Origin of the sequence: Agrococcus sp. DT81.2, assembly GCF_049844935.1 — a bacterium.
Classification (GTDB): domain Bacteria; phylum Actinomycetota; class Actinomycetes; order Actinomycetales; family Microbacteriaceae; genus Agrococcus.
Map to the genome: position 1 here is coordinate 112,743 of NZ_JBNCLZ010000005.1, position 109,835 is coordinate 222,577.

Sequence of the window (109,835 nt, forward strand, 5' to 3'; positions counted from 1 at the left end):
CTCGCTGCTCATGGAGGGCACGCCCGTCCGCATGTCGGGCCAGGACACCCGCCGCGGCACCTTCGTGCAGCGTCACGCCGTCATGCACGACCGCGAGAACGGCCAGGAGTGGCTGCCGCTCGCGAACCTGGGCGAGGACCAGGGCCGCCTGTCGATGTACGACTCGCTGCTGAGCGAGTACGCCGCGATGGCGTTCGAGTACGGGTACTCGGTCGAGCGGCCCGACGCGCTCGTGCTGTGGGAGGCGCAGTTCGGCGACTTCGCGAACGGTGCCCAGATCGTCATCGACGAGTTCATCGCCTCCGCCGAGCAGAAGTGGAACCAGCAGTCGTCGCTCGTGCTGCTGCTGCCGCACGGCTACGAGGGCGCGGGCCCCGACCACTCGTCGGGGCGCATCGAGCGCTTCCTGCAGCTGTCGGCGGAGCGCAACATGACGATCGCGCGCCCGTCGACCCCCGCGAGCCACTTCCACCTGCTGCGCCGGCAGGCGTACGCGCAGCCCCGCCGGCCGCTCGTGGTGTTCACGCCCAAGGCCATGCTGCGCCTCCGTGACGCGACGAGCTCGGTCGAGGACTTCACGAGCGGTCGCTTCCAGCCGGTGCTGGACGACCGCACCGTGCAGGACGCGGGCGCCGTGAAGCGCGTGCTGCTGCACTCCGGCAAGATCCACTACGACCTCAAGGCCGAGCTCGCGAAGCGCGGTCGCGACGACATCGCCCTCGTGCGGGTCGAGCAGCTGTACCCGCTGCCGATCGACGAGATCAACGCCGCGGTCGACCGCTACCCGAACGCGTCGCTCGTGTGGGTGCAGGAGGAGCCGCTCAACCAGGGCGCCTGGCCGTTCATGCACCTCGCGCTGCCGCGGCACCTGCACGGTCGCACGCTCAAGGTCGTCGGCCGTCCGCCGTCGGCGAGCCCCGCGACCGGCTCCGCCAAGCGCTCGGCCCAGGAGCTCTCGGCGATCCTGGAGTCGGCCCTGGGGTAGCCCCCACCACCCGTTGCTGACCCTGCGCATTCCTTGCGCCGGGCGCCGGTTGTCACCTGAGGCAAGTTTGCACATACTGTTCCCGAACAGTGTTTCGCAGACGGCCGGGTGATCCGATCCCGGCCCCAGCGGGAAGCGGGTGGTGCGGATGCGCGAAGCGATGCAATCGGCGGCGGGGCCGCGGTTCGCGCCCCGCCGCACGGTCGCCCTCGGGCCGATCGCGGCGCCGCTGCCGCTGCCCGGCGCGCGGTCGCCCCGATCGACGCCCTCGCTCGCTCGGCGGCTCCAGCGCGAGCGTCGCACGCGCGTGCAGCTCGCGCTGTCCGACGCCGCCGCCGTCGCGCTCGCGACGCTCACCGTCGCTCTCGCGACCGCTCGCGACGACGCCACCGCCCTCGTGCCGGCACCGCCGGCCGAGCTGCTGGCCGCGCCCGCCCTCGTGCTGGTCGTGTGGCTCGTCGCGCTCACCGCGTTCAACTCCCGCGAGACCTCGATCCTCGGGGCCGGGGCGACGGAGTACCGACGCGTCGTGCACGCCACCGGCCTCGCGTTCGCGGTGCTCGCGGCGCCCGCGCTCGTGGTGGACTGGCCGGCGCTGCGGCTGCAGCTGCTCGTCGCGCTGCCCGCGGGCATGGTCATGCTGCTCGTCGGGCGCTGGCAGTGGCGTCGCTGGCTCCTCGACCGGCGCCGGACGGGCGAGTGGTCGTCGCGCACGATCGTCGTCGGCGACCGCGACGAGGTCGGGTACGTGCTCGAGCGCCTCGCGCGCACCGGCGACCTGCGGTACCACGTCGTCGCGGTCGCGATCTCCGGCGATCCCGGCTCCCCCGTCGAGCTCCGCGGCCACCGCGTGCCGGTGCTGAGCGCGCGCTCGACGCTCGCCGAGAAGGCCGCGCACATGGGCGCCGACACCGTCATCCTCGCCGCCAATCCCGACGCCGATCCCGACTACCTCACGCGACTGAGCAGGCAGCTCGAGGGGACGTGCGCCGAGCTCGTGCTCTTCTCGCGACTGACCGACGTCGCGGGCCCCCGCATCTCCTTCCGCCCCGTCGACGGGCTGCCGCTCATCCAGGTGCGGATCCCCACCTTCGAGGGCGGCGCGCACGTGCTGAAGCGCGCCCTCGACATCGTCCTCGCGTCGATCGCGCTCCTCGCGGTCGCGGTGCTCGCCGTGCCGATCGCCATCGCGATCCGGCTCGACTCCCCCGGGCCGATCCTGTTCCGGCAGCAGCGCGTCGGGCGGGACGGCCGCACCTTCGGCATGCTGAAGTTCCGCACCATGCGGGTCGGCGCAGAGCTCGAGCGCGCGGCGCTGGAGCGGCACAACCAGGGATCGGGTCCGCTGTTCAAGCTGCGCGACGACCCGCGGGTGACGCGCGTCGGCCGCTTCCTCCGCAAGCACTCGCTCGACGAGCTCCCGCAGTTCTGGAACGCCCTCACGGGCGACATGAGCGTCGTCGGACCACGGCCGCCGCTGCCGCACGAGGCGACGACCTACGACGGCGTCGCGGTGCGCAGGCTCTACCTGAAGCCCGGCATCACGGGTCTCTGGCAGATCAGCGGCCGCAGCGACCTCACCTGGGAGGAGAGCGTGCAACTCGACCTCCGCTACGTCGAGAACTGGTCGGTCATGCAGGACCTCATGATCATCGTCAAGACCGCTCGAGTCGTGCTGCACCCGACCGGCGCCTACTGAGGCCACGGATGCGCATCGCGATGCTCGGCACCAGGGGGGTGCCCGCGGCCTACGGCGGCTTTGAGACCGCCGTCGAGGAGATCGGGGCGCGGCTCGTGCAGCGCGGCCACGAGGTGACGGTCTACGGCAACCGCTCGGCGCCCGAGGTCTCGGAGCACCGCGGCATGCGCGTCGTGCATGTGCCTGCGCTGCCGCTCAAGCAGCTGGACACGCTCAGCCGCACCGGCCTCGCGACGCTGCACGCGATCGCCGGCGATGCGCCCGACGCGGCCTTCGTCTTCAACGCCGCGAACGCGCCGTACGTCTCACTGCTGCGCGCCAGGGGCATCCCCGTCGCCGTGCACGTCGACGGGCTCGAGTGGCGGCGCGCCAAGTGGGGCGGGGCGGGCAGGGCGTACTACCGCTGGGCCGAGGAGCACGCGGTCCGCGCGGCCGACGCGCTCATCGCCGACGCGCCGGGCATCGCGGCGTACTACGACGCCGAGTTCGCCGTGCCCACCGAGCTCATCCGCTACGGGGCTCCCCTGCGCGGCCCGGTCTGCCCCGAGCGCCTCGCGGAGCTCGGGCTCGAGCCCGACCGGTTCCACCTGGTGGTCGCCCGCTTCGAGCCCGAGAACCACGTGGTCGAGATCGTGGAGGGCTATCGCCGCAGCCGTGCCAGGCTGCCGCTCGCGGTGGTCGGATCGGCGCCGTACAGCGCCGCCTACACGCGCGCGGTGCGCGAGGCGGCGGTCGACGACCCGCGCATCCGTCTGCTCGGCGGGGTGTGGGACCAGGATCTGCTCGACGGCCTCTACGCGCACGCGCGCACCTACGTGCACGGCCACTCGGTCGGCGGCACGAATCCGTCGCTGCTGCGCGCCATGGGGGCGGGGACCGCGACGATCGCGTTCGACGTCGACTTCAACCGCGAGGTGCTCGACGACGACGCGTGGATGTTCGCCGACGCGGCGCAGCTGGGCGGGGCGCTCGAGCGCGCCGAGGCCGACGGCGCGCTCGTCCGCGCGCGCGGCGCCCGGGCGCAGGAGCGCGCGGCCCAGGTGTTCCGGTGGGCGGATGTCGCCGATGCGTACGAGCGGCTCGCCGCGCGTCTCGCCGCGGGCGACTCCGTGCATCCCGAGGCCCGCCACACGCGGAGGGCGCCGTCGCGGCCGGTTGCCCGTGCCGACCGCGTCCCATCGTGACCGGCACCGGCACGGACCCCATGGCGCGCGAGCAGCTGACGTTCGTCACGGTCGTCTTCGAGCCGGAGCTCCTGCTGCTGCGGCTGCAGGCGCGGTCGCTGCGGAAGTTCCTCGACCCCGAGTGCGTCGCCGAGATCGTGGTGCTCGACAACTGCGCGGGCGGCATGGGCGGGCGGGCCCGGCACGCGCTGCTCGACGATCTCGGCGCCACGCTCGGCCCGCGGGCCACCGTCCTCCGCACGTCGGAGCTCGGCGTCGACGGCGGCACCGCGGGCTGGCGCAGCCAGCAGGCGGCGAAGCTGCTCGTCGCCCGCCGGGTGCGCACCGACCACCTCGTCGTGCTGGATGCGAAGAACCACCTCATCCGGCCGGCCGGCGTCGTCGACTTCGTCGACGCCCGCGGCGCCGCGAGGGGCGGCACCCACCCCTACTCGACGCATCCGCTCCGCGGCGACCTCGAGCGCACGCTCCGCTACCTCGGCGCCGACGACGCCCGCATCGACGAGCTGGTCGCCGACTTCCCGCCGACCGCCACGCCGTTCGTCATGAGCACGCACCGCGCGCGGCGCATGATCGACGACGTCGAGCGCCGCTCCGGCAGGCCCTTCGTCGAGGAGTTCGAACGCGCCGGGCTGCTCGAGTTCTTCCTCTACTCGGGCTGGTCGATCCTGCGGGGCGAGGGCGTGCCCGTCGACGGCGAGCCCATCCAGGCGCCCATCGTGTGGCCCGGGCGGGCGCACGAGCAGGGCGCCCTCGACGCCATCCGCCACGCGCGGGAGACGGACGCCGCGTGGTTCGCCGTGCACCGGCGAGCGCTCGCGCGCGCGGACGCGGCGACGCGGCGGCGCATCGTCGACTTCTGGAGCGAGCGCGGGCTCATGCGACCGCCCGCCGCGGAGCGCTTCGTGCGCCGGTTCCGGATGGCCTACGTGCCGGCCGTCGGTCGCGCCCGCATCGCGGAGCGCCTGTCACGCCTCCGCAGCCGGTGACCGGCGCGCCGCTCCGACCGGCAGCCGCCAGCGCGCTCGCTCGGGGCTCACGGCGTCGGTGTAGTAGGTGTGCCGGTGCCTAGGCGGTCGGGCCTTGTTGAGCACGATGCCGAGGATGCGCCCGCCCGCCGACTCGATGGACCGCACGGTGTTCGCGAGCTGCGGGCGGCGGGTCTTCGACGCGTCGACCACGATCACCACGCCGTCGACGAGCGGTGCCAGCAGGTTCGAGTCTGCGACCGTGAGCACGGGCGGCGAATCGACGATCACCGCGTCGTAGCGCTCCGCGGCACCGTCGAGCACCGCGCGGAACGCTTGCGACGTGACGACCGTCGCGGGGTTCGGCGGCAGCTTGCCGGACGTGAGCACATCCGGGCCGCCCGCGCGCCACGCGACGATGGCCTCGGTGATGCGGATCTTGCCCATCAGCGCCGTCGTGAGGCCGACCGACCGGTCGAGCCCGAACAGCTGGTCCACGCGCGGCCGCCGCAGGTCCGCGTCGATCACGAGCGTGCGCTCGCCGGCCTCCGCGAGCGTGACGGCGAGGTTCGTCGAGAAGGTCGACTTGCCCTCCCCGGGCGACGCGGAGGTGATGAGCAGGCGCCTCGACGTGCCGTCGAGCGCGCTGAACGCGAGCGCCGACTGGATGCGGCGCATGTCTTCAGCGACCGGGCTGTGCGGCTCCCGGGCGACGATGAGCCCCGCGTCGACGTTGCGCTTCGATCGCGTGACCGCGCCGAGCACCGGGAGATCCGTGACGCGCGCCACCGCGGCCTCGTTGCGCACCCGGGTGTCGGCCATCGTCGCGATGAAGGCGGCGAGCACGCCCAGCAGGAAGCCGACGACGGCGGCCAGCAGCGTGTCGCGCAACGTGTTGGGCGACGACTGCCCTGCCGCCGGGACCGCGTCGTCGATCACGGCGGCGCTGATGGTCGCGGCACCCTCCACGCTCTCGGCGGCCACCTCCTGCACCACCGCGGCCACGCGCTGCGAGACGGTGTTCGCGATCGCGGCGGCACGATCGCGGTCGGCCGAGGTGGCGGTCACGTCGAGGATGACGGTGTCCTGCGGGATCGTGATGGCGATCGAGCGCGAGAGCTCGTGCGGCGTCGTGCCGAGCCCGAGCTCCTCGATGACGGGCTCCAGCACGCGCGACGAGGTCGCGAGCCGGGCAAAAGAGAGCATCTGGTTCTGCGTGTAGGTCGAGCCCTGGTTCAGGTCGGCGCCGGAGGTGCCCTGGTTGAGCGCGAAGTAGAGCGAGGCGCGCGACTCGAACATCGGCTGGGCGGATGCGGAGATCAGGTAGCCGGCGGCACCGGCGAGCAGCGTGAGCCCCACGACGAGCGCCCAGAGCTTCCGCAGCGCCTCGAGCACGTGCGAGAGGTTCCACTGCATGGTCGGCTCGGGGGTCACCGCGCCCACCGGATTCGTGGCGTCATGCGCCAGACACTACCTCTGCCCCGGCGCACTTCCGATGCCGCAGCGGTAGCGTGTGCGCAAGATTCGCCCAGCGGAACGCAGGGCGACGACGCTGAGCCGCCCGCCCGACGGTGGAAGGGGGATCCGAGCTGATGCCGCCCTCGCTCGCCCACGACGCGGCGCGCGGCGCGTTCTTCACGCTCGCCGCGCAAGGCGCTCGCATCGCCCTGCAGCTCGTGGCCGTGGTGGTCCTGGCCCGGCTGCTCACGCCGCACGACTACGGCTTGCTCGCGATCGTCCTCGTCGTCGTCGGCCTGGGCGAGATCTTCCGCGACTTCGGTCTCACGTCGGCGACGATCCAGGCGCCAGCGCTGACGAGCGGGCAGCGCGACAACCTGTTCTGGCTCAACACGCTCATCGGCGCGGGCCTCGCCGTGCTGATGCTCCTCTCGTCGTGGCCGCTCGGTGCGCTGACCGGTCAGCCGGAGCTCGTCGGGATGGCGCAGTGGCTGTCGCTCCTGTTCCTGCTCAACGGCGTCGCGACGCAGTACCGCGCGAGCCTGATGCGCGAGCTCCGCCTCCGCCCGCTCGCGATCGCGGACGTGGCGGCGTCCGCCATCGCGCTCGCCGCTGCGATCCTCGCCGCCATGCTCGGGGCGGGCTACTGGGCCCTCGTGGTGCAACAGCTGGGCAACGGGCTCGTCGCGCTCGTCGGCGTCGTCGTCGCCGGCAGGTGGATCGCGAGGCCGTACTCGCGCGAGCACCGGGTGCGAGCGCTCGTCACCTTCGGCTGGAACCTCGTCGCCGCGAACCTGGTCCAGTACGCCGCCCGGCAGATCGACACGGTGCTCGTGGCCGCCCGGTTCGGCACGGCGTCCCTCGGCCTCTACAACCGCGCGTACCAGGTCGTGGTGTCGCCGCTGCGGCAGGTCCGGTCTCCGCTGCAGTCCGTCGCCCTCCCCGTCCTGTCGCGCGTCCAGCAGGATCAGCCGAGGTTCGAGACGTACGTCGCGGCGGCCCAGCTCGCGCTCGGCTATCTGCTCGGCATCCCGCTCGCGATCGTGGCGGGGCTCGCGGGTCCCGTCGTGGCGATCATGCTCGGGGGCGCGTGGGCCGAGGCGGCGCCGCTGCTGCGCATGTTCGCCATCGCGGGTCTGCTGACGACCCTGTCGTACGTCGGGTACTGGGTGTACCTCGCCCGCGGCCTCGGCAAGCAGCTGCTGCAGTACACGATCGTGACCGCCGTCATCAAGATCGTCTGCGTCGCGGTGGGCTCCTTCTTCGGGCTCATCGGCGTCGCCGTCGCCTTCGCGGTGAACACCGCCATCGAGTGGCCGCTGTCGATCGCATGGCTCTCGAGGATCACCCCGATGCCCACGCGCAGGCTGTACGGAGGCGCCCTGCGGGTCATCGTCGTCACCGGCATCGCGGGCTGCGGCGCGTGGGCCGCCAGCCAGCCCGTGGTCGCGCTCGGCCCCTTGGCGGAGGTCGGAGCGGGAGCCGCAGCAGCGCTGCTGCTCTCGTCGGCGTCGCTGCTGCTGCCGATCTATCGCCGCGACGCGGCGTCCCTGGCCGCCTTCGTGCGCCTCATGGTGCGGCGGCGCGACCGGGTTGCAGGCGCTTCGGCGGATGCGAGCTGACGTCGGTCAGGACCGCATCGGTCGCCGCCTGATCGTCCGCGATCCGCCACGCGACCGCGAGGCCGGCGAGGAACCACAGGAACATGCCGAACTGCGTGATGAGCGCCACCGCGAACAGCGCGGGCAGCTGCGATGCGACCGCGATCGCGGCGGGGTTCGCGCGCCGCGTCACCATCGCGATCGCGATCGAGCCGAGCGCGGCCGCGACCAGCAGCATGGGCACCCATCCGAAGCGCAGCGCGATGAGCAGCGCGGTGTTGTCGACGGATCCGGCATAGGCGCCCAGCGAGATGCCGTCGTCGGCGCGAGCCGACCATTCGCCGGCCGTGCCGAGGAGCTCCACTTGCGACAGCAGCGAGAGGAGACCGATCCGGTACTCGGCGCTGCCGCCCGCCTCCCCACCGGCGTCGGCGAACACGATGCCGACGATCGGGACCACCACCGCGGCGGCCAGCGCGCCGGCGGTGGCGACCGTCCAGCGGACGCCTCGGGCGATCCCTGGCAGGAAGACGATGGTCGCGGCGATCGCGAGCCCCGCGGTGACGAGGCCGATGCGGCTGAACGTCACGACGATCGCACCGATCACGGCCAGGAGCGAGAGCAGCATCACGGCCGGTCGCCACCGCGCGGCGATGATGAAGCTGCACGACATCGCGAGCGACGCGCCCAGCGCGATCGAGTGCCCGAATGCCCCCTCGGCGCGGAGGAACGACGCCCTGGTCTGCAGCTGCGACCACTCGTCGACGGCGCCGCTCCCCGGGATCAGCACGAACGGGTTGAGCCCGGTGGCGAACTCGAGGAGCGCGAGCACCGCAGCCGCCGTGGCCATCGCGGCGATGGTGCGCGTGACGAACCTCGCCGGCAGCCGGGCGAGCACGACGCGTCCCCACGCGTAGGGGAGCATCCACTGCAGGATGGCGATGACCGTCGCCGAGAGGGTCGCGAGCTCGAGCGCGAACAGCGCGAGCACGAGCAGCGCGAACGCCGCCACGAAGCCGTCGACGGCTGCGAGCCGCAGGTCGGCCAGGTTCGCGACGATCGCCGCGATGGTCATGAGCGTGAGCGCCGCCCAGAAGAACCCCACGGTCGCGCCGACCCAGATGGGCACGAAGAACAGCACGAGCGACCACGCCACGAACGCCGCGCGCGGGCTCGCGCGGAACAGGAAGAGGGCGACGAGGCCGGCGCACAGCCCGAGCGGCACGAGGAGCGGCGACGACTCACCCATCGCCGGGCCCGCCCGTTCGGATCACGGCATCAACCTATCCGGCGTCGTCACCCGCCGCTCAGCGCAGAGCGGTGATCCGCAGCGAGTCGAAGGCGAATGCCGCGGTCGACGTCGCCGGACCGCTGCGAGCGGCATGGAGGCTCAGCCATCCCGCTCCCTGGAGGCTCGCGGTGGCGTCCGTGGCGGTGATCTGCCAGCTCGCGGGCTGCGCCTCGCCGACCTTCCACGCCATCGCCTGGATCGTCGTGGGGCTCGCGCCGGTCACCCGGACGCGCAGCTGCAGGCTGTCGCCGGCCGCCCACGTCAGTGCGAGCGGCTGCGTGGCCAGCACGGTCGCGCTGCCGCTGCGCTGCACGACGAGCCAGACGCGGCCGTCGGACCGCATCCACGCGCGCACCGTGTAGTTCTCCGTCGACGACTGGCGTGCCGCCACCCCGACGTAGGAGTTGCCGGTCGCGGGTGCCTGGTCGATGGCGTACGTCACCGTCGTCTCGCTGTCCGCGACGGCGAGCCCCTGCAGCACCATGTTGCGCGTCTGTCCCGGGGGCAGTGTCAGGATGCCCCGACCACCGCTGACGGAGCCGGCAGCCGCCGACCCGTGCATGGCGCTCCATGCCCCGCCGACGTCAGCCGAGCCCCAGCCCGACGAGACCGTCCTCGAGAAGTCGTCGGACGCGGCGAACTGCGCCGCGGGCGGCTGCTGCACCGTCACCGACGCGGTCCGCGCCGAGGTGGCGCCGTCGTCGTCGGTGACGGTGAGCGTGATGGTGCGCGTGCCTGCCGTGGCGTAGCCGTGGTTCGCGGTCGCTCCCGATCCGGCCGGTGTCCCGTCGCCCCAGTTCCACGCGTACGAGGCGATGCTGCCGTCCGCATCCGTGGAGGCGGACGCGTTCACCGCGACGCTCAGCCCGTTGACCGAGGTCGTGAACGACGCGGTCGGGGCGGTGTTGGGCGCGGTGATCACGACGTCGCGGGTGACGGAGGCCGTCGCGCCGCGCGAGTCGGTGACGGTGAGCGTGACGGCGTAGGTGCCGGCCGCCGCGTACGTGCGGCTCGGCGCGACGCCGGTGCCGGCCGTGCCGTCGCCGAAGTCCCACGCGTACGAGGCGATCGTGGCACCGGCGCCGGCGGTCGAGCCCGCAGCACTGAAGGTCGCGCGCGTGCCGGCCGTGGTCGACGTGAACGCAGCCGTGGCAGGCGACTGCCCCTTGCCGAGGGCGAAGTGGGCAGCCACCCGGCCGCTCGGGAGCGCCGACTCGTAGACCGCCACCTCGTCGATCGCTCCGTTGAAGTACGCCGACGTGGGCGCGTTCGGCCAGCCGCTCACGCTGTCGCCACCGATCCTCCAGACGCCGCTGTAGGTCTGTGCGCTCACCACGGTGGTGTCCTGTGCCACCTGCACGCCGTCGACGTAGAGGGTCGTGCCGCCGGCGCCCTGCGTCGCCACGACGTGGTGCCAGCGTCCGTCGTTGTACGCGGAGCTCGAGGAGATGGTGCGCATCCCCTGTGCCGGGTTCACGCCGAAGGTGAGGCGTCCGTTGGTCTGCATGTAGAGGTGGCGGTCGTACCTCGCCGACGAGCCGGTGGCCGCGCTGCCGAAGCCCATGAGCTTGCCGCCGGCCGTCGTCGTGGTGTTGAACCACAGCTCGGTCGAGAACGCCGTCGACAGGATGGATGGGCTCTGGGACGACACCCGCGACAGGCTCGTGCCGTTGAAGGAGGATGCGGAGGCGCCGGTCGCGCCCGCGACCGCACCCGGTGCCAGGTCACCGACCGCGCTGCCGAACAGCGGCGTGGCGGCACCGGCCCAATCGGTCCTGTCGGTGCCGAGCGGGTAGTACCGCGTCGCCCCGTCGTCGAGCACCGCGCCCGCGTAGGGCGAGCTCGCACCGCCGGACACCGTGACGGTCACCGGCGGACTCGTCACAGCGTTGCCGTCGCCGTCGACCGCGCGCACCGTGTAGGTGTGCGCTGATCCGGGCGTGAGCCCCGTGACGTCGAAGGTCACCCGCGGCTGCCACCACCACGACGACGACAGCGTCTTGGATGCCACGACGCCGGCAGTGCCGGTGCGCCGCAGCTCGTAGGTGAGGTCCCGGTCGTCGCGGTCCCAGTTGCCGGGCACCGAGATGCGCACGCGGCCGGTCAGGTTCGACGTCGCGGTCGGGGCGCCCCAGGCGGCGCTCGCGATGCGCGGCCCCTGCTTCGGCCCGCCGGCCGGAGCCGTCGAGAACCGCACGATGCCCTGGTAGCGCTGGTTGTTGACGCTCGGGAACTCGCCCGCGATCGAGATGAACCCGCTCGCGCCCGTGATCGAGAGGCCCGCTTCGCCCATCGCCGTCGCCTTGCCGACGGTGAAGTCGGGATACCACGCGTAGGGCGCGGGAGCGGGCGTGCCGCTCCAGTCCTTGTACTTCGCACCCGCGGCGGGGCTGCGCGTCAGGGTGCCTTGCGCGCTCGCCGTGAACGCGCCCGCGTAGCGGAACTGCTGAGGGCTGAACTCGGGGTTGAGGCCCACGGTGTCGCACCGGTGGTTGTGGCTCGTCGCGTAGACGACCTCGCCGGTCGAGTAGACGCCGTAGTGGTCGCCGTGGCAGTCGGCGACCCATCGGATCGCGCCCGAGCCCGCCTCGGCGGCGAACACGCCCTCGAGGTTGCCCGCCGCGGCGGGGGCCATCGACCAGCCGGTGCCGTAGACGCCCGAGCTGTCGGTGGTCAGCGCGAAGATGCCCGCCTTCCCCGCATCCGTCCCCGAGGACCAGCCGTTGACCACGGTGCGCGGCGCCTGCCACGCGGTGTCGATCGCGCCGGAGACCGGGTGGAGCGCCACGAGCCCGCGCTGCACGACATCGTTCGTCAGGTAGAAGCGGCCGCCCACGATGATGCGCTGACCGCCCGGGTCGACGACGATCGCGTCGCCCTGGCGGTCGGTCGTGGGAGCCCACGGGCGCAGCGCGCCGTTCGCGGTCGCGAACGCCGCGAGGTTCTTCCTCGCGGCGCCGTTCGCCTGCGTGAACAGGCCTGTGAGGTAGACGGTGTCGCTCGTCACGGCGATGCCGTAGACCCCGCTGCCGCCGATCGACGCGTTGATCCCCGGCACGAGCGCGCCCGTGGCGGCGTCGAGCGCCGCGAAGTTCCACCGCGCCTGCCCGTTGACCGAGCTGAACGAGCCGCCGATGTAGATGCGTGTGCCGTCGGGCGACGCCGCGACCGACCGGATGGCGCCGTTCACCTGCGGCGCGAAGGCCAGCAGTGCACCCGTCCTGATGTCGAAGGCGAGGATGTTGCTGCGGGGTGTGAGGCTTGTCCCCGGCGCAGCGAGCGGCGCCCGGGCGTTCGAGAAGCTGCCGACGGCGTAGACGGTGGTGCCGATCATCGCCTGCGCCCACACGACACCGCTGTCGATCTGCACGGTGGGGAGCGGATCGGCGGTCACCACCGCGGCGGTGCGCTGCTGCAGCGAGACCGGCCCGCTCGGCACCGCGGCCGACGCGACCGTCAGCCCCGACGCGAGCATCGCCCCCGTGGCGACGAGTGCCATCCCGGCGAGCATGGTGGTCCGCATCCAGCGGCGGCGAGCGTGCATGGTGATCTCCATCGGTCAGGAGTACGTGCCGGTGAACACCGCGACGGGCTCGCCGGCGGCATAGTTGACGGAGACGGTGACCTCGCGGCCGGCGGCCGGGTCGAGCATGAAGACGTACCTTCCGGAGACCGACTCGCCTGGCTGGATCACGCCGGCGAACGGTGAGGGATGCCCCGCCGTGGTGCCGACGCCGACCTCCCCGTCGGCGGTCTCCACCGTCACGACCGCGGAGTCGACCGACTGCGGCGCCGCGGAGTCGTTGCTCGCGGTGACGCTCACGACGAGCGCGGGCCCGGAGACCTCACCCGGCGTCTCCGCAGCGACCTCGGTGGGCTCGAGGGAGACGATCTCGACCCTGATGCCCGTGTCGAACGCGACCGGCTCGCCCAGCTCGGCTGCCTCCGAGGGCAGCGCCGCCGCCTCCAGCGGGCCGTCGGCGGTGTCGGTCGCCGTCCCCGGCGCCGGGACCATCGACCCGGTCGGCGCGGCCGGCGCGAGGTCGGCGGCGGGCTCGGCGGTCGGCGATGGCGCCGGACCGGCGGGAGCGGCCGCCGGGGACGGCGTCGGGCTGCTGGCCGGCAGGGTCGACGAGGGCTGGGCCGTCGCCGACGCGGCGAGGTCGAGCACTCCCGCCGGTCCGCACCCGGAGAGCCCGAGCGCGACGAGCGCGGCGAGCCCGACCGCGACGGCCGACGACACCGCCGGTGACACCTGTCGATCCACGTCGCTCCACTCCGTCAACCTGCACTAGACGCTGACACTAGCGATAACAGTGTTACTGTGAGCACGCTTCTCGCTCAAGACTTGCCGAGCCCGCAGAGTTCGAGGCTCGGCAACGATACGGAGAACCGATGCGCGTACTGTTCGACGGCTACTGGTGGCACCGCGGCCCCGGCGCCAACCGCACGGTCCAGCGCGAGTTCATCCGGGCGTGGGCGCGGCAGTTCCCCGACGATCGGCTCGTCGTCGCGCTGCGCGCGGACGCGGACCCGCTCGAGCTCCCGCCGCGCGCATCCGTCGTCCGGACCCACGCCTGGCCGCACGCCGCTTCCAACCACTGGGAGCTGCCGCTGCTGGCCCGCAGCGAGCGGGCGGACCTCATCGTGTGCCACAACTACGCGCCCGCAGCCGGCCATGCGCTCGTCTTCGTGCACGACGTGATGTTCGAGGAGCACCCGGAGTGGTTCTCGCGCACGGAGCGCCTCTACTTCCGACCCATGCTGCCGTGGGCGAAGCACGCGGCGGCCGTCGCCACGTCGACCCGCACCGAGGCCGCGCGCATGCTGCGGCTCGCTCCAGCGCTCGCGCCGCCGGTCGTCACCGGGCTCGGCGTGCCGCCGGGGCTGGACGGCACCCTCCGGCGGCCCGGCGTGGTGCCCGAGGGCAGCGAGTTCGCGGTCACCGTCGGGCGGCTCAACGTGCGCAAGAACCTCGGGACGGTCATGCTCGCCGCGTCCCGCGCCGCTCGCATCACCCCGAGTTCACCGCTCTACGTCGTCGGCAGCACCGCCCACTCGGGCCTCGCCGCCACGATCCCCGAGCGCGCGCGCCCGCTGCTCGAGGACGGGCGGATCGTCATGCTCGGCGCCGTGCCCGACGAGGAGCTCGCCTGGCTGTACGCGAACACCGCGCTCACCGTCTCGCTGAGCCTCGACGAGGGGTTCGGCATGCCGTCGGTCGAGGCCGCGCATTTCGGGTCACCACTGCTCGCGAGCGACATCCCGGTGTTCCGCGAGACCGTCGGTGACTGCGCCGCCTTCGTCCCGCCGCTCGACGACCTCGCGGTCGCGCGCGCGGTCGACGCCGCGTGGGGAGTCCGTCCGGCCGTCGGCGCGCGCGCCGTCGACCGGTACAGCTGGGACGCGTCCGTGCGGGCGCTCGGGGACGCCGTCCGCTGATCAGGCGCGCGCCGCGGCCTGCGGCGCGATGAGCGCCGCGAGCTCGCGCGCCGTGCTGTCGACCATGCGCACCGTCTCGCGGTGCGCTGCCGCTGCGCGGGCGGTGTGCCCGTCGGCGATGTCGAGCGGATCGAGCGGCCGACGCCGCCATGGCGCGCGCCGCGCGGGGATCGGCAGCTGGCGCAGCCCCCTGCTGCCGTCGATGTGCTGCCAGTACGCCGAGACCGCGTCCGGTCCTCGCACGCCGCTCGGCGGCTCGAATCCGGCACCGAGCCACACCGCCTCGCGCAGCGTGAACACGTGCCGGCGGCGCTCGGGAGCTGCGGCGACGATGGATGCGCGGATCCCGCGAGAGGCGGCGAGCACGAGCGTCGCACCACCGATGATGTGCGCGTCGATCGCGCGCGGCCGATGCTGCGCCGAGAGCTCCTCCCAAGCCGAGGCGTCGTCGAACGCGCGCACGTCCGCGCACACGGCACTCCCGGTCGCGGGGCGCACGCCGGCGCTCGACATGGCGATGGACTCGAACCCCGGCACGCTCGCGAAGGCCCGACGCAGCGTGAACTCGGCCATCGGCGAGCGGCACACGTTCGCCGTGCAGACGAGCAGGATGCCGCCCGCCTCCGCCCCGGCCATGTCAGGCCGCCCTCTCGCCGACGATGCGGCGCCCGTCCCGCAGACCGCGGACGTACGCCCGCCACGGGCCGGCGGTCGTGAGCAGCTGCCGCCGCCCGCCGCGGAGCACGACGCCGAGCGCGACCCGCGGCGCGGAGCGCTGCCACCGGCGGACGCCGTCGGCATCGAGGTGCTTGACCGCGAACAGCAGCCGGTTGCGGATGTTCCAGTAGTAGTAGAGCTCCGACTTCGCCCGCGCCCCCGGCGCGGCGGCATGGGTGCCGCCGGCGTCGTGGGTCGCGACCGCGGCCTCGACGAGCTCGAGCCGGGCGCCGAGCCCGAGCGCGCGCTGCGACAGGTCGATGTCCTCCCAGTAGAGGAAGAACTCCTCGTCGAACCCGCCGAGCCGCTCCCACAGCTCCGTGGAGATCGCGAAGCACGCGCCGGTCGCCCACTCGCGCCGCGCGGCACCGGGGAACCGCTCCCGCGCTGCGGCACCGCGGGTCACGCCGTCGTCGAGGTAGAGGTCGGCGCCAGCGAACCACGGCTCCCCCGTGCTCGAGACGATCCTCGGCGATGCGAGCAGCATCGGATCGGCGTCCGCCGCGGCGACGAGCGCCGAGAGCGAGCGCGGATCGATCGACGCATCCGGGTTGATCGCGACGAGCACCCGCGCGCCGCGCTCGATCGCTCGAGCGGCACCCGCGTTCATGCCACCGCCGAAGCCCGCGTTGTCGTCGAGCAGCACCGCCTCCCAGCCTCGCTCGCGCGCCAGGGCACGCACCCGTTCCCGCTCCGCCGCGTCGCTGAAGCAATCGACGACCACCACGGCGGCCTCGGCCGACAGGTCGATCGCCGCGAGGTTGCGGCGCAGCAGTCCGCTCGAGCCGAAGCTCACCACGATCACCGCGAACGACGGCGGAGCGCCAGGGCCGTCGGTCACGGCGCCGCTGCCCGGTCGATCGCCCGGATCTCACGGAACCACCGCACGGCCGCGAGCACGAGGAACGCCGCGTTCGCGACCGCGAGCGCCGCATACGCCCAGACGAACCCGTCGGTCCAGCCCCAGAGCGCGAACACGAGGCACAGCACGCCGAAGTCGGTCGGCAGCAGCAGCAGCGATCGCCCGGCGGTGCCGCCTCCCCGCGCGTGGGTCGAGGGCACACCCGACTTGCCCTTCAGCAGGTCGTTGAGGAGCATCCCGAAGAACGTGACGACGCCGACGATCGAGAACGCGATCGGCACGAGCAGCCACGCGGAGTCCCGGAGCGGCGTGTGCACCCACAGGGCGATGAGGACGGCGAGGTGGAGCGCGGCGATCTTGATCGCATCGACGAAGTGGTCGAGCCACTCCCCGGCGAGGCTGCCGCCACCGCGCAAGCGGGCGACCTGACCGTCCGCGGAGTCCCACGCATAGCCGAGCGCGAGCAGGACCGCGACGAGCAGCCCGGTCCACCACTGCGCGGGCAGCACGAGCAGCAGCGCGATCCCTGCGAACGTGTGCGCGGCGCTCACCGCGGTGACCCGGTTGGGCGTCCAGCCCCAGCCGAAGGCCGCGGCCGCGAGGACGCGCCCCACCCGCCGGTTGACGTACACGGAGTACGCGGGCGCGCCACGGGCGTGCCCCTTCTGCGCGGCGGCGAGGCGGGCGTGGACGACGGAGAAGGACTCGGACACGCAGCACCCCCGCCCTCGGCTCAACGACCGGTCGCGGCCGAGTCTAGGACGCGGAGCCTGCGACGCTGGCCCGCACGGCGCGGTGGGGCACACTGAGCGCATGACGCACGATCGGCGCCCACCCGCCCGGCCGATGCGCGTCATGCAGTCGTTCGGACCGCCGCGGCCGACGACGAATCCGTACATCCACATGCTCGACCGGGCGCTCGCCGAGACGGAGGGCGTGGAGCACGTGCGCTTCGATCGCCGGCGGGCGCTCCTCGGCCGCTACGACGCGCTGCAGGTCCACTGGCCCGAGACGCTGTTCGGCGGCTCGACGCGCGCGAGGGCCGCCGCTCGGCGCGCCTTCGCGCTCGCGCTCCGCGTGCGGCTGACGCTCACCCGGGTCGCGCTCATCCGCACGATCCACAACATCGAGCCGCACGCCGGGTCCTCACCGTGGGAGCGGCGCTGGCTCGACTGGCTCGAGCGCCGCGCCGACCACCGCATCGTCCTGAACGAGCGCACGCCATCGACCGGCATCCCGACGACGCTCATCCCGCACGGGCACTACCGCGAGTGGTTCGCGGCCGAGCCGAGGCTCGCGCCGGAGCCGGGCGTGCTGGGCTTCGTCGGGCTCGTGCGCCCCTACAAGGGCGTCGAGGACCTGCTCGGGGCGTTCGCCTCCACGGCGAGCGCGTGCCCGGAGCTGCGGCTGCGCGTCGCGGGGAGCCCCACGACCGCGGGGATCGAGGCCGATGTGCGGCGCCGGGCGGCCGACGACCCGAGGGTGGAGCTCGACCTGCGACACCTGCCCGAGGACGCCTTCGCGAGCGCGGTGATGCGCTGCGAGGGACTGGTGCTACCGTTCCGCTCCATGCACAACTCCGGCAGCGTGCTCGCGGCGCTCTCGCTCGACCGCCCGGTGCTCGTCCCCCGCACCGACGTCAACGAGCTGCTCGCGGCCGAGGTCGGCCGCGGCTGGGTGACGACCTTCGAGGGGCCGCTCACCGGCGACCACCTCCGTCGGTTCGCGGACGCCCTACGCGAGCGGCCGCCCGCCGGCTCGCCGGACCTCGATCGTCGGCACTGGGACGGCGTGGGAGCGCAGCACCGGGCGGCGTTCGCCGCGGCGATCGCGCGGCGCCGCGGCGGAGGTCGGTCGTGACGGCGCCCGACGTGCTGATCGCGGTCCCGACGTTCCGTCGGGCCGAGCTGCTGCCCGCGCTCATCGAGACCATCCGGGCGGATGCGCGCGGCGTGGACGCGAGCTCGAGGATCCTCGTCGTCGACAACGATCCGGAACGCTCCGCCGCCGGGGCCGCGACATCCCTCGGCGTGCAGTACCTCGCCGAGCCGACGCCCGGCATCGCAGCGACGCGCCAGGCGGCGCTCGACGCGGCGGGGCCGGGAGAGCTCGTCGTCATGATCGACGACGACCTGGTCCCCGAGCCCGGCTGGCTCGCGGGTCTCGTCGACGTGTGGCTCGAGCACCGGCCCGCCGCGGTGATGGGCTTCGTCCGCTACGTCTGGCCGGAGGGCACCGACCCGTGGGTCGCGGCCGGCGGCTTCATGCGCCGCTCCCGGATCCCGAACGGCGAGCGGCTGTCGGGCCTCAAGACCGGCAACGTGCTCATCGACGCGGATCAGGCACGAGCGCTCGGGGTGCGCTTCGACGTCTCGCTCGGACTCTCCGGCGGCTCGGACGTGCAGTTCGGCCGCGACCTCATCGCGGCGGGGGGCACGATCGTCGCCTCCGCCGACTCCGTCGCGCGCGACGACATCGCGACCGCCCGCACCACGATCGCGTTCGTGCGCCGGCGCGCGATCTGCCAGGGGCAGGTCAGGGCGCGGCTCTACACGCGCGCCGAGACCCCGAGCGGCCGGCTCGCGAAGCGCGCCGGCTTCCTCGTCGGCGGTCTCGTGCGCGTGCCCGCCTTCGCCGCGGGCGAGGCCGCGGCGCGGTTGCGGGGCGACCTCGCGGGGCAGGCGACCTACCGCCGCCGGCTGTGGTTCGCGCAGGGACGCATCCTCGGCGCGCTCGGGCTGGACGAGTTCGAGTACGCGCGCGAGCCGGTGGCCGTGCAATCCGGCTGACCCGGCGAGTTGCGCGCTTCGGAAGATGTGCCTACTGTGCATAACAGCGTTCGCAAACATGCGGACCCGCGGTGGACAGGAGAGCGATGACCCAGCGCATCGGCTATGCGGGAGGCGGCTTCGACCTCTTCCACATCGGGCACCTCAACATCCTGCGGCACGCTCGAGAGGCGTGCGACGAGCTGGTGGCGGGCGTCGTCACGGACGACCTGCTCCGCGAGACGAAGGGCACGGAGCCCGTGATCCCGACGCTCGAGCGCGTCGAGATCGTCCGCGCCATCCGGTGGGTCGACCGCGTGCACATCGAGACCGCGCCGGACAAGCTCGACACCTGGCGCGAGATCGGCTTCACGCACTACTTCAAGGGCGACGACTGGCGCGGCACCGAGCGCGCTCAGCGGCTCGAGCGCGAGTTCGCCGCGGTGGGCGTGCAGGTCGTCTACCTGCCCTACACCGCGCACACCTCGAGCACCGCGCTCCGCAGGGCGCTCGCGATGCTCGACGGCGACCCCGAGCTGGCGCTGTCGCAGTACGCGACCTAGGACCGCGAGGCGAGGAAGCTGTACACCTCGGTCTCGTCGACGCCGGGGAACGCGCCGGGCGGCAGCGCCGCGAGCAGGTGCGAGTGCGCCCTCGCGCTCGGCCACGCCTGACCCGCCCAGGCGGCGGCGAGCTCGGCGGGCGGCGTTCGGCAGCACGAGGGATCGGGGCAGCGCGAGACCGAGCGCTCCTTCGTAGCCCGCCCGCGGAACCACTTCGCCTGCGAGAACGGCACGCCGATGGAGAGCGAGAACTCCCCCGCCGCGCTCCGCTCCGTCATCGCGGTGCACCAGAACGTGCCGGCGGGCGTCTCGGTGTACTGCTCGAAGGGGTTCACCTTGTCGGCCACGTCGAACACCTCGCGGCTCGTCCAGCGCTTGCAGACCGGCTGCCCCTCGATGGCGCCCGTATGGTCCGCCGGAAACGTGACGCCGTCGTTCTCGTACGCCTTGTAGATGATCCCCGACTCGTGCACCTTCTGGAAGTGCAGCGGGATCCCCAGGTGCACGGTCGCGAGGTTCGTGAGCCTGTGGGCGGCCGTCTCGTACGACACCGCGAACGCATCGCGCAGGTCCTCGATCGCGAGCTGGCGCTCCGCCTTGGCCGCGCCGAGGAAGTCGACGGCCGTCCGCTCCGGCATCAGCAGCGCTGCCGCGAAGTAGTTCGTCTCGATGCGCTGCCGCAGGAAGGCGCCGTAGTCGGCGGGCACCGAGTGGCCCAGCACGTGATGGCCTAGCGCCTGCAGCAGGACCGAGCGCGGGTCGTGGTCGATGCGGCTCGAGCGCGACAGGTAGATGCGCTTGCGCTTGAGGTCGGTGACCGAGCGTGTGGAGTGCGGCAGGTCGCCGACGTGGTGCACGCTGAAGCCCAGCCGTTCGGTGATCGCCGCGATGAGGTGCTGCGACAGCGGCCCCGATTGGTAGCCGACGCGCGACAGCATCTTCGCCGCCTCGGCCTCGATCTCGGGGAAGTGGTTGTCGCGCGCCCGCATCTGTGCGCGCAGCTGCGTGTTCGCGCGGCGCGCCTCCTCGGGCGTGGCGACGCGCTCCTCGGCCGCGCGGTCGAGCTCGTCGACGAGCGCGAGCATCGTCTCGAGCACGTCGTCCGGCGTGCGTGGCCCGATGCGCATCGTCGGCAGCCGCTTCTGCTGCCACATCGACGACTGCATGGCCCGCTCGAGCCGCAGCTCGAGGTCCGCGCGACGCGAGGGCGGCTCCGTGCCGGTGAGCTGCTCGAGCGTCACGCCGTAGAGCGCGGCGAGCTGCTGCAGCTGCGAGAAGCGGGCCTCGCGCTTGCCGGTCTCGACGCCGGAGAGCTGCGACGGCGCGAGCCCGATCGCCTCGTGCACCGCGTCGAGCGTGAGCCCGGCCGATTTCCGCGCGTGCCGCAGCGACTTGCCGAGCTGCAGCGCGTCGACCTGCTGGGGCGCGGGCGCCGATCGGGCGGGCCGATCCCAGGACGGCGGGCTCTGGGTCCGCCGGCTCTGCTGGCTCTCGGCGTGCTGGTCGGCGGTGCGCATGGCGGCACCTTACGGCAGAACTGCTCGCTCTGGCAGGAATGACGATCTTCACAGGACGGACGCGCCGCCTCGGCGCGTTTCTGCACGCACAGTGGGAGCAGATCACAGGCATCCGTCACCGGAGGCCGAGCACACCAGGAGGACACCATGACCGAGCAGACCAACCCGATCCCGGCAGGCGCCGACCGGCAGGACGCGATGGCGGCCGAGGCAGCCGAGCTCGAGCTCGAGTGGGCGGCCGACGCTCGCTGGAACGGCGTCGCCCGCGACTACACCGCCGCCGACGTCGTGCGGCTCCGCGGCTCTGTCGTCGAGGAGCACACCCTCGCGCGCCGCGGCGCGGAGCGCCTGTTCGAGCGGCTCCACGCCGACGAGACGCCGGTGCGGGCGCTCGGCGCGCTGACCGGCAACCAGGCGGTGCAGCAGGTGCGGGCCGGCCTCGAGGCCATCTACCTCTCGGGCTGGCAGGTCGCTGCCGACGCGAACCTCTCGGGCCAGACCTACCCCGACCAGTCGCTCTACCCGGCGAACTCGGTGCCCGCGGTCGTGCGCCGCATCAACAACGCCCTGCAGCGCGCCGACCAGATCGAGCGGAGCGAGGGCAACCCGACGGTCGCCGACTGGCTCGCCCCGATCGTCGCCGACGCCGAGGCCGGGTTCGGCGGCCCGCTGAACGCGTTCGAGCTCATGCGCAGCATGATCGTCGCCGGCGCGGCAGGCGTGCACTGGGAGGACCAGCTCGCGAGCGAGAAGAAGTGCGGGCACCTCGGCGGCAAGGTGCTGATCCCGACGCAGCAGCACGTGCGCACGCTGAACGCCGCGCGCCTCGCCGCCGACGTCGAGCAGGTGCCGAGCGTCATCATCGCCCGCACTGACGCCGAGGCCGCGACGCTGCTCACGAGCGACGTCGACGAGCGCGACCGTCCGTTCGTCACCGGGGAGCGCACCGCTGAGGGCTTCTACGAGGTGCGGAACGGCATCGAGCCGTGCATCGCCCGCGGCCGCGCCTACGCCGAGTACGCCGACCTGCTCTGGATGGAGACGGGCAAGCCCGACCTCGAGGTCGCGCGCGCCTTCGCCGAGGGCATCAAGAGCGAGTTCCCCGACCAGCTGCTCGCGTACAACTGCTCGCCGTCGTTCAACTGGAAGAAGCACCTCGACGACGACGAGATCGCGAAGTTCCAGCGCGAGCTCGGCGCGATGGGGTTCCGCTTCCAGTTCATCACCCTGGCCGGCTTCCACGCCCTCAACCACTCGATGTTCGACCTCGCGAAGGGCTACGCCGACCAGCACATGACGGCGTACGTCGACCTGCAGGAGCGCGAGTTCGCCGCCGAGGCGCAGGGCTACACCGCGACGAAGCACCAGCGCGAGGTCGGCACCGGCTGGTTCGACCTCGTCGCGACCGCACTCAACCCCGCCTCGGGAACGCTCGCGCTCGCGGGCTCCACCGAGTCCGAGCAGTTCCACTGAGCAGCAGCGCTACCAAGCCATACCGATCGCAGAAGGAGGAAGACGATCATGGACGACCGCATCCGCATCACCGACACCGCCGAGGGCCAGGACCGGGTCCTCACCGAGGACGCCATGGCGTTCCTGCTCGAGCTGCACGACCGCTTCGAGCCCACCCGCCAGCAGCTGCTGCAGATCCGCCGCAAGCGCCGCGCGGCCTTCGCCGACGGCGACTCCCCGCGCTTCCTCGAGTCGACCCGGCGCATCCGTGAGGACGGCAGCTGGCGAGTCGCGCCGCCCGCCCCGGGCCTCGAGGACCGCCGCGTCGAGATCACCGGCCCGATCGAGCGCAAGATGACCATCAACGCGCTCAACTCGGGCGCCAAGGTGTGGCTCGCCGACTGCGAGGACGCGTCGAGCCCGCTGTGGCGCAACGTCATCGCGAGCCAGGTCAACCTGCAGGACGCGATCCGCGAGCGGATCGAGTTCACGAGCCCCGAGGGCAAGGAGTACCGGGTCACGGCGACCGAGACGCCCACGATCGTGGTGCGGCCGCGCGGCTGGCACCTCGACGAGCACCGCATCCTCGTGGACGGCACCCCGATCTCGGGCGCGCTCGTGGACTTCGGCCTGCACCTGTTCCACAACGCCGAGGAGCTCATCGCCCGCGGACGGGGACCGTACTTCTACCTGCCGAAGCTCGAGAGCCACGCCGAGGCGCGGCTCTGGAACGAGCTGTTCGTCGTGGCGCAGCACCTGCTCGTCATCCCGCAGGGCACGATCCGCGCGACGGTGCTCATCGAGACGATCACGGCGGCGTTCGAGATGGAGGAGATCCTGTTCGAGCTGCGCGAGCACTCGGCGGGGCTCAACGCCGGCCGCTGGGACTACCTGTTCTCGATGATCAAGGCGTTCCGCCTGCGCGGCCCGGAGTTCGTGCTGCCCGACCGCTCGCAGCTGACGATGACGGCGCCGTTCATGCGCGCCTACACCGAGCAGCTCGTGCGCGCGTGCCACCGGCGTGGCGCGCACGCGATCGGCGGGATGGCGGCCTTCGTGCCGAGCGCCAAGGACGCGGAGGCGACCGAGCGGGCGCTCGCCGCGGTCGCGAGCGACAAGGCACGCGAGGCGAGCGACGGATTCGACGGCTCCTGGGTGGCCCACCCCGGCCTCGTGTCGACGTGCCGGGCGGCGTTCGATGCGGTGCTGGGCGAGCGCCCGAACCAGCTCGACCGCCTCCGCGAGGACGTGCCGGTCGACGGCGCGGCGCTGCTCGACCTGTCGACGACGCCGGGTGAGATCACGGAGCAGGGCCTGCGCTCGAACATCGAGATCGGCATCCGCTACATGGAGGCGTGGCTGCGAGGCCACGGCGCCGTCGCGATCCACTCGCTCATGGAGGACGCGGCGACCGCCGAGATCTCGCGCTCGCAGGTGTGGCAGTGGATCCACAACGAGTCGGTCACCTCCGACGGCCGCACGATCACCCGCGACCGCTGCGAAGCCATCGTCGACGAGCTGCGGGCCGGCTTCGACGCGACTCCTGGCAACCGCTACCGCGAGGCGATCGCCCTGTTCCGCGAGATCGCGCTCGAGGAGACGTACCCGGCATTCCTCACGCTCGCGGGAACCGAGCGCTACCTCGGCGACGGCGTCGAGCGGCCCACGACGGGGCCGATCCCGGTCCAGGAGGCCGAACCCGCCGAACCCGCCGAGCTGGACGAGGAGCTCGAGCGCGTCGCCGCCTGACCGAGCGCGAAGAGGCGGGGCCCCGGTCGGGGTCCCGCCTCTTCGGCTGTGTGGGCGTGATCAGGCGTGCTGGTCGCGCGCCGCTCGCAGCGTTGCGAGCAGCTTGGCGCGCAGCTCCTCGGGAGCGCGATCGCGGCATGCCCCCTGCAGCGCGGCCGTGAGCATCTCGCCCACGTGGTGCTCGGCGGAGCACTCCTCGCACGTGGCGAGGTGCGCGCGCACGTCGGCGGCGTCCTCCGCGCACAGCTCGTTGTGGAGGAACTCCTCGAGCGCGGCTCGCGCCTCGGTGCAGTCCTTCTTCGCCTCGAGAGTCTCGCTCACGGCTTCTTCTCCTTCACGGTGGTGTCCTGCAGGCCGATGCCCTGTTCCCGGGCGTAGTCGGCCAGCAGGCCTCGCAGCAGCTTCCGGCCGCGGTGCAGCCGGCTCATCACGGTGCCGACGGGCGACTCCATGACCTCAGCGGTCTCGGCGTAGCTGAGGCCCTCGACGTCGACCCAGTAGACCGCCATGCGGAAGTCCTCCGGGACCTCCTGCAGCGCGTCCTTCACGATGCCGGACGGCATCCGGTGGATCGCCTCGGCCTCGGCGCTGCGGGACGACGAGGCGGTGAACGACTCGGCGTCGCCGACCTGCCAGTCCTCGAGGTCGTCGAGCGGCGCCTCGAACGGTCGGCGCTGCTGCTTGCGATAGGTGTTGATGTAGGTGTTGGTCTGGATGCGGTACAGCCACGCCCGCAGGTTCGTGCCCTGCTTGTACGAGCCGTAGGCCGCGTAGGCCTTGAGCAGGGTCTCCTGCACGAGGTCGGCGGCGTCGGCGGGATTCCGCGTCATGCGCATGGCGGCGCCGTAGAGCTGGTCGGCATACTGCATGGCCTGCTCGACGAAGTCGTCGCGCTTCGCAGCGTCGGTCTGGTCGCTTGTCATCGCGGGTGAGTCTAGTGTCGCGGGCGCAGGTGCCACTGTGGCGATCGTCACAGGCACCTCCTCGGCTTCGCATTGTGACCGATAGATTGCAACCGATGCCCGCACAAGATCATTCCCGCCCCTGGACCGCGCCGACGGCGACGACGCGACTCGATGCGCGCGTGCAGCTGCCGGGATCGAAGAGCCTCACGAACCGGGCGCTCCTGCTCGCCGCCCTCGCGGACGGCCCGAGCACGCTGCACCGCCCGCTCCGCAGCCGTGACGCGGCGATCATGACCGCGGGGCTCCGCGCCCTCGGCGCCGACATCCGCGAGGCGCCCGGAGACGGCCTGTTCGGCCCCGACCTCGTGATCACGCCCGGGCCGGTCGTGGGCGGCGCCGAGATCGACTGCGGGCTCGCCGGCACCGCCATGCGCTTCCTGCCGATCATGGCGGCGCTCGGCGACGGCCCTGTCGCCTTCGACGGCGACCCGCACGCGCGCGAGCGACCCATGGACCAGACGATCGCGGCGCTGCGCGACCTCGGCGTGGAGGTGGACGCCGACGAGCCGCGCCTGCCGTTCACCGTCCACGGCACCCGTCGTCCGGATGGCACCGGCGGGGTGCGCGGCGGCGAGCTGACGATCGACGCGAGCGCCTCGAGCCAGTTCGTCTCCGCCCTGCTGCTCGCCGCAGCTCGCTTCGAGGAGGGCCTGACGCTGCATCACCGGGGCGAGCGGCTCCCGTCCCTCCCCCACATCGAGATGACGCTCGAGGCGCTGCGGCAGCGGGGCGTCGACGCCCGGTCCATCGGCGAGGCCTCGTGGCGCGTCGAGCCCGGCCCGATCGCGCCGCTCGACGAGCAGATCGAGCCCGACCTCTCGAACGCCGCGCCCTTCCTCGCCGCGGTGGTCGCCGTCGGCGGCCGCGTCGTGCTCGACGGCTGGCCGGCCGAGACGACCCAGGTCGGTCGGCTGCTGCCCGAGCTCCTCGCGCCGTTCGGCGCGACGTCGCGGGTGTCGGACGGCTCCCTCACCGTTGAGGCGGTCGGCGGTTCGATCCCCGGCGCGACCCTCGACCTGCACGCGGCGGGCGAGCTCGCCCCCACGATCGTCGCGCTCGGCGCGCTCGCGGCGGCTCCCGTGGAGGTGACGGGGATCGGCCACATCCGCGGCCACGAGACCGACCGCATCCGCGCGCTCGTCGACGACATCACCGCGCTCGGCGGCACCGCCATCGCGCTGCCCGACGGCATCCGCGTCGAGCCGTCGCCGCTCGCGGGAGGTCCGTGGCGCGCGTTCGACGACCACCGGATCGCCACCGCCGGCGCCGTCATCGGGCTCCGCGTGCCGGGCGTCGAGGTCGACGACATCGGTGCGACGGCGAAGACGATCCCCGAGTTCCCGGAGCTGTGGGCGGCGATGCTCGCATGAGCTGGCTCGGCGACTACGAGGAGCCGTACGAGGAGTACGACGAGTCGAGCGTGCGCGAGCGGCCCAACCCGAAGGCGAACCGGCCCCGCTCGAAGCAGCGGCCGGAGCACGAGGGCGCCATCACCGGCATCGTCACGGCCGTCGACCGCGGCCGCTACACGCTCGCCGTGCGCCTCGGCGAGGGCGACGAGGCGATCGTCACCGCCGCCCGCGCCCGCGAGCTGCGCAAGCAGGCGATCGTGGCGGGCGACCGGGTCGACGTCGTCGGGGATGCGACGGGCGAGACGGGCACGCTCGCTCGCATCGTGCGGATCCAGCCCCGCACGACCGTGCTGCGCCGCTCGGCCGACGACACCGACGTCGTCGAGCGCGTCATCGTCGCGAACGCCGACCTCATGCTCATGGTCGTCGCCGCTGCCGATCCCGAGCCGCGGCCGCGGCTCGTGGACCGCTACCTCGTCGCCGCGCTCGACGCCGGCATCACGCCGATCATGGTGCTCACGAAGACCGACGTCGCCGACCCCGAGCCGTTCCTCGCGCTGTTCGAGGGGCTCGACATCGAGGTGTGGCGCTCGTCGATCGATGACCCGCCGGTCGAGGCGCTGCGCGCGCGGCTCGACGGGCACACGACCGTCGCCGTCGGGCACTCGGGCGTCGGCAAGTCGACGCTCGTCAACGCGCTCGTGCCGAGCGCGATGCGTGCCGTCGGGCACGTGAACGCCGTCACCGGCCGCGGCCGCCACACCTCGTCGTCGACGGTGTCGTTCAAGCTCGGCGACGGCTGGATCATCGACACCCCCGGCGTGCGCTCGTTCGGCCTCGGCCATGTCTCGACCGCGAACGTGCTGCGCGGCTTCCCCGACCTCGCCGCGGTCGCCGAGGACTGCCCGCGAGGGTGCGGCCACCTCGCCGACGAGGACTACTGCGAGCTGTCGATCGCCGCCGCGGACGGCCGGCTGGCGCCGCGCCGGGTCGAGTCGATGCAGCGGCTGCTCGGCACGCTCGTCGCCATCAGGGAGCAGCGCCACCAGGAGTGACCGAGATCGGCCCCTGCCTCGCCCGCGAGCGTGGCCGTACGCTGGAGCCGTGACCCGGTACGACGACGACCTCGACCTGGCGCTCCGGATGGCGGATGCCGCGGACGCCATCGCCATGGAGCGCTTCCGCGCGCAGGACCTGGTGGTGACGACGAAGGCCGACGCCACGCACGTGACGGACGCCGACCGTGCGGTCGAGCAGCGCATCCGCGACATCCTCGAGGCCGAGCGGCCGGAGGACGCGATCTTCGGCGAGGAGTTCGGCTCGACCGGCACGGGCGAGCGGCAGTGGATCGTCGACCCGATCGACGGCACCGCGCACTACCTGCGCGGCGCACCCATCTGGGCGACGCTCATCGCGCTCGTCGTCGACCACCACCCCGTCGTCGGCGTGGTGTCGGCGCCCGCGCTCGGCGGCCGCTGGTGGGCGGCGCAGGGCCAGGGCGCGTGGACCGATGTGGCGAAGCCGCGGCAGATCCGCGTCTCGAAGGTCGAGGACCTCGCCGACTCGGTGCTGTCGTACAACGCGATCCAGGGCTGGGACGGCGCCGGCCGCATCGACGACCTCGTCGCGCTGCAGCGCGACGTGTGGCGAGCGCGCTCGTACGGCGACGCGTGGAGCTACATGCTGCTCGCCGAGGGCACGATCGACGCGGTCGCGGAGTTCGACCTGAAGCCCTACGACATGGCGGCGCTCGTGCCCGTCATCGAGGAGGCCGGCGGCACGTTCACGTCGATCGGCGGCGAGCTGGGCCCGTGGCACGGCTCGGCGCTCGCCTCGAACGGTCTGCTGCACCAGCAGCTGCTGTCGCGCCTCGCGCGCTGACCCACGCGGCGCGGGGACGCGCTCAGCCGACCGCGGCGGCCTCGAGCTCGGCGATGTCGATCTTGCGCATCCGCATGAGCACGCCAGAGACCGCTCCCGCGTGCGGGCCGCTCATGAGCTCGACGAAGCGGCGCGGTACGACTTGCCACGAGAGCCCGAAGCGGTCCTTGCACCAGCCGCACATCGACTCCTGCCCGCCGTCGGCGGTCAGCGCATCCCACACGCGGTCGACCTCCTCCTGCCCGTCGACGATGAGCACGATCGAGAACGCCTCGGTGAGCGGGAACTGCGGCCCGCCGTTGAGCAGCTGGTACGGCACGCCGGCGAGCGTGAAGTCGACCGTGAGCGCCGCGCCCGGGTCCGGTCCCGGGAAGGCGCTGTCGTCCGGGTAGCGCGACACCGGCCCCAGCTCGGAGCCCGGCACGAGCGAGACGTAGAACTCGGCGGCCTCCTCGATCCTGCCGTCGAACCAGATGCAGCTGCGCACGTCCATGGCGGCCATCATGCTCCCGGGATGAGCGCGGCGCTAGCGTGGATCCCATGCGCGACATCACCCCTGCCGAGGTCCACGACCGCCCCCTCGTCGACGTCCGCGAGGCGGACGAGTGGCAGGCAGGGCACGCGGAGGGCGCGATCCACATCCCCATGAGCGAGATCATGGCCAGGATCGGCGAGGTGCCCGACGGCGCAGCGGTCATCTGCCGCTCGGGCGCGCGCAGCGGGCGGGTCGTCGCCTTCCTCGAGCAGCGGGGCCGGGAAGCCGTCAACGTCGCGGGCGGCACCGTGCAGTGGGCCGCCGAGGGCCGCCCGATGGTGGGCTCGGTCGACTGACGGCGCTCGGGTGTAGAACCGAGGCATGACGACGCGCCACCACGAGGTCGAGACCAAGCTCGAGGCGCCCGCGGACGCCGCGGTGCCGCCGCTCGAGGCGATCGAGGGCATCGCGGCGGTCGACGCCCCGGCGGAGCACCGGCTCACCGCGACGTACTTCGACACGCCGTCAGGCGCGCTCGCCGCAGCCGGCATCTCGCTCCGGCGCCGCACGGGCGGCGACGACGCCGGCTGGCACCTGAAGCTGCCGGTCGACGGCGGCCGCGACGAGCTGCGGCTGCCGCCCGGTCGGGCGACCCGCGAGGTGCCGGAGCCGCTGCGCGACGCGGCACGGCTGTTCGTGCGCGACGAGCCGCTGCAGCCGATCGCCGAGATCCGCACGCACCGGACGGTGCACCGCCTCCGCGACGCCGACGAGCGGGTGCTCGTCGAGATCGCCGACGACGCGGTCGAGGCGCGGCCGCTGCCGTCGGGCGCCGCGCTGAGCTGGCGGGAGTGGGAGGTCGAGGTCGTCGACGGCGAGCGCGAGCACCTCGACGCCGTCGCGGCGGTGCTCGAGCAGGCGGGCGCGACGCCGGCCGCCGTCGGGTCGAAGGTCGCCCGGCTGCTCGGCCGCGACGGCGGCAGCCGGGCGGAGCGCGAGGCCGGCGATGGCTCCGCCGCGAGCGTGCTGCAGGCGGCGCTGCGCGAGCAGGTCGCGGAGCTGCGGACGCGCGACCCGCTCGTGCGCGCCGACGTCGAGGGCAGCGTGCATCGGATGCGTGTCGCCGCGAGGCGCCTGCGCAGCCTGCTGGCAGCCTTCCGGCCGCTGCTCGACGCCACGACCGCCGGGCCGCTGCGCGACGAGCTGCGCTGGATCGCGAGCCTGCTCGGCGACGCTCGCGACGCCGAGGTGCTGCGTGCCCGGCTCGCCGCGCTCGTCGCGGCGGAGCCTGTCGAGCTCGTGATGGGGCCCGTCGCGCAGCGGCTCGACGACGAGCTCAGCTCGCGCTACCGGTCGGCGCACGAGCGCGCCGTCGAGGCGATGCGCTCGGAGCGCTACCTACGCCTGATGGACGAGCTCGCGGGGTTCGCCGCCGACCCGCCGTGGACGGCCGCCGCCGTCGACCCGGGCGCGCTGCGCGCTCGCGTGCGGCGCGAGCTCCGGCGCCTGCGCCGGCGGGCGGCGGTCGCCCAGGCGGCGCCGGCCGGCGCGGCGCGGGACGCGCGCCTCCACGAGACGAGGAAGGCCGCGAAGCGCGCGCGGTACGCCGCCGAGGTGCTCGAGCCGATCGACGGGCGGGACGCGGTCCGCAGCGCCAAGGCGGCGAAGCGGGTGCAGTCGGTGCTCGGCGAGCAGCACGACACCGTGATCGCGCGGACGCTGCTGCGAAAGCTGGGCGTGCGGGCGCACCTGGCGGGCGAGAATGCGTTCGGCTACGGCCTGCTGCATGCGCGTGAGCAGGCGTCGGCGGAGACGCTCGAGCGGGATGCCGAGCGCGCGTGGGCGCGGGCGTCGCGCAAGCGCCTCCGCCGCTGGCTCCGCTGACGCGGCCGAGAGCCTCGGGTCAGCGGAGCCGAGCCGGCTGGATCAGCCGACGATGAGCTTCTTGTTCATGAACTCCTCCATGCCGTGCGGGCCGAGCTCCCGGCCGAAGCCGCTTCGCTTGGTGCCGCCGAAGGGCATGTCGTAGTCCTCGGAGCCGGCGCCGTTGATCGACACCATGCCGGCGTCGATGCGGTCGGCGACCGCGAGCGCGAGCTCGGGGTCGTTGCACCACACGCGCGCGCCGAGGCCGAACGGCGTGCCGTTGGCGAGGCGCACCGCGTCGTCGACATCCTTCGCGCGGTAGACCGTGCCGACGGGGCCGAAGAGCTCCTCCCGGAACGCCTCCATGTCGACGGTGACGTCGCCGAGCAGCGCCGGCGTCACGCGGGTGTCGCCCGCCTCGGTGACGGTGCCCGCGAGCACGCGCGCTCCCTCCGCGACCGCGGCGCTCGTCTGCTCCCGCAGCCGGTCGGCGGCGGCCTGAGACGACAGCGGGCCCACGAGCGCGTCCTCGTCGTCGGCGTCGCCGACGGGCAGCTCGGCGATCGCGGCGCCGAGCTTCTCCGAGAACGCGTCGTAGAGCTCGTCGATGACGATGAAGCGCTTCGACGCGTTGCAGGACTGGCCGGAGTTCTCCATCCGCGTCTCGACGGCGGCGTCCACGACCGCATCCAGGTCGTCGGCGGAGAGCACGACGAACGGGTCGGAGCCGCCGAGCTCGAGCACGACCTTCTTCAGGTGGCGGCCGGCGATCTCGGCGACCGCCGCGCCGGCGCGCTCTGAGCCGGTGAGCGAGACGCCGCGCACGCGCGGGTCGGGGATGACGATCTCGCCGATCTGCTGGTTCGTCGCGAAGATGTTCTCGTAGGCGCCCGCCGGCAGTCCAGCCTCCGCGAGGATCTCGGCGATGACGGTCGCCGACCACGGGCACTGCGGCGCGTGCTTGAGCAGCACGGTGTTGCCGAGCATGAGGTTCGGGAACGCGAAGCGCGCGACCTGGTAGTAGGGGAAGTTCCAGGGCATGATGCCGAGGATCACGCCCTGCGCCGACTTGCGGATGCGGGCGTCCACGCCCGAGCGGACCTCGAGCACCTCGTCGGCGAGGAACCGCTCCGCGTTGTCGGCGTAGTACTGGATGATCTCGGCCGAGAACTCCGCCTCGGCGACGCCCTGCCCGAGCGGCTTGCCCATCTCGGTGCGGATGATCTCGGCCAGCTCTCGCGAGCGCGACTGGAAGGCGTCGGCCGCCCTGCCCAGGATCGCCGCGCGCTCGGCGAGCGGCGTGTCCCTCCACGGCTCGTAGGCGGCGTGCGCGCGCTCGATCGCTGCGCGCACCTCCTCGTCGGTGGCCGTCGGGTACTCCTTGACGACCTGGCCGGTGTAGGGGTCGGTGACCCGGTAGTCGCTCACGCCATTGCCTCCTCGCACTGTCGATCAACCCCCAGCGTACTGGCGGGGACGGATGCGCGCGGTCGACGCGGGCGGCGTCAGGGCATCAGCTCTCACAACGTGCGACTCGCAGCCCGAATGGTGGAGATGGGGGGAATCGAACCCCCGTCCAACGCTCATATCGTGCGGATTCTCCGGGTGCAGCTCAGGGAAGGCGTTCTGCTCGGCTCCGACCTTTGTCCTGAGCACCTAGGTCGACGAGCCCAGTCACAGTTCAAGTCCCGCGATGCCCTGTGACGCAGCATCGCAGCAAGCCCTCAAGATGACGCCAGGGTCCGGAGCGAGGGCGTCTCCGGTCTGACGGACTTCAGGCTCGCTTAAGCAGCGAGGGCGAAGTCGGTGCGCTTTGCATTGGCACCTATTGGTTCCCAGGGAGCGTTCAAGAGATAACCCTGGATCCTCTACCCGCTTCCCGCAGCAACCGAGACGATGTCGAAACCGATCATCCCCGTGCTGGGTGCGAGTCGCACGCTGTGGAGTTGTCAATGCCGGATGCCTCCGGCGCGCTGGCGAGGCCAGCCCACCACGATACCGCGCCACTGGGCGGCTCGGCAAGGCGGTGCGGCGACGCCCGGGCCAGGGGCGGCGTCAGCCGAAGAGCATCTCCGCCTCGCGGTAGCGGTGGTCCGGCACGCGCTTGAGCTCGCCGAGCGCATCCGACATCGGCACGCGGACGATGTCGGTGCCGCGCAGCGACACCATGCTCCCCCACGCCTCCGCGATGATCGCGTCGATCGCGGCGAGGCCGAAGCGCGTGGCGAGGACGCGGTCGGCGCCGCTCGGCGCTCCGCCGCGCTGGATGTGCCCGAGCACGGTCGAGCGCGACTCGATGCCCGTGCGCTCCTCGATCATCGGCGCGAGGATCTCGCCGATGCCGCCGAGCCGCGGCCGGTTCGACGCGTCCAGGCCCTTGCGCGAGTACTCCTCGTCCATGCCGTCGAGCTTGAAGCCCTCCGACACCACGACGAGCGGCGCCCGACGCCGGTCGTAGACCGACTGCACGTACTCGCAGATCCACTCGATCGAGCGCGGCTGCTCGGGGATGAGCGTGACGTGCGCGCCGGTCGCGATGCCCGTGTGGAGCGCGATCCAGCCGACGTGCCGGCCCATCACCTCGAGCACCATGCAGCGCATGTGCGAGTCGCCGGTCGTGCGCAGCCGATCGCCCGCCTCCGTCGCGATCTGCACGGCCGTGTCGAACCCGAAGGTGTAGTCCGTCGCGTCGAGGTCGTTGTCGATCGTCTTCGGCACCCCGACCACCGGCAGCCCGTCGTCGGCGAGCCGGTTCGCGGCCGCGAGGGTGCCCTCGCCGCCGATGGCCATGACGGCGTCGATGCCGAGGCGCTCGAGCGTCTTGGCGATGCTCGCCGCGCCGCCGTTCGGGTGCTCGTACGGGTTCGTGCGGCTCGTGCCGAGGATCGTGCCGCCGATCCGCGACGTGCCTCGCACCGACGAGCGGTTCAGCACCCGCACATCGCCCTCTACGAGGCCGCGGTAGCCGTCGCGGATGCCGACGAACTCGAGGTCGTGGTGCACCATGCCGGTGAGCACCGCCGCTCGGATGACTGCGTTGAGGCCGGGGCAGTCGCCCCCGGACGTGAGGATGCCGACTCGCATTTCGCCTTCCGCCGGAGGGCCCTGGGTGAATCCTGCCGGCGCCCCCATTCAACCGGCGGGGCAGGCGAAAGTCGAACCGCGGCTACGCGGCCGTCACTCGTTGAGCCGGTTGCGCGTCCGCATGGCGCGCTCGGCCTCGCGCTTGTCCTGCCGCTCGCGCAGCGCGTGCCGCTTGTCGTACTCCTTCTTGCCCTTCGCGACGGCGAGCTCGACCTTGGCCCGCCCGTCCGAGAAGTAGAGCGAGAGGGGCACGAGCGTGTAGCCGCCCTGGGAGACCTTCGCCGCAAGCTTCTCGATCTCGTCCTTGTGCAGCAGCAGCTTGCGCTTGCGACGGGGCGGATGGTTCGTCCACGTCCCCTGGCCGTACTCGGCGATGTGCACGGCGTCGAGCCACGCCTCGCCGTACTCGATGAACGCGTAGCCGTCGACGAGCGACGCCCTGCCCGCGCGCAGCGACTTGACCTCGGTGCCGGTGAGCACGAGGCCCGCCTCGATCCGATCCTCGATCGTGTAATCGTGGCGCGCCTTGCGGTTCTGCGCCACGACCTTCTGGCCCTGTTCGCGAGGCATGGCTTGCTCCTGGGTCGTCGGTGCCCGGCCTTCGGGCAGCCGCTCAGTCTAGCGGCTTCAGATCTTGAGGTACCGACGGATGGCGACGGCCGCCGCGACGCCGGCGAACAGCACCCCGATGCCGATGAGCACGGGCGCCACGAGCAGCGCGTCGTCGAGGCCCACGATCGCGATCGTCTGCAGCATCGGAGCGACGTAGCCCTGGAGGAAGAAGTGCACGACCGCGACCACCGATCCGGCCGCCAGCACGGCGCCGACGAGCGCGGCCACCACCCCCTCGATGATGAACGGGGTCTGGATGAACCGGTTCGATGCACCCACCAGCCGCATGATCCCGAGCTCCCGCTTCCGCGAGAAGGCGGAGAGGCGGATGGTCGTGGAGATCAGCAGCACCGCCGCGACCAGCATCAACACCGCGACGCCGATCGCGGCGAGGCTCGCGGTGTTCAGCACCTGGAAGATCGGCTCGAGCAGCGCGCGTTGGTCGCGCACCTCGAGCACACCCGGCATGGCGCTCGTCGCCTCCCGGATCAGGTCGGCATCCTGCGGCGACGTCGGCCGCACCCACAGCGCCTCGTTCATGGTCTCGGGGCTCGCGAACTCGGCGCTCGCCGTGCCGCCGAACTGCTCGATGAAGTGCTCGTAGGCGAGCTGGCGGTCCTCGAACTGCACGTCGCTCACGTACGGCGCGATGGCGCCGCTCGAGAGCGTGTCGCGCACCGCTTCGACCTGCTCGGGGGTGGCTGCCGTCTGCGTGCAGGTCTCGGTGGAGTCGACCGGTCCGCAGAAGTAGATGCCGACCTGCGCGCGGTCGTACCAGAAGCCCTTCATCTGGTTGATCTGCGCCTGCAGCAGGATCGCCGCGCCGACGAACGACAGCGAGATGAACGTGACGAGCACGACCGAGACGACGACCGAGAGGTTGCGGCGCAGGCCGTTCCAGACCTCCTGCGCGATGAGCTGGAGCCTCACGCCATCTCCTCCTCGGCGTGCGCCGCGAGCTGCCTGCGGTAGCTGCCGTGCGCCTCGTCGCGCATGACCACGCCGGCCTCGAGCTCGACGACGCGCTTCTGCATCTCGTTGACGATGGATGCCTCGTGCGTGGCCATGACGACGGTCGTGCCGCCCTCGTTGATGCGCGCGAGCAGCGCCATGATGCCCGCGCTCGTCGACGGGTCGAGGTTGCCGGTGGGCTCGTCCGCGAGCAGGATCGGCGGCCGGTTGACGACGGCGCGCGCGATGGCGACGCGCTGCTGCTCACCGCCCGAGAGCTCGTGCGGGAGGCGGCTCGCCTTGCCGGCGAGCCCGACGGTCTTCAGCACGTCCGGGACGGCCTCCGAGATGAAGCCGCGGCTCTTGCCGATCACCTGCAGCGTGAACGCCACGTTCTCGTACACCGTCTTGTTGTTGAGCAGCCGGAAGTCCTGGAACACCACCCCGAGGTTGCGCCGGAAGAACGGCACCCGTCGGCTCGGCAGCGCCTTCAGCCGCTGCCCGAGCACGTGCACCTCCCCCTCCGTCGGGCTCTCCTCGCGCAGCACCATGCGGATGAGCGTGCTCTTGCCGGAGCCGGAAGCGCCGACGAGGAAGACGAACTCTCCCTTGAGGATCTCCAGGGAGACCCGGTCGAGGGCCGGGCGGGCCTTGCGGGAGTAGGTCTTCGTGACGTCGTCGAAGCGGATCATGGCCTGTCGAGCGTATGTCGGCCAGCTGCGCCGAGCCACCCGCCGCCCCGGCGGGTCACGATTCCGCTGCCTCCGACAGCACCGTCGGTGGCTGTAACAGTGTCATGGTCGAGTGAACGGAGAGTCGTTACAGATCTGTTACGGTTGCGTAGGCGAGCGCGCACGAGCGCTTCGCCGAGCAGCGCACGGGGTCACGACTGTGCACGCCGGTCGCTCGAGTCACGCCGAGCAGCAGCCGCCCAGCGCGGCCGCGCCGGCGGCTCGATCACATCACCACGTCCATTGCTGACGCCGGCCTGTCGCCGACGCGTCTGCTTTGGCGTGCAGTCACGAGAGGTTCCCTCATTCCTATCGCCCTTGACCCCATCGCTCCTGCCGTGACGCGTGGCTCCGCCACGCGCCGCCGCTCGCTGCGACTCGCCGTCGCGACGTCGGTCGTCGCCCTCGGCGCGACCCTGCTCCCCGCGACCGCCGCGACCGCCGCGCCGGCGACCGTCGACCGCGCGGCTGCCGTCACGCAGTCGATGCCCGGTCCGGTCAACACCGGCGTCCCCGCAGGCACCGCGCTCCGCGTGCACCGTGGCAACCTCGTCATCACGACCCCCGGCACCGTCATCAGCGGCCTCGACATCCGCGGCTCCGTCGACGTGCGCGCGCGCAACGTCACGATCCGCAACTCGATCATCCGCGGCGACGCGGCCGGCAACCACGACTTCCTCGTGCGCAGCGCGTCCGACACCGCGAACGTCACCATCACCGACAGCGAGCTCGCGGCGAGCGTGCAGAACCACCGTGTCAACGGGCTGCGGGGCTGGAACATCAACGCGGCGCGCCTCGACATCCACCACGTCATCGACCCCGCGCACTTCTGGGGCACCGGCAACGTGCAGCTGCGCGACTCGTGGATCCACGACACGCTGCACTACGCGAACGACCCGGGCTGGGGCGGCAAGCCGAGCCACGACGACGGGGTGCAGATCCAGGGTGGCTCCGGCTACTGGATCACCGGCAACCGCATCGAGGGCGCCCACAACGCGGCGATCATGATGACGCAGGACAACGGCGTGCTCAAGAACGTCATGATCCGCGACAACTTCCTCGACCACGGCGCCTGCACGGTGAACATCGCGCAGAAGTCGCGCGGACCGCTGCAGAACATCGACATCCGCGACAACGTCTTCGGCGCGAACTCGGTGCACAACTGCCAGATCATCCGGCCGTCCGCCGGTGACATCACCACCACGAACAACTCGACCGTCACCGGCAAGGCCATGCGGATCAACACGCACTGACCCTGTCGACCCAGCGGGCCGTCTCGTCGCACCGACGAGGCGGCCCGCTGTCGTCCCGGATCGCGTCAGCTGCGCCAGCGGTCGAGGCTGCCCGTCGCTCTCGCGAGGCCCAGGATGCCGAGGTGGGTGCGCTCGGGCTGGCCCCAGTAGCTGCGCTCGTAGAGCTCGTGGCGGGCGCCGAAGCCGGTGCCCACCGCGTCCCACAGCTCGCCCATGACCTCGAGGCGCTCGCGCGCATCCGCCCCGCCGGAGCCGCGCAGCAGCGGCTCGATGGGCGCGACCACGCCGGTGCCGAGCGAATCGACGGGCACCGGCAGGTGCGCGAACGCCGACGACAGGATCGTCTGCAGCGTCACGCGCATGCGCGAGTAGGCGTCGGGCGCGAGCGCAGAGAACGCCAGGGCGGCCTCGGCGCCGGGCCCGATGGAGTCGCCGGACGGCACCGCCTGCTCGATCATCGCGTCGCGCAGCCCCGCGACCGTGTGCCGGAACGCCACGACCTCGCCGAGCGCGGCCTGCACGCCGCGGCGCTCGCTCGTGCCCATGATCTCGGTCGCGCGCACCGCGAGCCCGGCGATGTGCTCGAGCTTCGCCTCGAGGCGCGTGGCCGCCTGGAGGGCAAGGCGGCGGTTCCAGCCGACCTCGCCGCCGTTGAACGCGAGCATCGTCTCCGCGTCGCGCACGAAGACGTCGTCCCACGGCACGAGCACGTCGTCGAAGACGACGAGCGCGTCGTGCTCGGCGAAGCGGCGCGCGAGCGGCTGGTCGTCGCGCGCGGGCGTGCCGCGCGTGTAGACGCGGATGCCCGGCGTGCCGACGGCGACGGACGCGGCGACCGCGAACGCATCCGTCTGCACCTCGCCGCCGAAGTGCGACACGAGCAGCCGCTGCGCCGTGGCCGCGCCCGTGACGACGGCCTTCGCGCCGCGGATGACGATGCCCGCATCGGTCTCGCGCACGACGTGCAGGAAGACGTCGCCGACCTCGTCGGGCGGCAGGTCGCGGTCGACGGGCGGGTTGACGAGTGCTTGCGCGTAGTGCGTGACCGCGCGCTGGTCCCGCGCGAGCGCCGCGAGCACGTTGCCCTCGAAGCGGCCGAAGATCGGCGCGTGCGCGGCCATCGAGGTGATGAGCGCGCCCATGAACTCCGGCGTGCGGCCCACCCAGCCGTGCGTCATCCGCTGCCACACGCGGATCGCGTCGCGCTGCGCCCGCAGGTCGTCGCGCGACTGCGGCACGGTCCAGAACGGATGCGTCAGGCCGCCGTCGGCCGTCGGCACGAGATGCTCGGTTGCCTCCCCCTCGTGCAGCGAGTCGTAGAGCCCGGCGATCGTCGCGGCCAGGCCGGCGAGCTCCGGGTGCTCGGCCACCCGCTCGACCTCGAGCCCGTCGTGGATGACGACCCGGCCGTCGTCGAGGCTCGCGAGGTAGTCGCTGCCGGTCTGGGGCCGAGCCTGCACGCCGATCCCCTACTCGGTCTCGAGTTGCTGCTGCTTGCGCCAGCGGATGCCCGCGGCGATGAAGCCGTCGAGGTCGCCGTCGAAGACCGCCGAGGGGTTGTTGACCTCGTGCAGCGTGCGGAGGTCCTTGACCATCTGGTACGGCGCGAGCACGTAGGAGCGCATCTGGTCGCCCCAGCTCGCCGAGATGGTGCCGGCGAGCTCCTTCTTGCGGGCGGCCTCCTCCTCGCGCTTGAGCAGCATGAGGCGGCTCTGCAGCACGCGCATCGCGGCCGCGCGGTTCTGGATCTGGCTCTTCTCGTTCTGCATCGAGACGACCGTGCCGGTCGGGATGTGCGTGATGCGCACGGCCGAGTCGGTGGTGTTGACGCTCTGTCCGCCGGGGCCGGAGGAGCGGAACACGTCGACGCGGATGTCGTTCTCGGGCACCTCGACCTCGTCGACCTGCTCGAACAGCGGCACGACCTCGACGGCGGCGAACGACGTCTGCCGCTTGCCGGCGGCGCCGAACGGGCTCATGCGCACGAGCCGGTGAGTGCCGGCCTCGACCGACATGTGCCCGAACGCGTAGGGCGCGTCGATCTCGAACGACGCCGACTTGATGCCGGCCTCCTCCGCCCAGCTCGTCTCGTAGATCGTCACCGGCATGTCGTGCTGCTCGGCGTAGCGGAGGTACATGCGCAGCAGCATCTCGGAGAAGTCGGATGCGTCGACGCCGCCGGCGCCCGCGCGGATCGTCACGACGGCCGGCAGCGGATCGAACTCGCCGTCGAGCAGCGTCTGGATCTCCATCTCGGAGACGAGCTTCTGCAGGCTCGCGAGCTCCTTGCGGGCCTCCGTCTGGGTCGCCTCGTCGGCCTCCTCGTTGGCCATCTCGACGAGCACCTCGAGGTCGTCGATGCGCGCCTCCGCCTCGGTGAGGCGGCGGAGCGCCGTCTGCGCGTGGCTCAGCCGGCTGGTGACCTTCTGCGCGGCGTCGGGGTCGTCCCAGAGGTCGGGCGCGCCGGCGGCCTCGGAGAGGCGCGCGATGTCGGCGGTGATCCGGTCGACGTCGGCCACCGCCTTGATGTCGGAGAACGTGGAGCGGAGGGCGGCGATGTCGCCGGCGATGTCGAGATCGGCCATGATCCCCCCAGCCTACCGACGCGGAAGTGTCCACTCTGGCTCAAAGCACACCCATACGGGCGCAAAGAGGCCAGATCTGGCACGCCGTAGTCTCGCCTCATGAGCGGCGTCGACCAGTCCGAGCGCTTCCCGTGGCGGAGGGTCGCGGGCGCCGCCTACGTGCCGACCGCCGCGTTCGCGATCGGCGAGGGTGCCGTCATCCCCTACATCCCGCTCATCGCGGGCGACCTCGGCGCCTCGCTCGCCATCGCGGCCGTCGTCGCCGCGATGCTGACGGTCGGCCAGCTCGTGGGCGACGTGCCCGGCGGCGGCGTGGTGGCCCGCTTCGGCGAGCGGCCGACGATGATCGGTGCTGGCCTGCTGGTGCTCGTCGCCCTCGCGATCGCGTTCCTGTCGACGGACGTGTGGATGCTCGGCTTCGCGATCTTCGTGCTCGGCCTCGGGCACGCGGTGTTCGCGCTCGCGCGGCACGCCTTCATGACGACGTTCGTGCCGCTGCGGTACCGCGCGCGTGCCCTGTCGACGCTCGGCGGCATCTTCCGCATGGGCATGTTCGTCGGCCCGCTGATCGGCTCCGCCGTGCTCGGGATCGGCCTGCCGCTGCAGTCGGTGTGGGTCGTCTGCGCCATCGGCACGGTGGTCGCGATCGTCGTGCTCATCGTGCTGCCCGACCCCTCCTCGGCGTTCGAGCGCACGCCGCTCACCACCGGCACGATCGAGCTGCGGGCGGAGCGCACCGGCATCTGGCAGGTCGTGGGGCAGCACGCGCGCGTGCTCGCGACCGTCGGGGTCGGCGCGGCGATGCTCTCGCTCGCCCGCTCGGCACGCAACGTGCTGCTGCCGCTGTGGGCCGTCTCGATCGGCCTCGACGGCGTCACGACCGGCCTCGTGATCGGCATCGCCGGCGGCGTCGATTTCGCCCTCTTCTTCGTCTCGGGCTGGGTGATGGACCGCTTCGGCCGGCTGTGGAGCGTCGTGCCCTCGCTCACGCTCATGGCGGCGGCGTTCGCGATGCTCGCGGTGTCGCACGACCTCGACGCGGCGACCGCGTGGTTCGTGGCCGCATCGCTCGTGCTCGCGCTCGGCAACGGGCTGGGCTCCGGCATCCTCATGACGCTCGGCGCGGATCTCGCCGATCGCCGCAATCCCGCGCCGTTCCTCGGCGCCTGGCGGCTCACGACCGACCTGGGGGGCGCGGCCGCGCCACTGCTGATCTCGCTGCTCGTCTCGGTGGCGTCGATCGCCTGGGCGGCGGGAGGGCTCACGGCGCTCTGCCTCGTCGGCGCGGGGATGCTGCTGCGCTGGCTGCCGCGGAAGCCGCGCGACTAGCCGTCAGGCGTCGTCCCCGCTCAGCAGCGTGGCGACGTAGGCGTGCAGCCCGTCGTCGTCGCGCCGCAGCAGGTACTCGAAGTCGGCGTCGACGATGTGCGAGCCGTCGGCCTTCCAGAAGTGCCACCGCACGTGCGCGCGCAGCAGCCGGTCGGTGAGCTGCGCGTGCCCGACGAGCGTGTGCGTCGCGCGGGCGAGGCCCTGCGCGCGGTACTCGGGGTGCGACCCGGCGAGGCCCCGCGCGAGCTCCTCGCGGTCGGCGACCGTGCCGATGAAGTCGTCGGTGACCATCATCCCCGGCTCCCCCCAGAGCGCGGCGGTCGCCGGCGCATCCATGTCGCCGAGCGTCTTCGCGTAGGCGCCGAAGTAGGTCTCGAGCGCGGCCTCGGTGGTGTCTGCCATGCGGTCACGCTAGACCGATGGGCCAGCGGGCGCGAGGGGCTCCTCGTCGTTGTCCCCTGCATGCCGACGGCCGTCTCAGTCCACGAACACCGCCCGCGCGGTCGAGGTGACATCGAGGCGCAGCCCCTCGGGCAGGAAGAGGGAGACGACCGGAGGCCGCCACGCGCTCGAGACGGTGACGTTGGCGCTGCGGTCGTCGGCACTCGCGCCGTCGACGCGGAGCCCCGCCAGGTCGGTGCCGGCCGCCGACGCCCAGTCCGCCGCCGCGCGGTCGACCGCGGCGTCGGCGAGCTCTGGCGTCGCCGCCCCGCCGTCGAATCGCACCTGCTCGAGCGCGAACGCCTCAGCCGCCGCGAGCGCGGCACCGTCGGCGACGGTGAAGAGGCGACGCCGCTCGACGAGCATGCTCGTCGCCGCCGTGACCGCGACGATGAGCGCGACGGCGAGCGCCGCGAACCCGACCGTGAGCACGAGCGTCGAGCCGTCCTGCTCGCGCGTCAGTCGGCGCGCCAGGCGGCGCAGGAGCCGGCTCACGGGGCACCGCCGAACGCGGAGACCGGCTGCACGGCTCGCGCCGAGACCGGGACGCCGAGGCCCCCGTCGAGCCCGAGGAAGCGCGGTGCGAGTGGGAGCGGCACGGTGGCGTCGACCTGCACGGTGACGGTGCCGCGCGCGGTGTCGCATGCGGCCCGGTCCGGTGCGCAGAGGATGGTGACCCGCACGGCATCCGGTGGCAGCTCTGCGTCCGCCATGGCCACGAGCAGCGCGCGGTCGGCGAGGGCGAGGCCTGCGTCGTGGCCGTCGGACTGCGCGATGGCGCGCGCCGCGTGGCGAGCGGCACCCTCGATGCCGAGCACGGCGTGCTGGATCTGCCCGAGCGCGAGCACGAGGTAGACGAGCGGCACGAGCAGCAGCACGCCCACCGAGAGGAACTCCACCGACGCGGAGCCGGCATCGTCGGCGAGCCGTCGACGCGCACGTCGCGCGGCGTCAGCCGAGCGATTCGAGCGGTGCATGCCCGCTCACCTCCAGGGCGACGGGCCCGATGAGGCCCAGCACCGGCAGCGGCGCGGCGACGCGGATCTCGATCGTCTCCAGGCCGACGACCGACGCCGTGGACGCAGAGACCCGCTCGGCGTAGCCCGGGCCGAGCGCGGCGGTGATGAGCTCGCGGGTGCGCGCGACCCCGCCCGACGCATCCGCCCCGATGAGCGAGGCATGGCGCGCACCCTCCGCGGCGGCATCGGCGAGGGTGGCGCGCACATGCAGGCCGAGCGCGAGCTGGATGACCGACAGCACGAGCACGACGAGCAGCCCGGCGACCATCGTGAACTCCGCGACCGCCGAGCCGCGCTCGTCGGCCAGGCGCATCAGAAGCTCGTGACGCGCGCGATCGCCTGCTCGAAGACGCCCGTGAGCGCGGGACCCGCGACCGTCCAGAGCACGATCACCAAGCCGGCGGTCATGAGCGTCACGAGCACCCAGCCGGGCACATCGCCTCGCTCCTCGTCGCGGACGCGCCCGACGACGCTTGCGAACCTGGTGCTGATCGTCGACATGACTCCTCCTTCAGAACCCCACCTGCAGCACGTGGATGCCGGGCCACAGCGCGAACGCCACCGTCGTCGGCAGCAGCCCGAACACGAGCGGCACGAGCATGCGGATAGGCTCTCTTGTATGAGCATGATCCGTCAACGAGCTGCGATCTACTGCCGCATTAGCCTCGACCGCACCGGCGAGGCAGCTGGCGTCGGACGGCAAGAAGCCGAGTGCCGCGAGCTCGCCGGTCACCTCGGCCTCGACGTCGGCCAGGTGTACATCGACAACGACATCAGCGCGACCTCAGGCAAGGAGCGGCCCGCCTTCGAGCAGATGCTCGCCGACCGCCCCGCAGCCGTCGTCACGTGGGCGCAGGACCGACTACTGCGCCTGTCGGCTGACCTCGAGAAGGTCATCGCGCTCAACATCCCCGTGCACATGGTGACGCAGGGCTCTCTCGATCTCGCCACGCCTGCGGGCCGTGCCGTCGCGCGCACCGTAGCCGCCTGGTCGACCTTCGAGACGGAGCAGAAGGGGCTCCGGCAGCGGGCAGCGAACGTGCAGCGCGCGAAGCAGGGCAAGCCCGCGCCGTCCGTCGGGTACGGGTATCGGCGCGACGGCGACCGGCTCGCGATCGTGGATGCCGAGGCCGCTGTCGTGCGCGAGGTAGCGCGCCGCGTGCTCGACGGCGAGCCCCTGCGCGCGATCGCCGCCGACCTGAACGCGCGCGGCGTCCAGTCGCCGCGGCGCACGGCGGGCGCGGGCGTCTGGAACGGGACGACGTTGCGGCAGATGATCCGCCGTGAGTCACTCGCAGGGCTGCGCCGCTACAACGGTCAGATCGTGGGTGCGGGGCTGTGGGAGCCGATCATCACGCCGGACGATCACAGCCGCATCGTCGCGGTGCTGAACGATCCGACGCGCGCCAAGCACTACGCCGGCCGGGCGCCCAAGCATCTACTCGCGGGCATCGCCAAGTGCGGGAAGTGCGGGGCGCGGATGAAGCGCGCTCCCGGCCGCATGACCACCACCAAGAGCGGCACCAAGCGACAGCCGGCCGCGTACTCGTGCCCGGCCTGCTTCGGCGTGCGACGCAAGCAGGAGGACGTCGACGCGCTCGTGTCGACCGTGCTCGTGCGCCGCCTCGAGCAGCCCGACGCGCTCGATCTGTTCAGGCGCGATGACAACGGCGCCGGGGCCGCAGCGCGCGAGGCGATCGCCGCCATCGATGCCCGACTCTCTAACGCGGCGGACGCCTACTCGGCAGGGGCACTCGAGCTCGACCAGCTGACGCGCATCACGGCGCAGCTGCGCGCCGACCGCGCCGAGCATGAGGCGCTCGTCGCCCGCGCGCTCCCCACCGCGCTCCCCGCCGACCTCGCGGGGCCGTCTGCGGCCGAGCGGTGGACCACGCTGAGCATCGACGCTCAGCGGCTGATCCTGACGACGCTGCTGCGCGTCACGATCCTCCCTGCCGGACCCGGCCGGGATTTCGATCCCGCTACGGTGCGGATCGACTGGAACCGATAGGAGAAGCCCCCGCAAGCGTTGCAGCGCTCCGGGGGCGGGGCCGAGACACGAAAGGAACCACGGCCATGGACAACGATAACGAGGACCGCGCAGCGCGGGCAGAGAAGCGCGAGGTGGACGATCTCCTTGCGCGGGCCACACCTTGCGACGTGGCAGGTTGCGACGGGATCTGGCACGACAGCGCGGACGACCCAGCCGAGTGGACCCACCGGGTGCGGGCGATCAAGCTGCCGGCACTCGGTGGCGGCTGCGATCTGTACATCGACGGGGACGGGCGGGCGCACATCGGCTACACGCTGCAGAGCGACGGCGATCTCGACGCCGCGGCTGCCCGAGCGATGGCGGCGAAGCTGGAGGCATGCGCGGAGCAACTCCGCGACCTCGCCGCCGAGGTGGAGAGGCGCAGCGCGTGAACGCGCCGCAGTGGCCCGCGGCGCCGACGTGGGCTCGCTACGTGCTGATGGAGGGGCAGCAGCACGACGACGGCGGGCCGGCACGCGTCTACTACAGCGACAACCCGGACAGTGAGACGCCGAAGCTCTATCGCCTTGACGGCCCCATCGAGATCGACCGACCGTCCGGCATCGTCGGCACGACCACGCTCATGGCCTGGGACACCGACGATGCGACGCACTTCAAGCTCGGAGACTCGGAACAGATTCGCTCCCTCGCCGCGGCGCTGTTCGACGAGCTCCTCGACCGATCGGACGCGCGATGATCCTCGTCGACGTGCGGTGCGCCCGGTGCCGACGCGTGCTGGTCTCCGTCGACGAGGCCGCGCTCTCGGACCACGTCGACGGCGTGGCGGTCCACCGGTGCACCGACTGCTACCCGCCGCTAGGGCGTCGGTGGCTCTCGGAGCACGGCGATGGCAAGTTGGTGACCGCCCGAATCGCGATTGTCGATCTGCAGCCGTTCATCGAGCGCGCACGAGCGCGGGGAAAGACGCAGACAGCGGCGATTCACTTCACCGACGATCCGCCGACGGGTATCCTGACGTTCAGGTGACCGCCGAGCGGTCGCCGACGAAGCGCCCCCCAGCGGGACTGGAGAGCTAGCGCAGTGGGCACGCGCGAACCCCTGGAGGTTCGCCGTGCCAATCTCTGGCTCCAAACTCGCATCGACCAGCAGCCGAGTCGCAGTCGCCGCGCGTACGGGTGACGCTGATGCGCTGCTCGCCGCACGCCGCGATCACGCGGCCGCGAAGATCGAGACTCACGTCGAGCGCGTGCTCGCCGACGCTCCCCCGCTGACCGCTGAGCAGCGCGACCGCATCGCGGCGCTGCTGCGCCCTTCTGGTGGTGCGGCATGACCGCGGACGAATGGGAGCGCGCGGGCGACGCGCTGCCGTCCGGCACGCAGCTGCGCGCGCTCGCGGCCTGCCCTCCTGACGTCGACCCGCGCTCGATCGCTAGCGAAGCCCCGCGACCGGCGACAGCGCCGAGGCTTGAGCCTCGCGTGCTGCGGTCGCGACCGAACTCGGTGTTCGAAACGCATCGAAATCGGGAGGGCTGATGAGCGCCGGGTTCTCGATCATCCCGAACTGGCTGCTTCGCGAGTCGGATCTGACCGCTCGCGAGCTGCTCGTCTACATCGCTCTGCTCAACCGTGCCGACCGATTCGGCGTCGCCTACCCATCCATGAAGACCCTCGCGAAGGAAGCGCGGTCGGACGAGCGCACTGTGCGTGACGCGCTCAAGAGCCTCGAGAAGCGCGGCATCGTGAAGACGCAGCGGCGCCCTCAGGAAGGTGGCCGGCACCTGCCGAACCTCTACCGAGTGGCGATCTTCGACCGCGAGAGTCCACGCCGAGAGGGTGGGGTGCAAGAACGCACCCCAGTGGGGGGCGATTCTGCACCGGAGTGGGGGGCACAAACGCAGGAGGAAGTAGACCCACTAGAAGTAGACCCAGAAGAAGAAGATGTGAGGTCCGCTCTGCAAGCAGAGCAGACCCGCTCCTATGGGTTCTCATTCCCTGATGGTGTGGAGCGAGCGTCACGTAAGCAGCGTGAGTACATCAGGGATCTCTGGATCCATCTACATCGGGAAGTGCCGTCGGAGGAGCAGGAGCAGCACCACTCGCATCTGACGTCCGACGAGGCCGCCGAGCTCATCGCGGCGCTGCTGCGAGAGATGCCGAGGTACGACGCCTACGAGGGCCCGGAGCCGGGAGAGGACGCCTACGAGGCGCTGAGTGACGTCGGCAAGCAGTGGTCCGATCGAGGGATGCTCCCCGAGGGCGCGGGAGCGATCCGATGAGCGCCGCCGACCACCAGGGCGCGCCGGCGGGGACGGCGGCGCTCGCTGACGATGCGCAGCGGTTCGCGCATGCGGTGCAGGACACGGAGCTGCTGCGGCGGGTGCTAGCTGACGTGCGAGCGGCAGCTGCCGATGATCGAGAGGACAGGCCATGAACGACTGGAGTGTGGAGCGTGATGCGCTCGGCATCGTGCGGGCGATGCAGGGCGGCGACATGGAGGGCGCGGGGCGTGCGGTCGCGAAGATGGACGCTCACGAGCGCGGCCTGGCGCTGCTGTTCCTCGCGGGCATCGCCGACGTGGACGTGCGGACGTGTCAGCTGCTGCTCGACGTCGAGGAGGGGGCGTCGTGACCGGCTTCCACGCGCAGCGGTCGCGCGAGCCGTTCGACCGGCCGCAGCGGTTGGGGGCGATGGATTGGGCGGCTGAGGTCGAGCGGTTGCGGCGGTCGGCTGCGGCGCGCTGGATCGCCGAGCACCGCGTGACGTGGACGGTCGACGAGCTGCTCCAGCGTGCGGCCGCGGTCGGGCAGGAGCAGGCGGCGGGCGAGGCGATCGAGGCGCGGAACGCGGCCGGCAGCCGTGTCGCAGCCGGGGCGCGCCTGTGGCCGGCCGTATCCTTGAGTCAGCAAGTCGAAGGCGCAGCTGCACGACCGGACTAACCGGCCAAGGACGAGGAGCCCCGCAAGGGCCAAGTCCGAGGAGCCCACGCGGACGGCACGGCGAAGCTGCAGGGACAAGGCCTAGGAGCCCTACGGGGCCAACGCCGAGGATCCCCCCGACGCGAGCGAAAGTAGATGCGGGTGAACCCGTCTCCCGTGCTGAGCACGGCTGAGGCCACATAGCCCGGAGCGTCTGCGGTTTCCATTCGATGCGGCACTTCCGCTCGACGGAGTGCTCGACTCTCTAGGAGAGATCATGACCATCCAGCAGATCAAGGATCGCGCGGAGGCGTCGCTGAAGGCGGCTCGCGCGATCGTCGACACGGCCGACGCGGCCGGTCGCGGACTGACCGTCGCCGAGGAGGCAGACGTCGATCGCCACATCGCGGACGCGAAGACGGCGAAGGGCGAGCTCGTGAAGGCCGCCGCGCAGCAGATGCCGCAGGGCTGGGGCCTCTCCGTGGAGCAGCTCGACGGGCTGAAGGCCGCAGGCGTCGACCTCGGCCTCGGGGCCGGTGACGGCGTTCCCGGCGCTGACGGCGCGCGCCGCGACTACAAGGGCCAGCTGGCGGCGAAGTGGGCCGGTGCCGCTGCCGACCGGCTGACGGCGGCACGCGAGCCGCTGGGCGGCGCGAAGGCCGCGATCAGTGTCGGCGTCGGCGTGCCGCAGCCGATCACCGAGCCGGTGAGCCTCCCGCAGGAGCGCCACACGATCCTGAACCTCATCCCGGTGAAGCAGGTCGCCGGCGCGAACCTGGAGGGCGAGGGCGGCGGCAACGTCTTCGGCTACACGGTGCAGACGACGCGCACGAACAACGCTGCGGCGGTCCCGGACGGCGCGCTGAAGCCCACGAGCTCGTACCAGTGGAGCGAGCGCGTCGACCGGTTCCGCACGATCGCGCACCTGTCGGAGCCGCAGCCCAACCGGCTGCTCGCCGACCGGCCGGCGCTGGTCCGCTTCCTCGAGGAGGAGATGGGCCGCGGCGTGCTCGACGAGATCGAGGGTCAGATCCTCGCCGGCACGGGCACCATCGGCGCCACGGAGCCGGCCACGCCGACGCCGGCGACCGAGCAACTGCCCGGCATCCTGGAGACGTCGGGCGTCCGCGCGCAGGCTTGGACGACGGACCTGCTGACCACGCTCTCGACGGCGTACGACACGCTGACGCTCGCGAACGAGCAGCCGACCGCATGGGTCATGAACCCACTCGACTACCGCAAGCTGAAGAACATGCGCGAGTCCGGCACGACCGGCCCGCTCATGTTCAAGTCCGGCCGGTCGAGCATCGAGCAAATCCTGGGCGAGATCCCGATCGTCGAGTCCAACCTCATGCCGCAGGGCGTGGCGCTGCTGGGCGACTTCCGGCAGACGCTGCTCGTCGTCCGCGATGAGGTGCGCCTCGAGTCGAACCAGGGCGCCACGGAGCTGTTCGATCGCAACCTCACGAAGTACCGCGCCGAGGGACGTTACGGCTTCGCCGTGCTCCGCCCCGGCGCGTTCATCGAGGTCGACCTCACGGCCTGAGTCGACCGATGACGTGCCCGCCGCCTTCAACCGCAGTGTGGAGCTGCGGGGCGGGCCAAACGGCGCTCGTGGGGTTCCTTCAGCCCTTGAGCGTCAGCGCGGGCCGGGTGCCTTTCGCCCGGCCCGCGCACTCTCGGATTCGACGGTCAGTCGGGAAGCCTGAGCGCACGCTGCAGCATGTCGTCCCCCTCACGCGCGGTGAGCTTGTAGGTCGCTTGCACGACGACCGTGAACACCTCGTTCGGGTGAGGGTTGAGCTGAGATGCCTCGACCCTGACCTGGCCGTGGTCACCCAAGTCCAGCCCGCGGCGCTCCTTGAGGAAGTCGAGCATCACCTGATCGTCGTACTGACGCAGCACCTCAGCCACATCGGTTCCCTTCGCTGGTATCCGCGTGGCGATCGCGCAGGCGGTGATCTGAAACGTAGCCGAACCGCCCTGCTCCGGCCAGGCCGCGGGGTAGGGCGTCTAGATCTCTACAGATCCGAGCAGGGCCAGAGTCCACCGGCAGTCGAGTTCCCCATCGGGACGGATGGTTGCGCAAAGCGCCTGTGCGCGTGCGCAGAGAGGAGCCCATCGTGGCGCTGAGTGCGGATGAGCGGCGGGAGCGCAACCGCGAGCGGATGCGGGCTGTGCGGGCTGCGGGGCGTGCCGAGCGGGATGCGGAGCGGGACACGGCTCGGCGTGCGCTGGCGGCTGCGGCGCCGAGGACGATGCGTGACGCGCTGGAGTCGTCGATCGCGGCCATGAAGTGGCTGGCGCCGTCGGACGCGGCGTGCGTGGCTCAGGCGCGGTCTGTGGCGGGTGCGCTGGACGAGCTTCGCTACGCGGGTGACCATGATCGTGCGCTCGCGGCGCATCGGTTGCTGTCACGATTGCTCGCCGATCTTGGGGCGACGCCGATGGCGCGGATGCGTCACGAGCTGCGGTCGCTGCGGTCGACCGGCGGTGTCGACGTCGAGGGCGAGGACGTGGCGGGGCCAGCGCGACCTGCGAACGTGACGAGCATCACACGGCCGGCGAAGCGGCGGCGCGACTGACACTGCGGTGGCATCCTGGGCGCATGGAAGCGGACGAGGGTTGGACCGAGCGCGACGATGTCGAGGTGATGTTCGCTGCGCTCGACGAGGACCATCCTGCGCGCGCGGTAGCGGCGTTCGCGGCTCTGCTGCTCGCTGACGAGCTGCGGTCGGATCTGCTGGCGGGGTTCGTCACTCCGGAGTCGCTCGACGACTGGGCGGACTTCAGCGGCGTTCGCGACTACTTCATGGACCGGGCTCTTGCTGCGTCGATGACGGCGCTGCGGCACCGTGACGCGCCCGATGTTGCGTACGTGAAGCTGGTCCCGGAGGTCGGGCCGCTGCTGACGGACACGCCTCGCCGGGATCAAGTGGCGTTCGCGACGCTCGTCTGGCGGCCGGAGCTTGGCGGCTGGCGTGTGCACGACGTGGGAGGGCCGATCCCTCCGGCGCAGCTGCCGCGGACGTCGAGTCGTGCGACTCCGCCGAGCTACGCCGGTGATCAGCACATCACGCTCGAGCGTCCCGCACAGTAGGCAGTCCCGCGCGCCGAAAGTCAAGGTGCTGCTTGCCGTCACGGGCTACGGGCTCGACCACGCGGCGACTGAACGACGAAGAGCGCCCCGCCGCCTCCGAGGAGGGACGGGGCGCTTTCACATGCCTCAGCCCGAGAGCCGGGCGCGGAAACGGCGGCTTGCCCTGCGGGCAGCCTCGTCGCGTGCGAGCTTTGCGGCCTCAGCGCGACGTGCGCGGAACTCGGTGTCCCGCTTCAGCTGGTCTTTGCTCTCTGTCTGCTTCCCTTGTAGGCGGCGATTCTGGGTCATGATCAACCTCCTGCGGTCAGTGTAAACACGGCGACTGTCATAGTTCTAGTAGCGCCGCGCGTAAGCGAGCGCAAGAAGATCCGCGAGCAGCGCGATGGTGGGCTTGTCGGTCTCGTCGAGGTCGCCCGGTTCCTTCGCATCGATCGTGATCATGCCCTTCAGCGCTTCCCCGACGCGCACTGGCGCAGAGATGAAGGTGCGGTAGCCGTTGCCCGAGCCCTGCCATCCAGGATCGGACTCGAGCTCAACATCTGCGATGAACTTAGGCTGATCCGCGGTCTCGGCCCAGTTGATCGCCGACCGCCCACGGGCGTCGGCCATCGTGAACGGCTTGGGTTCAGCTGGCCTCGACTTGCCTGACCAGTTGACCGGACTCAAGCGGGGCTTGCGCGCTCCCTTGGCGGGTTCGTACTCGTAGAAAACCATCCTGCTGGACTCGATGTGCTCGAAGATCCGCCGATCCGCTTCAAGGACCGTGCCGATGACCAACGCGAGTTGCGAGGCGTGGTCGCTGGAGGGCTTCTGCATCAGCTTGAGCAGACGCTTGACAACGGGGCCCACCGTCTCGGCAGCGAGCATCTGCGATTCAAGGCTCTCCTTCGCCCGCTCACGGTGCTGCCATCTGCGCTGCTTCTCTAGACCGCTCGTTGCAGCGACGCCGACGACCGCGAATCCCACTCCCCACCAGAACAGCGTCCAGCGAGTCGTCTGCTCCTGCTCCGGAACCAGCCCACCTGCCGCGAGCAGCAAGACCGCAACGAGCTCGGCGACGATGGCCACCACCAGCACGATCCACCCGTGATTGAGCACGAGGTCGACGAGGCGGTATAGCGACTCCCGCAGTGTGTTCAGCTCGCCGGGACGCCGCGGGGTGGTCCGGCGCATGAACTAGAACATATCGGACAACGGCAGCACGGCCGCTCCTGGCGAGGCGTGGTGCGTCCTCGGGCGCAGCTAGGGTCGCGGAGTGGGCGGGCGCTCGCTCGCACCGACACTAAGGAGAGGTAGCCAGATGGCGATCGAAAAGGCGACGAGGGATGAGGCAGCTACGGCTGTGCTCAAGGCGATCGCGGAGCAGGCATCCCAGCAGGGGCCGAACGGACTGCAGGCTCTCGCGACCGCTTACGCGCAGGTGATGAGCCACGCCGTCGTGGAGCAGGCTGGCGGCGCCCCGCGCATGGGGACGGTTCGCTAGGGAAACCTCGGGGGCGGCTGGCTGGCTGACCGGTCGCCCCTACCAGCCCCGGATGCCAGGCACGTCGTCATCGGGCTTCTCGACGTGTGGCGCAGGCGGCCTGATGTGCCCGCAGTTCCGGCAACGTTCGTCCCAGACGAGGGCGTTGCACTCCTCGCATCGGTCATCGAGCTCGTCCAGGATGCTCGCCATGCGGGAACCCTACGGCCCTTCGGGAGCCTCCGCGGCCCGGCCGGTCAGATCAGCCATCTTGAGGACGCCACTTGCGCCGGCCTTGGCTGCGGCACCGGTGGAAGTGCTTGCCCGTCACAGGCGTGAGGCATACTCAGAAGTTCAAGCACCCGCATCGGAGAACCAGTGAAGAACCTCACCCTGTCCCCGCTACTTCTTGCGACGGTTCTCGCGCTGACCCTCACTGGATGCGCGGCGAGCGCGCCGCCCTACGAAGATGCACTCGAACGTTGTGAGGACGACCAGATCGGCGGCGACGAGGAGCTTCGACCCATCCTCCAGTCGGGCATCGAGAACATGTTCACGATCTCCGAAGATGGCAAGACCCTTGAGATCGATACTGGAGGTCAGTATCCCCACATGCTCATGAGCGGCACGGTGGTCTGTGTCCTTGACGCTATAGGTGCGCCCGCCCCGGCGATGGAGTCCATCGAGAGGGGTGCGCGACAGGACGCCGGCTTCACCGAGTGGGACGGCTTCACCCTGGAGTGGCGCTATCGGCATGCGAACGGCCTCACCGCGACGGTCACTCGAGACTGAGGGAGCAGCCGACGTCGGGACCCCGCCGACCAGCCGCGGATCCGTGACAATCTGCCGTCGTCCGCGAACGTGTTCGCAGGCGTGGCAGCGATCGTCCCGCATGCGCGCCCCGCAGCACTCGCAGCGGTCGTCGAGTTCGTCCCGCGGGCGGGCCACAAAGGGGCGTAAAGTTGTTGTTGCGCGGCACGAGCATCGAGATCTCCTTGCGGCCCGCCGCCTCGAGCAGGTCGCGCTTCGCGGCGTCGCGAGCGTCGAGCGCCTGCGCCTGCAGCGTCTGGGCGAGCGGCGTGCCGCGCTCGATGGCGCCGCGCATCTGCTCGACCGCGCGGGTCACCGCGGGATGGCCGAGCTCGTCGGCGAGCGTCGCGAGCGCGCCCGAGAGACTCGTCCCGGCGGCGGCGTCCGCGACGACACCCGCCAGCTCTCGACCGAGCGCGCTCGAACCGGCAGCGCCGACCCGGCGCAGCGCGTCCTGCAGACCCTCGCCCGCGGCGAGGCTGAGCGAGAGGAACTCGAGGATCGACGGCAGCTCGCTCGAGATGCGGGCGAGGCGCCGCCTCGCGCGGCGCTGCAGCAGCCGGTCGACGGTGACGGCGCCGATCGCGGCACCCAGTGCAGCCAGCGCCCCCGGGAGCGCAGGCTGCCCGCCCTGCATCGCGCCCGCCACGCCGAGCGCTGCTCCTGCCGTCGCGCCGACGACCGCCCAGCGGAGCTGCCGGCCGCGGAAGTCGGCGACCGTCTCCGGCGACGCCGCCTGCCGCAGGCGACGACGGATGCCCGCCGGCGCGCCGAGCACCGCGTGCATCACGGGAGCGAGCCGGTCGCCGATCGGCGACGCGACGACGCCGAGCACGCGCGTCGGGCTCACGCGGCGGCGGGCGACCAGGTCGCGCGCGCCGGCCGACACATCCAGCACGTAGGGCGCCACCCGGTGCAGCAGCAGCGGCCGGCGCAGGATCGGCACGAGGCTCACGAGCATCCACAGCCCGGACCCCAGGCCGGCGCCCAGGATGAGGCTCCACCCCGCCTCGGTGGTCACGCGAACCACCGCGCCTCGGTGGGCAGCGCGCCGATGCGGAGCATCACCCGGTACGCGACGAGGCTCACGATTGCTCCGCAGGCGATGAGCACCAGCCCGCCGGGCGCGTTGTACGCCTGCGCGGCCTCCGGGCGGGTGGAGAGGATGAGCAGCACGATCCACGGCGCGGCCGCGCCGAGCCGGGCGGCGCTCACGATCCACGACTGGCGCGCCTCGAGCTCGCCCCGGGTGGCGAGGTCGGCGCGCAGGTAGGCCGAGAGCTCGCGCAGGACGGTCGTCACCTCGGTGCCGCCGACCTCGCGGGCCATGCGCAGCGTCTCGACGAGGCGGTCGCCGACCGGATCGGCGAGCCGGTCCTTGAGCCGGTCGAGGGCGTAGCCGAACGACCCGGTCGCCCGATGGTCGGCCGCGTAGGCGGCGAACGCCGGCCGCGTGACCTCCGGACCGGCGCGCTCGAGCTGCGCCACCGCATCCGGCAGCGCCAGCCCGCTCCGCACCGCCGAGACCAGGTGGTCGACGACGTCGGGCCACACGCTCGCCTGCGCGCGCCGATGCCGGCGCGCCCGCCAGCGCACCGCGAGCGGCGGTGCGGCGGCGCCGGCGACGAGGGCTGCGACGGCGACGGCGACGACCGGCACCAGGGCGAGCGCGATGCCGGCCGCGAGCACGCCGGCGAGCAGCGACACGGCGGCGATCGTGAGCGGCGGGTTGCCGTCGAGCCCGGCTTGGGTGAGTCGGTCCCGTACGCGCCCCGGCTTGTGGGGGCCGGCCGCCGCTGGCGCGCGCGGCCACAGCCACGGGCTTGCGGCGAGCACGAGGCCCAAGCCGAGCGCGGCGCCCAGCAGCCACGTCATGGCGCGCCTCGCGCGAGGAGCGCCGTGGGGTCGATCCCGGCGGCGGCGAACTTGGCGGTCCTGGCCGGGTGCGAGCCGGTCGGCTCGAGCAGCCCGTCGCGGAGCGCGAACAGTGTGGAGGCCTCGATGATGCCGCTCGAGGCGGAGCCGGTCGGCGCGAGGATCTCGACGACGCTGCGGTTGCCGCGCGCGTCGATGGCGAGGTGGACGACGAGGTCGATGCACTGGGCCACGGTCGGCACGACGAAGCCCGCGTCGATGTTGCGCCCGGCGAGCAGCGGGAGCGTCGTCAGCTTCGCGAGCGCGTCGCGCGCCGAGTTCGCGTGGATGGAGCACATGCCGCTCACGCCGCAGTTGAGCGCGACGAGCAGGTCGAGCGCCTCGGCCTCGCGCACCTCGCCCACGACGAGCCGGTCGGGGCGCATGCGGAGGCTCTCCTTCACGAGCCGGCGCAGCGAGATCTCGCCGGTGCCCTCGAGCGACGGCTGCCGGCACTGGAGGCCGACGATGTCGTCGACGGGCGGGTCGAGCTCGAAGGTCTCCTCGACCGTGATCACCCGCTCCCCCGGCCGCACCGCCGCGAGCAGTGCGTTGAGCAGCGTCGTCTTGCCCGCGTGCGTCGGCCCGGAGACGAGGATGTTGCAGCCGGCGATCACCGATTGCCGCAGGAAGTGCGCGGCCTGCTGGCTCAGCGCGCCGCGGTCCACGAGCGCGGCGAGCGAGGACAGCCGGCGCGCGAACTTGCGGATGTTGATGCTCATCGCCCCGCGCGCGACGTCGCCCGAAGCGACGTGCAGGCGGGAGCCGTCGGGTAGGGATGCGTCGACGAACGGGGTCGAGAGGTCGACGCGCCGGCCGGTGGTCGACAGCATCCGCTCCACGAGGTCGCGCACCTCGGTCTCGCTGAGCTGCAGCGGCAGCGGCTCGCTCACGCCGGCGCGCGCGCAGAACACGCGGGACCCCTGGTTGATCCAGAGCTCCTCGATCTCGGGATCGTCGAGGTAGGGCTGCAGCGGGCCGTAGCCGCTCACCGCCGCGAGCACGTCGCGCTCGGCCTGCCGCTCGTCGGCGAGCATCGGCAGGCTGCCGCCGAGGGATCGCTCGGCGTACGAGCGCACCGCGTCGCGCACGTAGCGCTCGGCGAGGTCGCCGGAGCGCGCGAGATCGACCCCGTCGCGCCGCACCCTCGCCCGCACGGTTGCGGTGATGTCGGCGACGGCCTGACGCATGCGAGCCAGTGAAGCCGACGGGCGCGAGCGCCCGCAGAAGTTCTCCACAGCGCCCGCCGAGGCCGGTGCTGCTCGCGGCTCGCTACCGCTGCGCCTTCCGCCCCAGCATCGCTACGAGCTCGTCCCTGGCTGCGCGGTACTGCAGCGTCGACAGGTAGTCACTGTGGCCAGCGATCGCCCACAGGTACGACGTGGGCGAGCGCTCCGACGCGCCCCGGTCGATGCCCTCCGCGTGGTCGTACCCCGCGTCGTCGCCCTCGTCGGTCGCTCCCCAGTAGCTGTCGACCGGGAAGCCGAGCGGGTCGGTGCGGCGCCACAGGCTGCGCCACCGCGGCGGTGTCGCCCGGTCTCGCGGGTCGCCGCCGAGCAGCTCGACGAGCGTCTCGCCACTGCCGGGGGCGGCCGGCATCGCCGGGGCGGCGAAGTCGACGAGCACCTGCTCCCTCCAGGGATCGGGCCCGAGCAGCGTCGGCCCCGTCGTGCCCCGGATGCCGAGCACGTCAGCGCCGAACACCTGCGGGAAGAAGCGGCTGAAGTAGGGGCGCAGCTGCGCGCCGAACGTGAGGAGCGCGAGCCGCTGCACATTCGCCTGCGCCGCCCCGACGCCCCTGCGCTGGTCGGCGCCGTGGATGGCGAACACCGTCGCGGCGGCGATCACCGCCCCCATCGAGTGCGCGGCGAGGATCACGCGCGCGCCCTCCCCCTCCTCCGCGAGCCACGTGCGCACGCGCTTGCGGAGCTCGGGCACGACGCGCTCGCCGTAGCACGGCGGGCCGAACGGATGCCCGGCCATCGGGAAGAAGCAGATGATGTCCCACACGAGCCCGAGCGGCCGCTCGGCGGCGGTGACGGCGTTCATGACCACCCACGCGACCGCCGCGAGCGCAAGGAGGCCGAGCACCCACAGCGAGGCGTCGACGGCGGTCGACCACGCGGCGGCCGCGTCCGGCCCGTACCAGCCGGCGGCGCGCACGATGGCGTTCGAGGGGTTGTCGCGGCTGAGCAGCTCGCCCCAGAAGGGAACCGCAAGCGGCACGAGGGCGAGGGCCGTCATGATCGCCACCCAGCGCAGCACCGGCTCGCCGCGATGGAGCAGCGCTGCGGTGCGCCGAGCGTGGGCGGCGGTCCGCCGACGACCGCTCGGATGCCACTCGGGCGGCGGGTAGTCGCGCGGCGGCACGACGTGGGGCGCGTCGGGATGCGCGTAGCTGGGCCCGGTGACGCGCCTCGGGTCGGTCGTCAGCGCGGCCGTGCCCCCGAGGCTGCCATCGGCGTCGCGCCGCTGGGCGGGCGTCGACCCCGGGAATCGCAGCGATGGGATGCTGAAGGCCGGGACAGGACGCCCGGTCGCCGCGAGCACGGCCATGCCGACGACGATGGCGACGACCACGATGATCGCGACGACCATCACCGAGAACCGCTCGTAGAACGGCGGTGCCGCGATCACGCACTCGAGGCTCGACGCATCCGTGATCCGCGCTTCCGCCACCGCACGACAGTCCGACTGGGCGCGCTGCGCATCGAGCACCCGCCACGGGCCGCTCACCTCGGCCTCGCCCCTCGGCGCGGTCAGCCACGCGTGCGTGCCCACGACGAGCAGCGTCGTCATGACGAGCGACGACAGGAGCGACACCAGCAGCGAGATCGCGGCGCCGTTGCCGTGCCATGCGGCGAGCCGGCTCGCGGCACGCACCTCCGGCTGCCTGGAGGGGACGTAGGCGACGACGACGGCGAGCGCGACCGCGGCGACGGCGATCACCGAGAGCCAGAAGCGTGGCCATGGCGACTGGTCCTCGACCGGTCGCACGCCCAGCTCTGCGGCGGCCACTGCGAGCAGCGCCAGCGCGAGCAGCGCGCGCACCACCGGCCGTCGCCAACCGAGGCCCCACGCGAGGCTCGCGACGGCGATGAGCGCGCCGAGCGCCGCGATCACCGTCGGCGTGAGGAGCAGCCCGCGCTGCCCGAGGTCGCCGTCCAGCCCGATCGCTGCCGCCGCATCCGGCTGCAGCAGCAGCGCCGTCCCCAGCCAGAGGAGGTACAGCGCGACAGCCGCCACGAGCAGCACCGACGACCATGCTCGTAGCTTCCGCACCGACAGCCGCTTCTCGCTCAGGCCCGCGACGACGACGATCGCCACGGCGCCGAGCAGCACGATCGCCGCGGCCGCCGTCACGGGCGCGGCGAACGGGCTCGAGAGCAGGGCACCGGAGGCGACGAGCGCGAGGACGGGCGTGCCCGCCGGCTGCCCGTCGAGCAGCGCGTCGCCCGCGAGCAGCAGCACCACGAGCGCGATCGACCCTGCCAGGTGCGCACGCTCGGAGGTCTGCGCGACGCGCGAGCGCTGCCAGAAGGCGGGCGATGCGAGCAGCGGCGGCCGGGGCGGCGCGACGTCCGCCGCGCCCGACCGACGCTTCGCGGGGCGGCTCCCGCGCGGCCGCGGCGCCGCCTCGTCGTCGAAGGAGCGATCCGGGTTGAAGAGCCGGCGGGGCCGTCGGGTCACGACGTAGATGAGCACGACGATGGCCACGGGCGCGACACTCCACAGCGCGGCCCTCGCCGCGGGGCTCCACTCGACGAGGAAGTCGAGCCATGCCGGGAGCGCGGCGCACGCCCGAGCGGCGCCGTCGGCGACGGACCGGAAGCACTGCAGCCCGATGAGGTGCACGAAGACGGTCATGAACCCGACCACGTAGAACAGCGTCTGCAGCATGGCGAAGATGCGGATGGCGATCGCCCCGTCGCCGCCGGCCCACCACTTGCGGTCCTCCGCCTCGCCCTTGATGTCGCGCCGCGCCCAGTACGCGAGATTGCAGAGCCCGAAGGGCAGCACGAACAGCCAGAAGACGTGCACGACCGCGCGACCGATCGGCGCGAGCGCCGCCCCGCCGGAGCGCGCCTGGTTGCCCCACGAGTAGGCCTCGGCCTGGATCCTGGTCGACCAGGGCAGCCGCCGCACCGGCGACTTCAGCTTGATGCGCCAGAACGAGCCCTGCTCGTCGCCGTCGGCCCGCTCGACGCGCTCGTTCACCGTGCACAGCATGTCGGCGGGCGGCGCGTTCGCGATGCCGTGGATGCGCAGCTCCAGCACTCGCAGACCGCTCATGTGCCACCTCAGCGACAGCATCGCATCGCGCCCGACCGCGCGGAAGACGCCTTCTCCGGCCGACGCCGCAGCGGGGGCCGTAGGATCCGCTCATGCCGACTGCCTCGAGCGCGAGCGCCCACGCCGCGGTCGTCTACAACCCGGTGAAGGTGCCCCTCGAGCGGCTCCGGCGCGCGGTCGAGGCGCAGGAGCTGCAGCACGGCTGGCAACCGTCGCGCTGGCACGAGACCAGCAGCGGCGACCACGGCCGGCAGGCCGCGGCGGATGCGCTCGCGCACGGCCCCGCCGTCGTGCTCGTCGCGGGCGGTGACGGCACGGTCCGGGTCGTCGGCGAGGTGCTGCAGGGCACGGGCACGGCGATGGCGCTGCTCCCGACCGGCACGGGGAACCTGCTCGCGCGCAACCTGGGGCACGCGCTCGGCGACCTCGACGCATCCGTCGCCGTCGCGTTCGGCGGCGCGACGCGAGCCATCGACGTCGCGATCGCCGAGATGGAGGATGCGGACGGCACGCATCGGCGCCACGCCTTCCTCGTGATGGCAGGCATCGGGCTCGACGCGGCGATGGCGGCGCAGACGAACGCGCTCGCGAAGCGCCACCTCGGCTGGGTGGCGTACGTGCCGCCGATCGCGCGGTCGATCACCGCGAACCGGCTGCTGCGGCTGCGCTACCGCATCGACGGCGGACCGGTCCGCACGGCCAGGGCGCACACGCTCATCGTCGGCAACTGCGGCACGCTCACCGGCAGCATGCTGCTGCTGCCGGCCGCCGCCGTCGACGACGGCCTGCTCGACGTCGTCATGCTGCGGCCGAAGAACCGGGCCGGCTGGGCCGGCATCGGCACGCGGCTCACGATGCAGCAGCTCGCGCACCGCTCGGGCTTCGGCAGGCGCATGCTCGAGCTGACGCCCGAGGTGCGCGCGCTCGCCTACGCGCAGGGACGGCAGTTCGACGTGCGGTTCGAGATCCCGCACGACGTGCAGCTCGACGGCGACGGCTTCGGCGCGGTCGTGCGGGCGCGCATCACGGTGGTGCCCGGCTCGCTCCGCGTCGCCGTCCCGGCGACCGCCGTCGGCGGCTCCCGCTAGCGTCGGCCCTGACGACGGGAGAACGCCATGGAGCTAGCACGGCGCACCGCCGAGCTGCCGTGGGGCCCGGTCTCCTACCTCGAGTGGGTCGCGCCCGCGGCGAGCCGCGCATCCACCGTCGTGCTCCTGCACGGCGGCGGGCTCGACTCGGCGTGGTTGTCGTGGGGCGGCGTGGGCGGCGCGCTCGCCGCCGCCGGGCACCGGGTGATCGCACCCGATCATCCCGGGTACGGCCGGAGCCCGAAGGCGCCGTGGCCCGCGAGCCAGCAGCACCTGCTCGCCTACGTCAAGGGCTTCGTCGACGCCCTCGCACTCGACCGCTTCGCCCTCGGCGGCCTCTCGATGGGCGCGGGCCTCGCGATCGGCCACGTGCTCGCGCACCCGCAGCGCGTCTCGGGGCTCATGCTGCTGGGCGCCTACGGCTTGAGCCCCACGCTCGTCGAGGGGCGCTGGTCGGCGGCCGCGCAGCTCGCGAGCTGGGCCGCGACGCGCGCGGGCCTGCTCAAGGCCCTGTCGCGCTCGACCGCCGGCAGCCGCGCGCTGCTCGAGCGCAGCCTGCGACCCGTGCTGCGCAACCCGGAGCAGCGCACCCCCGAGCTCATCGACGCCGTCATGGAGGAGGCCCGGCGAGGATCGGGCATCGCCGCCTTCGGCGAGTTCCAGCGCGAGGAGGTCGGCCGGCGGCGCCAGTCGACCGACTACAGCGCTCGGCTCGCGACGATCGAGACGCCGACGCTCTTCGTGCACGGCGAGCGCGACATGGGCGTGCCCGCCTCCCTCGCCCGCCGCGCGGCGCTGGCGATGCCGGATGCGCGGGTCCTCATCGTGCCGGATGCCGGCCACTGGGTGCAGCGCGACCGCCCGGAGGTCGTCATCCCGGCGATGCGGGAGTTCCTCGACGGCCTGCATTGACCGGTGCGGATCGGCACAGCGGTGCCTACGATGCCCGCATGACGGTGCAGCGCAGCTTCCCCATCCTGTCGACGCGCGAGCCCGAGCGGCTCGAGGCGTTCTACGTCGCCGCCTTCGACGCGCAGCGGACCTACGCGTTCGACCAGGATGGGCGCGACGTGTACGTCGCGCTCGCCGTCGGCGCCTCCACGGTGAGCATCGGCCTCGACAACGACCTCCTCGGAGAGCCGGTGGGCGCCGCGCTCTGGATCTACGTCGACGATGTCGATGCCGCCTACGGGCGGGCGCTCGACTCGGGCGCGACGAGCGTCGCCGAGCCGGAGCTCATGCCGTGGGGCGAGCGCGTCGCGCAGGTGCGCGACCCGAGCGGGTTCACCCTGTACCTCGGCGCGGAGGCCGGCGCGGAGGCCGGGTGATGCTCAGCCGTCGGCCCACCGCAGCACCCGCAGCGCGCCGAGCGTGATCCAGCGGTTCGGCTCCCCCACCGCTCCGTAGTCGATGCGCGCGTCGCCGCCGTGGCGGACATCGAGCGGCCAGGTGCCGTCCGCGCGCCGCTTCGAGCGCACGACCTCGATCGCCTCCGCCATCCGCTCGTCGGGCGCCGCTCCGACGGCGCGGAAGTGCTCGAGCGCTCGCAGCGCGTCGTAGTGCCAGCGCGGCGGGAACGCGAGCTCGAGGTACGCCTCCTTGACGAGCTCGCCCGTCGAGCGCCGCCGCAGCAGGCCGCGTTCGAGCAGGTACGCCTCACCGCTCGCGCGCGCCTCCTCCAGCCGCGGGTCGTCGCTCACGCGCTCCTGCGCGGCGAGCGCCTCGAGCACGGCGATCGTGGTGTCGAACGACGAGCGGACACTGCCGTGCTCCTGCTCGCAGTTCCAGCCGCCGTCCGCCATGCGCTCGCCGAGCAGCCGCTCGACGGCCGGCTCCGCGGGCTCGCCGTAGTAGACGGCGTTCGTGACGAGCGCCGCGTTGATGCACGGCTCGACCTCGCCCTCGAAGAACGGCTCGTCGTCGTACTCCCAGCGCGTCACCCGCTTGACGTCGTCGATCGCGGCCCGCACCGACCCATCCGCCGGGTCGACGCCGAGCAGGCGCAGCTCCGTGAGCACGGGCGCGGTGGAGGTCCAGGGCTGGCCGGGCAGCATCGGCGCGGTCGTCGGCGAGTGCGCACCGCCCGCCCACTGGCCGTCGTCGCCCCGGGCTGCGAGCAGCTGCGCTCCCCACCCCTCGCGGGCCACCCTCGCGCGCTCGGCGGCCACCTCGGCGGGATCCGCGTCGAGCAGATCCTGCAGCACCTGCCAACGGATCGCAGGGTCACCCTCGAGCAGCCAGTCGATCGTGCCCATGCGGTACCCCCTTCGGCGTCAGCGCGCCAGGAAGTCGAGCAGCGCCCGGTTGAACTCCTCGGCATGGCTGACGTTCATGCCGTGCGGGGCGCCCTCCACGACGTGCAGCTCACTGCCGTCGATCGCGGCATGCGTGCGCCTGCCGGAGCCCTCGAACGGCACCGTCTGGTCGCCGTCGCCGTGGATGACGAGGGTGGGCACCGAGATGGCGCCGAGGTCGTCGCGGAAGTCGGTGGTCGCCCACGCGTCCATGGCCGCGAGCGCCGCCGCCTGCGACGACTGCTGCGCGAGCGCGATCGCCTGCTGCCGCTGCTCCTCGGTCACCTGCAGCCCGTCGGCGGTCGAGAAGAAGCCGGTGGTGAACTCGTCGAAGAAGCTGTCGCGGTCGGCCTCGAGCCCCGCGCGCATCTCGAGGCGCGCATCGTCGGTCAGCGGCCCGTCGGGGTTGTCGTCGGACTGCAGCAGGTACGGCGGCGTAGCCGCGGCGAGCACCACGGAGCGCAGCCGGTCCTGCCCGTAGGCGGCGATGTAGCGGGCGACCTCGCCGCCACCCATGGAGAAGCCGACGAGCGTGACGTCCTGCAGGTCGAGGTCGGTGAGCACCTGATCCAGGTCGGCGGCGAGGGTGTCGTAGTCGTAGCCGTCGTCGGGCTTGTCGCTGCGGCCGAAGCCTCTCCGGTCGTACGCGACCACGCGGTAGCCGGCCGCGACGAGCGCATCCGTCTGGTCGTCCCACGACTCGGCCGACAGCGGCCAGCCGTGGATGAGCACGACCGGGCGGCCGTCGCCGCCGGAGTCGTCGATGTGGAGTCGGATGTCGGGCATGGATCTCCTTCGTCAGTGCTTGCGTCTGTCGGTGTTGGGACCTGGAGCTAGCGGGGCTCGGGCTGCTCGAAGCCGAAGCGCTCGCCCTGCTCCCAGGCGTTGCGATCGTTGCCCTCGGTTGGGATGCCGCCTCGCAGCATGCGCGCGAAGTGCAGCAGGTTCCACGCCATGATCGTCACGCCCTTGTTGGTGAACTCGTTGTCCACGCCGGCTCGCGAGCCGTCCTCGGCCTCGTCGCCGTAGGACGGACCTGGGCCCGCCTCACCGACCCAGCCGGTGTCGACCTGCGGCGGTATCGCGTAGCCGATGTGCTGCAGCGAGTAGACGGCCTCGCGCGCGACGTGCTTCATGCCGTCCTCGTTGCCGCCGACGAGGACCCCTCCGACCTTGCCGTAGAAGATCGACTGGCCCCGGTCGTTCAGCTCCGCCGACTCGGCGTAGAGCCGCTCGATCACGCGGCGGAAGACGCTCGACGCATCGCCGAGCCAGATGGGCGTTGCGAGCACGAGGATGTCGGCGGCCAGCACGCGCTGCCAGAGCGCCGGCCACGCATCCTCGCTCGCGCCCTCCTCGGTCATGTCGTGCTGCACCCCGGGCGCGAGCGCGTGATCGACGGCCCGCACGACCTCCACCTCGACGCCCTGCTTCCGCAGGATGTTCGCGCTCGCCTCGATGAGCAGGTCTGTGTGGCTCTCCCCGGGCGACGGAGTCAGCGTGCAGTTGATGTACATCGCTCGGATGGCGTCGGTCATGCCGCCCACCATGGCACGGGCCGCCCGGGAGCGCCATGAGCGCCCCCGGAGCCCGCCTGGATCACATGGCGTCGGTGTCGCCGCCGTCGACGATCGCAGGTCACGCGAGGCGGTCGCGCGCCTCGATGAGCGCCGCGAGCCGGGCCGCGAACCGAGCCGGCGCATCCGCATCCCGAGGCAGGAAGCCCTCGCCGGTCTTCGCGCCCAGGTCCCCGCGCTCGGCGCGCTCGCGGAGCATCGCGGGGGCTCCGGATGCGTCCCCGAGCGTCGGGAGGATGCCGTCCATCACGCTGCGCCACACGTCGAGGCCACCGAGGTCCATGATCTCGAACGGCCCGGCGAGCGCCCAGCGCGGCCCGAGGCCGGCCGTCACGGCCTGGTCGACCTGCTCGGGCGTCGCGATGCCGCGCTTCACGAGGTGCATCGCCTCGCGGTAGAGCGCCGCCTGCAGCCGGTTGGCGATGAAGCCCTCCACCTGCTGCGCGAGCGGCACGGCGGTCTTGCCCGCCGCGGTCAGGAGCGCGACCATCCGCTCGACCGTCGCCGTCGGCGTCGCGGGGCCGGGCACGACCTCGACGAGCGGCACGGTGTCGGCCGGGTTGAAGAAGTGCGCGATGACGAGCCGCGACGGGTCCCGCATGCCGGCCGCGAGCGCATCCGGGGCGATCGACGACGTGTTCGAGGCGATGACGGCGTCGGCGTTGGCCGCCTCGACCTGCGCGAGCAGCGCGCGCTTGAGCTCGAGCCGCTCGGGTGCCGCCTCGAGCACGATCGTGGCGCCGGTGACGGCCGCCTCGACGCTGCCGTGCGCGGTCGCGCCGGCCGACTCGGCTGCCCTAGCCGCGGCCGCCGGGTCGACGTCGAAGACGCGCACCTCGTGGCCCGCGCGGCCGAGCACGCGCGCGATGCCCGCGCCCATGACGCCGGCGCCCAGGACGGCGATGATCTCGTGCACGGCTGCTCCTTCGCTCCCACCCGACGATGCCACAGCGCGAGGCTCGCGGCGATCGGCGCCGCTCATGGCGTCGGGCGCGTGGGCGTCAGCGAGCCTGGCGACTGCTGATGCCGAAGCCGGCTGAGAGGCGATCGGGCACGAGCGGGATGATGGGCGCCGTGAGCCGATAGCGCCAGTCGCTCACGACGATGCCGCGCCGCTTGCGGAGGCCGCGCAGTCCGTCGCGGACCACCGCGGAGGCATCCGCCCACGCCACCTCGGGCACGGCATCGGGTGAGACGCCCATCCGGTCGTGGAACTCGGTCGCGACGAACCCTGGCAGCAGCGCCGTCACGGTGACGCCGTCGCGGCGGTAGCGCGCGTGCAGCGAGCGCGACAGCACGATGAGCTGCGCCTTCGCGGCCGCGTACGAGCCGCTCGGCATGCGCCCCGCGAGGCTCGCGACGTTGAGGATGCCGCCGCGCCGGCGCGAGCGCATGCCCGGCAGCGCGGCGTGCGCGAGCCGCAGGGGCACCCACGAGAGCAGCTCGTGCATGCGGCGCTCGTCCTCGATCGGGGATGCTTCGAACGGCTGCGCGACCGCGAAGCCGGCGTTGTTGACGAGCACGTCGACGGGTCGGCCGGCGTCGGCGACGCGAGCGGCGACCCGTTCGAGGTCGGCGGCGTCGGTGAGGTCGGCGGCGAGCACCTCGATCTCCGCGCCGCGCGCGTCGGCGAGCTCGTCGGCCAGTTCGCGCAGCCGCTGCTCGTCGCGCGCGACGAGCACGAGCGAGAAGCCGTCGGCCGCGAGCTGGCGCGCGAACTCGGCGCCGAGGCCCGCCGAGGCACCGGTGATCAGGGCGCGCATCTCCATGGCCCAACCTTGGCAGACGGTGCGCATCGCGGTGGGCGCGCGCCGGTACGCTGGCAGTTCCACGCGGGAGTGGTGGAATTGGCAGACACGCAGGATTTAGGTTCCTGTGCCCTCGTGGCGTAGGGGTTCAAGTCCCCTCTCCCGCACCCTGCGTCGGACCCATCGCGAAGGAGCGCCAGTGCACGCGCTGCCGACAGAGTTCCTCATCGACATCGAAGGACTCATCTCCGGCGCGGGCGTGTGGGCGCTGCTGCTGGTCTGCGCGATCGTCTTCGTCGAGACCGGGCTGCTCGTCGGGTTCCTGCTGCCGGGCGACACGCTGCTCGTGATCGCGGGCGTGCTGTCGTACACCGGTGTCATCCCGCAGCCCATCTGGCTCGTGTGCCTGTGCATCTGGATCTGCGCCGTCGCGGGCGATCAGCTCGGCTACTACATCGGCCACAAGGCGGGGCCGCCGATCTTCCAGCGCAAGTCGTCCGGGCTGTTCTCGCACCGCACGATCCAGCGCACGAACCGCTTCTTCCTGCGCTACGGCGCCGCGGCGGTCATCATCGCCCGCTTCATCGGCATCGTGCGCACGTTCATGCCGGTCGCCGCGGGCGTGGGGCGGATGCCGTGGCCCACCTTCCTGCGCCTCGACATCGTCGGCGGGCTGCTGTGGGGCGCGGGCCTGCCCCTCATCGGCTGGGGCGTCGCGCACATCCCCGGCGTCGCGGAGGTCGTGACCGAGTACATCGACCTCGTGCTGCTCGGCGTCGTGGCCATCGCGATCGTCGCGATCGTGTGGCACGCCATCCAGTCGCGCCGCGAGGTGGAGCGCGAGATCCGCGAGGGCACCGCCGCGGGGCCCGTCGAGACCCTCGACCTCTCGGGCACGAGCGAGCACGGCCTGGAACGCTGAGAGGCCCTTACGCGGCGAGCCAGATCGCCTGCGCGACCTCCGGTCCCAGGTCGATCGTCCCCGCGGTGGTGCGCACCTGGATCGAGCCCGAGTAGGGCTTCTGCCCCAGCACCTCGAGCGCGGCGTCGAGCGCGACCCCGGAGTCGGCGAGGAACCGGAGCATCGCCGGGTCGGCGTCCGAGATGCGGACGACCGCGCCCGCGTGCCCGACCGGGGCATCCGCGAGCAGCACCGCATCCGGCCGCACCACCGAGCCGTCGGCCGCGGGGATGACGTCGCCGTGCGGATCGCGCGTCGGGTCGCCGAGCGACCGCGCGATGGAGTCGAGCAGCCGGTCGCTCAGCGCGTGCTCGAGCACCTCGGCCTCGTCGTGCACCTCATCCCAGTCGTAGCCGTGCCGCTCGACGAGCCACGTCTCGACGACGCGGTGCCGCCGCACCTGCCGCACCGCGAGCGCACGGCCGGCGTCGGTGAGCGCGATCGCGCCGTAGGGGCGGTGGTGCACAAGGCCCGCGGCCGCGAGCTTCTTCACCATCTCGGTGACGGTGGAGTTCGCGAGCCCGAGCCGGCCGGCGAGCTGCGAGGGCGTGATCGGGTCGGGCTGCCACTCGGTGTGGTGGTAGATCGCCTTGACGTAGTCCTCAGCGGCTGTCGACTGCATGACGCCTCGCTCTCGTCGATCGACTCCTGGCCCACCGGTTGACGAGCCCCCGGCGGGGCCCGAAGAGCAACGCTAGCCCGAACGCGAGTCCCTGCGTGAGGACGACGGCGCCGCCCGGGGAGATGTCGAGCCAGAACGCCGCGATGAGGCCCGCGAGCGCCGCGACCACGGTGACGCCCACCGACCAGGCGAGCAGCGCATCCCACCGGCCGACGATGAGCGACGCGGTCGCACCGGGGATGACGAGCATCGCCACCACCAGAATGATGCCGACCGCCTGCAGCGCCGTCACGACGGTGAGCGCGAGCGCGCCGAGCAGCACCGCGTGCAGCAGACGCGGTCGCAGCCCGATGGCGTGGGCATGGCCGGGGTCGAACGCGACGAGCGTCAGGTCGCGGCGGAGCACGACGAGCGTGACGCACACGACGGCGCCGACGACGAGCACCTGCGCGATGTCGGCGTCGCTCACGCCCAGCACGTTGCCGAACAGGATGTGCTGCAGGTCGGTGTCGGCGGGCGTCACCGAGACGATGACGAGGCCGAGCGCGAACAGCGTCGTGAACACCACGCCGATGGCGGCATCCGCCTTGATCCTCGTAGCGGCGCGCACGCCGCCGATGAGCGCGACGGCGCCGATCCCGAACACCGCCGCGCCGAGCGCGAACGGCAGCCCCAGGATGTAGGCGAGGGCGACGCCTGGCAGCACGGCGTGCGACACGGCGTCGCCCATGAGCGACCAGCCCATCTGCACGAGCCACGTCGACAGCAGCGCGCACGCGATCGCGGCGACGAGCGTGACGAGCATCGCGCGCAGCATGAAGTCGTACGAGAAGGGGGCGAGCAGCGCGTCGATGCCGACCGTCATGAGCAGCGTCTCGGGCACGTCACGCCTCCTCGCGGGTCGAGCCGGCACCGAAGGCCTCGGCGATGCGCTCGGGCGTCAGCACCGTCGCCGGTGGCCCGTGGTGCAGCAGCCGGCCGCGCAGCAGCAGGGCCGTGTCGACGAGCTCCGCGACGCCGGAGAGGTCGTGGTGCACGATCACGACCGTGCGGCCGCGGTCGCGCAGGTCTCGCAGCACCTCGACGATGCGCGCCTCGCTCGTGCGGTCGACTCCCGCGAAGGGCTCGTCGAGCAGCAGCAGCTCGGCGTCCTGCGCGATCGCCCGGGCGACGAACGCGCGCTTGCGCTGCCCGCCCGAGAGCTCCCCGATGGGACGGTCGGCGAGGTCGTCGATGCGGAGCAGATCGAGCGCCTCGTCGACCGCGGCGCGATCGGCCGCCCGCGGGATGCGGAGCATGCCCATCCGCCCGTAGCGGCCGGTCGTCACGACGTCGCGCACGGTGATGGGGAAGTCCCAGTCGACCGACTCCGCCTGCGGCACCGACGCGACGAGGCCGGCGCGCCGCGCCTGCGCCGGCGTGCGGCCCAGGATGCGCACGGTGCCCTCGTGCGGCACGCGCTCGAGCACCGCGGCGAGCATCGACGACTTGCCGGAGCCGTTCACGCCGACGAGGCCGGTGATCTCGCCGGTGCGGATGCGCACGGTCACGTCGGCGAGCGCGTGCACCTCGCCGTAGTGCACGCCGAGCCGCTCGGTGACGATCGCGTCGGCGGCGCTGTCCAGGGGGTGCACCGTCATGCTCCGAGCCCCTCCAGGATGGCGTCGACGTCGTGCTCGATGAGCGCGAGGTAGGTGGGCGCCGGCCCGCCGGGCACCGAGAGCGAGTCGACGTGCAGGGAGCCGTCGAAGCGCACGCCCGCGTTCCGCGCGATCTGCTGCTGCGTGCCGGGATGCGTCGTCGACTCGCAGAAGACGGTCGGCACGCCGGTCCGCTCGACGACCGCCGCGACGGCCGCGATCGACTGCGGCGTGCCTTGGCCGCCGGCGTTGACAGGCCACAGGCTCGCCTCGGCGAGGCCGGCGTCGCGCGTGAGGTAGCTGAACGCGCCCTCGCACGTGACGAGCACGCGGTGCGCCTGCGGGACGGCGGCGACGCCCGCGCGGAGCCGGTCGCGGAGCCGGTCCAGCTCGGCCGTGATCGCGGCCGCGCGCGCGTCGATCGCGGCGCGGTCCGCGGGTACGAGCTCGCCGATCGCGACGCGCAGCGCCTCGACGTACTGGGCGCCCTCGGCGGGCGAGACCCACGCGTGCGCGTTCGGGTTGCCGGCGTAGTGGCCCGTCTCGATCGGGATGGGCTCGATCGTGTCGCTGAGCACGACGTGCGGCGCTGCGGCCCGCTCGACGAGCGTGAGCAGCCAGTCGTCGATGCCCATGCCGTTCGTCACCACGAGGTCGGCGCCCTCGGTGCGCACGAGGTCGCCGGGCGTGGGCTCGTAGTCGTGCACCTCGACGCCCGGGCGCGTGAGCGACTCGACGCGCGCCGCGTCGCCCGCCACCTCGCGGGCCAGGTCGGCGATCACGGTGAAGGTCGCGAGCACGAGCGGCCGGTCGTCGGCCGGTGCGTCGGTCGCGGCGCCGGGCGTGGCACAGCCGGTCAGCGCCGCCAGCGCGCAGGCCGCCGCGACGGCGACGATTCGCCGCCCCGCACCTCGCGCTTTCGGCATACCGAAATCATGGCAGAGAAGATGCAGTGCGCACCAGCGCTGCGGGCGGGCGTCGGCCGCGCACCCGTACCGATCTGCGGGTGCGCGGGCTCAGCACCCGCCGATCGGTACGGGAGATCCGACCGGTGTCGGTTTGGCGGTACGGATTTGCGGGTGCAGGAGCCGCGCACCCGCAGATCGGTACCGGATGCCCATCGCGCGGACCGGGCCCGCGGCACGCCGGAGCGACTGCGATCTGCGGTCAGCGGCCGGCGATGCGCGCCGCGAGCGCCTCGAACGCGAGGCGCCGGTGGCTGAGCGCGTCCTTCTCCTCCGGGCTCAGCTCGGCGGCCGCCCGGCCGTCGGCGTCGTGGGGCAGGAAGATCGGGTCGTACCCGAACCCGCCCTCGCCGCGCGGCGCATCCGCCACCGTGCCGGCCCACTCGCCGCGCTCGACCACCTCGCCGTCGGCGTCGACCCACGCGGCCGCGCACACGAAGCGCGCGCCGCGCTCGGTGTGCCCGGCGAGGTTCGCGAGCAGCAGCTCGAGGTTGTCCTGCGCGTCGCGCGTGCCGGCGTAGCGCGCGGAGTGGATGCCGGGCGCGCCGCCCAGCGCGTCGACGGCGATGCCGGAGTCGTCCGCGAGCGCCGGCAGGCCGGTGCGCTCGTGGGCGGCACGCGCCTTGATGAGCGCGTTCGCCTCGAACGTGTCGCCGTCCTCGACCGGCTCGGGGCCGTCGTCGGGCACGAGCTCGACGCCGGGCAGCAGCGGCGCCAGGATGCGCTGCAGCTCCTCGACCTTGTGCGGGTTGTGGGTCGAGACGACCACCTGCAGCCCGCCGCCCGTGAGCTCGGTGCCCGCCGATCCGACGATGCTCACGCGAGCGCCTCGCGCTGCAGCTCGGTGAGCCGCGCGGTGCCGGCGAGCGCGAGGTCGAGCATCGCGTCGAGCTCGGAGCGGTCGAACGGCGCAGCCTCGGCGGTGCCCTGCACCTCGACGAGCAGGCCGCGGCCGGTCGCGACGACGTTCATGTCGGTGTCGGCGCGCACGTCCTCGACGTAGGCGAGGTCGAGCATCGGCACGCCGTCGACGATGCCGACCGAGACGGCCGCGACCGAGTCGAGCAGCGGCTTCGCACTCCTGGGCACCCTGCCCTGCTCCTGCGCCCAGCGGATGGCCTCCGCGAGCGCGACGTACGCGCCGGTGATCGCGGCGGTGCGGGTGCCGCCGTCCGCCTGCAGCACGTCGCAGTCGACGGCGATCGAGAGCTCGCCGAGCGCCCGCATGTCGACGCCCGCGCGCAGGCTCCTGCCGATGAGGCGCGAGATCTCGTGCGTGCGGCCGCCGACGCGGCCCTTCACGCTCTCGCGATCCATCCGCTCGTTCGTCGACCGCGGCAGCATCGCGTACTCGGCCGTCACCCATCCCTTGCCCTTGCCCGACATCCAGCGCGGCACGGTCGGCATGACGGATGCGGTGCACAGCACCTTCGTCGCCCCGAACGAGACGAGCGCGCTGCCCTCCGCCTGCTGGCTCCAGCCGCGCTCGATCGTGACGTCGCGCAGCTGGTCGAGCTGCCTGCCGTCCTTGCGCGTGGGCGTGGGTGCGTCAGCCACGAGGGCCTCCTTCAGTCGGTGCGGCCGGGGAGCTGGATGACCCCGGTCTGGTGGAACTCGACGTGCGTCACCTCTGGACCGAGGAACCGGCGCGCGAGCCGCAGGAACGGCTCCTGCGCCTCCGTCGTCGCCTCGAACTCGTAGACCGGGGTCGTGCCGGGGGCCGCGAGCATGCGCCGGTCGCTGAGGATGCGGTAGACGTCGGCCGCGGTCTCCTCGGCGCTCGACACGAGCCGCACGTCGGGGCCGGCGACGTAGCCGATCGCGCCGGCGAGCAGCGGGTAGTGGGTGCAGCCGAGCACGAGCGTGTCGAGCCGCTCCGCGAGCAGCGGCTCGAGGTACTCGTGGGCCGCCTGGAGCACCTCGTCGCCCGTCGTCACGCCCGCCTCGACGAACTCGACGAAGCGCGGCGCGGCGCCGGCCGCGACGTGCGGCACGCCGGCCTCCGCGAAGGCGCGCTGGTACGCGCCCGAGCCGATCGTGCCGGCGGTGCCGATCACGCCGATCCGCCCGGACCGGCTCTGGCTCACGGCCGCGCGCACGGCGGGGTCGATGACCTCGACGACCGGGATGCCCATGCCCTCCTCGTAGCGCTCACGGGCGATGTCGAGCGTCGCGGCCGACGCGGTGTTGCATGCGATGACGAGCATCTTCACGCCCTGCGCGACGAGCGTGTCGAGCACGTCGAGGGCGAGGTGGCGCACCTCCGCCTGCTCGCGCGGCCCGTACGGTCCGTTCGCGGTGTCGCCGATGTAGGTGATCGACTCGGCGGGCAGCTGGTCGATGAGCGCCCTCGCCACGGTGAGCCCGCCGACGCCGCTGTCGAAGACTCCGATCGGGCGATGCACGTCGGCAAGCCTAGCCGCGAGCCGCGCCGCGGGGCGCGCACGCATACCTGTACCGACGTGTCAGGGGTGCGCGGTATCGTCTGCACCCTGACGATCGGCAGGAGTCGGCGTGATCGAGTTCGCATCCGTGCGCAAGGAGTATTCGGGCGGCACGGTCGCTGTCGAGGACTTCAGCCTCACCATCCCATCGCACGCCGTCGCGGTGCTCGTGGGGTCCTCCGGCTGCGGCAAGACGACGCTGCTGCGCATGGTGAACCGCATGGTCGAGCCCACGTCGGGCACGGTGAGCATCGACGGCGTCGACGTGCGCTCGATGGACCCCGTGAAGCTGCGCCGGTCGATCGGCTACGTGCTGCAGGCGGGCGGCCTGCTCCCCCACCGCACGATCGCCGACAACGTCGCGACCGTGCCGGTGCTCGAGGGCCGCAGCCGCAGGCAGGCGCGACAGGATGCGCTGGGCCTGCTCGAGCGCGTCGGCCTCGACACGGCGCTCGCCGACCGCTACCCCGCGCAGCTCTCCGGCGGGCAGCAGCAGCGCGTCGGCGTCGCGCGCGCGCTCGCCGCCGACCCGAACATCCTGCTCATGGACGAGCCGTTCGGCGCCGTCGACCCGATCGTGCGCGACCAGCTGCAGTCCGAGATGCGGTCGCTGCAGGCCGAGCTCGGCAAGACGATCGTGTTCGTGACGCACGACATCGACGAGGCGTTCGCGCTCGGCGACGAGGTGCTCGTGCTGCGCAAGGGCGCCGAGATCGCGCAGCGCGGCGCCCCGGCGCAGATCCTCGCCAACCCCGCCGACGACTTCGTCGCGAGCTTCGTGGGTGCCGGCAGCGCCCGCCGCACCCTGCGCATCCGCGAAGTCGAAGGTCGGAGCGTCGTGGTCGACGGCGACGACCGCCCGACCGGCGTGCTGGCGCGGTGAGGGGGCGGCAGCGATGACCTGGCTGAGCCAGAACCTCCACATCGTCGGCGCGCTGCTCGTCGACCACCTCGTGCTCTCGATCCTGCCGATCGTGCTGAGCCTCGTGATCTCGGTGCCGCTCGGCTGGCTCGCGTCCCGCTACCGCAGGGCTCGCACGCCGCTGCTGACGGGCACCGGCCTGCTGTACGCCATCCCGTCGCTGCCGCTGTTCATCATCGTCGCGCCGCTCATCGGGGTCGCGGTGCGCTCCCCCGTGACGATCATCGCCGGGCTGACGATCTACGGGTGCGCGCTGCTCGTGCGCGGCGCCGCCGACGCGTTCGGCTCGGTGCCGCGCGAGACGATGCTCGCGGCGGATGCGATGGGGCACTCCGCGTGGGCGCGCTTCTGGCGCGTCGAGCTGCCCCTCGCGGGGCCCGTGCTGCTGTCGTCGCTGCGTGTCGTCATCGTCTCGACCGCGAGCCTCGTCACCGTCGGTGCGCTCGTGGGCGCGTCGAGCCTCGGCACCCTCTTCACCGACGGGTTCCAGCGCGGCATCGAGGCATCCATCATCACGGGCCTCGTGCTCACCGTCGTCGTCGCGTACGCGCTCGACGCCGTGTGCGTGCTCGCGGGTCGCATGACGATGCCCTGGCTGCGATCGGTGGCGGCATGAACCTGTTCGTCGAGGCGATCGCGTACCTGCTCGACCCCGCCAACTGGGCGGGCGCCGGCGGCCTGGGCCTGCGCGTCCTCGAGCACCTGGGGTTCTCGGGTGCGGTGCTGCTCGTCGCCGCAGCGGTCGGCATCCCCGCGGGCGTCGCCATCGGCCACACCGGCCGAGGCCGCGGCCTCGTGATCGCGCTCACGAGCGGCGCGCGCGCCATCCCGACGCTCGGGCTGCTGACCATCTTCGGGCTGTTGCTGGGCATCGGCCTCGAGGCCCCGTTCCTCGCCCTCGTCGTGCTGGCGCTGCCGCCCGTGCTGGCCGGGTCGTACGCGGGCGTCGAGGCCGTCGACCGGCAGGTGATCGGCGGCGCCCGTGCGATCGGCATGACCGAGCGGCAGATCGTGACCGGCGTCGAGCTGCCGCTTGCGAGCCCCGTGCTGATCGGCGGGCTGCGGTCGGCGGCGCTGCAGGTCATCTCGACCGCGACGCTCGCCGCCTACATCTCCGACACGGGCCTCGGCAGGCCCATCTTCGAGGGACTCAAGACGCGCGAGTACGGCGTCATGCTCGCCGGCTCGATCCTCGTCGCGCTGCTCGCGCTGCTCGTCGAGCTGCTCTTCCAGGCCGCCCAATCCGCGGCGGCCCGCCGCGCCGAACCCGTTGACAGCCACCGCACCGCGCGCATCCGCGCACCAGAGAGGAACCTCGCATGACCCACTTCTTCCGCAGGACGGGCCTCACCCTCGCCGCGATCGGCGCCACCGGCGTGCTGCTCGCAGGCTGTGCGAGCGCCGACCCCCTGGCGGAGGGCGAGACGACCGCGCCCTCCGCGAGCGGCGAGGGCACGACGCTCGTCGTCGGCTCGCAGGACTACTACTCGAACGAGATCATCGCCGAGCTGTACGCGCAGGCGCTCGAGGACGCCGGCTACACGATCGACCGCCAGCTGCGCATCGGGCAGCGCGAGGTGTACCTGCCCGAGATCGAGGCGGGCTCGATCGACCTCTTCCCCGAGTACACCGGCCCGCTGCTGCAGGTGTGGGCGGAGGAGCCGCCGGAGCGCGAGAGCGACGAGGTCTACGACGCCCTCGTCGAGGCAGCGCCCGAGGGCATCACGATCCTCGATCAGGCACCGGCGACCGACCAGGACGCCTACGTCGTGACGCGCGAGTTCGCCGAGCAGTACGACCTGACGACGGTCGCCGACCTCGCGAACGTCGACGTGCCGCTCACGATGGGCGCGAACTCCGAGGCCGAGACGCGACCGAACGGACCGCAGGGTCTCGCGGAGGTCTACGGCATCGAGGTCGGCTTCACGCCCATCGAGGACAGCGGCGGCCCGCTCACGGTCCGCGCGCTGCAGGACGGCGACGTGCAGCTCGCCATCCTGTACACCGCGCAGCCGGAGATCGCCGAGAGCGACCTCGTCGTGCTCGAGGACACCGAGGGCCTCTTCCTCTCGTCGAACGTCGTGCCGGTCGCGAGCGACCGCGTCGACGAGGAGGCGCAGGAGGTCGTCAACGGGATCAGCGCGGCCCTCACGTCCGACGAGCTCATCGAGCTCAACCGGCGCAGCACCGTCGAGCAGTCGCCTGCCGCCGACATCGCGGCGGCGTGGCTCGAGGAGCAGGGGCTGCTCGGGTAGTCAGTCCCGCAGCATCCGGTGCATCGCGATGTGCCCCCACGTGGGGCCCGTCGACACCTGCTCGTCGAGGTGCCGGAACCCGCGCCGCTCGTAGAACCGGGCGGCGCGGGCGTTGCCGTCGATGAGCCACAGGTAGTGGGGGCGCTCGTCGACCACCGCGTCGAAGAGCACCGCGCCGAGCCCGGAGCCGTGCAGGTCGGCATGCACGTAGAGGCGGCCCAGCTCGCGCGCCGCCGGCGAGGGCACGAAGCCGAGCGCGATCTCCCACGCGGCCGGCGCCGGCTCGGCCGCGGCGACGCCCACGATGCGGTCGCCGAGCCACGCGATCCGACGGCGCGCGTCGCCCGGCTCGGCGAAGTCGGCGGCGAGGCCGCGGATGTCGGCCTGCGCGAGCCCGTCCTCGCGGAACGCGTCCGGCAGCAGGCCCGCGTACGTGCGCAGCTGCTCCTCGACGAGGAACAGCGCCCACGCGGGCGCGTCGGCGGGCGTCGGCTCGCGGAGCTCGACGCCGTCGGGCAGCGGTCGGCCATCGGGCATCGGTGAAGAGGATGCGTGCACCGCGCCACGCTACCGGTCGTCAGGCGCGCCCACGCCGCCCCGCATTAGGGTTGCGCCGTGGACACCGCGCTCATGACCGACCGCTACGAGCTGACGATGATCGATGCCGCGATGCGCTCCGGCACCGCCTTCCGGCCCTCCGTCTTCGAGGTCTTCGCGCGCCGCCTGCCGGGCGCGCGCCGCTACGGCGTCGTCGCCGGCACGGGCCGCTTCCTGGAGCGGCTCGCCGAGTTCCGCTTCGGCGACGACGAGCTGCGCTTCCTGCGCGACAACCAGGTCGTCTCGAGCGAGCTGCTCGACTGGCTCGCCGACTACCGCTTCTCGGGCGACGTGCGCGGCTACGCCGAGGGAGAGCTCTACTTCCCCGGCTCCCCCATCCTCGTCATCGAGGGCTCCTTCGCCGAGGCCGTCGTGCTCGAGACGCTCGCGCTCTCGGTGCTCAACTACGACTCCGCGGTCGCGAACGCCGCCACCCGCATGACCCGCGCGGCGAAGGGCCGCCCGGTCGCCGAGATGGGCTCGCGGCGCGCCAACGAGGAGGCGGCGATCGCGGCGGCGCGCGCCGCGTACATCGCCGGCTTCGGCGCCACGTCCAACCTCGCCGCGGGCGCGCGCTGGGGCATCCCCACCATGGGTACGGCCGCGCACTCCTTCACGCTCCTCCACGACTCCGAGGCCGCCGCGTTCCAGGCGCAGATCGACGTGCTCGGCGTCGGCACGACGCTGCTGGTCGACACGTACGACATCGAGCAGGGCATCCGCACGGCGATCGAGGTCGCCGGCACGGACCTCGGCGGCATCCGCCTCGACTCGGGCGACCTCGACGAGGTGGCGGCCGAAGCAAGGGCGCTGCTCGACTCGCTCGGCGCGACCGGCACCCGCATCACCGTCACGAGCGACCTCGACGAGTACGCCATCGCGGCGCTGCAGGCGAGCCCCGTGGATGCGTACGGCGTCGGCACGAGCGTCGTCACCGGCTCGGGCGCGCCCGCCGCCGGCATGGTCTACAAGCTCGTCGCCCGGCAGGGCGCCGACGGCGCGTGGGTCGGGGTCGCGAAGCACTCCGAGGACAAGACGTCGAAGCCGGGCGAGAAGGTGGCCGTGCGCACGCTCGAGGATGGCGTGGCGATCGAGGAGACGGTGCTCGTGACCGAGCACCAGGCGACGATCGACGCGGCGGCGGCCGGCGGCCGTGCGCTGCAGGTGCCGCTCGTGCGCGGCGGCGAGGTCGACGACCGCTGGCTCGGCGCGCGCGGCGTCGCGACCGCGCGCGAGCGCCACGACGCGTCGGTGGCGGAGCTGCCCGCCGAGGCGCACCGGCTCGCGCGCGGCGAGCCGGTCATCCCGACCGTCTTCCGCTGACCGCGCGGCGGGCGATCGCCTGCGGGACGACTACTCGGCCCGGAGCTTCTCGTAGATCTCCTTGCAGGCGGGGCAGATCGGGAACTTCTCCGGGTCGCGGCCCGGGGTCCACTTCTTGCCGCACAGGGCGCGCACGGGCTTGCCCGAGAGCGCCGACTGCAGGATCTTCTCCTTCTTGACGTAGTGCGAGAACCGGTCGTGGTCGCCGTCCTCGACCGACTCCTCGTTGAGGAGCTTCTCGAGCTCGCGGTCGAGCACGTCGGTGCCACCACCCGCCCCGATCGTGCCGGGGCCGGTCGTCTCTGGTCCGGGGGTCTGCGTCATGGCCCCATGATCCCATGCGCGGCGATCCCACGCTCAGCCCGCTCCCGGATCGTTCCGTCATGCTTCTCGATGCCGCCGGGGACAGCTGACGCCCGGCACACCGACCGAGGAGGACCCATGCAGGAGATCGACCGCGACGACGAACTCGGCTGGCTCGTCGGCACGCTCGACCGCATCCTCGGCGTCCAGCGGCCCCTCGTGGTCAACCACTTGCGATCGCTGCGCCGCAAGCACCCAGAGCTCAACCCCGAGCAGGTGATCCAGCGGCTCGAGAAGCAGTACCTCGCCGCGGTCACGAGCGGCGGCGCGGCCGTCGGCGCGACCGCCGTCGCGCCCGGCATCGGCACGGCTGCGTCGCTCGGGCTCACCGTCGCGGAGACCGTCGTCTTCCTCGAGGCGAGCGCCTTCTTCGCGCAGGCGGTCACCGAGGTGCACGGCATCCCGGTCGAGGACCCCGAGCGCGCGAAGGCGCTCGTCATGGGGCTCATGCTCGGCTCCGGCGGCAAGGCGCTCGTCAAGCGCGTCGCCGCGCAGTCCATGGGCGGCGGCTCCGCGGGCACCGCCTTCTGGGGCGAGCTCGTCACCTCGCGCATGCCCACCGGCATGATGGGCCAGGTCGTCGACTTCCTGCGCCGCGCGTTCCTGAAGCGGATGGCGCGCAACACCGGCGCGTCGATGATCGGCCGGGCGATGCCGTTCGGCATCGGCGCCGTGGTCGGCGGCGTGGGCAACAACATCCTCGGCCGGCAGATCGTGAAGGCCGCGCGCGAGGCGTTCGGCCCGCCGCCGGTCGCGTTCGACCCGAGCCTCGCCCCCGTCATCAAGGAGGCGCGCCGCACCCTCGGCGAGCGCATCCAGGACGCCCGGGAGATCGAGCGGGAGGGGCTGGGCGGCGGCCTGCGTCGATTCCGCGAGCGACTCGGCACGTCGAGCACGGGGCCGCGAGACGACGAAGCGCCGCCGGAGCCCTCAGGCTCCGACGGCGCGCCGACCGACGAGCGGTGACCGAGCGGCGTCGCTGACTACTCCAGCGCGCCGAGCGTCACGTCGACCTCGGCCTCCTGGCCGTCGCGGAGGTACGTGACCGTGACGGTGTCGCCGCCGGCGTGCGCGCGCACCTGCGCGGTCGCGTCGGTAGCGCCCGTCACCGGCTGGCCCTCGATGTCGGTGATGACGTCGCCCGCCTGCAGGCCGGCCGCGGCGGCGGCGCCGCCCTCCGTCGTCTCCCGCACGAGCGCGCCGACCGAGCCGACCGACGCATCCGTCACATCGCTCACCGAGGCACCGAGCAGGCCATGGCTCGCGGTGCCGTCGGCGATGATCTCGTCGACGACGCGCTGCACGAGGCTCGCCTCGATCGCGAAGCCGATGCCGATGGAGCCGGACGCGCTGCCCTCGCCCATGCTGGCGATCGCGACGTTGACGCCGACGAGCTCACCGGACGCGTTGAGCAGAGCGCCGCCGGAGTTGCCAGGGTTGATGGAGGCATCGGTCTGCACGACCGGGATCGAGATGTCCTGCTGCGCCGCCTGCGTGCCGTCCGGCTGCCAGAAGCCGAAGGGCTGCTGCTGCGACTGGTCCTCCTCGCTCGGCGCGGCGCTCGACGCGATCCGCAGGCCGCGGTCGACAGCCGAGACGATGCCGTCCGTCACCGAGTTCGACAGCCCGAGCGGCGCACCGATCGCGATCGCCGTGTCGCCGACCCGAACGTCGTCGCTCGCCGCGAAGGTGATGACCGGCAGCTCGGCGTCGACCCGGATGACCGCGAGGTCGACGACCGGGTCGGTGCCGACGATCTCGGCCGCCAGCAGCCTACCGTCGCTCGTCTCGACCGTGATGGTGGCGTCGGCTGCCTGGCCGTCGAGGGTGACGACGTGGTTGTTCGTGACGATGTAACCGCCCGCCGCGACCGCCACGCCCGAGCCCTCGCCCGAGCCCGTGCTCGAGGAGGCCTGGACGGTGACGACGGATGGGCCGGCCGCAGCGGCGACGTCGACGATCGTCTCCGGGTTGGTGACGGTCTCGCCCGTCGAGCTCGCGCCGGGCGCGGACTGCGTCTGCGGCTGCTGCTGGCTGAGCGCGAGCGCGCCGCCGCCGAAGCCCGCCGCGCCGCCGAGCAGCGCGGCGGCGACGAGCGAGGTCGCGATGAGGCCGCCGCGGCGGCGCGGCTTGGCCGGCGCGGCCGTCTGCGGCTCGCCGAAGGCGCCGTACGCGAGCGTCGGCTGGTCGGCCGTCCTCTGGTCGGACCCGGCCTGCTCGAAGCTGGGCTGCTGGCCGAAGCCTCGCTGCTCGAAGCCGGGCCGCTCGTAGCTCGGCGGCTGCGGCGCGGAGGCGGCAGGGCTCGACGGCTGCTGCCACGGCTGCCAGCCGTGTCCGGAGTTCGCGGGCTGCTGCGGCTGCTGCCGGCCGACGGGATTCGGCACGCGGTCGTACGGGTTCGTCATGTCTTCGATCGTGCCACCGGAATCCATGCGGTTCCCATGCGGTCCCCATGTCGGCCGTCGGAACGCCGCCCGAAGCGAGTAGCGTCGGTCCCATGGAGCAGGCACCCTGGCAGCGGACCGCCGCCGGCGCGGGACTGCTCGGCGCGGACGGCCGGCTGGCGCCGACGATCTTCGCCGAGATGACCGCGCTGGCTTCGAAGACAGGGGCTCTGAACCTCGGGCAGGGCTTCCCCGACGAGGACGGGCCGCGAGCCGTGCTCGACGCGGCCAAGCACGCGATCGACCACGGCCAGAACCAGTACGGACCGGGGCGCGGCTGCCAGGAGCTCATCGACGCGGTCACCGAGCATCAGCGGCGCTTCTACGGCATCGGCCTCGGCCGGGGCGACGTGCTCATCACCGCCGGGGCCACCGAGGCCCTCGCCGCGACGATGCTCGCGTACCTCTCCCCCGGCGACGAGGTCATCGTCTTCGAGCCGTACTACGACGCGTACGCCGCCGTCGTCGCCCTCGCGGGAGCCGTGCTCGTGCCGGTGCCGCTCGTGGCGCCCGACTTCCAGGTCGACCCCGACCGGCTGCAGCGCGCCGCGACGCCGCGCACGCGGATGATCGTCGTCAACTCGCCGCACAACCCCACCGGGTCCGTCTTCACCGAGGAGTCGCTGCGCCACATCGTGCGGGTCGCCGAGCGCCGCGACGCGATCATCGTCACCGACGAGGTCTACGAGCACCTGGTCTACGACGAGCGGCACGTGCCGATCGCGACGATCGAGGCGGCCCGTGAGCGCGTGGTCTCGATCTCGTCGGCCGGCAAGACCTTCTCGGTCACCGGCTGGAAGATCGGCTGGATCATGTCGACGCCGCAGCGCATCGCGCAGATCACCGCGGTGAAGCAGTACTTGACGTTCGTGAACGGCGCGCCCTTCCAGCCGGCGGTCGCCGCGGGGTTGCGGCTCCCCGACGAGCACTTCGACACGATCGTGCAGTCGTTCGCGCGCAAGCGCGACATCCTCGCCCGCGGCCTGCGCAAGGCGGGGTTCGCGGTGCACGACGCGATGGCTGGCTACTTCCTGCTCGCGGATGCGGCACCGCTGGGCATCGACGACGCGTCTGCGCTCGCCCGGCGGCTGCCGGAGCTCGTGGGCGTGGTCGGGGTGCCGGTCGGCGCGTTCGCGCGGCCTTCACGGCGCGACCTCCGCTCGACGATGCGCTTCGCGTTCTGCAAGTCCGACGACACGCTGCGCGAGGCCGCGTCGCGGCTCGCAGGCCTCAAGGACGCGGTGCTGCCGGTCGCGGCTCAGGCCGACCGGTATCAGGCCACCCGGTAGCGGCGGTTCGCGAGCGACGGGTTGCGCGCGCGGGTCGAGCTGATCACCGCCGCGTCGATCGGGGCGACCGCGATCCCCTCGCCGTCGCCGAGCGCCGCGAGCGGCACGCCCATCGGGTCGACGATGAGCGAGCAGCCGACGCCGAGCGGCGGCGACTGGTCGGCCGCGACGACGTGCACGGTCGACTCGATCGCGCGCGCCGTCACGAGGGTCGTCCAGTGGCGCTCCTTCTGCGGGCCGCGCACCCACTCGGCGGGTACGACCACCACGTCGGCCCCCGCATCCACGAGCCGTCGGGTCGCCTCCGGGAACCGCAGGTCGTAGCAGGTCTGGATGCCGATGCGGGTGCCGAGGGCCTCGACGACCGGCAGCTGCGCCGGGTCGCCGGGCGTCAGCCAGTCCGACTCGCGGCTGCCGAAGGCGTCGTAGAGGTGCACCTTCCGGTACGCGGCGCGCACGCCCGTCGCATCGACCGCGACGACGGTGTTGGAGACGCCGCCGTCGCGGCGCTCGAGCAGCCCGCCGATCACGAGAGCGTCGTGAGCGGCAGCGCGCTCGACGAGCATGCCGACGAACGGGCCGTCGATCGGCTCGGCGGCCGTGGGAGCCGTCGCCGCGAGGTCGCTCGAGCAGTGCTGCGAGTACTCGGGCAGCACGATGAGCCGCGCGCCACGAGCGGCGGCTGCATCGATCCACGCCGCGGCGCCGGCGCGGTTCGCGTCGACGTCCTCGCCCGGTGCCCACTGCACGGCTGCCGCGAGCAGCACCGGCGCCGCGACGTCGGCCGTCGCGCCGACGTGCGCCGCACCGACCTGCGCCGTGCTGACCTGCGCCGCGCCGACCTGCTCTGGGGTGCTCTGCTCGCTCACGGCTCCAGCCTACGCACGCACCGTGGCGCGCTCGGGCGCGGGATGCCAGGATCAGCAGCGACGAAGGGAGCAGGATGCTCGTCGCATTCTCCGTAGCACCCGGCACTGCCGGTCCGGATGGGTCCGTCCACGACGCCGTCGCAGCCGCAGTGCGCGTCGTCCGCGAGAGCGGGCTGCCGCACCGCACCGACGCGATGTTCACGACGATCGAGGGCGAGTGGGACGAGGTGTTCGCCTGCGTGCGACGCGCGACCGACGCCGTCCTCGCGCTCAGCCCGCGTGCATCCCTCGTCCTCAAGGCCGACATCCGACCCGGTTGGACCGGCGAGCTCGACGGCAAGGTCGACAGGCTCGAGCACGCCCTGGAGGGGGACGCATGAGGAGCGAGCTGTTCGCCGAGGCGAACCAGGAGGTCCAGTCGACCGAGCGCTGGGTGAAGCAGTCGAGCAAGATGCTGCGCATCAGTGTCGGCGGTGGGGGCGACGTGCTGGCCGCGAAGGGCGCGATGGTCGCCTACCAGGGCCAGGTGGAGTTCCAGCACGAGGGCGCCGGTGCCGCACGGATGCTGAAGAAGCTCGTCACGGGCGAGGGTGCGCCGCTCATGCGCATCCGCGGCCAGGGCGAGGTGTTCCTGGCGCGGGACGCGGCCAACGTGTTCACCGTGCAGCTCGAGAACGAGGGCCTGTCGGTGAGCGGCAAGAACCTGCTCGCGTTCGACCCGAGCCTGCAGTGGGACATCAAGATGCTGCGCAGCGGCAACGTCATGGCGGGCGGGCTGTTCAACCTCGAGCTCGGCGGCGTCGGCACGGTCGGCATCTCGTGCGAGGGCAACCCGATGCTGCTCGACTGCTCGCGCCAGCCCACCTTCGTCGACCCGAACGCGGCCGTGTGCTGGTCGTCGAACCTGCAGCCGAGCGTCGTGAACAGCATGAACATGCGCTCGCTGCTGCGCGGCGGCACGGGCGAGGCGTTCCAGCTCGCCTTCCACGGCCCGGGCTTCGTCGTCGTGCAGCCGAGCGAGGGCCGGCAGCAGGTCTCCGGATCGAACGGCGGCGGGAGCACCGGCGGCGGCTTGGGCGGGCTGTTCGAGTAGCCCCTCAGGCGCGCTCCCCGCGCGCCGCCCACGCGAGCGCGCGCACCTCGAACGGCGGCTCCGGCAGCAGCTCGCCGCAGCGCTCGCGGAGGCGTTCGCGCGCCGCGGCATCGAGGCCGGCGACGTGGTCGCCGGCGGGTCCGACGCCGAGCTCGAACGGCGCCCACCAGGACGCGACGTCGGCGAAGGACACCGTGACCGCGATCGGCTCCTCGCGCGGGTCGCGGACGCCGGCCTCCGCCAGGACGCGCGTCAGGTCGCCGCGGTGCGAGCCGGTCCTCGGCGCCTCCGAGGGCGGCTCCCCCGGTTCGGTGTGCAGCGAGGCGACGGCGGCCCAGAAGGTGCCCAGCGGACCGGTGGCGTGATCCCAGACGCACGCGGCGACGGTGCCACCGGGCCGGGTGACGCGAGCCATCTCGCGGATGCCCCGCACGGGGTCGTGCATGAAGTGCACGACGAGCTGCGCGAGCGCACCGTCGAAGGCGCCGTCGTCGAACGGCAGCGACTCGGCGGCCGCCTCGCGCACGTCGACGCCCGGGTGCCGCTGCCGCACCGCCGCGACGAAGCTCGGGGACGGGTCGATCGCGGTGGGGATCGCGCCGCGAGCGAGCAGCTCGCCCGTCAGCGCGCCCGGGCCGCAGCCCACGTCGAGCACCGCCGATCCCGTGCCGGTCGCGCCGATCCCGGCGAAGTCGGCGAACACGGCCGCGAGCGGCATCGAGAACCTGCCCATGAACCGGTCGTACGACTCGGCCGAGACCGCGAAGCCCATACGCAGAGGCTACGCCGCGCAGAGATGCACCGGAGACGCAGAAGAGGCCCCCTTGCGGGGGCCTCTTCGTGTGCCGCAGTTCGCGGACTTCTGTTGCGGGGACAGGATTTGAACCTGCGACCTCCGGGTTATGAGCCCGGCGAGCTACCGAGCTGCTCCACCCCGCGGCACGAGATGAAACGTTACCAGGGGCCGGGCCGCGGGGCAAATCGTCAGGGCGCGGTGGTCTCCTCGGGCGCGGGCGCGTCGCCCGCTCCCTCGGCCGGGGCCTCCTCTGCGGGAGCGCCCTCGGCGGGCGCGGCCTCGCCCTCGATCTGCGCCGACAGCTCGATCGCCTGCGCGAGCGCGGCGGTCAGCCGCTCGTCGGCCTCTGCCGCCGCCACCAGGTCGTTCTCGGCGTAGGCCGCCTGACGCTCCTGGAGCGCCGCGCCGGCCTGCGAGATCGCCGCGTCGAGCTGCGCCTGCAGGTCCGTCTCGGGTGCCGGCTGCTCGCCGGTGCCCGGGGTGGGCACCGGGTCGACCTCGGAGTCGCCCGCCTCGGCGCCGGAGTCGCCACCGAAGAGCGAGTCGAGCGCCTGGTCGAGGGTGTCCTCGAACGCGATGTCATCGCCGAACGCGACCAGGATCTTGCGGAGCACCGGGAACGACGTGGCGCCCGTCGACTGCAGGTACACGGGCTGCACGTACAGCAGGCCGCCACCGACCGGGAGCGTCAGCAGGTTGCCGTTGAGCACCTCGGTGGAGCCCTGCTGCAGGATGTTGAGCACCTGCGAGACCTCGGCGTCGGTGTCGAAGTTGTTCTGCACCTGGCCGGGACCGGGGATCGACCCCTCCTTCGGGAGCATCTGCAGCGTGAGCTTGCCGTAGTCCTCGCTCACCTCGCCGGCCGTGCCGCCCGCATCGGCGTTCACCGAGAGGTAGCCGTACAGCACCTCGCGGCCGTCGCGCGGGATGAACGTCGAGTAGAGGGTGAACGCCGGATCGTTGCCGTCGACCGACATCGTTAGGTAGTACGGCGGCTGCGGCGGCGCCTCGACGTTCGCGTTCGACCACGTCGGGTCCGACGGCGTCGCCCACTGGTCGTCGCCGGAGAAGAAGGTCGCCGGGTTGGTGACGTGGTAGTCGCCGAGCACGTTGCGCTGCAGCTTGAACATGTCGGCCGGGTAGCGCACGTGGCTCATCAGCTCGCCCGACATGGCGCTCATCGGCTGCACCGTCGCCGGGTAGATCTCCATCCACGCCTGCAGGATCGGGTCCTCCGGGTTCCACGCGTACAGCGTCACCGAGCCGTCGTACGCATCCACCACGGCCTTCACCGAGTTGCGCATGTAGTTGACGATGTCGCCGGCGGTCAGCTCGGGGTTCGCGTTCGTGACGTCGGCGATCGTCTGCGCGATCGACCGGTGCGACGAGTACGGGTACATCGACGTGGTCGTCATGCCGTCGACGATCCAGACGAGCCGCTGGTCGACGACCGCCGGGTACGGGTCGCTGTCGAGCGTGAGGTACGGCGCGACGGCTGCGACGCGGTCGCGCGGGTTGCGGTCGTAGAGGATCTGCGAGTCGTCCGTCACGGCGTCCGACAGGATGATCTGCTCCGACTGGAACTTCAGCGCGTAGACGAGCCGGTTGATGAAGGTGTCGAGCTTCGGCCCGCCGTCGCCCGCGAACGTGGTGTTCGCGTTGCCGCTGCCCTCCTCGGCCGATCGCGGGTAGTCGAGCTCGAGCGGCGCGGAGCCCTCGGCGCCGCCGACGATCGAGTAGTCGGGCGTCGACTCGCCGAAGTACACGCGCGGCTGGTACTCGCCGAGCGCGCCCTGCGTCGGGATGCCCTGCTGCAGGAAGACGGGCTGCCCCTCGGGTCCGCGCTGGTTGCCGTAGGCGGCGACGACGCCGTAGCCGTGCGTGTAGACGATGTGGCGGTTGTACCAGCTGTCCTCCTCGAGCCCCGAGAGGTCGAGCTCGCGGACGGCGATGACGGTGTCCTGGGTCTGGCCCTCGATCTCGTACCGGTCGACGTCGAGCTGCTCGGCGAAGCCGTAGTACTGGCGGTACTCCTGCAGGTTGGCGAACGCGTCGGTCACGAGTGCAGGGTCGATGATGCGGATGTTCGCGGTCGTCGCCGCATCCTCGCGCAGCGCTCCGGGCTCGGCGTCGGTGCGCGCATCCGACTCGGTCTCGACCATGCCGTCGACATCCCACGCCGCGCGCGTGGCGTCGATGTTGCGCTGGATGAAGGGCTCCTCGAGCGTCCTGGCGCTCGGGTCGACCTGGAAGCGCTGCACGATCGCGGGGTACGCGACCCCCACGACGAGCGACGCGGCGATGAGCAGCGCGGTGCCGACGATCGCGATGCGCCAGCGGCCGATGATCGCGGTGACGATGAAGAAGAGGGCAACGAGCCCGGCGATGCCGGCGAGGATCTGGGCACCGGGGATGGTCGCGTTCACCTCGGTGTAGCCGGCGCCGCTGTTGAGGAAGCCCTGCGCGTCGGTCGCGAGCGCGGCGTACTGGCCGAGCCAGATCGAGACGCCCAGCGCGAGCATGTAGAGCGCGGCGATGACGGCGAGCTGGATGCGCGCGGAGCGGGAGATGCGGAACTCGCGGCCCGTCACGCGGATCGCGCCGTAGAGGTAGGCGGTCGCGAGCGAGGCGGCGCCACAGATGAACAGCACCGCGAGCGCGAAGCCGACGATCTGCTGGTAGAACGGCAGCTCGAAGACGTAGAAGCCGATGTCGAAGCCGAACTGCGGGTCGGCCTCACCGAACGGCTTGCGGTGCAGCCACAGCTGCGCCGTCTCCCACTGCGAGGCGGAGGCGATGCCCGCGAAGAGGCCCAGCACCACGGGGGCCGCCCACATCCCCACCTGGCGCAGCGGCTCGACGAGCTCCTGGTAGCGGTCGAGCTGGGAGTTCAGCTGCGCGTAGACCGGCCGCGAGCGGAACGCGATCTGCACGCTGAGCGCGAGCGGCACCGCCATGCCGATGAAGCCGATCAGGAACATCACGGCCATCGAGAGCCAGCGCGTCTGCAGCACCTGCACGAAGCCGAGCTGGTCGAACCAGAGCACATCGGCGTAGAAGCCCGAGAAGAGGACGAACGCCCCGATGAGGGCCGCCACGATGAGGATCGTGATCAGCAGCGGCGAGGGGCGCTGCCTCCTCGTCGTCGCTGCAGGCGGTCGTTCGGCGGTGGAAGACACGGGGATCAGCTCCAGGGTGCGGTGCGGGCGGTGCGCTCATGGTATCCGCCGAGGCTATGAGCCGGACCCGGCCCCGGATGCCTCACGGCTCGCAGGTCGGCAGCCCCGAGGTGTCCCCATTCATGGCCACGGCGTCGATCGCCGTGATGGCCTCGTCGAGCGTGTCGACGGCGAACACGGTGAGCCCTGGCGGCACATGGCCGGCGACCTGTCCGCAGTTCTCGACCGGTGCCAGGAAGTGCGTCGCGCCCGACTCGACCGCCCCGTGCATCTTCTGCACGACGCCGCCGATGGGACCGACGTCGCCGAGCGCCGAGATCGTGCCGGTGCCCGCCCAGCGGGTGCCTGCCGTCATGGCGCCCGGCGTGAGCTCGTCGACGATGCCGAGCGCGAACATCATGCCGGCGCTCGGGCCGCCCACGTTGGGCAGCTGGATGTCGACCTGGAACGGGAAGCCGAACTCGTTCGACGGGTAGATGCCGACGATCTTCTGCTCGCCCTCGACGGCCGGCGTCACCTCGACGGTGAGCGGCTGCTCGCCGCGCCGGATGTCGAACGTGGTGGGCCCGTCGACGTCGGCGATGGATGCGCGGATCGAGTACACGTCGTACGCCTCCTCGCCGTTGACGCGCAGGATGCGGTCGCCCTCGCGCAGCACGCCCTCGGCGGGCGATCCCGGGATGACGCCGGCGACGCGCACATCGCTGTCCACCTCGAAGCCCTCGTGCAGCAGCGCGGCGGCGACGGCCGCCGACTGCGAGTTCTCCATCTCGATGCGGCCGGCCTCGTTCGACTCCTCCACCGACACCTGCGGCGGGAAGGCGGCGTCCATGGGGATGATCGAGTCAGAGGGGTCGATGTACGCCTCCGCGACGTCGATCCACGTGAGCGGCCGCTGCCGGTTGCCGAGCAGCTTCACCGTCAGCAGGCGCAACTCGCCCTCGGTCGGGTAGGTCTGCACGCCCTCGATGCTGATGAGCGGCCCCTCGTCGGTGGCGCCGAGCGTGTCGAAGGTCGGCCCGGGGATCTCGACGACGTAGGGCGACGGCAGGAAGGCGAGCGCGAGCGACGACACCGCCGCGATGCCGAGCCCGACCCATCCGGCCCGGCGCACGCGACGCGGCCGCACGTCCGGGAACCGGTGCTGCACCGGGTGTTCGCGGACGGCGGAGGACGGGATGGGCGGATTCCCCGCGGGTTCCAACATGCTGCGGCTAGCGTAGTCGCATGCCTGAGGACTCCGAGGATCGACGCCCTGAGGACGAGCTGCGAGAGATGCTGCAGCGCTTCCTCTCGGGTGAGGGACCGATCGATCCGGCGCGCCTCGCGGGCGCGGCCGGGATGCCGTCGGACCCCGCGCAGCTGCAGGCGCTCATGGCCCAGCTGCAGGCGGCGCTCTCGCGCACGGAGGACGGCATCGACTGGGAGGCCGCGCGCCGCCAAGCCGCCGCCGTCGTGCAGCGCGACCCCGGCTCGGTGTCGAGCGCCGAGCGCGACGCGGTCCGTCAGGCCGCGGACCTCGCGGCGCTCTGGCTCGGCGAGACGACCGACATCGGCGCCGCCGCGACCGAGCTGCGGCTGCTGTCGCGGCAGCAGTGGGTCGACGCCACCATCCCCGTCTGGCAGGAGATGAGCGAGCCGGTCGCCAACAGCATCTCCGACGCGCTCACCGCCGCCATGCAGGAGCACGCGCCCGAGGAGGCGCAGGAGATGCTCGCGGGCGCGGAGCGCATCCTGCGCAGCGTCGGCGGCACCATGTTCGCGATGCAGCTCGGCAACGTCGTCGGCCAGCTCGCTGGCGAGACGGTCGCGGGCGGCGACTTCGGCTTCCCGCTGCTCGACGGCGACGCGGCGCTGCTGCCCGTCAACCTGCGAGCGGTCGCCGAGGGGCTCGAGATTCCCGAGGACCAGGTGCGCATCTGGATGGCGGTGCGCGAGCTCGCCCACGCGCGGCTCTTCCACCACGCCCGCTGGCTGCGGCTGCACGTGCTGTCCTCCGTGCGCGAGTACGCCGAGGGCATCCGCATCGACGTCGACCGCCTCGAGGAGCTCGCCGAGTCGTTCGATCCCACGAACCCCGACGAGCTGCGCGAGGCGCTCAAGAGCGGCGCCCTCATCCCGCCGAAGACGCCCGAGCAGGTCGAGACGCTCGCCCGGCTCGAGACGACGATCGCGCTCATCGAGGGATGGGTCGACGCGGTCACCGAGGCGGCCACGGCTCGCCTGCCCAAGCGGGAAGCGATCGCCGAGATGGTGCGCCGCCGGCGCGCGACCGGCGGTCCGGCCGAGAAGGCGTTCGGCACGCTCGTCGGCCTCGAGATCCGCCCGCGCAGGCTGCGGGAGGCCGCCGCCTTCTGGCGCACGGTGACGGATGCCGTGGGCGCCGAGACGCGCGACTCGCTGTGGGACCAGCCCGACCTGATGCCGGGCGCCGACGACATCGACGACCCCTCGCGCGTCATCGCGCGCCTGCAGGGCGTCGGCGAGCTCGACGAGATGGACCTGGCGCTGCAGGAGCTGCTCGACGACGCGGAGCGCGAGGACGGCGCGGGCCCCGCCCCCGCCGCCGGCGAGGCGCCGGAGGGCGACCCCGACGAGCCCGAGGACGGCGCGCCCCCTTCCGCTGGTTGAGCCGCTCCGCGCCGAAGGCGCCCCTCCGCTGGTTGAGCCGCTCCGCGCCGAAGGCCCTCTCCGCTGGTTGAGCCGCTCCGCGCCGAAGGCCCCCTCCGCTGGTTGAGCCGCTCCGCGCCGAAGGCGCAGAGCGTGTCGAAACCACAGTCACCGGCCGGGCGGCCTCGACACGGTCAGCGCGCTGCGCGCGCGGACCGGCTCGACCAGCGGGATGGCCGCGACACGCCCTCCGCTGGTTGAGCCGCTCCGCGCCGAAGGCGCAGAGCGCGTCGAAACCACAGTTCCACCGAGCGGGCGGCCTCGACACGGTCAGCGCGCTGCGCGCGCGGACCGGCTCGACCAGCGGGATGGCCGCGACACCCCCTCCGCTGGTTGAGCCGCTCCGCGCCGAAGGCGCCCCTCCGCCGGTTGAGCCGCTCCGCGCCGAAGGCGCAGAGCGCGTCGAAACCACAGTTCACCGAGCGGGCGGTCTCGACACGGTCAGCGCGCTGCGCGCGCGGACCGGCTCGACCAGCGGGATGGCTGCGACACCCCTTCCGCTGGTTGAGCCGCTCCGCGCCGAAGGCGCAGAGCGTGTCGAAACCCCCGTTCCACGCGCCGAGGGTCGCCTGTGGACAGCCGCCGACGCCGAACGCCGCGCGGGCGCACCATGCCGCCATGCTGCGACTCGACCCGCACCTCGCCGTCTTCCGCACCGCCCCCGACCGCATCGCCATCGGCGCGCAGCAGCCGGTCGCCGAGCTCGAGGCTGACGAGCCGACGCTGCGCGGCATCGCCGCGCTGACGCGGGGCGTCGTGCGCCGCGAGCTCGAGCACCTGCTGGGCGACGAGCCGGCAGCGGCGCTGCTGCGCGCTGTCGAACCGGCGCTCATCGACCCTCCCCCGGCGCTCGCCGTGCGCGTGCGCGGTCGCATCCCGCTCGCCGGCGCGCTGCACCGCGCTGCCCGGCAGGCCGGGCATCCCGCGGGCGACGCGCTCATCGTGCCGGTCGCGCCGTGGCGCTTGCCCGACGCCGAGCTCGAGCGCCTGACCGAGGCAGGGGTCGCCCACCTGCCCGTGGTCGTCGGCGACGTCTGGGTGCAGGTCGGGCCGTTCGTGCCGACGGGCGCCCGCTGCCCCGACTGCGCCCGGCAGGACGCCGCGCGTCAGGATGCGACCGTGCTGCTGCCCGGGCACCTGACGCCCGTGCCCAGTCAGATCGCGGCGGCGCAGACGGTCGTGACGGTGCTCGGCGCGCTGCGGCGGGTGAGCGGCGCGGCGCTGCCGACCGGTTGGGGCGCGCGCATCCGGCAGCGCGACGCGGCGGTCAGCGCCGTGCGGCGGTCCCGGGCGCGATGCCCCCACCGATCTCTGCCAGGAACCGCGATGGCTGCCTGACGGAGTGGCCGGAGTGCTTCGCCCAGGTGAGCGACAGCGAGCGCTGCGCGCGCGTGATGGCGACGTAGAGCAGGCGCCGCTCCTCGTCGATCTCGGCGAGCGTCGTCGCGTGCGAGACGGGCAGCAGCCCCTCGGCGAGCCCGATGACGTGCACGTGCTGCCACTCGAGGCCCTTGGCGGCGTGGATGGTCGCGATCGTGACCGCTGCGAGGGTCGGCTCGTGCTCGGTCGCGGCCCGGCGCTGCAGGTCCTGCGCGAAGCCGGGCAGGTCGGTGCCGCCCGCCTCCTCCGCGAGCGTCACGAGGGCGTGCAGCGCATCCCACTGCGCCCGCTCCTCGCCGTGCGTGGCCGGCGGCTCCGCGCTGTAGCCGAGCCCCATGACGATGTCGGCGACGGCCTGGAAGAGCGGCCGGCCGTCGGCGGGTGCGCTGCGCAGCATGAGCACCGCGCGCTTGACGACCGGGATCTCGAAGAACCGCGTCGAGCCGCGCACCGTCGACGACAGCCCGACACCCGCGAGCGCCTGTTCGAGCAGCCCCGCTTGCGCGTGGAAGCGGGTCAGCACGGCGATCTGGCCGGGGTCTGCGCCCGCGTCGACCTGGGCGCGGCACGCGGCGGCGACGGCCGCTGCCTCGGCGGAGTCGTTGCCGTGCACCGAGACCGACGGCTCCCTGCCGGGCTCGCCCGACGCCGCGGTCAGCGTCAGCGCGTCACGGCCCCTCATGAGCCGGTTCGCGCAGCCGACGATCGCCGCCGTCGACCGGTACGAGCGCTCGAGCCGCACCACCTCCGCGTCGGGGTGGTCGTGCACGAAGCGGTTGAGGCTCGCCGGGTCGGCGCCCGCGAACGAGTAGATCGTCTGGCTCGGGTCGCCCACGACGCACACGTCGCGGCGCTCGCCGAGCCACGCGGCCAGCAGCCGCTGCTGCATCGGCGAGACGTCCTGGTACTCGTCGACCGTGAAGTGCCGGTAGCGCGAGCGGATCTCGTCGGCCACGACGGGCTCGCGCTCGAGCATGCCAGTGGTGGCGAGCAGCACGTCCTCGAAGTCGATCTGTCGCCGCTCGTCCTTCACCCGCTCGTACGCCATGTGCAGGTCGATCATCGCCTCGGGCTGGATGCCGGTCGGCATGGGGCGGATGCGTGCCTGCAGCCCGTAGTCCTCCATGGTCATGGCCTGCGACTTGCGCCACTCGATCTCGCCGGCGGCGTCGCGCAGCTGTGCGGTCGGCAGGCGCAGTCGCAGCTGCGCGGCCGCGTCGGCGAGCAGCGACGCCTTCTGCGGCAGCAGCTTCGGCATGTTCGAGCCGGTCACGCGCGGCCAGAAGTGCGACAGCTGCGCGAGGGCGGCGGCGTGGAACGTGCGCGCCTGCACGCGACCGGCCCCGAGCCTCGCGAGCCGCGTGCGCATCTCGCCCGCCGCGCGGCTCGTGAAGGTGAGCGCGAGCGACGCGTGCTCGGCCTGCTCGCCGGTCGCGACCGCGTAGGCGATGCGGTGGGTGATCGCGCGCGTCTTGCCCGTGCCAGCGCCCGCGAGGATCGCGACCGGTCCGCCGAGCGTCGTCGCCGCCTGCCGCTGCTGCTCGTCGAGGCCGGCGAGGATGCGGTCGGCGTCGGTGACCGCCTGATCCGTCACGACCGTGGTCCCTCGCCCCGCGCGAGCCAGGCGTCTATGATCCACGCCGCAATCGACGTGCGGCCGGGCAGCCGCACCGCGCCGGCGCGCAGCTCGTCGCGCGTGAACCAGCGCACGTCGAGGATCTCGACGCCGTCGGGGCGGATGGCCTCGGTGTCGTCGGCGACGCACTCGAAGCCGATCATGAGGCTGCGCGGGAACGGCCACGGCTGCGAGCCGAGGTAGCGCGGCTCGACCACCGTGAGCCCGGTCTCCTCGTGCACCTCGCGCACGACGGCCGCCTCGAGCGACTCGCCGGGGTCGACGAAGCCCGCGATGAGCGAGTAGCGGCCCTCGGGCCACGCGGCGTTGTGGCCGAGCAGGATGCGCTCGTCGGCGCGGTCGTGGATCGCGACGATCACCGCGGGGTCGGTGCGGGGGAAGTGGGCGCCGCCGCTCGCGTCGCGGCGCACCCAGCCGGACTCCTCGAAGTCGGCGGGGCTGCCGTCGATCGGGCTGTGGTGGCTCTCGCGCTGCCAGACGCCGAGCGCGACGGCCTGCACGAGCGCGCCGGCGTCGGCGTCGTCGAGCTCGGCGCCCACCTCGCGCAGCGACCGCCACTCGGCGCCCGGCACGTCGAACGGCTCGGCGACGAGCAGCGACAGCACCACGCCGCCGCCCTGCGAGCTGCTCGCGCGGCCGAGCCAGCTGAGCGGCACGAGCGGGTCGACGGCGGCGTGCGCGGGGAGCCCGTCGGGCGGGAAGCGCACGAGCGCGCCGTCGCGGACGGGTGCGCGGTCGCCGGCGGTCACGACGATGCGCGTCGTCGGGTCCTCGAGGGCGCGCGCGACGGCACCCGGAGCGAGCCGCGCCGCGTGGTCGCGGTCGAGCGCCGATCTGGCGAGCGGGGGAACCTGCACGTCACCTCCGTCGCGTGGCGCGGCCACCTGGGACGCGGGTCGGCCTAGCCTGGCATCCATGAGCACGAACCCCTTCACTCTAGCCGCGCTCGCCACCACCGCCGTCGACGGCCTGACCGTGGTCGGAGCGACGGAGGACGGCTCGGACGAGCACCGCTCGGTCGTGGCGGCACGCCTCGCCGACGGCGAGACCGTGCAGGTGGTGCTCCCCCGCTCGGTGGCGGCGCTGCGCACCGCGAAGGCGCACGCGGCCGCGCTCGCGGCGCTCACGCTCGCGACGCGCTCGCGCCTGCCGTTCGAGGTGCCGACCGTGCTCGGCACGGCGGGCGCCGGCCGCTCGACGCTCTTCGTGCTCACCCGCCTCGGCGGCACCACCATGCGCCTGCAGGACCTCTCCCCCGCCCGACCGGGGCTCGCGACGAGCGTCGGTCAGGCGATCGCCGCGATCCACGAGCTGCCGACCTCGGTGGCCGCCGATGCCGGGCTACCGCACGAGACGGCGCAGGCGCTGCGGCAGCGCCTGCTCGACACCTTCGACCGCGCCGCGGCGACCGGCTCCGTGCCTGCTGCGCTGCTCGAGCGCTGGGAGGGCGCGCTCTCCGACGACCGGCTGTGGCAGTTCAAGCCCGCGCTCGTGCACGGCGACCTGCAGGCTCCCGCGTTCCGGGTCGAAGGAGCGCGCGTCGTCGGGATGGACGGCTGGCACGCGCTCGCGGTCGGCGATCCGGCCCGCGATCTGGCCTTCCTGCTCGCCTCGAACGAGTTCGGCAGCGTCGACGAGGCGTTCGGCGCGCACGCCGCCGCGCGCGGCATCGGCGACCGGCAGCTGCGCCAGCGGGCCATGCTGCACGCGGAGCTCGACGTCGCGCGCTGGCTGCTGCACGGCGTCGACTCGGGCGACCAGTCGATCGTCGCCGACGCGACCGGCATGCTCGCCTCGCTCTCGCGACGCGTCGACCGGGAGCCGGGCACAGCGATCGCCTCGCACCAGCCCGAGACGATGGACCTCACCGGCGTGCAGGAGTACCTCGGCGAAACCGGCCCCGTCGACGGCGGCCCGACGGGCGCCGTCGAGCGCGACGCCGGCGACGAGGACGGTCGCTCAGCCGACCGCTGACGCCTCCGCGACCGCCTGCTGCGCCCGCAGCCAGCGGTCCTCGAGCTCGGCGAGCGACTCGATGCGCGCCGGGCGCACGATCCGGTCGTGCTCGACGAAGTACAGCTCCGCGTCGACGAGCTCGGGGTCGAGCCGGGCGTGCGCCGCGTACGCGGCGCGGTAGAGCGCGAGCTGCAGCTGGCGCGCCTCGAGGTCGGCGTCGCCCGAGGGCAGCCTGCCCGTCTTCCAGTCGACGACCGTCGCCCGGTCGCCGTCGCGGTAGACCGCGTCGATCTTGCAGACGACCGTCGTGCCGGCGAGCGGCAGGTGGATCTCGAGCTCGGTCTCCGCGGGCTCGCGGTCGCCGTACGGCGAGGCGAGGAAAGTGCGCTTGAGCCGCTCGAGCCGGTCGGCGTCGATGCCGACGAGCTCCTCGTCGAGCGCCTCGTCGTCGACCGCGTCGCCGAGCCCGATGGCGCTACCGCGCCGCTCGACCCAGCCGTGGAACAGCGTGCCGAGCCGCGTCGCGGCGAACGGCTGCTGCGGCATCGGTCGTGCGATCTGCCTCGCCACCGCGACCGGGTCGGCCGCCCAGTCCTTGAAGCCGGATGCGGCGATGCGGGTCGGGAGGGTCAGCGGCGTGGCCGCCCGGTCGGCGAGCAGCAGCGCGATGGCGTCGTCCCACGGCGTGGGCAGGTCGGGGTCGGCGGCGTCCACCGCCGCAGCGGCGCGCTCCACGGCGGTCCGGCGGGTGCCGAGCGGGTCGGCGGGCCACTCCGTGCTGGCCGCGGTGCCGGCGCGCGGGTTGCCATCGACCTTGCTCGCAGGCTCGAGCAGCTCGACGCCGGTCGCCTCGGCCGCGAGCTCGAGCAGCCGGATGGGCTTGGCGGGGGTCGGCCCGGTGCCGTACCACTGGGCACCGGAGAGCCAGAGCGCACGTCGGGCGCGGGTGACCGCGACGTAGGCGAGCCGGTCGCGCTCGCTCTCGTCGAACTCCGCCAGCTGCTCGCGGTAGGCGTCGCGCTCGGCGAGGTAGCTGTGCGAGGTCGGCTGCCGCCAGCGCAGCTCGGCCAGCAGGCTGCGGTCGCCGCGCAGCTCGAAGGGCACCTTCCCCCAGTCGAGCCATCCGCGCGTGCTGGGATCGTTGCGCGACTGCGCGAGGCGCGGCAGAGCGACGACGTCCCACTCCAAGCCCTTGGCCGCGTGCATCGTCAGGACGTGCACGGCGCCGGGTGCCGGCTCCGGCTGCGGCGCATCCGGCCCGCGATCCGCGTCGAGCGCGTCGAGGTAGGCGAGGAAGGCGTCGAGCGTGCCGCGCTGGTCGGCGGCCGCGAAGGCGTGCGCCTCGCGAGCGAACGCATCGAGCACCGCGTGGTGGCGGTGCGGGCTCGCGCCCACCTCGATGTCGAGCCGCAGCGCCTGCTCGACGTGCCGCACGTACTCCGGCAGCGGCATGCCGGCGCGGCGGCGGAGGCCGCGCAGCAGCACCGCGGCGTCGCGCAGCCGTGCGAAGCCCGCATCGGTCGCGCCCTCGAGCCGGTCGGCGTCGACGAGCGAGTCGAGCGCATCGACGATCGACGAGCTCGCCTCGGCGACCACGGCGCTGCGGTCGCGCGCGCGCTGCGCATCGGTCAGCCCGGCGCCCGCGAGCATGCGCGCGTGGCGCTGCAGCGCCATGAGATCGGCGACCCCGATGCGCCAGCGGCTGCCGGCGAGCAGGCGCACGAGGCTGGATCCCTCCTCGGGCCGGCCGAGCACCCGCAGCGCCGCGACCAGGTCGACCGCCGCAGGCTCCTGCAGCAGCCCGCCGCCGCCCCAGCGGATCACGTCGATGCCGAGCGCGCGGAGCCCGTCGGCCAGCTCGATCCCCTGCTGGTGGGTGCGCACGAGCAGCGCGGCGGTGACGTCGCCGCTGCCCGTGCCGGCGCCGTGGCCGCGCAGCCAGGCGGCGAGCTCCGCCGCTTCGGCCTCGAGCGTCGGCAGGTGCCGCACGCTCACGTCGCCCGGGCCAGCACCCTTGCGAGCCCGGAGCGGCTCGACGGGCACGCCCGGCTGCGGCGGCAGCCCTCGCGCGATCGCGTCGGCGATGTCGAGCACCTCCACGTCGTTGCGCCAGCTGATCGAGAGCGTCATCGCCTCGGTGGCGCCGAAGTGCTCGGGGAACAGGGCGAGCGTGCCAGCGCTCGCGCCCCGGAACCCGTAGATCGCCTGGTTGGGGTCGCCGACTGCCATCACCGGCGTGTCGTGGAAGAGCCTGCCCAGCAGCTGGAGCTGCAGCACCGACGTGTCCTGGAACTCGTCGAGCAGCACGAAGCGGTGGCGCTCGCGCAGCTCATCGACCGCGCCGGGGTGCGCGTCGATCGCGTCGAGCGCGAGCCGCACCTGGTCGCTGAACTGCAGCACGCCGAGGCTGCGCTTCTCGGCCTCGAAGGCGTCGACGAGGTGGGCGAGCGGCTCGAGCGCGCCGACGCGGCGGCTGTCGTCGGCCAGCTGGTCGCGCTGCGCCTTCGTGAGCGCCTTCGCTCCCGCCTCGGGCGGCAGGTCGCGCAGCGCCGCGAACGCACCGGGGATGCCGCTGCGGCGCAGCCGAGCGGTCGACACGCGGTGGTCGCCGAGCTCCCCCGCGAGCTGCAGCACCCGCTCGGCGACCTGGGCGGCCGACCCGATCTCGGCCAGCCGCACGTCGTCGGAGGAGCGGGCGACGCGCAGGGCGAGGAGCAGCGCCGCGGGGTCGGTGAGCACCTCGGAGTCGGGGTCGCGGCCGATGAGCAGCGCCCACTCCTTGAACAGCGAGCCGGCGAAGGAGTTGTAGGTCTGCACGACCGGCTTCCGCGTGCGCACGAGCTCGGCGTCGACCAGCCCGGCCTTCGCGAGCAGCGCCAGCTGCGCCTCGAGCCGCTCGGCGAGCTCGCGCGCCGCCTTGCGGGTAAAGGTGAGCCCCAGCACCTGGTCGGGCTCGGCGTGCCCGTTCGCGACGAGCCACAGCACGCGCTGCGCCATCGTGTGGGTCTTGCCGCTGCCCGCGCCGGCGACGACGAGCGTTGGCGAGAACGGCGCCTCGATGACGCGCTCCTGCTCCTCGGTCGGCGCGAGTGGCGCGCGTCCCTCGGCCTCGTCGAGCAGCGCGGCCAGCTCGAGGGCCGAGAGGCTGGGGCGCCCGGCCCCCGGCGTCAACGCGTCGATCACTCGGTCACCTCCGGGAGCACGTGGATGGCGCACTGGCCGTGCGCGAAGCGCTCGAAGCAGTGCTCCGCGGGCACGGCGCGGAAGCTCGCGCCGCCCATCGCTGCGACCGCTTCGGCCAGGTGTGCCTCGAACCGCTCGCGCACGCCGTCGAACGGCTCCGCGTCGATCGCCTTCTCTCGGCGCTCGAGCCGCGGCAGGAACAGCCGCGCCTCGGTCGCCGCCTCGGCCGGCACGCCGGCGATGCCGCCGAGCGCGATGGCGAGCTGGTAGGCGCGCAGCTGCAGGTTGCCGAGCTCGACGTGCTCGTCGGGCTTGCGCTTGCCGGTCTTGAGGTCGACCACCCGCACCGTGCCGTCCGGCGCGTGCTCGAGCCAGTCGATCGAGCCGTTCAGCGTCGCGCCGCCCGGGAGGTCGACCGAGAACCGCGCCTCACGGTCGGCGCGCTCCACCGTCCAGCCGAGCCCGCGCAGCCGCTGGAAGTAGTCGGCGATCGTCGCCGTCATCGGCGCGATGTCGCCGCGCTGCCGCGCCGCCTCCCAGCTCGACTCGTGCGCGAGCTCGCCGAAGCGGGCGCCGATCGCGTGCTCGAGCGCCGCGGGATCGGCGGCGTCGTGCTGCTCGACCGCCTCGTGCACGATCGTGCCGAAGCCTGCCGCCTGGCCGCCGGTCGATCCGGCGACCCGATCGATGACCCATGCGATCTCGCAGTCGACGAGGCTCTGCAAGGACGACGGGCTCGCGTGCACCGCCTCGGCGGCGTCGAGCCGCTCGGTCGTCGAGATGGGCGCGAGGCCCGCCCACTCCGAGGTCGCGGCTCCCGGCACGCCCGCCTCCGCGAGCCGTCGGAGCGCCGACGACGCCCGGGCGAGGTCGCGCTCGTCGCCGGACGCTGCGGCGCGCACCGCGCGGCGGCGGAGGCTCGCGACGAGCGAGCGCAGCGAGTGCCAGCCGCCGTCGGGCTCGGGCGCGGGGTCGAGGCCCGCGACGAAGGGCGAGGGCTGCTCGTCGTCGCTCGCGACGGCCGTCAGCAGCACGCTCGCGCGCGCCGTCGAGACGGCCTTGAGGAACGTGCGCAGCTCGTCGTGCAGCACCGCGGCCCGCGCGTCGCCGATGCCGTCGCCCGAGCCGTCACCGTCCCCGTCGAGCCGGTTCGCGCCCAGCAGCGACCCTCGAGCGCGGAGGTTCGGCCAGACGCCGTCCTGCAGTCCGGCGACGATGACGGTGTCGAGCTCGCGGCCGACGAACTGGCCGGGCGTGCCGACGGCGACGCGGGCCGTCTCGGCGCGAGCGGCGAGCGAGTCGTCGTCGACGGACGAGGCGAGCCAGGCGTCGACGAACGCGCCGGTGTCAGCGTCGGGACGCCGCTCGATGAGTCTCGCGACCTGGTCGAAGAGTGCGACGACCGCGTCGAGGCGGCGGTTCGCGAGCGTCCGCTCGACGCCGGTGCCGTGCTCGAGCGCGGTGCGCTGCCACGCGGCGGCGACGCCGGCTGCGCTCCACACGGCCCACAGCACCTGATCGGCGGCCGCGGGGTCGGCCGCGGCGGTCAGGGCGCGCGCCTCGGCGAGCATGCGCGCGAGCCGGCGCGCAGCGTCGGCGCCCTGACGCGCCCCGCGCAGGCCGTCGAGCAGCTCGGGCGCGAGCACCGCCTCGCGGACGAGCTCGGCACCCGGGACGTGCACCTCGCCTCCCTCGGCGATGATGCGGTGTCGGAGCGCGCGCTTGAGTCGCCGCACCGCGAGCGCGTCGAGCCCGAGCAGGTCGCTGCGCAGCAGCACCTCCGCCAGCTCGGCGGTCAGCTCCCGCCGACCGGTGGCGACGGCGAGCACCTGCACGAGCGCGTCGACGACCTCGGTGTCGCGCAGCCGCGTGGGCCCACTCGCGGCCACGGGCACGTCGAGGGGCGAGAGCAGCGACGCGAGCTCGCTCGCCGCGCGGCCGGTGCGGGTGATGATGGCGATCTCGTCGTGCGGCACGCCCGCAGCGCGCCGCTCGTGCACGAGCCGGGCGATGCGACGCGCCTGGTCGTCGACGGACCCCGCCACGTGCAGCTCGACGCCGTCCGGCTCGCCCGCGGCGACGACGGAGCGGTGGGTGCCGCCTCGGGCGGTGCCGATCCCCGCAGCGATGCGGGCGCCGAGGGCTCGGACGGCGGGGCCGTGGCGGTGGTCGAGGGCGAGCTCGAGCCGGTGACCAGGCTCGTGGGCGAAGCCGAGGCGCGCCGGGAGCGCCCCGAGCAGCGCCGGATCGGCGCCGCGGAAGCCGCCCGTCGTGGTGTCGGGGTCGCCGAACGCGATCACCGCCGCGCCGCGTGCGCGCAGCGCCTCGAGCACGACCACGGCGCCCTCGGTGAGCTCCTGGGCGTCGTCGACGAGCACGAGCGTGGGCAGCAGCGCCGCGTCGACCGCGTGCACGGCGCGGGCCGCGCGCCGCAGCAGCGACGCCGCGGTGACGGCGTCGGCGCCTCGGCGCTCGAGCCGCTGCAGCCGGTCGAACTCGTCCTTGAAGGCCGCGGCAGCGACCCACTCGGGCACGCCCCGCTCCTGCCCGCGCCGAGCGAGCGCCTCGGCGCTGATGCCGCGCTCGTCCGCGGCCGCCATGAGCTCGCGCAGCTCTGCCCGGAAGCCGGCCTGCTCGCGCACCTCGGCGCCCAGGTGCTCGGGCCACGCGGGACCGCTCGCGCTGCCTGCGGCCGCGTCGTCGGCGTGGCCCGCGAGCATCGCGGCGATGATGCGGTCCTGCTCGGCGCCCGAGAGCAGCTGCGGCGTGGGTCGCCCCTCGGCGAGCGCGAGCGCGGTGAGCACGGCGAACGCGTAGGACGGCATGGATCGCGCGAGCGGGCCGGGCGTGACGAGCGTCGTGCGTCGTGCGAGCCGGTCGCGCAGCGCCGTCGCTGCCTGCCGGGAGCCGGCGACGACGAGCAGCGACGCGGGCTCGAGCCCTCGCTCGAGGCGAGCGGCGGCGAGCTCGACGAGCGTCGTGGTCTTGCCCGCGCCGGCGACGCCGAGGACGATCGCGGAGGCGTCGTCGGGCAGGGCGAGGACCGCCTGCTGGGATGCGTCGAGCAGGGCGGGCCGGACGTCCGGCGAGAGGTCGAGCACAGCGGTCGAGTCGAGCACGCCGCCACGGTATCGGCGGCCGCCGACACGGCCGGGGCGCCGCCCCGAGCGACCCCTGCTTCGCCCTCGGCGGACTCGGCGGATCGCCCGCGCACGATCGCCTATCCTCAGAACCATGGACATCCGCATCGGCATCAAGGACTCGGCTCGCGAGATCGCATTCGACTCGGCGCAGTCGGCGCAGGAGATCGAGTCGGCGGTCGTCGCCGCCCTCGGCGCCGGACACCTCGCGCTCGACGACGCGAAGGGCCGCCGCTACCTCGTGCCCAGCTCGCAGATCGCCTACGTCGAGATCGGCAGCGAGACGACCCGCAAGATCGGCTTCGTGGCTTGATGCCCATCCTCGTCCTCGTGCCGATGGTGATGGGCGCCGCGATCGGCCTCGTCGCGCGCTACCTGCTGCCGGGTCGGCAGTGGATCGGGCTGTTCCTCAACCCGGCGGCCTCGGCCGCGGCAGCGGGCATCGTCTGGACGATCCTCGGGCTCACCGGCATGACGAGCGAGAACGGCTGGATCTGGATCGCGAGCCTCGCCGCCGCGCTCGTGGTGGCGCTCGTGCTGCCGCGCGTGCTGCCCGCTCGGCGCGAGCGCGCCGACGCCGCCTACCTGGCGGAGCTCACCCGCACGACCGCCTGAGGCGGCCCGCTCCGGCAGCCTCCCGGTCGCCCGGCCGAGTGTCCACCTCCTGCTCGAGTGTCGCGACCCCGGAGCCACAGGTCGACACCGGCGCCCGGTCGTGCTCGTGAGTGTCGACGCGTTGCAGGAATGTCGCGACACTCGTGCATCGACCTGACACTCCTGCGCTCCCAGGCGCCGGGAGCGCCGCTCCGCCGCCGGAGGGGTCGAGCCGGCGCGACCGCTCGAGCCGGCCGTCAGGCCGTCAGGCCGAGCTCGTCCATGCGGCGCGTGTGCGAGGCGACGATGTCGTTGAACGCGGGCTCGAGCCGCGGCTGGCTGGGCACCGCGCGCCCCGCGTCGTCGGGCCCGTTGACCGCCAGGTACATCTGCAGCAGCGCATCCCCCACGATCCGGCGGCCCCACACCGCGAGCCGGTCGGACAGCCGCGGCGTGGCCTCGATGGCTCGCTGCAGCAGGCCGACGAGGTGCGGATGCGTCGTCTCGCCGCGCAGGGCGCGCAGCATGACGTCCTGGTCGTCGTCCGGCAGTCCGGGGGCGATCGCGACGAAGAAGTCGACGAGCAGCCCGCTCGCCACGTGCAGCGCCAGGAGTCGCTCGTACCAGTCGGCGCCCTCGATCGCGGCGGCGAACGAGCGCGTCGTGTCGGCGTAGGGGCGCATCGCGTCTGCGGGGTCGATGTGCTCGCTCTCGAGGATGCTCGCGAACGCACCCGCGCGGGCGGCGTGGATGCGCACGACCTCGACGAGCGGCACCCGCGACTCGAGCGTCGGCGCTTCCTCGAGCACGTGGCCGGCCTTCGCGACGAGCTCGAGCTCGAGCCCGAGCGCCTGACCGACGAACGGCACGAGCGCGGGCCGGACGTCCGAGAGCAGCACGCGGTCGCCCACGACCGGCATGCGATGCTGACGGAGCAGCTGGCGCGTGACGTCGCGCGGCGTCCGGTCGAACCACTTCACCACGCTCAGGAGTCTAGGGGCGCGAAACAGCGCGCTCGCCCATGCCGCCGGTACGCTGGTTCGAAAGACGAACAGGCGGAACACTCCCTTGACCTTCCAAGACCTCTCCATCGACGCCGACATGGTCCAGGCGCTCGCCGACCGCGGCATCCTCGAGCCCTTCCCCATCCAGACGCAGACGATCCCCCTCGCGCTCTCCGGCCAGGACATCATCGGCCAGGCCAAGACGGGCACCGGCAAGACGTTCGCGTTCGGCCTGCCGCTCGCGCAGCGGCTCGGCGCCGAGCCCGCGGCGGGCGTCCAGGCGCTCATCGTCGTGCCCACCCGCGAGCTCGCCGTCCAGGTGACCGAGGACATGGAGATCATCACCTCCAACCGGCCGACGACGGTCGTCTCGATCTACGGCGGCAAGGCCTACGAGGGCCAGATCGACCAGCTCAAGGCCGGCGCGCAGATCGTCGTCGGCACGCCCGGCCGGCTCCTCGACCTCTCGCAGCAGCGCATCCTCGACCTCTCCAACGTCAAGGAGATCGTGCTCGACGAGGCCGACAAGATGCTCGACCTCGGCTTCCTGCCCGACGTCGAGAAGATCTTCTCGAAGGTCCCCGCGGTGCGGCACACCATGCTCTTCTCGGCGACCATGCCGGGCCCGGTCGTCGCGCTCGCGCGCCGCTTCATGTCGCGACCGCTGCACATCCGCGCGACCGACGTCGATGACACGATCGCGCAGGCGAACATCGAGCACGTCGTCTACCGGGCGCACGCGCTCGACAAGGACGAGGTCATCGCTCGCATCCTACAGGCCGAGGGCCGTGGCAAGACCGTCGTCTTCACGCGCACGAAGCGTGCCGCGGCGCGCATCACCGAGGAGCTCATCGACCGCGGCTTCCAGGCCGCGGCCGTGCACGGCGACATGAGCCAGGAGGCGCGCGAGCGCGCGATGGCGCAGTTCAAGGCCGGCAAGAAGGATGTGCTGATCGCGACCGACGTGGCCGCTCGCGGCATCGACGTCGACGACGTCACGCACGTCATCAACCACACCATCCCCGAGGACGAGATGGCCTACCTGCACCGCGTGGGCCGCACCGGCCGCGCGGGCCGCACGGGCATCGCCGTGACGTTCGTCGACTGGGAGGACCTGCACAAGTGGTCGGTCATCGACCGCGCCCTCGAGTTCGGTCGCCCCGAGCCGGTCGAGACGTACTCCTCGAGCCCGCACCTGTACGCCGACCTCAACATCCCGCAGGGCGTCAAGGGTCGCCTGCACGCGACGCCTCCCAACAAGGAGGCGAAGCGCGAGGGCGTTGCCCCCGGCGGCCGCGGTGAGCGCGGCGGCCGCGGTGGCGAGCGCAGCGGTCGTGGCGGCGAGCGCACCGGCGAGCGCACCGGCGGCGAGCGCGGCAGCGAGGGCGGCCAGCGGCGCAGCCGCGGTGGCCGCGGCCGCGGTGGCGACGAGGCAGTGCAGACCGGCGCCGTGCAGACGGATGCGTCGACCGCCCCCGAGGGTCGCGGCACGCACGACGGCGGCGGCAACGAGCACCACGACGGCAACACGGCGCCCGTGCGCCGCCGCCGCCGGAGCCGGCGCTCGAACCCGTCGACGCCGCCGCCCGTCCAGGGCTGACTCAGGCCTGCTCGGCGCCCCAGCGCCCGAGCGCCTCGATCGCCTCGCGCAGGGCGAGCCCGCGATCGGTCAGCGCGTAGGCGCGGGTGTTGTGCCGCAGCGGCAGCCGAACCAGCACCCCGGCCGACTCGAGCTCCTTCAGCCGGGTCGCGAGCATGTTGGTCGGCACGCCGAGGTCGCGCTGCAGGTCTCCGTATCGCTGCGGCCCGTCGAGCAGCCGCTCCACGATGCGGAGCGCCCATCGTGCTCCGACGACGTCGAGGGCGGCGGCGAGGTCGCTCACGCGGTCGCGGCGGCGTCCGGCTTCATCCAGAACGGCGAGTAGTGGTAGCCGTCCGGGTCGTCGAACTGGCGCTGGTACATGAAGGGGTAGTCGTCGGTGTCGCCGACGCGCCCGCCGGCGGCGCCGGCGCGATCGACGAGCTCGTCGACCGCCTCGCGGCTGCCGAGGTCGAACGAGACCGTGACCTTCGAGGGGGTGTCGGGTCCGCCGATCAGCGCCTCGGCGCCGCCGACGCTCGCGTACATCTCCCGGCTGCCGAGCATGACGTACTGCTCGGGCGCGATCGCGAAGCACGACACGTTGTGATCCGACATCTCGGCGTTGAGGGTCCAGCCGATGGCGGTGTAGAAGGCGGTCGCGCGCTCGACGCTCTCGACCGGGCAGGTGATGAAGAGGTTCATGGGGCAACACTTGCAAAATGCAAGTGCGGCGTCAAGACCCCACTGTGCCTGCCACGGATGCGGGACTGTGCCTGCTACGGATGCGGGACGACCGGCGCGAAGCCCGTCGCGCGGCGCACGATCTCGTCGAGCACCGCCGGCTCCGTCGTGTGCTCGCCCAGCACGTTGGGCTTGCCGAAGCCGTGGTAGTCGCTCGATCCCGTCACGAGCAGGTCGAGCCGCTCCGCGTCGGCCAGCAGTCGACGCCGTGACGGCTCGTCGTTGTCGCGGTGCCACACCTCGACCCCGTCGAGGCCGGCCGCGACCAGGTCGCCGAGCACGCCCATCCGCATGACCGGTCGGCCCCGCGCGGCGGGATGCGCCAGCACGGCGACGCCGCCCGCGTCGCGGATGATGCGGATGGCCTCCTCGGGCGCCGGCGCGTGGTGCGGCTGGTAGTAGCCGCCCTGCCAGTGCAGGATGCCCTCGAACGCGGCCGAGCGGTCGGGCACGATGCCGAGCGTCACGAGCGCGTCGGCGATGTGCGGCCGGCCGATCGTGGCGCCGGGAGCGGAGTGCTCTTCGACGTGCCGCCAAGTCAGCGGGTAGTCGCGACCGATCGCGCGCACCATGCGCTCCGCGCGCTCGACGCGCTCGAGCCGGATGCGCTCCCGCTCCCCCACGAAGGCGGCCGACGCCGGGTCGAGCAGATAGCCGAGCACGTGCACGCTCGCAGGCCCGATCTGCGACGAGAACTCCACCCCCGGGATGAGCGCGACGCCGGTCTCGAGCGCCGCGTCGGCGGCCTCCTGCCAGCCGGCGACGGTGTCGTGGTCGGTGAGCGCGACGACGCCGAGCCCCGCGGCCGCGGCGGCGCGCACGACGTCGCCGGGCGCATCCGTGCCGTCGGACTCGCGCGAGTGCGCGTGCAGGTCGATCGGCCCTCTGCTCGCCCAGTCGTGCTCCATCCCGCCACCCTATTCCGGCCCGCTCGGGGGACGCGCCCCACAGGCGGCGCATCGCGGCGTGGCCTACGCTCCCCGGTGTGCTCGCGATCCTCGGCTGGCTGCTCGCCATCGTCATCGCGGCGTGCCTCACGGTCGCCGCGTGGCCACAGGGGCTCGGGCTCGAGCAGGCGCCGGTGTTCGCGCAGGTCGTCTCGATGCGGATCGGCGTGGTCGGGATCGCGCTCGTGCTCGCGCTCGTGCTGCTGTGCTTCGTCGGCTGGCGGCGGGTGCGCGCCTTCGTGCTCGGGGTGGTCTCGCTGCTGCTCGTCTTCTCGCTCGTCTCGGGCGGCATCCACGTCTCGCGCGGCGTCGACGCCTCGCAGTCGATCGACGGCGACGGCGGCGACCTCGTCGTGCTCACCTGGAACACGCTCGGCGACGAGCCGGGCGCTGAGGAGATCGCGCGCGTCATCGATGAGACCGGGGCGGATGTCGTGATGCTGCCCGAGACGACGCTGCCGCTCGGCGTCGGGGTGGCCGAGCTGCTGCGCGAGCGCGGCAACCCGTTCTGGGTGCACACCACCGCGTACTCGCCCTCCTACGGCGCCCTCAACACCACGCTGCTGATCTCGGCGGCGCTCGGCGAGTACACGACCGATCCCTCGGTCGGCGGCACCCGCACCCTGCCGACGATCGTCGCGCGCCCCGACGACGGCGACGGCCCGGTGCTCGTCTCCACCCACCCGGTCGCGCCCGTGCCGCAACAGATGCGCAACTGGCGCGCCGACCTCGAGTTCGTCGCGGGCCTGTGCGACGGCGCCGACTCGGTCGTGATGGCGGGCGACTTCAACTCGACGCTCGACCACTGGGCGTCGCTCGGCGTCGACGGCGGCGACCTCGGCACGTGCCGCGACGCGGCGAGCCAGGTGGGCGCCGGCGCGGTCGGCAGCTGGCCGACCTGGGCGCCGCCGTGGCTCGGTGCGCAGATCGACCACGTCGTCGCGACCCCCGACTGGGAGCCGGTCGCCGCACGGGTGCTCACGGGCCTCGACGACGTCGGCACCGACCACCGGCCGGTGCTCGTGCAGCTGCGGCAGTCGGGCTGAGCCGGGCCTACGGGCGCGGCAGGGCTGCCCAGACCGCGTGCTCGCCGGTGTCGTCAGCGGCGGCACCGTCGACGCGGACGGCGGTGTGCCAGCGGCCGTCGATGCGCACGGCGACCGCGAGCGATCCGTCGGCCTCCTCGAGCGACCAGCCGTAGTCCGCCGTCGCGGACGCATCCAGGTCGGCCGTCGCGGACGCGTCCACGTCGGCGCTTGCGGCGCTCGGGACCGTCGGCGCCTGGGTGGCGGCAACGGGGACGGTCGCGGCGACCGAGACGGTCGGGGCGACGGTGACGGTCTGGCACGCCGGGTAGTGGTGCTCGCCCGCGCCGAACCCGATCGCGACGGAGCAGACGGTGTGGTCGCCTGGCGAGAGCCCGTCGAACCGCCAGGAGTAGCTGTGCCTGCCGGGGATGCCGTACTCGAACAGGTACTCGCTCGGCCGGTTCGCGAGCGTCGTGCCGCGCCAGACGCCGTCGATCGTGACGCCGACCTGGATCGACTCGAACAGGTCGGAGTGGTCGGCGGCCCAGCCGGAGACGGTCAGTCCGCCGCCGCTCGCCTCGACGTCCATGGTCGAGATCGCGTCGAAGCGGGCGCGAGCGGAGTCGAGGGTCGCGCCACCCGTGATGAAGCGGTCGAGGAAGCGCGCGGCCGCCATCTGCCCCGCCCAGTTGAAGTGCGTGAAGTCGCTCTCGTCGCGCCAGAACGAGTGCGGGATGATGCCGCGCGCGATCGCGTCGCGGTCCCGCTGGGTCGGCACGATCGACGACTCGTAGAGGGCGCCGTTCGACATGTACTCGTCGAGCGGGATGTAGCGCTGGCCGTACCAGCGCTCGAGCTGCTCGTTGATGATGATGCGGTTGCGGCCGTGCAGGCTGTCGCGGTAGTCCCACGCCGGCGTGACCGACACCACCCAGACCGGCTCGGTAGAGACCGCCTGGTGCGCGTCGACAATAGCGGCGATGTCCTGGAGCACGCGGTCGGGCCGCTCGAGGTTGTTCGTGCCTGCCCACACGAGCGAGGCCGCGCCGGCTCGTGGCACCTGCAGGGACTGGATCGGCGTGCCCGCCGGCACCTGGACGGCCGCGCCCGGCGTGTCCCGCGTGAAGCGCCACGGCGTCGCCGGCGAGATGTCGGGGCGGTGGTTCAGCAGCCCATCGATGCCCGCGATCGACGCGCGCATGACGACCCGACCGGTCACTCGCGCCGACTCGACGAGGCCGACCGGCTCGGCGAGCTCCACCTCACCCGAGCCGGGGATGACCGCGGGGCGGGACAGCGAGAGCTGGTGCAGCCCAGCGGCGACCGCGATCGAGGTCGACGTCATGCCGCCGATCGCGAAGTTGCGCAGCTCGAGGCCAGGCATCCATGCCCCGAACCCCTGCGGTGCGGGGCGGCAGAGCGCATCGAGCATGCTGTCGCCGTAGCACTGCAGCGCGCTCGGCGCCTGCGCCGTCGCGAGCGGCGGCGACGCCTGGGCGGGCACGGCGATCGACGTGACGCTCACGAGCGCGACGACGGCGGCCGCGAGCACGGCGCGGAAGCGGGAGAGCTGGGGCATGGAGCGAGTCCTCGAACGGCCGGCGAGCCGAGTGGATCGCGCTGGGCGCCCACCATAGTGATGGATCGTCAGCTAATATAGTGACAGATCGTCAGCCCCTGCTCGGAGTGTCGCGGTCCCCCTCGACTCGCCGAAGGAGCACCATGCACGCTCGCAGCCGCGCCCGGCCCAGGATCGTCACGGCGATCGTGCTCGCGGCCCTGATGGTGTGGGGCGCCGCAGCCCCCGCGCACGCCGACCTCTACTTCTACGACCGGATCGGCGGCGCGGATCGCTTCGAGACCTCGCGCCTCATCTCCGAGCGCATGCCGAGCCAGAGCAGCAGCACGGTCTTCCTCGCGTCGGGCGTGGTGTCGCCCGACGCGCTCGCCGCCGCGCCCGTCGCTGCCGCCGAGCGCGCGCACCTGCTGCTCACCGACAGCGGCACGCTGCGGGAGCCGACACGCGCGCGTCTCGCCGCGCTGCGGCCGACGACGATCGTGATCGTCGGGGGCCCGACGTCGATCAACGGCAACGTCGAGGCCGCGGTGCGCACAACGGTGCCGACCGCGAGGATCGAGCGCATCGCCGGCGCCGACCGGGTCGACACCTCGCTGCTGCTGCTGGAGCGGATGCGCCGGACCGCGCCCGTCGACCACG

At 72.9% G+C, this 109,835-nt stretch carries 109 protein-coding genes, 2 tRNA genes and 1 other RNA gene (2 of these 112 cut by a window edge); 52 read left to right on the forward strand and 60 right to left on the reverse strand.

Translation table 11 applies throughout. The annotated features are described in order from the left end of the window. The 4 genes from ACLQ21_RS10975 to ACLQ21_RS10990 form a co-directional block, all read left to right on the forward strand. Positions 1 to 985 carry the final stretch of a multifunctional oxoglutarate decarboxylase/oxoglutarate dehydrogenase thiamine pyrophosphate-binding subunit/dihydrolipoyllysine-residue succinyltransferase subunit gene (locus ACLQ21_RS10975; protein ID WP_425663908.1) on the forward strand. It extends 2,837 nt beyond the left edge of the window, so only the last 985 of its 3,822 coding nucleotides appear in the window; the start codon falls outside the window, past its left edge; its stop codon occupies positions 983 to 985. Between the two features lie 148 nt (positions 986 to 1,133). After that, entirely contained in the window at positions 1,134 to 2,684 is a 1,551-nt protein-coding gene (locus tag ACLQ21_RS10980) for a sugar transferase (protein WP_425663624.1), read from the forward strand. Positions 2,685 to 2,704: 20 nt separating this feature from the next. Next, positions 2,705 to 3,868, forward strand: coding sequence for a DUF1972 domain-containing protein (locus ACLQ21_RS10985; RefSeq protein WP_425663626.1), 1,164 nt, complete (start codon positions 2,705 to 2,707; stop codon positions 3,866 to 3,868). Further along, positions 3,865 to 4,857: a DUF6492 family protein gene (locus ACLQ21_RS10990; RefSeq protein ID WP_425663628.1), complete on the forward strand. Its 993-nt coding sequence runs from the start codon at positions 3,865 to 3,867 to the stop codon at positions 4,855 to 4,857. The genes ACLQ21_RS10985 and ACLQ21_RS10990 overlap by 4 nt, the downstream gene beginning before the upstream one ends. On the opposite strand, the gene ACLQ21_RS10995 is transcribed toward ACLQ21_RS10990, so the two are convergent. Further along, on the reverse strand, positions 4,837 to 6,270 hold the full coding sequence (locus tag ACLQ21_RS10995; protein WP_425663630.1) for a polysaccharide biosynthesis tyrosine autokinase: 1,434 nt from the start codon (positions 6,268 to 6,270) through the stop codon (positions 4,837 to 4,839). The genes ACLQ21_RS10990 and ACLQ21_RS10995 overlap by 21 nt on opposite strands. 158 nt (positions 6,271 to 6,428) lie before the next feature. Here ACLQ21_RS10995 and ACLQ21_RS11000 point away from each other — a divergent pair, with 158 nt between their 5' ends. Further along, entirely contained in the window at positions 6,429 to 7,916 is a 1,488-nt protein-coding gene (locus ACLQ21_RS11000; RefSeq protein ID WP_425663631.1) for a lipopolysaccharide biosynthesis protein, read from the forward strand. Here the strand turns inward: ACLQ21_RS11000 and ACLQ21_RS11005 are convergent. From ACLQ21_RS11005 to ACLQ21_RS11015, 3 genes are read right to left on the reverse strand one after another with little or no spacing between them, the layout of a single operon-like run. Further along, a complete protein-coding gene (locus ACLQ21_RS11005; protein WP_425663633.1) occupies positions 7,864 to 9,144 on the reverse strand; it encodes a hypothetical protein in 1,281 nt (426 codons plus the stop codon). The genes ACLQ21_RS11000 and ACLQ21_RS11005 overlap by 53 nt on opposite strands. Before the next feature lie 58 nt (positions 9,145 to 9,202). After that, positions 9,203 to 12,742, reverse strand: a complete 3,540-nt coding sequence (locus ACLQ21_RS11010; protein WP_425663634.1) for a PKD domain-containing protein — start codon at positions 12,740 to 12,742, stop codon at positions 9,203 to 9,205. A 3-nt stretch (positions 12,743 to 12,745) separates the two neighbouring features. Beyond that, entirely contained in the window at positions 12,746 to 13,453 is a 708-nt protein-coding gene (locus ACLQ21_RS11015) for a hypothetical protein (RefSeq protein WP_425663636.1), read from the reverse strand. Positions 13,454 to 13,581: 128 nt separating this feature from the next. Between ACLQ21_RS11015 and ACLQ21_RS11020 the strand changes: the two genes are divergently transcribed. After that, on the forward strand, positions 13,582 to 14,628 hold the full coding sequence (locus tag ACLQ21_RS11020; RefSeq protein WP_425663638.1) for a glycosyltransferase family 4 protein: 1,047 nt from the start codon (positions 13,582 to 13,584) through the stop codon (positions 14,626 to 14,628). Here the strand turns inward: ACLQ21_RS11020 and ACLQ21_RS11025 are convergent, their stop codons facing one another. The 3 genes from ACLQ21_RS11025 to ACLQ21_RS11035 are packed head-to-tail and all read right to left on the reverse strand — an operon-like array spanning position 14,629 to position 16,920. Beyond that, positions 14,629 to 15,264, reverse strand: a complete 636-nt coding sequence (locus tag ACLQ21_RS11025; protein ID WP_425663640.1) for a hypothetical protein — start codon at positions 15,262 to 15,264, stop codon at positions 14,629 to 14,631. 1 nt (position 15,265) lies between these two features. Continuing rightward, positions 15,266 to 16,186, reverse strand: coding sequence for a glycosyltransferase family 2 protein (locus ACLQ21_RS11030; protein ID WP_425663642.1), 921 nt, complete (start codon positions 16,184 to 16,186; stop codon positions 15,266 to 15,268). Further along, a complete protein-coding gene (locus ACLQ21_RS11035) occupies positions 16,183 to 16,920 on the reverse strand; it encodes a CDP-alcohol phosphatidyltransferase family protein (protein ID WP_425663644.1) in 738 nt (245 codons plus the stop codon). The genes ACLQ21_RS11030 and ACLQ21_RS11035 overlap by 4 nt, the downstream gene beginning before the upstream one ends. Positions 16,921 to 17,020: 100 nt before the next feature. On the opposite strand from ACLQ21_RS11035, the gene ACLQ21_RS11040 reads away from it, so the two are divergent. The 3 genes from ACLQ21_RS11040 to ACLQ21_RS11050 all read left to right on the forward strand — a co-directional run bounded on the left by ACLQ21_RS11040 (position 17,021) and on the right by ACLQ21_RS11050 (position 19,538). Continuing rightward, the gene (locus ACLQ21_RS11040) at positions 17,021 to 18,067 is read left to right on the forward strand and encodes a glycosyltransferase (protein ID WP_425663645.1); all 1,047 of its coding nucleotides are present in this window, start codon (positions 17,021 to 17,023) and stop codon (positions 18,065 to 18,067) included. Further along, positions 18,064 to 18,996, forward strand: coding sequence for a glycosyltransferase family 2 protein (locus ACLQ21_RS11045; RefSeq protein WP_425663647.1), 933 nt, complete (start codon positions 18,064 to 18,066; stop codon positions 18,994 to 18,996). Before ACLQ21_RS11040 ends, ACLQ21_RS11045 begins: the two co-directional genes overlap by 4 nt. An 86-nt stretch (positions 18,997 to 19,082) precedes the next feature. Beyond that, positions 19,083 to 19,538: an adenylyltransferase/cytidyltransferase family protein gene (locus tag ACLQ21_RS11050; RefSeq protein ID WP_425663649.1), complete on the forward strand. Its 456-nt coding sequence runs from the start codon at positions 19,083 to 19,085 to the stop codon at positions 19,536 to 19,538. Here the strand turns inward: ACLQ21_RS11050 and ACLQ21_RS11055 are convergent. Continuing rightward, positions 19,535 to 21,055: a helix-turn-helix domain-containing protein gene (locus tag ACLQ21_RS11055; RefSeq protein WP_425663651.1), complete on the reverse strand. Its 1,521-nt coding sequence runs from the start codon at positions 21,053 to 21,055 to the stop codon at positions 19,535 to 19,537. The two genes, ACLQ21_RS11050 and ACLQ21_RS11055, sit on opposite strands and share 4 nt — an antisense overlap. 198 nt (positions 21,056 to 21,253) lie before the next feature. On the opposite strand from ACLQ21_RS11055, the gene aceA reads away from it, so the two are divergent. Both aceA and aceB read left to right on the forward strand, forming a co-directional pair. After that, positions 21,254 to 22,528, forward strand: a complete 1,275-nt coding sequence (gene aceA / locus ACLQ21_RS11060) for an isocitrate lyase (protein ID WP_425663910.1) — start codon at positions 21,254 to 21,256, stop codon at positions 22,526 to 22,528. A 48-nt stretch (positions 22,529 to 22,576) separates the two neighbouring features. Beyond that, complete coding sequence (gene aceB / locus ACLQ21_RS11065) at positions 22,577 to 24,256, forward strand: malate synthase A (RefSeq protein ID WP_425663653.1); 1,680 nt, start codon at positions 22,577 to 22,579, stop codon at positions 24,254 to 24,256. Between the two features lie 60 nt (positions 24,257 to 24,316). On the opposite strand, the gene ACLQ21_RS11070 is transcribed toward aceB, so the two are convergent. Continuing rightward, complete coding sequence (locus ACLQ21_RS11070) at positions 24,317 to 24,577, reverse strand: zf-HC2 domain-containing protein (RefSeq protein WP_425663655.1); 261 nt, start codon at positions 24,575 to 24,577, stop codon at positions 24,317 to 24,319. After that, positions 24,574 to 25,179, reverse strand: coding sequence for a sigma-70 family RNA polymerase sigma factor (locus ACLQ21_RS11075; RefSeq protein ID WP_425663656.1), 606 nt, complete (start codon positions 25,177 to 25,179; stop codon positions 24,574 to 24,576). The genes ACLQ21_RS11070 and ACLQ21_RS11075 overlap by 4 nt, the downstream gene beginning before the upstream one ends. Positions 25,180 to 25,274: 95 nt before the next feature. Between ACLQ21_RS11075 and aroA the strand changes: the two genes are divergently transcribed. From aroA to ACLQ21_RS11090, 3 genes are all read left to right on the forward strand, one after another. Then, on the forward strand, positions 25,275 to 26,591 hold the full coding sequence (gene aroA / locus ACLQ21_RS11080; RefSeq protein WP_425663658.1) for a 3-phosphoshikimate 1-carboxyvinyltransferase: 1,317 nt from the start codon (positions 25,275 to 25,277) through the stop codon (positions 26,589 to 26,591). Then, positions 26,588 to 27,628, forward strand: coding sequence for a ribosome small subunit-dependent GTPase A (gene rsgA / locus ACLQ21_RS11085; protein ID WP_425663659.1), 1,041 nt, complete (start codon positions 26,588 to 26,590; stop codon positions 27,626 to 27,628). The genes aroA and rsgA overlap by 4 nt, the downstream gene beginning before the upstream one ends. A gap of 88 nt (positions 27,629 to 27,716) precedes the next feature. Further along, positions 27,717 to 28,454, forward strand: a complete 738-nt coding sequence (locus ACLQ21_RS11090) for an inositol monophosphatase family protein (RefSeq protein WP_425663912.1) — start codon at positions 27,717 to 27,719, stop codon at positions 28,452 to 28,454. 22 nt (positions 28,455 to 28,476) lie between these two features. On the opposite strand, the gene ACLQ21_RS11095 is transcribed toward ACLQ21_RS11090, so the two are convergent. Beyond that, positions 28,477 to 28,947: a VOC family protein gene (locus ACLQ21_RS11095; protein ID WP_425663661.1), complete on the reverse strand. Its 471-nt coding sequence runs from the start codon at positions 28,945 to 28,947 to the stop codon at positions 28,477 to 28,479. A gap of 47 nt (positions 28,948 to 28,994) precedes the next feature. Here ACLQ21_RS11095 and ACLQ21_RS11100 point away from each other — a divergent pair, with 47 nt between their 5' ends. Together ACLQ21_RS11100 and ACLQ21_RS11105 are read left to right on the forward strand one after the other, a co-directional pair. Further along, the gene (locus ACLQ21_RS11100) at positions 28,995 to 29,285 is read left to right on the forward strand and encodes a rhodanese-like domain-containing protein (protein WP_425663663.1); all 291 of its coding nucleotides are present in this window, start codon (positions 28,995 to 28,997) and stop codon (positions 29,283 to 29,285) included. A 25-nt stretch (positions 29,286 to 29,310) separates the two neighbouring features. Further along, a complete protein-coding gene (locus tag ACLQ21_RS11105) occupies positions 29,311 to 30,813 on the forward strand; it encodes a CHAD domain-containing protein (RefSeq protein ID WP_425663665.1) in 1,503 nt (500 codons plus the stop codon). Positions 30,814 to 30,855: 42 nt separating this feature from the next. On the opposite strand, the gene ACLQ21_RS11110 is transcribed toward ACLQ21_RS11105, so the two are convergent. From ACLQ21_RS11110 to ftsE, 6 genes are all read right to left on the reverse strand, one after another. Continuing rightward, positions 30,856 to 32,223, reverse strand: coding sequence for an NAD-dependent succinate-semialdehyde dehydrogenase (locus ACLQ21_RS11110; protein WP_425663667.1), 1,368 nt, complete (start codon positions 32,221 to 32,223; stop codon positions 30,856 to 30,858). A 118-nt stretch (positions 32,224 to 32,341) separates the two neighbouring features. After that, positions 32,342 to 32,712: a transfer-messenger RNA gene (gene ssrA / locus ACLQ21_RS11115) on the reverse strand. A gap of 138 nt (positions 32,713 to 32,850) precedes the next feature. Then, positions 32,851 to 33,879, reverse strand: a complete 1,029-nt coding sequence (locus ACLQ21_RS11120) for an ATP-dependent 6-phosphofructokinase (protein ID WP_425663668.1) — start codon at positions 33,877 to 33,879, stop codon at positions 32,851 to 32,853. A gap of 93 nt (positions 33,880 to 33,972) precedes the next feature. Further along, on the reverse strand, positions 33,973 to 34,449 hold the full coding sequence (smpB, locus tag ACLQ21_RS11125) for an SsrA-binding protein SmpB (protein WP_425663670.1): 477 nt from the start codon (positions 34,447 to 34,449) through the stop codon (positions 33,973 to 33,975). Positions 34,450 to 34,506: 57 nt separating this feature from the next. Continuing rightward, complete coding sequence (gene ftsX, locus ACLQ21_RS11130) at positions 34,507 to 35,421, reverse strand: permease-like cell division protein FtsX (RefSeq protein WP_425663672.1); 915 nt, start codon at positions 35,419 to 35,421, stop codon at positions 34,507 to 34,509. Continuing rightward, entirely contained in the window at positions 35,418 to 36,134 is a 717-nt protein-coding gene (ftsE, locus tag ACLQ21_RS11135; protein ID WP_425663673.1) for a cell division ATP-binding protein FtsE, read from the reverse strand. The genes ftsX and ftsE overlap by 4 nt, the downstream gene beginning before the upstream one ends. A gap of 377 nt (positions 36,135 to 36,511) precedes the next feature. Here ftsE and ACLQ21_RS11140 point away from each other — a divergent pair, with 377 nt between their 5' ends. Continuing rightward, positions 36,512 to 37,426, forward strand: a complete 915-nt coding sequence (locus ACLQ21_RS11140; RefSeq protein ID WP_425663675.1) for a hypothetical protein — start codon at positions 36,512 to 36,514, stop codon at positions 37,424 to 37,426. Positions 37,427 to 37,491: 65 nt separating this feature from the next. Here ACLQ21_RS11140 and ACLQ21_RS11145 read toward each other — a convergent pair whose 3' ends face one another. Together ACLQ21_RS11145 and prfB are read right to left on the reverse strand one after the other, a co-directional pair. Continuing rightward, on the reverse strand, positions 37,492 to 38,886 hold the full coding sequence (locus ACLQ21_RS11145) for a 4-hydroxyphenylacetate 3-hydroxylase N-terminal domain-containing protein (protein ID WP_425663677.1): 1,395 nt from the start codon (positions 38,884 to 38,886) through the stop codon (positions 37,492 to 37,494). A gap of 9 nt (positions 38,887 to 38,895) precedes the next feature. Beyond that, a complete protein-coding gene (gene prfB / locus ACLQ21_RS11150; RefSeq protein WP_425663679.1) occupies positions 38,896 to 40,011 on the reverse strand; it encodes a peptide chain release factor 2 in 1,116 nt (371 codons plus the stop codon). Between the two features lie 99 nt (positions 40,012 to 40,110). Between prfB and ACLQ21_RS11155 the strand changes: the two genes are divergently transcribed. After that, on the forward strand, positions 40,111 to 41,340 hold the full coding sequence (locus tag ACLQ21_RS11155) for an MFS transporter (RefSeq protein ID WP_425663681.1): 1,230 nt from the start codon (positions 40,111 to 40,113) through the stop codon (positions 41,338 to 41,340). Positions 41,341 to 41,343: 3 nt separating this feature from the next. Here the strand turns inward: ACLQ21_RS11155 and ACLQ21_RS11160 are convergent, their stop codons facing one another. The 5 genes from ACLQ21_RS11160 to ACLQ21_RS11180 all read right to left on the reverse strand — a co-directional run bounded on the left by ACLQ21_RS11160 (position 41,344) and on the right by ACLQ21_RS11180 (position 43,301). After that, positions 41,344 to 41,742: a hypothetical protein gene (locus ACLQ21_RS11160; RefSeq protein WP_425663683.1), complete on the reverse strand. Its 399-nt coding sequence runs from the start codon at positions 41,740 to 41,742 to the stop codon at positions 41,344 to 41,346. A gap of 75 nt (positions 41,743 to 41,817) precedes the next feature. Then, positions 41,818 to 42,276: a pilus assembly protein TadG-related protein gene (locus ACLQ21_RS11165; protein WP_425663685.1), complete on the reverse strand. Its 459-nt coding sequence runs from the start codon at positions 42,274 to 42,276 to the stop codon at positions 41,818 to 41,820. Beyond that, positions 42,273 to 42,758, reverse strand: a complete 486-nt coding sequence (locus ACLQ21_RS11170; RefSeq protein WP_425663686.1) for a TadE family protein — start codon at positions 42,756 to 42,758, stop codon at positions 42,273 to 42,275. Before ACLQ21_RS11170 ends, ACLQ21_RS11165 begins: the two co-directional genes overlap by 4 nt. Then, the gene (locus ACLQ21_RS11175; RefSeq protein ID WP_425663687.1) at positions 42,733 to 43,113 is read right to left on the reverse strand and encodes a TadE/TadG family type IV pilus assembly protein; all 381 of its coding nucleotides are present in this window, start codon (positions 43,111 to 43,113) and stop codon (positions 42,733 to 42,735) included. The genes ACLQ21_RS11170 and ACLQ21_RS11175 overlap by 26 nt, the downstream gene beginning before the upstream one ends. Continuing rightward, positions 43,113 to 43,301 carry a hypothetical protein gene (locus tag ACLQ21_RS11180; RefSeq protein ID WP_425663689.1) on the reverse strand — a complete coding sequence of 63 codons (189 nt, stop codon included), beginning with the start codon at positions 43,299 to 43,301 and terminating at the stop codon, positions 43,113 to 43,115. The genes ACLQ21_RS11175 and ACLQ21_RS11180 overlap by 1 nt, the downstream gene beginning before the upstream one ends. Before the next feature lie 118 nt (positions 43,302 to 43,419). Between ACLQ21_RS11180 and ACLQ21_RS11185 the strand changes: the two genes are divergently transcribed. From ACLQ21_RS11185 to ACLQ21_RS11220, 8 genes are all read left to right on the forward strand, one after another. After that, positions 43,420 to 44,811 (forward strand): recombinase family protein, encoded by a 1,392-nt coding sequence (locus tag ACLQ21_RS11185; protein WP_425663691.1) that lies wholly within the window; start codon positions 43,420 to 43,422, stop codon positions 44,809 to 44,811. Between the two features lie 65 nt (positions 44,812 to 44,876). Beyond that, positions 44,877 to 45,224 (forward strand): hypothetical protein, encoded by a 348-nt coding sequence (locus ACLQ21_RS11190; protein ID WP_425663693.1) that lies wholly within the window; start codon positions 44,877 to 44,879, stop codon positions 45,222 to 45,224. Then, entirely contained in the window at positions 45,221 to 45,529 is a 309-nt protein-coding gene (locus ACLQ21_RS11195) for a hypothetical protein (protein WP_425663695.1), read from the forward strand. Before ACLQ21_RS11190 ends, ACLQ21_RS11195 begins: the two co-directional genes overlap by 4 nt. Next, complete coding sequence (locus tag ACLQ21_RS11200; RefSeq protein ID WP_425663697.1) at positions 45,526 to 45,819, forward strand: hypothetical protein; 294 nt, start codon at positions 45,526 to 45,528, stop codon at positions 45,817 to 45,819. The genes ACLQ21_RS11195 and ACLQ21_RS11200 overlap by 4 nt, the downstream gene beginning before the upstream one ends. Before the next feature lie 506 nt (positions 45,820 to 46,325). Then, positions 46,326 to 47,069: a helix-turn-helix domain-containing protein gene (locus ACLQ21_RS11205; RefSeq protein WP_425663698.1), complete on the forward strand. Its 744-nt coding sequence runs from the start codon at positions 46,326 to 46,328 to the stop codon at positions 47,067 to 47,069. A 151-nt stretch (positions 47,070 to 47,220) separates the two neighbouring features. After that, on the forward strand, positions 47,221 to 47,421 hold the full coding sequence (locus tag ACLQ21_RS11210) for a hypothetical protein (protein WP_425663700.1): 201 nt from the start codon (positions 47,221 to 47,223) through the stop codon (positions 47,419 to 47,421). Further along, the gene (locus ACLQ21_RS11215) at positions 47,418 to 47,729 is read left to right on the forward strand and encodes a hypothetical protein (protein ID WP_425663702.1); all 312 of its coding nucleotides are present in this window, start codon (positions 47,418 to 47,420) and stop codon (positions 47,727 to 47,729) included. The genes ACLQ21_RS11210 and ACLQ21_RS11215 overlap by 4 nt, the downstream gene beginning before the upstream one ends. Before the next feature lie 256 nt (positions 47,730 to 47,985). Next, positions 47,986 to 49,254, forward strand: coding sequence for a phage major capsid protein (locus ACLQ21_RS11220; protein WP_425663704.1), 1,269 nt, complete (start codon positions 47,986 to 47,988; stop codon positions 49,252 to 49,254). A 146-nt stretch (positions 49,255 to 49,400) separates the two neighbouring features. Here ACLQ21_RS11220 and ACLQ21_RS11225 read toward each other — a convergent pair whose 3' ends face one another. Then, positions 49,401 to 49,622 (reverse strand): hypothetical protein, encoded by a 222-nt coding sequence (locus ACLQ21_RS11225; protein WP_425663706.1) that lies wholly within the window; start codon positions 49,620 to 49,622, stop codon positions 49,401 to 49,403. Positions 49,623 to 49,831: 209 nt separating this feature from the next. Here ACLQ21_RS11225 and ACLQ21_RS11230 point away from each other — a divergent pair, with 209 nt between their 5' ends. Next, positions 49,832 to 50,293: a terminase small subunit gene (locus ACLQ21_RS11230; RefSeq protein WP_425663707.1), complete on the forward strand. Its 462-nt coding sequence runs from the start codon at positions 49,832 to 49,834 to the stop codon at positions 50,291 to 50,293. 23 nt (positions 50,294 to 50,316) lie between these two features. Then, entirely contained in the window at positions 50,317 to 50,808 is a 492-nt protein-coding gene (locus ACLQ21_RS11235; RefSeq protein WP_425663709.1) for a hypothetical protein, read from the forward strand. 333 nt (positions 50,809 to 51,141) lie between these two features. On the opposite strand, the gene ACLQ21_RS11240 is transcribed toward ACLQ21_RS11235, so the two are convergent. Continuing rightward, positions 51,142 to 51,981: a GAF domain-containing protein gene (locus ACLQ21_RS11240; RefSeq protein WP_425663710.1), complete on the reverse strand. Its 840-nt coding sequence runs from the start codon at positions 51,979 to 51,981 to the stop codon at positions 51,142 to 51,144. A gap of 127 nt (positions 51,982 to 52,108) precedes the next feature. Between ACLQ21_RS11240 and ACLQ21_RS11245 the strand changes: the two genes are divergently transcribed. Then, entirely contained in the window at positions 52,109 to 52,291 is a 183-nt protein-coding gene (locus ACLQ21_RS11245; RefSeq protein WP_425663712.1) for a hypothetical protein, read from the forward strand. A 39-nt stretch (positions 52,292 to 52,330) separates the two neighbouring features. Here ACLQ21_RS11245 and ACLQ21_RS11250 read toward each other — a convergent pair whose 3' ends face one another. After that, a complete protein-coding gene (locus tag ACLQ21_RS11250; RefSeq protein WP_425663714.1) occupies positions 52,331 to 52,483 on the reverse strand; it encodes a hypothetical protein in 153 nt (50 codons plus the stop codon). 165 nt (positions 52,484 to 52,648) lie between these two features. Between ACLQ21_RS11250 and ACLQ21_RS11255 the strand changes: the two genes are divergently transcribed. Beyond that, positions 52,649 to 53,062, forward strand: a complete 414-nt coding sequence (locus ACLQ21_RS11255; protein WP_425663716.1) for a hypothetical protein — start codon at positions 52,649 to 52,651, stop codon at positions 53,060 to 53,062. On the opposite strand, the gene ACLQ21_RS11260 is transcribed toward ACLQ21_RS11255, so the two are convergent. From ACLQ21_RS11260 to ACLQ21_RS11275, 4 genes are all read right to left on the reverse strand, one after another. After that, positions 53,049 to 54,101, reverse strand: coding sequence for a type II secretion system F family protein (locus tag ACLQ21_RS11260; protein WP_425663718.1), 1,053 nt, complete (start codon positions 54,099 to 54,101; stop codon positions 53,049 to 53,051). The genes ACLQ21_RS11255 and ACLQ21_RS11260 overlap by 14 nt on opposite strands. Continuing rightward, positions 54,098 to 54,955: a type II secretion system F family protein gene (locus ACLQ21_RS11265; protein ID WP_425663719.1), complete on the reverse strand. Its 858-nt coding sequence runs from the start codon at positions 54,953 to 54,955 to the stop codon at positions 54,098 to 54,100. The genes ACLQ21_RS11260 and ACLQ21_RS11265 overlap by 4 nt, the downstream gene beginning before the upstream one ends. Next, positions 54,952 to 56,184: a CpaF family protein gene (locus ACLQ21_RS11270; protein ID WP_425663721.1), complete on the reverse strand. Its 1,233-nt coding sequence runs from the start codon at positions 56,182 to 56,184 to the stop codon at positions 54,952 to 54,954. The genes ACLQ21_RS11265 and ACLQ21_RS11270 overlap by 4 nt, the downstream gene beginning before the upstream one ends. 82 nt (positions 56,185 to 56,266) lie before the next feature. After that, positions 56,267 to 59,287, reverse strand: coding sequence for a hypothetical protein (locus ACLQ21_RS11275; protein WP_425663723.1), 3,021 nt, complete (start codon positions 59,285 to 59,287; stop codon positions 56,267 to 56,269). A gap of 92 nt (positions 59,288 to 59,379) precedes the next feature. Here ACLQ21_RS11275 and ACLQ21_RS11280 point away from each other — a divergent pair, with 92 nt between their 5' ends. From ACLQ21_RS11280 to ACLQ21_RS11290, 3 genes are read left to right on the forward strand one after another with little or no spacing between them, the layout of a single operon-like run. Continuing rightward, on the forward strand, positions 59,380 to 60,375 hold the full coding sequence (locus ACLQ21_RS11280) for a diacylglycerol/lipid kinase family protein (protein WP_425663725.1): 996 nt from the start codon (positions 59,380 to 59,382) through the stop codon (positions 60,373 to 60,375). A 27-nt stretch (positions 60,376 to 60,402) separates the two neighbouring features. Beyond that, a complete protein-coding gene (locus ACLQ21_RS11285; RefSeq protein WP_425663727.1) occupies positions 60,403 to 61,287 on the forward strand; it encodes an alpha/beta fold hydrolase in 885 nt (294 codons plus the stop codon). Positions 61,288 to 61,325: 38 nt separating this feature from the next. Beyond that, positions 61,326 to 61,703, forward strand: coding sequence for a VOC family protein (locus tag ACLQ21_RS11290; protein WP_425663729.1), 378 nt, complete (start codon positions 61,326 to 61,328; stop codon positions 61,701 to 61,703). A 3-nt stretch (positions 61,704 to 61,706) separates the two neighbouring features. Here ACLQ21_RS11290 and ACLQ21_RS11295 read toward each other — a convergent pair whose 3' ends face one another. From ACLQ21_RS11295 to ACLQ21_RS11315, 5 genes are all read right to left on the reverse strand, one after another. Further along, positions 61,707 to 62,630, reverse strand: a complete 924-nt coding sequence (locus ACLQ21_RS11295) for a hypothetical protein (RefSeq protein WP_425663730.1) — start codon at positions 62,628 to 62,630, stop codon at positions 61,707 to 61,709. A gap of 18 nt (positions 62,631 to 62,648) precedes the next feature. After that, positions 62,649 to 63,455 carry an alpha/beta fold hydrolase gene (locus tag ACLQ21_RS11300; protein ID WP_425663732.1) on the reverse strand — a complete coding sequence of 269 codons (807 nt, stop codon included), beginning with the start codon at positions 63,453 to 63,455 and terminating at the stop codon, positions 62,649 to 62,651. A 47-nt stretch (positions 63,456 to 63,502) separates the two neighbouring features. After that, complete coding sequence (locus ACLQ21_RS11305) at positions 63,503 to 64,207, reverse strand: flavodoxin family protein (RefSeq protein ID WP_425663733.1); 705 nt, start codon at positions 64,205 to 64,207, stop codon at positions 63,503 to 63,505. 100 nt (positions 64,208 to 64,307) lie between these two features. Beyond that, entirely contained in the window at positions 64,308 to 65,162 is an 855-nt protein-coding gene (locus ACLQ21_RS11310; RefSeq protein WP_425663735.1) for a 3-hydroxyacyl-CoA dehydrogenase family protein, read from the reverse strand. A gap of 85 nt (positions 65,163 to 65,247) precedes the next feature. Beyond that, the gene (locus tag ACLQ21_RS11315; protein WP_425663737.1) at positions 65,248 to 66,015 is read right to left on the reverse strand and encodes an SDR family NAD(P)-dependent oxidoreductase; all 768 of its coding nucleotides are present in this window, start codon (positions 66,013 to 66,015) and stop codon (positions 65,248 to 65,250) included. Positions 66,016 to 66,078: 63 nt separating this feature from the next. Between ACLQ21_RS11315 and ACLQ21_RS11320 the strand changes: the two genes are divergently transcribed. Continuing rightward, a tRNA-Leu gene (locus ACLQ21_RS11320) sits at positions 66,079 to 66,161 on the forward strand. A 32-nt stretch (positions 66,162 to 66,193) separates the two neighbouring features. Continuing rightward, the gene (locus ACLQ21_RS11325) at positions 66,194 to 66,916 is read left to right on the forward strand and encodes a DedA family protein (protein WP_425663738.1); all 723 of its coding nucleotides are present in this window, start codon (positions 66,194 to 66,196) and stop codon (positions 66,914 to 66,916) included. A gap of 7 nt (positions 66,917 to 66,923) precedes the next feature. On the opposite strand, the gene ACLQ21_RS11330 is transcribed toward ACLQ21_RS11325, so the two are convergent. From ACLQ21_RS11330 to murI, 7 genes are all read right to left on the reverse strand, one after another. Beyond that, on the reverse strand, positions 66,924 to 67,577 hold the full coding sequence (locus tag ACLQ21_RS11330) for a metal-dependent transcriptional regulator (RefSeq protein WP_425663740.1): 654 nt from the start codon (positions 67,575 to 67,577) through the stop codon (positions 66,924 to 66,926). Beyond that, positions 67,558 to 68,442, reverse strand: a complete 885-nt coding sequence (locus ACLQ21_RS11335; protein ID WP_425663914.1) for a metal ABC transporter permease — start codon at positions 68,440 to 68,442, stop codon at positions 67,558 to 67,560. Before ACLQ21_RS11335 ends, ACLQ21_RS11330 begins: the two co-directional genes overlap by 20 nt. Positions 68,443 to 68,461: 19 nt before the next feature. Further along, a complete protein-coding gene (locus ACLQ21_RS11340; protein WP_425663741.1) occupies positions 68,462 to 69,217 on the reverse strand; it encodes a metal ABC transporter ATP-binding protein in 756 nt (251 codons plus the stop codon). Next, entirely contained in the window at positions 69,214 to 70,143 is a 930-nt protein-coding gene (locus ACLQ21_RS11345; protein ID WP_425663743.1) for a metal ABC transporter solute-binding protein, Zn/Mn family, read from the reverse strand. Before ACLQ21_RS11345 ends, ACLQ21_RS11340 begins: the two co-directional genes overlap by 4 nt. 241 nt (positions 70,144 to 70,384) lie before the next feature. After that, positions 70,385 to 71,002, reverse strand: coding sequence for an RdgB/HAM1 family non-canonical purine NTP pyrophosphatase (gene rdgB / locus ACLQ21_RS11350; protein WP_425663745.1), 618 nt, complete (start codon positions 71,000 to 71,002; stop codon positions 70,385 to 70,387). Further along, the gene (gene rph / locus ACLQ21_RS11355; protein ID WP_425663747.1) at positions 70,999 to 71,739 is read right to left on the reverse strand and encodes a ribonuclease PH; all 741 of its coding nucleotides are present in this window, start codon (positions 71,737 to 71,739) and stop codon (positions 70,999 to 71,001) included. The genes rdgB and rph overlap by 4 nt, the downstream gene beginning before the upstream one ends. An 11-nt stretch (positions 71,740 to 71,750) precedes the next feature. Then, entirely contained in the window at positions 71,751 to 72,632 is an 882-nt protein-coding gene (gene murI / locus ACLQ21_RS11360; protein ID WP_425663749.1) for a glutamate racemase, read from the reverse strand. A 64-nt stretch (positions 72,633 to 72,696) separates the two neighbouring features. Between murI and ACLQ21_RS11365 the strand changes: the two genes are divergently transcribed. Genes ACLQ21_RS11365 through ACLQ21_RS11380 form a run of 4 tightly spaced genes read left to right on the forward strand, consistent with a single transcriptional unit; the run spans position 72,697 to position 75,803 of the window. Next, positions 72,697 to 73,509 carry an ABC transporter ATP-binding protein gene (locus ACLQ21_RS11365; protein WP_425663750.1) on the forward strand — a complete coding sequence of 271 codons (813 nt, stop codon included), beginning with the start codon at positions 72,697 to 72,699 and terminating at the stop codon, positions 73,507 to 73,509. Between the two features lie 13 nt (positions 73,510 to 73,522). Continuing rightward, entirely contained in the window at positions 73,523 to 74,164 is a 642-nt protein-coding gene (locus ACLQ21_RS11370; RefSeq protein WP_425663752.1) for an ABC transporter permease, read from the forward strand. Next, positions 74,161 to 74,871, forward strand: a complete 711-nt coding sequence (locus tag ACLQ21_RS11375) for an ABC transporter permease (RefSeq protein WP_425663754.1) — start codon at positions 74,161 to 74,163, stop codon at positions 74,869 to 74,871. The genes ACLQ21_RS11370 and ACLQ21_RS11375 overlap by 4 nt, the downstream gene beginning before the upstream one ends. Continuing rightward, positions 74,868 to 75,803 (forward strand): glycine betaine ABC transporter substrate-binding protein, encoded by a 936-nt coding sequence (locus ACLQ21_RS11380; RefSeq protein WP_425663756.1) that lies wholly within the window; start codon positions 74,868 to 74,870, stop codon positions 75,801 to 75,803. The genes ACLQ21_RS11375 and ACLQ21_RS11380 overlap by 4 nt, the downstream gene beginning before the upstream one ends. On the opposite strand, the gene ACLQ21_RS11385 is transcribed toward ACLQ21_RS11380, so the two are convergent. Further along, complete coding sequence (locus ACLQ21_RS11385; protein WP_425663758.1) at positions 75,804 to 76,340, reverse strand: GNAT family N-acetyltransferase; 537 nt, start codon at positions 76,338 to 76,340, stop codon at positions 75,804 to 75,806. A 93-nt stretch (positions 76,341 to 76,433) separates the two neighbouring features. Between ACLQ21_RS11385 and ACLQ21_RS11390 the strand changes: the two genes are divergently transcribed. Beyond that, positions 76,434 to 77,723 (forward strand): nicotinate phosphoribosyltransferase, encoded by a 1,290-nt coding sequence (locus tag ACLQ21_RS11390; protein ID WP_425663916.1) that lies wholly within the window; start codon positions 76,434 to 76,436, stop codon positions 77,721 to 77,723. A 30-nt stretch (positions 77,724 to 77,753) separates the two neighbouring features. Here the strand turns inward: ACLQ21_RS11390 and ACLQ21_RS11395 are convergent, their stop codons facing one another. Next, positions 77,754 to 78,047: a DUF3039 domain-containing protein gene (locus ACLQ21_RS11395; RefSeq protein WP_425663759.1), complete on the reverse strand. Its 294-nt coding sequence runs from the start codon at positions 78,045 to 78,047 to the stop codon at positions 77,754 to 77,756. 117 nt (positions 78,048 to 78,164) lie between these two features. On the opposite strand from ACLQ21_RS11395, the gene ACLQ21_RS11400 reads away from it, so the two are divergent. Next, complete coding sequence (locus ACLQ21_RS11400; protein WP_425663760.1) at positions 78,165 to 79,052, forward strand: hypothetical protein; 888 nt, start codon at positions 78,165 to 78,167, stop codon at positions 79,050 to 79,052. A 17-nt stretch (positions 79,053 to 79,069) separates the two neighbouring features. Here the strand turns inward: ACLQ21_RS11400 and ACLQ21_RS11405 are convergent, their stop codons facing one another. Continuing rightward, the gene (locus tag ACLQ21_RS11405) at positions 79,070 to 80,491 is read right to left on the reverse strand and encodes a trypsin-like peptidase domain-containing protein (protein ID WP_425663761.1); all 1,422 of its coding nucleotides are present in this window, start codon (positions 80,489 to 80,491) and stop codon (positions 79,070 to 79,072) included. A 92-nt stretch (positions 80,492 to 80,583) separates the two neighbouring features. On the opposite strand from ACLQ21_RS11405, the gene ACLQ21_RS11410 reads away from it, so the two are divergent. Beyond that, positions 80,584 to 81,819 (forward strand): aminotransferase class I/II-fold pyridoxal phosphate-dependent enzyme, encoded by a 1,236-nt coding sequence (locus ACLQ21_RS11410; protein WP_425663763.1) that lies wholly within the window; start codon positions 80,584 to 80,586, stop codon positions 81,817 to 81,819. On the opposite strand, the gene ACLQ21_RS11415 is transcribed toward ACLQ21_RS11410, so the two are convergent. After that, positions 81,804 to 82,688: a nitrilase-related carbon-nitrogen hydrolase gene (locus ACLQ21_RS11415; protein ID WP_425663765.1), complete on the reverse strand. Its 885-nt coding sequence runs from the start codon at positions 82,686 to 82,688 to the stop codon at positions 81,804 to 81,806. The two genes, ACLQ21_RS11410 and ACLQ21_RS11415, sit on opposite strands and share 16 nt — an antisense overlap. 74 nt (positions 82,689 to 82,762) lie before the next feature. On the opposite strand from ACLQ21_RS11415, the gene ACLQ21_RS11420 reads away from it, so the two are divergent. Together ACLQ21_RS11420 and ACLQ21_RS11425 are read left to right on the forward strand one after the other, a co-directional pair. After that, a complete protein-coding gene (locus ACLQ21_RS11420) occupies positions 82,763 to 83,068 on the forward strand; it encodes a thiamine-binding protein (RefSeq protein WP_425663767.1) in 306 nt (101 codons plus the stop codon). Next, on the forward strand, positions 83,065 to 83,781 hold the full coding sequence (locus tag ACLQ21_RS11425) for an AIM24 family protein (protein ID WP_425663768.1): 717 nt from the start codon (positions 83,065 to 83,067) through the stop codon (positions 83,779 to 83,781). Before ACLQ21_RS11420 ends, ACLQ21_RS11425 begins: the two co-directional genes overlap by 4 nt. A gap of 4 nt (positions 83,782 to 83,785) precedes the next feature. Here the strand turns inward: ACLQ21_RS11425 and ACLQ21_RS11430 are convergent, their stop codons facing one another. From ACLQ21_RS11430 to ACLQ21_RS11445, 4 genes are all read right to left on the reverse strand, one after another. Next, positions 83,786 to 84,553 carry a class I SAM-dependent methyltransferase gene (locus ACLQ21_RS11430; protein WP_425663770.1) on the reverse strand — a complete coding sequence of 256 codons (768 nt, stop codon included), beginning with the start codon at positions 84,551 to 84,553 and terminating at the stop codon, positions 83,786 to 83,788. Between the two features lie 93 nt (positions 84,554 to 84,646). After that, positions 84,647 to 84,720, reverse strand: a tRNA-Met gene (locus ACLQ21_RS11435). A 45-nt stretch (positions 84,721 to 84,765) separates the two neighbouring features. Beyond that, complete coding sequence (locus tag ACLQ21_RS11440) at positions 84,766 to 87,756, reverse strand: UPF0182 family protein (protein WP_425663772.1); 2,991 nt, start codon at positions 87,754 to 87,756, stop codon at positions 84,766 to 84,768. A gap of 82 nt (positions 87,757 to 87,838) precedes the next feature. Beyond that, a complete protein-coding gene (locus ACLQ21_RS11445; protein WP_425663774.1) occupies positions 87,839 to 88,963 on the reverse strand; it encodes a YlbL family protein in 1,125 nt (374 codons plus the stop codon). A 20-nt stretch (positions 88,964 to 88,983) separates the two neighbouring features. Here ACLQ21_RS11445 and ACLQ21_RS11450 point away from each other — a divergent pair, with 20 nt between their 5' ends. Both ACLQ21_RS11450 and ACLQ21_RS11455 read left to right on the forward strand, forming a co-directional pair. Further along, complete coding sequence (locus ACLQ21_RS11450) at positions 88,984 to 90,387, forward strand: zinc-dependent metalloprotease (RefSeq protein ID WP_425663775.1); 1,404 nt, start codon at positions 88,984 to 88,986, stop codon at positions 90,385 to 90,387. A gap of 657 nt (positions 90,388 to 91,044) precedes the next feature. After that, a complete protein-coding gene (locus ACLQ21_RS11455; protein WP_425663777.1) occupies positions 91,045 to 91,764 on the forward strand; it encodes a hypothetical protein in 720 nt (239 codons plus the stop codon). Here ACLQ21_RS11455 and ACLQ21_RS11460 read toward each other — a convergent pair. Both ACLQ21_RS11460 and nudC read right to left on the reverse strand, forming a co-directional pair. After that, positions 91,694 to 93,400 carry an ATP-dependent helicase gene (locus tag ACLQ21_RS11460; protein ID WP_425663779.1) on the reverse strand — a complete coding sequence of 569 codons (1,707 nt, stop codon included), beginning with the start codon at positions 93,398 to 93,400 and terminating at the stop codon, positions 91,694 to 91,696. The genes ACLQ21_RS11455 and ACLQ21_RS11460 overlap by 71 nt on opposite strands. Then, positions 93,397 to 94,299, reverse strand: a complete 903-nt coding sequence (gene nudC, locus ACLQ21_RS11465; RefSeq protein WP_425663781.1) for an NAD(+) diphosphatase — start codon at positions 94,297 to 94,299, stop codon at positions 93,397 to 93,399. Before nudC ends, ACLQ21_RS11460 begins: the two co-directional genes overlap by 4 nt. Before the next feature lie 58 nt (positions 94,300 to 94,357). Here nudC and ACLQ21_RS11470 point away from each other — a divergent pair, with 58 nt between their 5' ends. Beyond that, positions 94,358 to 95,416: a phosphotransferase gene (locus ACLQ21_RS11470; protein WP_425663783.1), complete on the forward strand. Its 1,059-nt coding sequence runs from the start codon at positions 94,358 to 94,360 to the stop codon at positions 95,414 to 95,416. Here the strand turns inward: ACLQ21_RS11470 and ACLQ21_RS11475 are convergent. Together ACLQ21_RS11475 and ACLQ21_RS11480 are read right to left on the reverse strand one after the other, a co-directional pair. Next, the gene (locus ACLQ21_RS11475; protein WP_425663785.1) at positions 95,402 to 98,581 is read right to left on the reverse strand and encodes a UvrD-helicase domain-containing protein; all 3,180 of its coding nucleotides are present in this window, start codon (positions 98,579 to 98,581) and stop codon (positions 95,402 to 95,404) included. The genes ACLQ21_RS11470 and ACLQ21_RS11475 overlap by 15 nt on opposite strands. Further along, on the reverse strand, positions 98,578 to 101,700 hold the full coding sequence (locus ACLQ21_RS11480; RefSeq protein ID WP_425663787.1) for a PD-(D/E)XK nuclease family protein: 3,123 nt from the start codon (positions 101,698 to 101,700) through the stop codon (positions 98,578 to 98,580). The genes ACLQ21_RS11475 and ACLQ21_RS11480 overlap by 4 nt, the downstream gene beginning before the upstream one ends. Positions 101,701 to 101,815: 115 nt before the next feature. Here ACLQ21_RS11480 and ACLQ21_RS11485 point away from each other — a divergent pair, with 115 nt between their 5' ends. Together ACLQ21_RS11485 and ACLQ21_RS11490 are read left to right on the forward strand one after the other, a co-directional pair. After that, on the forward strand, positions 101,816 to 102,034 hold the full coding sequence (locus tag ACLQ21_RS11485; RefSeq protein ID WP_425663789.1) for a DUF3107 domain-containing protein: 219 nt from the start codon (positions 101,816 to 101,818) through the stop codon (positions 102,032 to 102,034). Further along, positions 102,034 to 102,336, forward strand: a complete 303-nt coding sequence (locus ACLQ21_RS11490; protein WP_425663790.1) for a hypothetical protein — start codon at positions 102,034 to 102,036, stop codon at positions 102,334 to 102,336. The genes ACLQ21_RS11485 and ACLQ21_RS11490 overlap by 1 nt, the downstream gene beginning before the upstream one ends. 236 nt (positions 102,337 to 102,572) lie before the next feature. On the opposite strand, the gene ACLQ21_RS11495 is transcribed toward ACLQ21_RS11490, so the two are convergent. Then, positions 102,573 to 103,298: a ferritin-like fold-containing protein gene (locus ACLQ21_RS11495; RefSeq protein WP_425663791.1), complete on the reverse strand. Its 726-nt coding sequence runs from the start codon at positions 103,296 to 103,298 to the stop codon at positions 102,573 to 102,575. Between the two features lie 85 nt (positions 103,299 to 103,383). On the opposite strand from ACLQ21_RS11495, the gene ACLQ21_RS11500 reads away from it, so the two are divergent. Next, the gene (locus ACLQ21_RS11500) at positions 103,384 to 104,919 is read left to right on the forward strand and encodes a DEAD/DEAH box helicase (protein ID WP_425663792.1); all 1,536 of its coding nucleotides are present in this window, start codon (positions 103,384 to 103,386) and stop codon (positions 104,917 to 104,919) included. A 1-nt stretch (position 104,920) separates the two neighbouring features. Here ACLQ21_RS11500 and ACLQ21_RS11505 read toward each other — a convergent pair whose 3' ends face one another. From ACLQ21_RS11505 to ACLQ21_RS11515, 3 genes are all read right to left on the reverse strand, one after another. Further along, complete coding sequence (locus ACLQ21_RS11505; RefSeq protein WP_425663794.1) at positions 104,921 to 105,202, reverse strand: winged helix-turn-helix transcriptional regulator; 282 nt, start codon at positions 105,200 to 105,202, stop codon at positions 104,921 to 104,923. Further along, complete coding sequence (locus ACLQ21_RS11510; RefSeq protein WP_425663796.1) at positions 105,199 to 105,603, reverse strand: VOC family protein; 405 nt, start codon at positions 105,601 to 105,603, stop codon at positions 105,199 to 105,201. Before ACLQ21_RS11510 ends, ACLQ21_RS11505 begins: the two co-directional genes overlap by 4 nt. A gap of 74 nt (positions 105,604 to 105,677) precedes the next feature. Beyond that, the gene (locus tag ACLQ21_RS11515) at positions 105,678 to 106,550 is read right to left on the reverse strand and encodes a PHP domain-containing protein (RefSeq protein ID WP_425663798.1); all 873 of its coding nucleotides are present in this window, start codon (positions 106,548 to 106,550) and stop codon (positions 105,678 to 105,680) included. 77 nt (positions 106,551 to 106,627) lie between these two features. Between ACLQ21_RS11515 and ACLQ21_RS11520 the strand changes: the two genes are divergently transcribed. Continuing rightward, complete coding sequence (locus ACLQ21_RS11520; RefSeq protein WP_425663799.1) at positions 106,628 to 107,635, forward strand: endonuclease/exonuclease/phosphatase family protein; 1,008 nt, start codon at positions 106,628 to 106,630, stop codon at positions 107,633 to 107,635. A gap of 7 nt (positions 107,636 to 107,642) precedes the next feature. On the opposite strand, the gene ACLQ21_RS11525 is transcribed toward ACLQ21_RS11520, so the two are convergent. After that, positions 107,643 to 109,196: a hypothetical protein gene (locus ACLQ21_RS11525; protein WP_425663801.1), complete on the reverse strand. Its 1,554-nt coding sequence runs from the start codon at positions 109,194 to 109,196 to the stop codon at positions 107,643 to 107,645. Between the two features lie 143 nt (positions 109,197 to 109,339). On the opposite strand from ACLQ21_RS11525, the gene ACLQ21_RS11530 reads away from it, so the two are divergent. After that, a protein-coding gene (locus ACLQ21_RS11530; protein WP_425663803.1) for a cell wall-binding repeat-containing protein crosses the window boundary here: on the forward strand, positions 109,340 to 109,835 show its beginning. The gene runs 584 nt beyond the window's last position; only the first 496 of its 1,080 coding nucleotides appear in the window; the start codon lies at positions 109,340 to 109,342; its stop codon lies beyond the right edge, outside the window.

What these genes read in the sequence shown, in the direction of transcription:
- ACLQ21_RS10980 (WP_425663624.1), top strand. Translation starts at nt 1,134, where the DNA reads ATGCGCGAAGCGATGCAATCGGCGGCGGGGCCGCGGTTCGCGCCCCGC.
- ACLQ21_RS10985 (WP_425663626.1), top strand. Translation starts at nt 2,705, where the DNA reads ATGCTCGGCACCAGGGGGGTGCCCGCGGCCTACGGCGGCTTTGAGACC.
- ACLQ21_RS11000 (WP_425663631.1), top strand. Translation starts at nt 6,429, where the DNA reads ATGCCGCCCTCGCTCGCCCACGACGCGGCGCGCGGCGCGTTCTTCACG.
- ACLQ21_RS11005 (WP_425663633.1), bottom strand. Translation starts at nt 9,144, where the DNA reads ATGGGTGAGTCGTCGCCGCTCCTCGTGCCGCTCGGGCTGTGCGCCGGC.
- ACLQ21_RS11010 (WP_425663634.1), bottom strand. Translation starts at nt 12,742, where the DNA reads ATGGAGATCACCATGCACGCTCGCCGCCGCTGGATGCGGACCACCATG.
- ACLQ21_RS11020 (WP_425663638.1), top strand. Translation starts at nt 13,582, where the DNA reads ATGCGCGTACTGTTCGACGGCTACTGGTGGCACCGCGGCCCCGGCGCC.
- ACLQ21_RS11025 (WP_425663640.1), bottom strand. Translation starts at nt 15,264, where the DNA reads ATGGCCGGGGCGGAGGCGGGCGGCATCCTGCTCGTCTGCACGGCGAAC.
- ACLQ21_RS11040 (WP_425663645.1), top strand. Translation starts at nt 17,021, where the DNA reads ATGACGCACGATCGGCGCCCACCCGCCCGGCCGATGCGCGTCATGCAG.
- ACLQ21_RS11050 (WP_425663649.1), top strand. Translation starts at nt 19,083, where the DNA reads ATGACCCAGCGCATCGGCTATGCGGGAGGCGGCTTCGACCTCTTCCAC.
- ACLQ21_RS11055 (WP_425663651.1), bottom strand. Translation starts at nt 21,055, where the DNA reads ATGCGCACCGCCGACCAGCACGCCGAGAGCCAGCAGAGCCGGCGGACC.
- aceA (WP_425663910.1), top strand. Translation starts at nt 21,254, where the DNA reads ATGGCGGCCGAGGCAGCCGAGCTCGAGCTCGAGTGGGCGGCCGACGCT.
- aceB (WP_425663653.1), top strand. Translation starts at nt 22,577, where the DNA reads ATGGACGACCGCATCCGCATCACCGACACCGCCGAGGGCCAGGACCGG.
- ACLQ21_RS11075 (WP_425663656.1), bottom strand. Translation starts at nt 25,179, where the DNA reads ATGACAAGCGACCAGACCGACGCTGCGAAGCGCGACGACTTCGTCGAG.
- aroA (WP_425663658.1), top strand. Translation starts at nt 25,275, where the DNA reads ATGCCCGCACAAGATCATTCCCGCCCCTGGACCGCGCCGACGGCGACG.
- rsgA (WP_425663659.1), top strand. Translation starts at nt 26,588, where the DNA reads ATGAGCTGGCTCGGCGACTACGAGGAGCCGTACGAGGAGTACGACGAG.
- ACLQ21_RS11090 (WP_425663912.1), top strand. Translation starts at nt 27,717, where the DNA reads ATGGCGGATGCCGCGGACGCCATCGCCATGGAGCGCTTCCGCGCGCAG.
- ACLQ21_RS11095 (WP_425663661.1), bottom strand. Translation starts at nt 28,947, where the DNA reads ATGGACGTGCGCAGCTGCATCTGGTTCGACGGCAGGATCGAGGAGGCC.
- ACLQ21_RS11100 (WP_425663663.1), top strand. Translation starts at nt 28,995, where the DNA reads ATGCGCGACATCACCCCTGCCGAGGTCCACGACCGCCCCCTCGTCGAC.
- ACLQ21_RS11105 (WP_425663665.1), top strand. Translation starts at nt 29,311, where the DNA reads ATGACGACGCGCCACCACGAGGTCGAGACCAAGCTCGAGGCGCCCGCG.
- ACLQ21_RS11120 (WP_425663668.1), bottom strand. Translation starts at nt 33,879, where the DNA reads ATGCGAGTCGGCATCCTCACGTCCGGGGGCGACTGCCCCGGCCTCAAC.
- smpB (WP_425663670.1), bottom strand. Translation starts at nt 34,449, where the DNA reads ATGCCTCGCGAACAGGGCCAGAAGGTCGTGGCGCAGAACCGCAAGGCG.
- ftsE (WP_425663673.1), bottom strand. Translation starts at nt 36,134, where the DNA reads ATGATCCGCTTCGACGACGTCACGAAGACCTACTCCCGCAAGGCCCGC.
- prfB (WP_425663679.1), bottom strand. Translation starts at nt 40,011, where the DNA reads ATGGCCGATCTCGACATCGCCGGCGACATCGCCGCCCTCCGCTCCACG.
- ACLQ21_RS11155 (WP_425663681.1), top strand. Translation starts at nt 40,111, where the DNA reads ATGAGCGGCGTCGACCAGTCCGAGCGCTTCCCGTGGCGGAGGGTCGCG.
- ACLQ21_RS11160 (WP_425663683.1), bottom strand. Translation starts at nt 41,742, where the DNA reads ATGGCAGACACCACCGAGGCCGCGCTCGAGACCTACTTCGGCGCCTAC.
- ACLQ21_RS11170 (WP_425663686.1), bottom strand. Translation starts at nt 42,758, where the DNA reads ATGCACCGCTCGAATCGCTCGGCTGACGCCGCGCGACGTGCGCGTCGA.
- ACLQ21_RS11175 (WP_425663687.1), bottom strand. Translation starts at nt 43,113, where the DNA reads ATGCGCCTGGCCGACGAGCGCGGCTCGGCGGTCGCGGAGTTCACGATG.
- ACLQ21_RS11180 (WP_425663689.1), bottom strand. Translation starts at nt 43,301, where the DNA reads ATGTCGACGATCAGCACCAGGTTCGCAAGCGTCGTCGGGCGCGTCCGC.
- ACLQ21_RS11185 (WP_425663691.1), top strand. Translation starts at nt 43,420, where the DNA reads ATGAGCATGATCCGTCAACGAGCTGCGATCTACTGCCGCATTAGCCTC.
- ACLQ21_RS11190 (WP_425663693.1), top strand. Translation starts at nt 44,877, where the DNA reads ATGGACAACGATAACGAGGACCGCGCAGCGCGGGCAGAGAAGCGCGAG.
- ACLQ21_RS11200 (WP_425663697.1), top strand. Translation starts at nt 45,526, where the DNA reads ATGATCCTCGTCGACGTGCGGTGCGCCCGGTGCCGACGCGTGCTGGTC.
- ACLQ21_RS11205 (WP_425663698.1), top strand. Translation starts at nt 46,326, where the DNA reads ATGAGCGCCGGGTTCTCGATCATCCCGAACTGGCTGCTTCGCGAGTCG.
- ACLQ21_RS11210 (WP_425663700.1), top strand. Translation starts at nt 47,221, where the DNA reads ATGAACGACTGGAGTGTGGAGCGTGATGCGCTCGGCATCGTGCGGGCG.
- ACLQ21_RS11220 (WP_425663704.1), top strand. Translation starts at nt 47,986, where the DNA reads ATGACCATCCAGCAGATCAAGGATCGCGCGGAGGCGTCGCTGAAGGCG.
- ACLQ21_RS11235 (WP_425663709.1), top strand. Translation starts at nt 50,317, where the DNA reads ATGGAAGCGGACGAGGGTTGGACCGAGCGCGACGATGTCGAGGTGATG.
- ACLQ21_RS11240 (WP_425663710.1), bottom strand. Translation starts at nt 51,981, where the DNA reads ATGCGCCGGACCACCCCGCGGCGTCCCGGCGAGCTGAACACACTGCGG.
- ACLQ21_RS11245 (WP_425663712.1), top strand. Translation starts at nt 52,109, where the DNA reads ATGGCGATCGAAAAGGCGACGAGGGATGAGGCAGCTACGGCTGTGCTC.
- ACLQ21_RS11250 (WP_425663714.1), bottom strand. Translation starts at nt 52,483, where the DNA reads ATGGCGAGCATCCTGGACGAGCTCGATGACCGATGCGAGGAGTGCAAC.
- ACLQ21_RS11265 (WP_425663719.1), bottom strand. Translation starts at nt 54,955, where the DNA reads ATGACGTGGCTGCTGGGCGCCGCGCTCGGCTTGGGCCTCGTGCTCGCC.
- ACLQ21_RS11270 (WP_425663721.1), bottom strand. Translation starts at nt 56,184, where the DNA reads ATGCGTCAGGCCGTCGCCGACATCACCGCAACCGTGCGGGCGAGGGTG.
- ACLQ21_RS11275 (WP_425663723.1), bottom strand. Translation starts at nt 59,287, where the DNA reads ATGAGCGGTCTGCGAGTGCTGGAGCTGCGCATCCACGGCATCGCGAAC.
- ACLQ21_RS11280 (WP_425663725.1), top strand. Translation starts at nt 59,380, where the DNA reads ATGCCGACTGCCTCGAGCGCGAGCGCCCACGCCGCGGTCGTCTACAAC.
- ACLQ21_RS11285 (WP_425663727.1), top strand. Translation starts at nt 60,403, where the DNA reads ATGGAGCTAGCACGGCGCACCGCCGAGCTGCCGTGGGGCCCGGTCTCC.
- ACLQ21_RS11290 (WP_425663729.1), top strand. Translation starts at nt 61,326, where the DNA reads ATGACGGTGCAGCGCAGCTTCCCCATCCTGTCGACGCGCGAGCCCGAG.
- ACLQ21_RS11295 (WP_425663730.1), bottom strand. Translation starts at nt 62,630, where the DNA reads ATGGGCACGATCGACTGGCTGCTCGAGGGTGACCCTGCGATCCGTTGG.
- ACLQ21_RS11300 (WP_425663732.1), bottom strand. Translation starts at nt 63,455, where the DNA reads ATGCCCGACATCCGACTCCACATCGACGACTCCGGCGGCGACGGCCGC.
- ACLQ21_RS11305 (WP_425663733.1), bottom strand. Translation starts at nt 64,207, where the DNA reads ATGACCGACGCCATCCGAGCGATGTACATCAACTGCACGCTGACTCCG.
- ACLQ21_RS11315 (WP_425663737.1), bottom strand. Translation starts at nt 66,015, where the DNA reads ATGGAGATGCGCGCCCTGATCACCGGTGCCTCGGCGGGCCTCGGCGCC.
- ACLQ21_RS11330 (WP_425663740.1), bottom strand. Translation starts at nt 67,577, where the DNA reads ATGCAGTCGACAGCCGCTGAGGACTACGTCAAGGCGATCTACCACCAC.
- ACLQ21_RS11335 (WP_425663914.1), bottom strand. Translation starts at nt 68,442, where the DNA reads ATGACGGTCGGCATCGACGCGCTGCTCGCCCCCTTCTCGTACGACTTC.
- ACLQ21_RS11340 (WP_425663741.1), bottom strand. Translation starts at nt 69,217, where the DNA reads ATGACGGTGCACCCCCTGGACAGCGCCGCCGACGCGATCGTCACCGAG.
- ACLQ21_RS11345 (WP_425663743.1), bottom strand. Translation starts at nt 70,143, where the DNA reads ATGCCGAAAGCGCGAGGTGCGGGGCGGCGAATCGTCGCCGTCGCGGCG.
- murI (WP_425663749.1), bottom strand. Translation starts at nt 72,632, where the DNA reads ATGCGTGCGCGCCCCGCGGCGCGGCTCGCGGCTAGGCTTGCCGACGTG.
- ACLQ21_RS11370 (WP_425663752.1), top strand. Translation starts at nt 73,523, where the DNA reads ATGACCTGGCTGAGCCAGAACCTCCACATCGTCGGCGCGCTGCTCGTC.
- ACLQ21_RS11375 (WP_425663754.1), top strand. Translation starts at nt 74,161, where the DNA reads ATGAACCTGTTCGTCGAGGCGATCGCGTACCTGCTCGACCCCGCCAAC.
- ACLQ21_RS11380 (WP_425663756.1), top strand. Translation starts at nt 74,868, where the DNA reads ATGACCCACTTCTTCCGCAGGACGGGCCTCACCCTCGCCGCGATCGGC.
- ACLQ21_RS11385 (WP_425663758.1), bottom strand. Translation starts at nt 76,340, where the DNA reads ATGCCCGATGGCCGACCGCTGCCCGACGGCGTCGAGCTCCGCGAGCCG.
- ACLQ21_RS11390 (WP_425663916.1), top strand. Translation starts at nt 76,434, where the DNA reads ATGACCGACCGCTACGAGCTGACGATGATCGATGCCGCGATGCGCTCC.
- ACLQ21_RS11395 (WP_425663759.1), bottom strand. Translation starts at nt 78,047, where the DNA reads ATGACGCAGACCCCCGGACCAGAGACGACCGGCCCCGGCACGATCGGG.
- ACLQ21_RS11400 (WP_425663760.1), top strand. Translation starts at nt 78,165, where the DNA reads ATGCAGGAGATCGACCGCGACGACGAACTCGGCTGGCTCGTCGGCACG.
- ACLQ21_RS11405 (WP_425663761.1), bottom strand. Translation starts at nt 80,491, where the DNA reads ATGACGAACCCGTACGACCGCGTGCCGAATCCCGTCGGCCGGCAGCAG.
- ACLQ21_RS11410 (WP_425663763.1), top strand. Translation starts at nt 80,584, where the DNA reads ATGGAGCAGGCACCCTGGCAGCGGACCGCCGCCGGCGCGGGACTGCTC.
- ACLQ21_RS11420 (WP_425663767.1), top strand. Translation starts at nt 82,763, where the DNA reads ATGCTCGTCGCATTCTCCGTAGCACCCGGCACTGCCGGTCCGGATGGG.
- ACLQ21_RS11425 (WP_425663768.1), top strand. Translation starts at nt 83,065, where the DNA reads ATGAGGAGCGAGCTGTTCGCCGAGGCGAACCAGGAGGTCCAGTCGACC.
- ACLQ21_RS11430 (WP_425663770.1), bottom strand. Translation starts at nt 84,553, where the DNA reads ATGGGCTTCGCGGTCTCGGCCGAGTCGTACGACCGGTTCATGGGCAGG.
- ACLQ21_RS11445 (WP_425663774.1), bottom strand. Translation starts at nt 88,963, where the DNA reads ATGTTGGAACCCGCGGGGAATCCGCCCATCCCGTCCTCCGCCGTCCGC.
- ACLQ21_RS11450 (WP_425663775.1), top strand. Translation starts at nt 88,984, where the DNA reads ATGCCTGAGGACTCCGAGGATCGACGCCCTGAGGACGAGCTGCGAGAG.
- ACLQ21_RS11455 (WP_425663777.1), top strand. Translation starts at nt 91,045, where the DNA reads ATGCTGCGACTCGACCCGCACCTCGCCGTCTTCCGCACCGCCCCCGAC.
- ACLQ21_RS11470 (WP_425663783.1), top strand. Translation starts at nt 94,358, where the DNA reads ATGAGCACGAACCCCTTCACTCTAGCCGCGCTCGCCACCACCGCCGTC.
- ACLQ21_RS11485 (WP_425663789.1), top strand. Translation starts at nt 101,816, where the DNA reads ATGGACATCCGCATCGGCATCAAGGACTCGGCTCGCGAGATCGCATTC.
- ACLQ21_RS11490 (WP_425663790.1), top strand. Translation starts at nt 102,034, where the DNA reads ATGCCCATCCTCGTCCTCGTGCCGATGGTGATGGGCGCCGCGATCGGC.
- ACLQ21_RS11510 (WP_425663796.1), bottom strand. Translation starts at nt 105,603, where the DNA reads ATGAACCTCTTCATCACCTGCCCGGTCGAGAGCGTCGAGCGCGCGACC.
- ACLQ21_RS11515 (WP_425663798.1), bottom strand. Translation starts at nt 106,550, where the DNA reads ATGGAGCACGACTGGGCGAGCAGAGGGCCGATCGACCTGCACGCGCAC.
- ACLQ21_RS11525 (WP_425663801.1), bottom strand. Translation starts at nt 109,196, where the DNA reads ATGCCCCAGCTCTCCCGCTTCCGCGCCGTGCTCGCGGCCGCCGTCGTC.